The sequence below is a fragment of the Microbacterium candidum genome (assembly GCF_030315975.1).
Taxonomy (GTDB): domain Bacteria; phylum Actinomycetota; class Actinomycetes; order Actinomycetales; family Microbacteriaceae; genus Microbacterium; species Microbacterium candidum.
Map to the genome: position 1 here is coordinate 257,328 of NZ_JASXSZ010000005.1, position 113,924 is coordinate 371,251.

The 113,924-nt window shown below is 70.4% G+C and carries 104 protein-coding genes, 1 tRNA gene and 1 riboswitch (2 of these 106 cut by a window edge); of the genes, 58 read left to right on the forward strand and 47 right to left on the reverse strand.

Translation table 11 applies throughout. The features are described from left to right. Nucleotides 1–7: the start of an MDR family MFS transporter gene (locus QSV35_RS15830; RefSeq protein WP_286289765.1), read on the reverse strand. 2,072 nt of this gene lie to the left of the window's left edge; the window shows 7 of its 2,079 coding nt (coding positions 1–7); its start codon is at nt 5–7; its stop codon lies beyond the left edge, outside the window. Nucleotides 8–410: 403 nt separating this feature from the next. Between QSV35_RS15830 and QSV35_RS15835 the strand changes: the two genes are divergently transcribed. Continuing rightward, entirely contained in the window at nt 411–1,181 is a 771-nt protein-coding gene (locus tag QSV35_RS15835) for a G1 family glutamic endopeptidase (protein ID WP_286289766.1), read from the forward strand. Here the strand turns inward: QSV35_RS15835 and QSV35_RS15840 are convergent. Together QSV35_RS15840 and QSV35_RS15845 are read right to left on the reverse strand one after the other, a co-directional pair. Then, nucleotides 1,135–1,596, reverse strand: coding sequence for a hypothetical protein (locus QSV35_RS15840; RefSeq protein WP_286289767.1), 462 nt, complete (start codon nt 1,594–1,596; stop codon nt 1,135–1,137). The genes QSV35_RS15835 and QSV35_RS15840 overlap by 47 nt on opposite strands. A 79-nt stretch (nt 1,597–1,675) precedes the next feature. After that, nucleotides 1,676–2,209 (reverse strand): DUF2127 domain-containing protein, encoded by a 534-nt coding sequence (locus QSV35_RS15845; protein ID WP_286289768.1) that lies wholly within the window; start codon nt 2,207–2,209, stop codon nt 1,676–1,678. A 97-nt stretch (nt 2,210–2,306) separates the two neighbouring features. Here QSV35_RS15845 and QSV35_RS15850 point away from each other — a divergent pair, with 97 nt between their 5' ends. The 6 genes from QSV35_RS15850 to QSV35_RS15875 all read left to right on the forward strand — a co-directional run bounded on the left by QSV35_RS15850 (nt 2,307) and on the right by QSV35_RS15875 (nt 5,785). Then, nucleotides 2,307–2,627 carry a hypothetical protein gene (locus QSV35_RS15850; protein ID WP_286289769.1) on the forward strand — a complete coding sequence of 107 codons (321 nt, stop codon included), beginning with the start codon at nt 2,307–2,309 and terminating at the stop codon, nt 2,625–2,627. After that, nucleotides 2,614–3,189, forward strand: coding sequence for a carboxymuconolactone decarboxylase family protein (locus QSV35_RS15855; RefSeq protein WP_286289770.1), 576 nt, complete (start codon nt 2,614–2,616; stop codon nt 3,187–3,189). The genes QSV35_RS15850 and QSV35_RS15855 overlap by 14 nt, the downstream gene beginning before the upstream one ends. Before the next feature lie 282 nt (nt 3,190–3,471). Continuing rightward, nucleotides 3,472–3,813 (forward strand): PadR family transcriptional regulator, encoded by a 342-nt coding sequence (locus tag QSV35_RS15860; protein ID WP_286289771.1) that lies wholly within the window; start codon nt 3,472–3,474, stop codon nt 3,811–3,813. Nucleotide 3,814: 1 nt separating this feature from the next. Then, complete coding sequence (locus tag QSV35_RS15865; protein ID WP_286289772.1) at nt 3,815–4,177, forward strand: DUF1048 domain-containing protein; 363 nt, start codon at nt 3,815–3,817, stop codon at nt 4,175–4,177. A 1-nt stretch (nt 4,178) separates the two neighbouring features. Beyond that, nucleotides 4,179–4,982, forward strand: a complete 804-nt coding sequence (locus tag QSV35_RS15870; protein WP_286289773.1) for an ABC transporter ATP-binding protein — start codon at nt 4,179–4,181, stop codon at nt 4,980–4,982. Beyond that, nucleotides 4,979–5,785 carry an ABC transporter permease gene (locus tag QSV35_RS15875; RefSeq protein ID WP_286289774.1) on the forward strand — a complete coding sequence of 269 codons (807 nt, stop codon included), beginning with the start codon at nt 4,979–4,981 and terminating at the stop codon, nt 5,783–5,785. The genes QSV35_RS15870 and QSV35_RS15875 overlap by 4 nt, the downstream gene beginning before the upstream one ends. A gap of 52 nt (nt 5,786–5,837) precedes the next feature. Here the strand turns inward: QSV35_RS15875 and QSV35_RS15880 are convergent, their stop codons facing one another. Further along, nucleotides 5,838–6,446 (reverse strand): TetR/AcrR family transcriptional regulator, encoded by a 609-nt coding sequence (locus QSV35_RS15880; RefSeq protein WP_286289775.1) that lies wholly within the window; start codon nt 6,444–6,446, stop codon nt 5,838–5,840. Between the two features lie 173 nt (nt 6,447–6,619). On the opposite strand from QSV35_RS15880, the gene QSV35_RS15885 reads away from it, so the two are divergent. From QSV35_RS15885 to QSV35_RS15905, 5 genes are all read left to right on the forward strand, one after another. Next, nucleotides 6,620–8,089, forward strand: a complete 1,470-nt coding sequence (locus tag QSV35_RS15885; protein WP_286289776.1) for an APC family permease — start codon at nt 6,620–6,622, stop codon at nt 8,087–8,089. Beyond that, nucleotides 8,086–9,192, forward strand: a complete 1,107-nt coding sequence (locus QSV35_RS15890) for a DmpA family aminopeptidase (protein WP_286289777.1) — start codon at nt 8,086–8,088, stop codon at nt 9,190–9,192. The genes QSV35_RS15885 and QSV35_RS15890 overlap by 4 nt, the downstream gene beginning before the upstream one ends. Before the next feature lie 100 nt (nt 9,193–9,292). Next, nucleotides 9,293–10,636 carry a pyridoxal phosphate-dependent decarboxylase family protein gene (locus QSV35_RS15895; RefSeq protein ID WP_286289899.1) on the forward strand — a complete coding sequence of 448 codons (1,344 nt, stop codon included), beginning with the start codon at nt 9,293–9,295 and terminating at the stop codon, nt 10,634–10,636. A gap of 45 nt (nt 10,637–10,681) precedes the next feature. Beyond that, nucleotides 10,682–11,191 carry a hypothetical protein gene (locus QSV35_RS15900; protein ID WP_286289778.1) on the forward strand — a complete coding sequence of 170 codons (510 nt, stop codon included), beginning with the start codon at nt 10,682–10,684 and terminating at the stop codon, nt 11,189–11,191. 36 nt (nt 11,192–11,227) lie between these two features. Then, nucleotides 11,228–12,043 (forward strand): DNA-formamidopyrimidine glycosylase family protein, encoded by an 816-nt coding sequence (locus tag QSV35_RS15905; RefSeq protein WP_286289779.1) that lies wholly within the window; start codon nt 11,228–11,230, stop codon nt 12,041–12,043. Between the two features lie 161 nt (nt 12,044–12,204). Here the strand turns inward: QSV35_RS15905 and QSV35_RS15910 are convergent, their stop codons facing one another. Further along, nucleotides 12,205–12,780 (reverse strand): carboxymuconolactone decarboxylase family protein, encoded by a 576-nt coding sequence (locus QSV35_RS15910; RefSeq protein ID WP_286289780.1) that lies wholly within the window; start codon nt 12,778–12,780, stop codon nt 12,205–12,207. 64 nt (nt 12,781–12,844) lie between these two features. After that, complete coding sequence (locus tag QSV35_RS15915; RefSeq protein WP_286289781.1) at nt 12,845–14,392, reverse strand: DHA2 family efflux MFS transporter permease subunit; 1,548 nt, start codon at nt 14,390–14,392, stop codon at nt 12,845–12,847. A 123-nt stretch (nt 14,393–14,515) separates the two neighbouring features. Between QSV35_RS15915 and QSV35_RS15920 the strand changes: the two genes are divergently transcribed. Together QSV35_RS15920 and QSV35_RS15925 are read left to right on the forward strand one after the other, a co-directional pair. Next, nucleotides 14,516–15,157 (forward strand): DUF1345 domain-containing protein, encoded by a 642-nt coding sequence (locus tag QSV35_RS15920; RefSeq protein WP_286289782.1) that lies wholly within the window; start codon nt 14,516–14,518, stop codon nt 15,155–15,157. Nucleotides 15,158–15,200: 43 nt separating this feature from the next. Next, nucleotides 15,201–17,075 carry an ABC transporter ATP-binding protein gene (locus tag QSV35_RS15925; protein ID WP_286289900.1) on the forward strand — a complete coding sequence of 625 codons (1,875 nt, stop codon included), beginning with the start codon at nt 15,201–15,203 and terminating at the stop codon, nt 17,073–17,075. Nucleotides 17,076–17,185: 110 nt separating this feature from the next. Here QSV35_RS15925 and QSV35_RS15930 read toward each other — a convergent pair whose 3' ends face one another. The 7 genes from QSV35_RS15930 to QSV35_RS15960 all read right to left on the reverse strand — a co-directional run bounded on the left by QSV35_RS15930 (nt 17,186) and on the right by QSV35_RS15960 (nt 25,274). Next, nucleotides 17,186–17,599 (reverse strand): hypothetical protein, encoded by a 414-nt coding sequence (locus QSV35_RS15930; protein WP_286289783.1) that lies wholly within the window; start codon nt 17,597–17,599, stop codon nt 17,186–17,188. Between the two features lie 656 nt (nt 17,600–18,255). Continuing rightward, on the reverse strand, nt 18,256–19,176 hold the full coding sequence (locus QSV35_RS15935) for a glycosyltransferase family 2 protein (protein ID WP_286289784.1): 921 nt from the start codon (nt 19,174–19,176) through the stop codon (nt 18,256–18,258). 226 nt (nt 19,177–19,402) lie between these two features. Then, nucleotides 19,403–20,536, reverse strand: a complete 1,134-nt coding sequence (locus QSV35_RS15940) for a cysteine desulfurase family protein (protein ID WP_286289785.1) — start codon at nt 20,534–20,536, stop codon at nt 19,403–19,405. Between the two features lies 1 nt (nt 20,537). After that, nucleotides 20,538–21,392, reverse strand: coding sequence for a carboxylating nicotinate-nucleotide diphosphorylase (nadC, locus tag QSV35_RS15945; RefSeq protein ID WP_286289786.1), 855 nt, complete (start codon nt 21,390–21,392; stop codon nt 20,538–20,540). Further along, nucleotides 21,392–23,194 carry an L-aspartate oxidase gene (nadB, locus tag QSV35_RS15950; RefSeq protein ID WP_286289787.1) on the reverse strand — a complete coding sequence of 601 codons (1,803 nt, stop codon included), beginning with the start codon at nt 23,192–23,194 and terminating at the stop codon, nt 21,392–21,394. The genes nadC and nadB overlap by 1 nt, the downstream gene beginning before the upstream one ends. Next, nucleotides 23,191–24,507, reverse strand: a complete 1,317-nt coding sequence (gene nadA, locus QSV35_RS15955; RefSeq protein ID WP_286289788.1) for a quinolinate synthase NadA — start codon at nt 24,505–24,507, stop codon at nt 23,191–23,193. Before nadA ends, nadB begins: the two co-directional genes overlap by 4 nt. After that, on the reverse strand, nt 24,504–25,274 hold the full coding sequence (locus QSV35_RS15960; protein ID WP_286289789.1) for an NUDIX hydrolase: 771 nt from the start codon (nt 25,272–25,274) through the stop codon (nt 24,504–24,506). Before QSV35_RS15960 ends, nadA begins: the two co-directional genes overlap by 4 nt. Nucleotides 25,275–25,364: 90 nt before the next feature. Between QSV35_RS15960 and QSV35_RS15965 the strand changes: the two genes are divergently transcribed. The 4 genes from QSV35_RS15965 (at nt 25,365) to gcvP (ending at nt 31,346) form a co-directional block, all read left to right on the forward strand. Then, complete coding sequence (locus QSV35_RS15965; RefSeq protein WP_286289790.1) at nt 25,365–26,537, forward strand: MarP family serine protease; 1,173 nt, start codon at nt 25,365–25,367, stop codon at nt 26,535–26,537. Between the two features lie 72 nt (nt 26,538–26,609). Next, nucleotides 26,610–26,699: riboswitch (glycine riboswitch) on the forward strand. 236 nt (nt 26,700–26,935) lie between these two features. Then, nucleotides 26,936–28,093: a glycine cleavage system aminomethyltransferase GcvT gene (locus QSV35_RS15970; RefSeq protein ID WP_286289791.1), complete on the forward strand. Its 1,158-nt coding sequence runs from the start codon at nt 26,936–26,938 to the stop codon at nt 28,091–28,093. Then, entirely contained in the window at nt 28,090–28,473 is a 384-nt protein-coding gene (gcvH, locus tag QSV35_RS15975; protein ID WP_286289792.1) for a glycine cleavage system protein GcvH, read from the forward strand. The genes QSV35_RS15970 and gcvH overlap by 4 nt, the downstream gene beginning before the upstream one ends. Then, nucleotides 28,470–31,346, forward strand: coding sequence for an aminomethyl-transferring glycine dehydrogenase (gene gcvP / locus QSV35_RS15980; protein ID WP_286289793.1), 2,877 nt, complete (start codon nt 28,470–28,472; stop codon nt 31,344–31,346). The genes gcvH and gcvP overlap by 4 nt, the downstream gene beginning before the upstream one ends. Nucleotides 31,347–31,920: 574 nt before the next feature. On the opposite strand, the gene QSV35_RS15985 is transcribed toward gcvP, so the two are convergent. Further along, nucleotides 31,921–32,907: a hypothetical protein gene (locus QSV35_RS15985; RefSeq protein ID WP_286289794.1), complete on the reverse strand. Its 987-nt coding sequence runs from the start codon at nt 32,905–32,907 to the stop codon at nt 31,921–31,923. Nucleotides 32,908–33,197: 290 nt separating this feature from the next. Next, nucleotides 33,198–33,998 (reverse strand): CPBP family intramembrane glutamic endopeptidase, encoded by an 801-nt coding sequence (locus QSV35_RS15990; RefSeq protein ID WP_286289795.1) that lies wholly within the window; start codon nt 33,996–33,998, stop codon nt 33,198–33,200. Nucleotides 33,999–34,331: 333 nt separating this feature from the next. On the opposite strand from QSV35_RS15990, the gene QSV35_RS15995 reads away from it, so the two are divergent. The 3 genes from QSV35_RS15995 to QSV35_RS16005 all read left to right on the forward strand — a co-directional run bounded on the left by QSV35_RS15995 (nt 34,332) and on the right by QSV35_RS16005 (nt 38,777). Beyond that, the gene (locus tag QSV35_RS15995; RefSeq protein ID WP_286289796.1) at nt 34,332–35,978 is read left to right on the forward strand and encodes an ABC transporter family substrate-binding protein; all 1,647 of its coding nucleotides are present in this window, start codon (nt 34,332–34,334) and stop codon (nt 35,976–35,978) included. Between the two features lie 127 nt (nt 35,979–36,105). Next, nucleotides 36,106–37,641 carry an ABC transporter permease gene (locus QSV35_RS16000; RefSeq protein ID WP_286289797.1) on the forward strand — a complete coding sequence of 512 codons (1,536 nt, stop codon included), beginning with the start codon at nt 36,106–36,108 and terminating at the stop codon, nt 37,639–37,641. Beyond that, entirely contained in the window at nt 37,641–38,777 is a 1,137-nt protein-coding gene (locus QSV35_RS16005) for an ABC transporter permease (RefSeq protein ID WP_286289798.1), read from the forward strand. The genes QSV35_RS16000 and QSV35_RS16005 overlap by 1 nt, the downstream gene beginning before the upstream one ends. Nucleotides 38,778–38,782: 5 nt before the next feature. Here QSV35_RS16005 and QSV35_RS16010 read toward each other — a convergent pair whose 3' ends face one another. Then, nucleotides 38,783–39,382: a PH domain-containing protein gene (locus QSV35_RS16010; protein WP_286289800.1), complete on the reverse strand. Its 600-nt coding sequence runs from the start codon at nt 39,380–39,382 to the stop codon at nt 38,783–38,785. A gap of 71 nt (nt 39,383–39,453) precedes the next feature. Between QSV35_RS16010 and QSV35_RS16015 the strand changes: the two genes are divergently transcribed. The 11 genes from QSV35_RS16015 (at nt 39,454) to QSV35_RS16065 (ending at nt 49,615) form a co-directional block, all read left to right on the forward strand. Beyond that, nucleotides 39,454–41,238, forward strand: coding sequence for an ABC transporter ATP-binding protein (locus QSV35_RS16015; RefSeq protein WP_286289801.1), 1,785 nt, complete (start codon nt 39,454–39,456; stop codon nt 41,236–41,238). A gap of 103 nt (nt 41,239–41,341) precedes the next feature. Then, nucleotides 41,342–43,252 (forward strand): translational GTPase TypA, encoded by a 1,911-nt coding sequence (gene typA, locus QSV35_RS16020; protein ID WP_286289802.1) that lies wholly within the window; start codon nt 41,342–41,344, stop codon nt 43,250–43,252. Nucleotides 43,253–43,435: 183 nt separating this feature from the next. After that, nucleotides 43,436–44,116: an AzlC family ABC transporter permease gene (locus tag QSV35_RS16025; RefSeq protein WP_286289901.1), complete on the forward strand. Its 681-nt coding sequence runs from the start codon at nt 43,436–43,438 to the stop codon at nt 44,114–44,116. Next, nucleotides 44,113–44,427 carry an AzlD domain-containing protein gene (locus tag QSV35_RS16030; protein ID WP_286289803.1) on the forward strand — a complete coding sequence of 105 codons (315 nt, stop codon included), beginning with the start codon at nt 44,113–44,115 and terminating at the stop codon, nt 44,425–44,427. Before QSV35_RS16025 ends, QSV35_RS16030 begins: the two co-directional genes overlap by 4 nt. A gap of 9 nt (nt 44,428–44,436) precedes the next feature. Next, complete coding sequence (locus QSV35_RS16035) at nt 44,437–44,835, forward strand: histidinol dehydrogenase (RefSeq protein ID WP_286289804.1); 399 nt, start codon at nt 44,437–44,439, stop codon at nt 44,833–44,835. A 10-nt stretch (nt 44,836–44,845) separates the two neighbouring features. Continuing rightward, nucleotides 44,846–45,166: a ferredoxin gene (gene fdxA / locus QSV35_RS16040; RefSeq protein WP_286289805.1), complete on the forward strand. Its 321-nt coding sequence runs from the start codon at nt 44,846–44,848 to the stop codon at nt 45,164–45,166. 6 nt (nt 45,167–45,172) lie between these two features. Beyond that, a complete protein-coding gene (gene dapC, locus QSV35_RS16045) occupies nt 45,173–46,270 on the forward strand; it encodes a succinyldiaminopimelate transaminase (protein WP_286289806.1) in 1,098 nt (365 codons plus the stop codon). Nucleotides 46,271–46,458: 188 nt separating this feature from the next. Next, nucleotides 46,459–47,757, forward strand: coding sequence for a citrate synthase (locus tag QSV35_RS16050; protein WP_286289807.1), 1,299 nt, complete (start codon nt 46,459–46,461; stop codon nt 47,755–47,757). A gap of 5 nt (nt 47,758–47,762) precedes the next feature. Continuing rightward, nucleotides 47,763–48,368: a flavin reductase family protein gene (locus QSV35_RS16055; RefSeq protein WP_286289808.1), complete on the forward strand. Its 606-nt coding sequence runs from the start codon at nt 47,763–47,765 to the stop codon at nt 48,366–48,368. Between the two features lie 90 nt (nt 48,369–48,458). Further along, nucleotides 48,459–49,220: a dimethylargininase gene (gene ddaH, locus QSV35_RS16060; protein ID WP_286289809.1), complete on the forward strand. Its 762-nt coding sequence runs from the start codon at nt 48,459–48,461 to the stop codon at nt 49,218–49,220. A 38-nt stretch (nt 49,221–49,258) separates the two neighbouring features. Continuing rightward, on the forward strand, nt 49,259–49,615 hold the full coding sequence (locus QSV35_RS16065) for an SHOCT domain-containing protein (protein WP_286289810.1): 357 nt from the start codon (nt 49,259–49,261) through the stop codon (nt 49,613–49,615). Between the two features lie 161 nt (nt 49,616–49,776). Here the strand turns inward: QSV35_RS16065 and QSV35_RS16070 are convergent, their stop codons facing one another. Beyond that, the gene (locus tag QSV35_RS16070) at nt 49,777–51,210 is read right to left on the reverse strand and encodes an MFS transporter (RefSeq protein ID WP_286289811.1); all 1,434 of its coding nucleotides are present in this window, start codon (nt 51,208–51,210) and stop codon (nt 49,777–49,779) included. A 159-nt stretch (nt 51,211–51,369) separates the two neighbouring features. Between QSV35_RS16070 and QSV35_RS16075 the strand changes: the two genes are divergently transcribed. Further along, complete coding sequence (locus tag QSV35_RS16075; protein WP_286289812.1) at nt 51,370–51,939, forward strand: TetR/AcrR family transcriptional regulator; 570 nt, start codon at nt 51,370–51,372, stop codon at nt 51,937–51,939. 9 nt (nt 51,940–51,948) lie between these two features. Here the strand turns inward: QSV35_RS16075 and ppk2 are convergent, their stop codons facing one another. The 8 genes from ppk2 to QSV35_RS16115 are packed head-to-tail and all read right to left on the reverse strand — an operon-like array spanning nt 51,949 to nt 59,694. Then, nucleotides 51,949–52,746: a polyphosphate kinase 2 gene (ppk2, locus tag QSV35_RS16080; RefSeq protein WP_286289902.1), complete on the reverse strand. Its 798-nt coding sequence runs from the start codon at nt 52,744–52,746 to the stop codon at nt 51,949–51,951. Nucleotides 52,747–52,754: 8 nt separating this feature from the next. Continuing rightward, nucleotides 52,755–54,212: a phytoene desaturase family protein gene (locus tag QSV35_RS16085; protein ID WP_286289813.1), complete on the reverse strand. Its 1,458-nt coding sequence runs from the start codon at nt 54,210–54,212 to the stop codon at nt 52,755–52,757. Beyond that, nucleotides 54,209–55,348: a hypothetical protein gene (locus QSV35_RS16090; protein ID WP_286289814.1), complete on the reverse strand. Its 1,140-nt coding sequence runs from the start codon at nt 55,346–55,348 to the stop codon at nt 54,209–54,211. Before QSV35_RS16090 ends, QSV35_RS16085 begins: the two co-directional genes overlap by 4 nt. Then, nucleotides 55,345–56,586 (reverse strand): hypothetical protein, encoded by a 1,242-nt coding sequence (locus QSV35_RS16095; RefSeq protein ID WP_286289815.1) that lies wholly within the window; start codon nt 56,584–56,586, stop codon nt 55,345–55,347. The genes QSV35_RS16090 and QSV35_RS16095 overlap by 4 nt, the downstream gene beginning before the upstream one ends. Beyond that, complete coding sequence (locus QSV35_RS16100) at nt 56,586–57,266, reverse strand: DUF1990 family protein (RefSeq protein ID WP_286289816.1); 681 nt, start codon at nt 57,264–57,266, stop codon at nt 56,586–56,588. The genes QSV35_RS16095 and QSV35_RS16100 overlap by 1 nt, the downstream gene beginning before the upstream one ends. A gap of 21 nt (nt 57,267–57,287) precedes the next feature. Further along, complete coding sequence (locus QSV35_RS16105) at nt 57,288–57,644, reverse strand: STAS domain-containing protein (RefSeq protein WP_286289817.1); 357 nt, start codon at nt 57,642–57,644, stop codon at nt 57,288–57,290. Continuing rightward, nucleotides 57,641–57,982, reverse strand: a complete 342-nt coding sequence (locus QSV35_RS16110; protein ID WP_286289818.1) for an STAS domain-containing protein — start codon at nt 57,980–57,982, stop codon at nt 57,641–57,643. Before QSV35_RS16110 ends, QSV35_RS16105 begins: the two co-directional genes overlap by 4 nt. Next, on the reverse strand, nt 57,979–59,694 hold the full coding sequence (locus QSV35_RS16115) for an ATP-binding SpoIIE family protein phosphatase (protein ID WP_286289819.1): 1,716 nt from the start codon (nt 59,692–59,694) through the stop codon (nt 57,979–57,981). Before QSV35_RS16115 ends, QSV35_RS16110 begins: the two co-directional genes overlap by 4 nt. A gap of 93 nt (nt 59,695–59,787) precedes the next feature. Between QSV35_RS16115 and QSV35_RS16120 the strand changes: the two genes are divergently transcribed. Beyond that, nucleotides 59,788–61,305, forward strand: coding sequence for an AfsR/SARP family transcriptional regulator (locus tag QSV35_RS16120; RefSeq protein WP_286289820.1), 1,518 nt, complete (start codon nt 59,788–59,790; stop codon nt 61,303–61,305). Nucleotides 61,306–61,311: 6 nt separating this feature from the next. Here QSV35_RS16120 and dapD read toward each other — a convergent pair whose 3' ends face one another. Further along, nucleotides 61,312–62,268, reverse strand: a complete 957-nt coding sequence (dapD, locus tag QSV35_RS16125; RefSeq protein ID WP_286289821.1) for a 2,3,4,5-tetrahydropyridine-2,6-dicarboxylate N-succinyltransferase — start codon at nt 62,266–62,268, stop codon at nt 61,312–61,314. 74 nt (nt 62,269–62,342) lie between these two features. On the opposite strand from dapD, the gene dapE reads away from it, so the two are divergent. The 3 genes from dapE to QSV35_RS16140 all read left to right on the forward strand — a co-directional run bounded on the left by dapE (nt 62,343) and on the right by QSV35_RS16140 (nt 64,891). Beyond that, entirely contained in the window at nt 62,343–63,419 is a 1,077-nt protein-coding gene (gene dapE / locus QSV35_RS16130; protein ID WP_286289822.1) for a succinyl-diaminopimelate desuccinylase, read from the forward strand. Next, a complete protein-coding gene (locus QSV35_RS16135; RefSeq protein WP_286289823.1) occupies nt 63,401–64,627 on the forward strand; it encodes a hypothetical protein in 1,227 nt (408 codons plus the stop codon). Before dapE ends, QSV35_RS16135 begins: the two co-directional genes overlap by 19 nt. 90 nt (nt 64,628–64,717) lie before the next feature. Further along, nucleotides 64,718–64,891 carry a DUF3117 domain-containing protein gene (locus tag QSV35_RS16140; protein WP_286289824.1) on the forward strand — a complete coding sequence of 58 codons (174 nt, stop codon included), beginning with the start codon at nt 64,718–64,720 and terminating at the stop codon, nt 64,889–64,891. 93 nt (nt 64,892–64,984) lie between these two features. Here QSV35_RS16140 and QSV35_RS16145 read toward each other — a convergent pair whose 3' ends face one another. Continuing rightward, the gene (locus tag QSV35_RS16145; RefSeq protein WP_286289825.1) at nt 64,985–65,638 is read right to left on the reverse strand and encodes an O-methyltransferase; all 654 of its coding nucleotides are present in this window, start codon (nt 65,636–65,638) and stop codon (nt 64,985–64,987) included. A gap of 75 nt (nt 65,639–65,713) precedes the next feature. Between QSV35_RS16145 and QSV35_RS16150 the strand changes: the two genes are divergently transcribed. Next, nucleotides 65,714–66,076, forward strand: coding sequence for a twin-arginine translocase TatA/TatE family subunit (locus QSV35_RS16150; protein ID WP_286289826.1), 363 nt, complete (start codon nt 65,714–65,716; stop codon nt 66,074–66,076). Between the two features lie 18 nt (nt 66,077–66,094). Here the strand turns inward: QSV35_RS16150 and QSV35_RS16155 are convergent, their stop codons facing one another. From QSV35_RS16155 to QSV35_RS16165, 3 genes are read right to left on the reverse strand one after another with little or no spacing between them, the layout of a single operon-like run. Beyond that, nucleotides 66,095–67,237, reverse strand: a complete 1,143-nt coding sequence (locus QSV35_RS16155) for an Mrp/NBP35 family ATP-binding protein (RefSeq protein ID WP_286289827.1) — start codon at nt 67,235–67,237, stop codon at nt 66,095–66,097. Beyond that, complete coding sequence (locus QSV35_RS16160; protein ID WP_286289828.1) at nt 67,234–67,776, reverse strand: DUF1003 domain-containing protein; 543 nt, start codon at nt 67,774–67,776, stop codon at nt 67,234–67,236. The genes QSV35_RS16155 and QSV35_RS16160 overlap by 4 nt, the downstream gene beginning before the upstream one ends. Beyond that, entirely contained in the window at nt 67,776–69,053 is a 1,278-nt protein-coding gene (locus QSV35_RS16165) for a magnesium transporter MgtE N-terminal domain-containing protein (RefSeq protein ID WP_286289829.1), read from the reverse strand. The genes QSV35_RS16160 and QSV35_RS16165 overlap by 1 nt, the downstream gene beginning before the upstream one ends. An 87-nt stretch (nt 69,054–69,140) precedes the next feature. Between QSV35_RS16165 and QSV35_RS16170 the strand changes: the two genes are divergently transcribed. The 3 genes from QSV35_RS16170 (at nt 69,141) to QSV35_RS16180 (ending at nt 71,755) form a co-directional block, all read left to right on the forward strand. Then, nucleotides 69,141–69,887 (forward strand): YflT domain-containing protein, encoded by a 747-nt coding sequence (locus QSV35_RS16170; protein ID WP_286289830.1) that lies wholly within the window; start codon nt 69,141–69,143, stop codon nt 69,885–69,887. 6 nt (nt 69,888–69,893) lie between these two features. Continuing rightward, nucleotides 69,894–70,577: an alpha/beta hydrolase family protein gene (locus QSV35_RS16175; protein WP_286289831.1), complete on the forward strand. Its 684-nt coding sequence runs from the start codon at nt 69,894–69,896 to the stop codon at nt 70,575–70,577. 119 nt (nt 70,578–70,696) lie between these two features. Next, the gene (locus QSV35_RS16180; protein WP_286289832.1) at nt 70,697–71,755 is read left to right on the forward strand and encodes a chitinase; all 1,059 of its coding nucleotides are present in this window, start codon (nt 70,697–70,699) and stop codon (nt 71,753–71,755) included. Nucleotides 71,756–71,849: 94 nt separating this feature from the next. On the opposite strand, the gene QSV35_RS16185 is transcribed toward QSV35_RS16180, so the two are convergent. The 3 genes from QSV35_RS16185 to QSV35_RS16195 form a co-directional block, all read right to left on the reverse strand. Beyond that, a complete protein-coding gene (locus QSV35_RS16185) occupies nt 71,850–73,580 on the reverse strand; it encodes a gamma-glutamyltransferase family protein (protein ID WP_286289903.1) in 1,731 nt (576 codons plus the stop codon). 77 nt (nt 73,581–73,657) lie between these two features. Next, nucleotides 73,658–75,073 carry an aminopeptidase P family protein gene (locus QSV35_RS16190; RefSeq protein ID WP_286289833.1) on the reverse strand — a complete coding sequence of 472 codons (1,416 nt, stop codon included), beginning with the start codon at nt 75,071–75,073 and terminating at the stop codon, nt 73,658–73,660. Between the two features lie 53 nt (nt 75,074–75,126). Then, nucleotides 75,127–76,146, reverse strand: coding sequence for an endonuclease/exonuclease/phosphatase family protein (locus tag QSV35_RS16195; RefSeq protein WP_286289834.1), 1,020 nt, complete (start codon nt 76,144–76,146; stop codon nt 75,127–75,129). A 95-nt stretch (nt 76,147–76,241) separates the two neighbouring features. Between QSV35_RS16195 and QSV35_RS16200 the strand changes: the two genes are divergently transcribed. Further along, nucleotides 76,242–77,105 carry a PHP domain-containing protein gene (locus tag QSV35_RS16200; protein ID WP_286289835.1) on the forward strand — a complete coding sequence of 288 codons (864 nt, stop codon included), beginning with the start codon at nt 76,242–76,244 and terminating at the stop codon, nt 77,103–77,105. Between the two features lie 32 nt (nt 77,106–77,137). On the opposite strand, the gene QSV35_RS16205 is transcribed toward QSV35_RS16200, so the two are convergent. Both QSV35_RS16205 and QSV35_RS16210 read right to left on the reverse strand, forming a co-directional pair. Further along, entirely contained in the window at nt 77,138–77,521 is a 384-nt protein-coding gene (locus QSV35_RS16205) for an SHOCT domain-containing protein (protein ID WP_286289836.1), read from the reverse strand. Between the two features lie 146 nt (nt 77,522–77,667). After that, entirely contained in the window at nt 77,668–79,176 is a 1,509-nt protein-coding gene (locus QSV35_RS16210) for a DEAD/DEAH box helicase (protein ID WP_286289837.1), read from the reverse strand. Nucleotides 79,177–79,336: 160 nt separating this feature from the next. Here QSV35_RS16210 and QSV35_RS16215 point away from each other — a divergent pair, with 160 nt between their 5' ends. Next, on the forward strand, nt 79,337–80,050 hold the full coding sequence (locus tag QSV35_RS16215) for a ferritin-like fold-containing protein (protein WP_286289838.1): 714 nt from the start codon (nt 79,337–79,339) through the stop codon (nt 80,048–80,050). Between the two features lie 30 nt (nt 80,051–80,080). On the opposite strand, the gene QSV35_RS16220 is transcribed toward QSV35_RS16215, so the two are convergent. Further along, a complete protein-coding gene (locus QSV35_RS16220; RefSeq protein ID WP_286289839.1) occupies nt 80,081–80,368 on the reverse strand; it encodes a hypothetical protein in 288 nt (95 codons plus the stop codon). A gap of 1 nt (nt 80,369) precedes the next feature. Next, nucleotides 80,370–80,594 (reverse strand): DUF3107 domain-containing protein, encoded by a 225-nt coding sequence (locus tag QSV35_RS16225; protein ID WP_286289840.1) that lies wholly within the window; start codon nt 80,592–80,594, stop codon nt 80,370–80,372. 163 nt (nt 80,595–80,757) lie between these two features. On the opposite strand from QSV35_RS16225, the gene QSV35_RS16230 reads away from it, so the two are divergent. Together QSV35_RS16230 and QSV35_RS16235 are read left to right on the forward strand one after the other, a co-directional pair. Next, a complete protein-coding gene (locus tag QSV35_RS16230) occupies nt 80,758–84,021 on the forward strand; it encodes an ATP-dependent DNA helicase (protein WP_286289841.1) in 3,264 nt (1,087 codons plus the stop codon). A gap of 20 nt (nt 84,022–84,041) precedes the next feature. Then, nucleotides 84,042–87,464, forward strand: coding sequence for a UvrD-helicase domain-containing protein (locus QSV35_RS16235; RefSeq protein WP_419956862.1), 3,423 nt, complete (start codon nt 84,042–84,044; stop codon nt 87,462–87,464). Here the strand turns inward: QSV35_RS16235 and QSV35_RS16240 are convergent. Continuing rightward, the gene (locus QSV35_RS16240) at nt 87,398–88,795 is read right to left on the reverse strand and encodes a protein kinase family protein (RefSeq protein ID WP_286289843.1); all 1,398 of its coding nucleotides are present in this window, start codon (nt 88,793–88,795) and stop codon (nt 87,398–87,400) included. The two genes, QSV35_RS16235 and QSV35_RS16240, sit on opposite strands and share 67 nt — an antisense overlap. A 63-nt stretch (nt 88,796–88,858) precedes the next feature. Here QSV35_RS16240 and nudC point away from each other — a divergent pair, with 63 nt between their 5' ends. Both nudC and QSV35_RS16250 read left to right on the forward strand, forming a co-directional pair. Beyond that, nucleotides 88,859–89,764 carry an NAD(+) diphosphatase gene (nudC, locus tag QSV35_RS16245; RefSeq protein WP_286289844.1) on the forward strand — a complete coding sequence of 302 codons (906 nt, stop codon included), beginning with the start codon at nt 88,859–88,861 and terminating at the stop codon, nt 89,762–89,764. Continuing rightward, nucleotides 89,761–91,524: an ATP-dependent helicase gene (locus tag QSV35_RS16250; protein WP_286289845.1), complete on the forward strand. Its 1,764-nt coding sequence runs from the start codon at nt 89,761–89,763 to the stop codon at nt 91,522–91,524. Before nudC ends, QSV35_RS16250 begins: the two co-directional genes overlap by 4 nt. A 745-nt stretch (nt 91,525–92,269) precedes the next feature. On the opposite strand, the gene QSV35_RS16255 is transcribed toward QSV35_RS16250, so the two are convergent. Further along, the gene (locus tag QSV35_RS16255; protein ID WP_286289846.1) at nt 92,270–93,658 is read right to left on the reverse strand and encodes a zinc-dependent metalloprotease; all 1,389 of its coding nucleotides are present in this window, start codon (nt 93,656–93,658) and stop codon (nt 92,270–92,272) included. A gap of 146 nt (nt 93,659–93,804) precedes the next feature. Here QSV35_RS16255 and QSV35_RS16260 point away from each other — a divergent pair, with 146 nt between their 5' ends. From QSV35_RS16260 to QSV35_RS16270, 3 genes are all read left to right on the forward strand, one after another. Then, complete coding sequence (locus tag QSV35_RS16260) at nt 93,805–94,944, forward strand: YlbL family protein (RefSeq protein ID WP_286289847.1); 1,140 nt, start codon at nt 93,805–93,807, stop codon at nt 94,942–94,944. Nucleotides 94,945–95,039: 95 nt separating this feature from the next. Then, nucleotides 95,040–97,949, forward strand: coding sequence for a UPF0182 family membrane protein (locus QSV35_RS16265; RefSeq protein ID WP_286289848.1), 2,910 nt, complete (start codon nt 95,040–95,042; stop codon nt 97,947–97,949). 45 nt (nt 97,950–97,994) lie between these two features. Beyond that, nucleotides 97,995–98,068: transfer RNA gene (locus QSV35_RS16270), tRNA-Met, on the forward strand. A 72-nt stretch (nt 98,069–98,140) separates the two neighbouring features. Here QSV35_RS16270 and QSV35_RS16275 read toward each other — a convergent pair. Beyond that, nucleotides 98,141–99,061 carry a DMT family transporter gene (locus QSV35_RS16275; RefSeq protein ID WP_286289849.1) on the reverse strand — a complete coding sequence of 307 codons (921 nt, stop codon included), beginning with the start codon at nt 99,059–99,061 and terminating at the stop codon, nt 98,141–98,143. Nucleotides 99,062–99,131: 70 nt separating this feature from the next. Between QSV35_RS16275 and QSV35_RS16280 the strand changes: the two genes are divergently transcribed. Next, nucleotides 99,132–99,983, forward strand: coding sequence for a LysR family transcriptional regulator (locus tag QSV35_RS16280; protein WP_286289850.1), 852 nt, complete (start codon nt 99,132–99,134; stop codon nt 99,981–99,983). A 44-nt stretch (nt 99,984–100,027) separates the two neighbouring features. Next, nucleotides 100,028–100,834, forward strand: coding sequence for a carbon-nitrogen hydrolase family protein (locus QSV35_RS16285; RefSeq protein WP_286289851.1), 807 nt, complete (start codon nt 100,028–100,030; stop codon nt 100,832–100,834). 1 nt (nt 100,835) lies between these two features. On the opposite strand, the gene QSV35_RS16290 is transcribed toward QSV35_RS16285, so the two are convergent. After that, on the reverse strand, nt 100,836–102,038 hold the full coding sequence (locus QSV35_RS16290; protein ID WP_286289852.1) for a pyridoxal phosphate-dependent aminotransferase: 1,203 nt from the start codon (nt 102,036–102,038) through the stop codon (nt 100,836–100,838). A gap of 99 nt (nt 102,039–102,137) precedes the next feature. Between QSV35_RS16290 and QSV35_RS16295 the strand changes: the two genes are divergently transcribed. The 3 genes from QSV35_RS16295 to QSV35_RS16305 are packed head-to-tail and all read left to right on the forward strand — an operon-like array spanning nt 102,138 to nt 106,637. After that, nucleotides 102,138–103,868, forward strand: a complete 1,731-nt coding sequence (locus QSV35_RS16295) for a S1C family serine protease (protein ID WP_286289854.1) — start codon at nt 102,138–102,140, stop codon at nt 103,866–103,868. A gap of 46 nt (nt 103,869–103,914) precedes the next feature. Continuing rightward, nucleotides 103,915–105,192 (forward strand): CDP-glycerol glycerophosphotransferase family protein, encoded by a 1,278-nt coding sequence (locus QSV35_RS16300; protein WP_286289856.1) that lies wholly within the window; start codon nt 103,915–103,917, stop codon nt 105,190–105,192. Next, complete coding sequence (locus QSV35_RS16305) at nt 105,189–106,637, forward strand: CDP-glycerol glycerophosphotransferase family protein (RefSeq protein WP_286289858.1); 1,449 nt, start codon at nt 105,189–105,191, stop codon at nt 106,635–106,637. Before QSV35_RS16300 ends, QSV35_RS16305 begins: the two co-directional genes overlap by 4 nt. 9 nt (nt 106,638–106,646) lie before the next feature. Here the strand turns inward: QSV35_RS16305 and QSV35_RS16310 are convergent, their stop codons facing one another. Together QSV35_RS16310 and QSV35_RS16315 are read right to left on the reverse strand one after the other, a co-directional pair. Further along, nucleotides 106,647–107,741, reverse strand: coding sequence for a glycosyltransferase family 2 protein (locus tag QSV35_RS16310; RefSeq protein ID WP_474099268.1), 1,095 nt, complete (start codon nt 107,739–107,741; stop codon nt 106,647–106,649). 7 nt (nt 107,742–107,748) lie between these two features. Continuing rightward, a complete protein-coding gene (locus QSV35_RS16315; protein WP_286289859.1) occupies nt 107,749–109,113 on the reverse strand; it encodes a maltokinase N-terminal cap-like domain-containing protein in 1,365 nt (454 codons plus the stop codon). Between the two features lie 128 nt (nt 109,114–109,241). Between QSV35_RS16315 and QSV35_RS16320 the strand changes: the two genes are divergently transcribed. Beyond that, nucleotides 109,242–109,547, forward strand: a complete 306-nt coding sequence (locus QSV35_RS16320; RefSeq protein ID WP_286289860.1) for a helix-turn-helix domain-containing protein — start codon at nt 109,242–109,244, stop codon at nt 109,545–109,547. On the opposite strand, the gene QSV35_RS16325 is transcribed toward QSV35_RS16320, so the two are convergent. From QSV35_RS16325 to QSV35_RS16340, 4 genes are read right to left on the reverse strand one after another with little or no spacing between them, the layout of a single operon-like run. Next, nucleotides 109,544–109,786, reverse strand: a complete 243-nt coding sequence (locus tag QSV35_RS16325; RefSeq protein ID WP_286289861.1) for a hypothetical protein — start codon at nt 109,784–109,786, stop codon at nt 109,544–109,546. The two genes, QSV35_RS16320 and QSV35_RS16325, sit on opposite strands and share 4 nt — an antisense overlap. A gap of 28 nt (nt 109,787–109,814) precedes the next feature. Then, a complete protein-coding gene (locus QSV35_RS16330) occupies nt 109,815–110,147 on the reverse strand; it encodes a hypothetical protein (RefSeq protein WP_286289862.1) in 333 nt (110 codons plus the stop codon). Between the two features lie 52 nt (nt 110,148–110,199). Continuing rightward, nucleotides 110,200–111,024 (reverse strand): hypothetical protein, encoded by an 825-nt coding sequence (locus QSV35_RS16335; RefSeq protein ID WP_286289863.1) that lies wholly within the window; start codon nt 111,022–111,024, stop codon nt 110,200–110,202. Between the two features lie 37 nt (nt 111,025–111,061). Continuing rightward, the gene (locus tag QSV35_RS16340; protein WP_286289864.1) at nt 111,062–111,754 is read right to left on the reverse strand and encodes a phosphocholine cytidylyltransferase family protein; all 693 of its coding nucleotides are present in this window, start codon (nt 111,752–111,754) and stop codon (nt 111,062–111,064) included. 198 nt (nt 111,755–111,952) lie between these two features. On the opposite strand from QSV35_RS16340, the gene QSV35_RS16345 reads away from it, so the two are divergent. Both QSV35_RS16345 and QSV35_RS16350 read left to right on the forward strand, forming a co-directional pair. Further along, complete coding sequence (locus QSV35_RS16345) at nt 111,953–113,290, forward strand: ABC transporter ATP-binding protein (RefSeq protein ID WP_286289865.1); 1,338 nt, start codon at nt 111,953–111,955, stop codon at nt 113,288–113,290. Nucleotides 113,291–113,334: 44 nt separating this feature from the next. Beyond that, nucleotides 113,335–113,924: the beginning of a hypothetical protein gene (locus tag QSV35_RS16350; RefSeq protein ID WP_353618987.1), read on the forward strand. 910 nt of this gene lie beyond the right edge of the window; 590 of the gene's 1,500 nt are visible here — the first part of the coding sequence; its start codon is at nt 113,335–113,337; the stop codon falls past the right edge of the window.

Sequence of the window (113,924 nt, forward strand, 5' to 3'; positions counted from 1 at the left end):
GCGTCATGATCGGAGCCCCGATCTTGCGTCGGGGTGCGCCCACGGTGGGTGTGGGGGCTGTGGCGGTTGAAGACATCATCTTCCTTCGTAAGATTGCGTGACTACATTTTTGCAGTCATGCATTCACGAATAGGATCAGAATCTTGCATTCATGCAGAATTCCCAGGATGCGTGGAATGCGGCCTCCAGCTGGGCGAGCAGCTTCTTCTGCGATCAGTGCCATGGAGTCCGCCCTCCCCGGACGAGGTGGGAGAGGGCATCCCTGCGGGGTCTGATGCCGGCGCGACCGCCGCGCAGGAGCACCTTATGGACTTGCTGAGTGCGGCGGGGTCGGCCGCATCCACGGCTCTAGGCTGACGCCGCGATCGCTCGCATCGGGGCGGGCGGCGACCGAACAGTGAGGTGGGCGTATGTTCTTGCGATCTGCGGTGGCGACGATCTCGGCGGCGGGCCTGGCGGCCGCGACGCTTCTGGCTCCGGTGGCGGCGGACGCAGGGGCGGTGTTCCATAAGCCGCGGATACCCAGCAGCTCCCACGTGTCGGGCAACACGGGCTGGTCATCGACGAACTGGTCGGGCGCGGCCGAGACCGGGTCGGGCTACACCTCCATCACCGGAAAGTGGAGCGTTCCAGCAGTCTCGGCGACGAAGTCGGCGAGCTACTCCTCGAACTGGATCGGCATCGACGGATACAACAATTCGAACCTCATCCAGACCGGGACGGAATCCGACTACTACAACGGCTCCGCGCACTACGCGGTGTGGTGGGAGATCCTCCCCGCAGCCGAGACACCGATCGCTTCGATGACGGTGAGCCCGGGAGACAAGATGTCGGCTTCGATCGTGAAGGGAGGCGGCACGAGCTGGACGATCACGATCAACGACGACACGAAAGGCACGTCGTTCACGACCGTGCAGAACTACACCGGCCCCGGAACTTCTGCCGAGTGGATCGAAGAGGCCCCCACGGTCGGCGGACGCGTTGCGACGCTTGCGAACTACGGGCTGGCGACATTCGACTCCGGCACTGTCAACAACGGCAACCCCAAGCTGACGGCCGCGGACATGGGCGTGATGACGTCACGGCGGGGGCAGATCTCCACGCCGTCCGCGCCTGACTCCGACACAGACGGCTTCAATGTCGCCTACGGCCCGACGGCGCCTCTGGTGCCCGGCAGCTGACCCGATCGACCATCGGCGCGCGGCGGGAGAGCTTCCCGCCGCGCGCCGATGCCGCCCGGCGCGGGGGGCGGTCACCCGGCGAGGCGCAGTGCCGCATGATCTCTGCGGTGTGGCGCAGGCAGGCCGTGTCGTACTGCGACACCGTGGCGGTGCTGTTCGAATGCGCCAGCGAGGCGGTGCCGGGGTTCCCGGCGTAGTGGAGCCCGGCCGTGCCGTTCGGATTGAACGGCGATCCGTTCGCGCTCGCGGAACGGCCGGGGGAGTCCATCGTCGCCGGGGAGCTGTAACACGTGTTGGTCGGTGCGCCGTTGTGACCGGTGGTGGGGTTCTCGAGCGCCAGCGCGGGTGCCTGGATGGTGAGGATCGCGATCGCCGCCGCGCCCAGCGCGGCGAGGATCCTTGTTCGGGTCTGCATGACTCCTCCTCGGGTTCATGCTTCGGGGCTCGCGGGCGCGGGCCCTCCCCGGAGTCACGTCGTCCGGGTGCGGAACGGTTCAGCTCTCGCCGGGAACGGCGGGCGCGTCACGGTGGAAGACCCAGGCGATCGTTCCGCGCCATGTGTCGCGCAGCTCACGTCCGCGCCGCCACTCGCGCCATGTCAGCCAGATGATGACGGCATCGAACACCGTCAGCACCGCGACACCGATCGACGGCTTCGTGATGAGCTCGTAGATCTGGAACACGAGGAACGCGCCGAGCGCCGCCATCGCCCACGGATAGATCCGCCGCGAGCCGATGAGCAGCGCGATGACGATCGCGATCTTCACCGCTCCGTGCAGGAGCAGATACGCGGCGACGAACGCCAGGCCGCTCGACCCCACATGCGCGACGCCGTGGATCAGCAGGTTCGCGATGAGATCGTGCGGGTCTTCGCTGAGTTCCTTCGCCGTGAGCGCGCCGATCGCCCCGACGAGCTTCGCAGGCGTGACGAACAGCAGCACGACCCCGCCGATGAGCTCGACCAGCCCGTCGAGCCCCTTGAACAGGACTCCGACGAGGAAGACGAGATCGAGCACGCGTTCTTTCATGGCACCCTCCGCGACCAGCATTCCACCGGTGCAGGAGGATGACCTCTCTCAGCCGGTGACGCGCCCGTCGCGCGAGCGTCCGGAGTAGGTTCGCAGCATGGCGGGGGAGAAGGCCCACGATGAGCTGGCGGACGCGCTGCGCCGCCGCATCCGCGAGTCGGGCGTGATCGCGGCCGACCTCCGGGCGGCGATCCTCGCGGGCGGAGAGGACGCTGCCGAGCCGTTCCGCAGCCTCGCCCGCACCGTCGAGGACTCGTCGTACCGCGTCACCGACGCGCAGGTGGTGGAGGTGCGGGAGTCCGCGGGATCGGAGAGGGCCGCGTTCGAGGTGGTCATGACGGCGAGTGCGGCCGCGGGCCTGCGGCGGTGGGATGCGGCATTCCGGGCGATCGCGGAGGCGACGGATGCGTCTGCCTGAGATCGAGCGCGGCGACACCCTGGCGCACCGACTGCTGATCCGGATGATCTCGCGGATGAGCGGATACCGACTCCCCGACGCTGCGCGCGTCGCGTTCTACGACACCGCGTACGCCGGCCCGGCGCTCGGGGCCTGGACGCAGGCGACCATGCGCGGCCCGAGCTCGTGGTCGGTGTCGGAGCGCGAGCTCATGGCAGCGCAGATCGCGAGCTGGAACTCCTGTCCGTTCTGCGTCGGCGCGCACGGTGCGATCGCGGTGAAGGGCATGGATCGAGCCCTCGTCGACGCCGTGCTCGCCGACTACCGCGCCGCGCCGATCTCCGATCGCCTTCGGGCTGCGCTCGCGTTCCTCGATCGCATGACCAACCACAGCGTCACCGCGGACGATGCTCGCGCGGCCCTCGATGCCGGCCTGAGCGTGCAGGACCTGGAGGATGCGGCCGCCGTCGGCGCCGTCTTCGCGATCATCACGCGCAACGCCAACGCGCTGGACTACGAGATCCCGTCCGCGGCGGACTTCGACCGCGCGGCGGACATGCTGCTCAAGCGCGGGTACGGCTAGACCGCGGGGTCGTACACGAACTGCCGCACCTGCTGCGGGGGCGCCGGCGGGCGGCCGCGATCTTCGCCGCCGATCGCTGCGCCTTCCTCGCGCGTCTCCACATCGATGATCATCATTCGCCGTCGAGCAGCGGATACCCTTCCCGAACGCGATATATCGTGTTAGCGTCACGCTCACGATATATCGCGAAAAATTCTTGCTAATCAGTGTTGCTAAGTACCGGTACTCAGTGTTACTGTCTACCAGTAGTCAACATCACTGAGTAGCAGGAAGGAGAGGGCGATGGGCAAGCAGGCGACGGAGATGCTCAAGGGCGTCTTGGAGGGCATCGTCCTCGCGGTCCTGTCGACGCGTCCCGCCTACGGGTACGAGATCACGAGCGAACTGCGCGAGCGCGGATTCGCCGACATCGTCGAGGGCACGATCTACGCGGTCCTCGTGCGGATCGAGCAGAAGGGCCTCGTCGACATCGAGAAGGTGCCGTCGGAGAAGGGGCCGCCGCGCAAGGTCTACACGCTCAACGCGCAAGGGCGCGAGCAGCTGGCCGAGTTCTGGGAGACCTGGAGTCTCCTCGCCGGCCGCATGGAACAGATTCACCGGGAACACAACGAGGAAGAGAACTGAGATGGCCAACTGGATCGAAGCCCTCACGGGCTCGCTGGAGCAGAAGAAGCAGTACAAGCAGTACAAGGCCCGCATGGAGGCGCTTCCGGAGCCGTACGCGACCGCGTCCAAGGCCGTGCAGCGCTACTTCATGTACTACGGCGGCGTCACCGACGGCGAGACGCTCATCACGATGATGGGCGACCAGGTCGAGCTCTTCGAGCGCGCGGCCGCCGACGGCACGCCGCTGCGCGAGATCGTCACCGACGACCCTGTGGAGTTCGCCGAGACGTTCGCACGGTCGTACGCCGGCACGCAGTGGATCGACAAGGAGCGCGCCCGCCTCGCCAAGTCGATCGAGGACGCAGAGCGGAAGGAGAAGTGACATGGATGCCGCCATCCACATCCAGGGACTCACGAAGTCCTACAAGGACCTGCATGTCCTGAAGGGCGTCGACTTCGACGTCGCACGGGGGAGCATCTTCGCCCTCCTCGGTTCGAACGGAGCGGGCAAGACCACGGTCATCCGCATCCTCTCAACCCTCCTGAAGGCCGACGGCGGAACCGCCGCAGTCAACGGGTTCGACGTCGCCAAGCAGCCGCAGCGGGCTCGCGAGGCCATCAGCCTGACGGGCCAGTTCGCGGCCGTCGACGAGGTCCTCAGCGGAAGGGAGAACCTCGTCCTCATCGCCCAGCTGCGTCACCTGAAGAACCCGGGGAAGATCGCGGACGATCTGCTCGCCCGGTTCTCGCTCACGGAGGCCGGCGGCCGCAAGGTCTCCACGTACTCCGGCGGGATGCGACGCCGGCTCGACATCGCGATGAGCCTCATCGGCAACCCACCGGTGATCTTCCTGGACGAGCCCACGACGGGTCTCGACCCCGCGGCCCGCATCGAGGTGTGGGATGCCGTCAAGGAACTCGCGCGCGGCGGCACCACCGTGCTGCTGACCACCCAGTACCTCGACGAGGCGGAGCAGCTCGCCGACCGGATCGCGATCCTCCACGAGGGCACGATCATCGTCGAAGGCACGCTCGCGGAGCTCAAGCAGCTGCTGCCGCCCGCGAAGGTCGAGTACATCGAGAAGCAGCCGAGCCTGGAGGACGTGTTCTTCGCTCTGACCGGCGAGCGGGACGGCGAAACGGAAGAGACCGCCAAGGCGGCCGAGACACGAAAGGCACGATCATGACCACCGCAACCGTCACAGCACCGGCCGCCACGGGCTCGGGTGCGCGCTTCTTCAGCGACACGGCCGTGCTCACGGGCCGCTCCCTCAAGCACGTCACCCGCAGTCTCGACACGATCCTCACGACCGTGGCGACGCCGATCGCGCTGATGCTGATCTTCGTCTACGTGTTCGGCGGAGCGATCAACACCGGCACGGAGGGCGGGTCGTACATCGACTACATGCTCCCCGGCATCCTGCTGATCACGATCGCATCCGGTGTCGCCTACACGGCGTTCCGCCTGTTCACCGATCTGCAGAGCGGCATCTTCGAGCGGTTCCAGTCGCTGCCGATCGCCCGGTCGGGTGTCCTGTGGGCCCACGTCCTGACGTCGCTGGTGGCGAACATCCTGTCGCTCGTGGTCGTCTTCGCCGTCGCGTTCATCATGGGATTCCGTACCGGGGCGAGTGTCGCAGCGTGGTTCGGGGTCGCCGGCATCCTGCTCCTGTTCACCCTGGCGCTGACGTGGCTCGCCGTGATCCCGGGGCTGACGGCGAAGACGGTGGACGGTGCGAGCGCGTTCTCGTACCCGCTCATCTTCCTGCCGTTCATCAGCTCGGCGTTCGTCCCGACAGAGACGATGCCGCCGCTGGTCCAGTGGTTCGCCGAGCACCAGCCGGTGACATCCATCGTGAACTCGATCCGCGCGCTATTCGCGCAGCAGCCCGTGGGCAGCGACATCTGGATCGCGCTCGCCTGGATGCTGGGCATCCTCATCGTCGCCTACATCGTGTCGATGCGGATCTACCACCGCAAGATCAGCTGACAACTCGCGAAGAACGGGGCTCGCATCCGGATCATGGATGCGGGCCCCTTCGTCATGGCAGTGCGAGTTCGACGCATCCCGTCACGGTGCGGGCGTAGTCGAGGATGAGGCGGCGCGCGCGATCCGGGGGAGTGGAACGGTTCCCGCCGATGATGTGCAGGCCGTACGCGTCCTCGAGGGCGACGAGATTCTGAGCCAGGTCGACGACGGGGCCGGTGAGATGGAAGTGTCCCTGTGCGACACCGAGCTGCAGCGTCGAGAAGTACAGCGCGACCTGCCGGTCGAAGAGGGCCTGCGTGATGATGTCGAACGAACCGGTGCGCCTATAGATGCCGATGTCGTACATCGCCGTGACAAGGGCGTCGTTCTCGTCGGCGGGAAGGCCGGTCGCGATCATGCCGGCGAGCTGGTCGCGTGCATCCGACGTTCCGGCGAGGGCGTCGAGCCGCATCGCGTAGAAGCGATCGGATGCCCACCCGAAGACGTCGTGGATCAGCTGCTCGATGTCGCTGAAGTGATAGTGCACGGTGCCCGTCGACACCCCGGCCCGTGATGCGACGTCCTGCACACGGAGATTGCCGATCCCGCGGTCGCGGATCGCGTCGAGGGTCGCCAGGAGCAGCTGATCGCGGCGGTCGGCCTGGGTCATCGCACGTGCCATCGGGCCATTCTCGCAGGCCCGCCGTCCTCATGGTCATCGACCGGGTCGATCGGAATGTCTGACGCACGCGTCAGTTCATGACGATCTGCGACGACGAACTATTGATGCGGCGCGATGCGTGCGATTGACTCGGGAGTCAATTGCGGTACTTATTCGACGAAGAGGAGGCGGCAGTGAGCGAAGAACTCGATGGGGAGCTTCTCGAAGCTGCAGGGGCAGCCGGCACGAAGGCGCCGGCGACGGTGCCGGACACGGGCAAATACGCGCAGCAGCTCTCGCGCGGACTGACGTTCAAGGAGAACATCCTGATCACGCTGTCGGCGGTGACGCCCGCATCCAGCGTGTTCATCATCGTGCCGGCCGTGATCAACGGCATCGGCGGCGCATCGGCGCTCGCCTTCGTGATCGCGGGCGTCATCGGCATCTTCGTGGCGCTCTGCTACGCCGAGCTGTCCAGTGCATTCCCGATCACGGGCGGCGAGTACGCGTTCGTCGCACGGACGCTCGGCAAGCCCTGGGGCTTCGGCCTGTTCCTGATGAACCTCGTGAGCGGCGTGCTCATCATCGGCGTCATCGCCTCGGGCGCGAGTCAGTATCTCGGCGTCCTGTCCAGCGCGCTGGGCGGAGGGTGGGTCGGGATCGTCGTGATCCTCGTGACCACCGTGATCGCGTGCTTCGGCATTCGCACGAACGCGCTGGTCACCGGCATCTTCCTGCTGCTGGAGATCGCGGCGCTCGTCGTCCTGACCCTCGTGGGGTTCCTGCACGTCCAGCAGCCGATCTCGACGCTGTGGACTCCGGTGACGAGCGGGCCCGGCGGCATCCTCGTTCCGGCGGCGGCGGGACTCATCGTCGCCTACACGTCGACCGCGCTCTTCGCCTTCAACGGCTACGGCGCCGCCGTCTACTACGCCGAGGAGACCAAGAACGCCCGGTCGACGATCGGGCGCGCCATCATGTGGTCCCTCGCGATCGCGGTCCTCGCCGAGCTCATCCCGCTCATCGCCGTCCTGCTCGGCACGAGCGACATGGCGAAGCTCGTCGCATCGCCGTCGCCGATGACGGAGTTCCTGACGACTGAGGCGGGTTCGACGGTCAACACGCTCGTCAGCATCGGGATCGCGATCGCCGTCATCAACGCCGTGCTCGCGATCATCCTGCAGTTCGGTCGCACGCTGTTCTCCTCGGCCCGCGACCGCTCGTGGCCCGACGGGCTCAACCGCGCGTTCGGCCACATCCACCCGAAGCTGCGCACCCCGGTCGTCGCGACGCTCGTCGTGGGCGTGATCTCGGCGCTGTGCCTGTGGCTCGTCCCGTTCGACGTGCTGCTCGTCGCGACGAGTGCAGGCATCGTGATCCTGTACGCGCTGGTGGGCCTCGCGGCCTTGATCGGTCGCATCAACCACACGACGGATGCGGCCGAATACCGGATGCGGTGGTGGCCGGCAGCCCCCATCCTCATGATCGTCGCGACACTCGTCATCCTCGTGATGACCGTCATCGCCGACTGGGTCCCGGTCGCCGTCGCGGTCGGCATCTTCGCCGCCGGCCTGATCTACTACGTGCTGTACCTGCGCGGGAAGCCCGACCGCTGGACGCTGCCGGAACCGGCGGACGAGGAACTGGAAGAGGAGACCGCATGACCCGCGCGCGCGACCTGGGCTTCGTCGAGGGGGGACGCCCCGGCGAGCACAACGCCATCACCGACGTCCCCGGCGTCGAGGTCGGTCTCATCACGCTCATCGAGGATCGCGATGATATCCGGGTACGCACCGGCGTGACGGCGATCCTGCCTCGAGGGAAGGGGGATGCGGCGGCCCCGGTGGCCGCCGGCATCCACTCCCTGAACGGCAACGGGGAGATGACCGGGTCGGTGTGGATCGCGGAGGCGGGAAGCCTGTCGACACCCGTACTCATCACCAACACGCATTCGGTCGGCGCCGCGCACGAGGGATCGATCCGGTGGATGCTGGACCACGTTCCCGGTGCGTCGGATCAGTGGCTGCTGCCGGTCGTGGCCGAGACGTGGGACGGCGTGCTCAACGACATCAACGGTCTGCACGTGCGGCCCGAGCACGCGGTGGCGGCCCTGGATGCGGCGACCTCCGGTCCCGTGGCGGAGGGCGCCGTCGGCGGCGGCACGGGCATGATGTGCTACGAGTTCAAGGGCGGATCGGGCACCGCGTCGCGCATCGTGCCGCTCGGCGGCGAGGAGTACACCGTCGGAGTCTTCCTGCAGGCCAACTTCGGGTCGATGGAGGAGCTCGTCGTGCGCGGCGTGCGAGTCGGTCCGACGCTCGCCGCCGAACTCGCAGCTGCGCCACCCGTCGTGCCTGCGGGCGTGCCCGCGGGCGTCCCGGCGGGAGCCGGGAGCGTCATCGTCGTCGTGGCGACCGATGCTCCGCTCCTGCCCGCCCAGTGCACGGCGCTCGCGCGGCGCGTGTCGCTCGGGCTGGCGCGCACGGGCACGGCCGGATCGCATTTCTCCGGCGACATCTTCCTCGCATTCTCGACGGGGAATCGCGGCGCGCTCGCGAGCCGCTTCCCGGCGGACGCGTCGTTCGAACTCGACGAGCTGCGGACGATCCCGTGGGGCCGGATGGACCCGCTGTACACCGCGGTCGTCGAAGCAACCGAGGAGGCCGTGCTCAACGTGCTCGTCGCGGCCGAGACCATGGTGGGGCACCGGAAGACGGCCGTCGCACTCCCCGTCGATCGGCTGCGGGAGCTGCTCGCTCTCGGCTGATCCGGAGCCCGTGGCGCGAAGGGCGCGGACGTGACACCATGAGCGAGCCGCACCGCGGCCCGATCGAGGAGGACCAGTGACCGCATCCGACAGCGCACGCATGCACGACGTCTCCGAGGAGACGGCTGCCATCGTCGATCTCGTCCTCGAGTACTCCCGGTCGCGGCTCCTGGCGAGCGACACCCCGCTCGACAAGCCGCTGTCCGAGGCGGAGCTGGCCCGCCTCGCCGGGCGCACCATCCGCGAAGAGGGGATCGGCGCCCGCAAGGCGCTCGGCATCTTCGAGCATGTGCTGGCTCCGGCCTGCATCTCGACCGACGATCCGGGCTATCTCTCCTTCATCCCGAGCGCCCCCACGAAGGCGTCCGCGGCGTTCGACGTCATCGTCTCGGCGAGCGCGCTGTACGGCGGATCGTGGCTCGAGGGCGCGGGCGCGGTGCACGCGGAGAACGAGGTGCTCCGCTGGCTCGCCGCCGAGTTCGGGCTGCCCGAGGGGGCCGGCGGAGTGTTCGTGCAGGGCGGCACGCTCGGCAACCTCTCCGCGCTCGTCGCGGCGCGCGACACCGCGCGCCGGGCCGGCAAGAATCCCGAGCGGTTCGCGATGGTCTGCAGCGTCGAAGCGCACTCGTCGAACAAGTCCGCGGCGAAGGTGATGGATGTGGACGTCATCGCCGTCCCGGCGGGGGAGGACGGCATCCTCCGCGCCGATGTCGTGCGCGCCGCCCTGGACGAGCACGGCGACCGCGTCTTCGCGGTCGTGGCGACCGCCGGGTCGACGAACTTCGGCATCGTCGACGACATCGCCGGCATCGCCGCGCTCAAGGACGAATACGACTTCTGGCTGCACATCGACGGGGCGTACGGGCTCGCCGGGATGCTGTCGCCGGTGACGCGGGAGCTGTTCACGGGCGTCGGTCGCGCCGACTCGCTCGTCGTCGACCCGCACAAGTGGCTGTTCGCGCCCTTCGACGCGTGCGCGCTCATCTACCGGGATCCCGAGCAGGGCCGACGCGCGCACACGCAGCACGCCGAGTATCTCGATACCCTGACCGACACGGACGACTGGAGTCCCTCCGACTACGCCTACCACCTGACGCGCCGCCCGCGCGGTCTTCCGCTGTGGTTCTCGCTGGCGACGTACGGCGCGGGCGTGTATCGGGACGCGGTGACGCATGGGATCGAGCTGGCGCGGCGGATCGCTGACGAGATCGAGGCGCGGCCCGAGCTGAGCCTCGTCCGCCAGCCGATGCTGTCGGTGGTCGTGTTCGAGCGCGAGGGCTGGACGAAGGAGGACTACAACCGCTGGTCGGCGGAGCTCCTCGACGACCAGCACGCGTTCGTCACGCCCAGCTCGCATGCGGGTCGCACCAACGCACGCTTCGCGATCCTCAATCCGCGCACGTCGTTCGAGCAGCTGGTCGAGATCCTCGACACGATGAAGTGAGGCAGGCCGATAGCATCGACAGCATGACGACGTCCACGGTCACGCATGTCTGACGCAGACCTCCACATCACGCCGCGGGTCGGCCGCATCCTGACCTCGGAAGAGGCGATCTACGGACTCATCCTCGTCTCGGGCATGCTGGCGGTCAGCGCGGCCGCCAAGGAGACGGCGTGGGACACCCTCGCCGTCGTCGTCGTGACCGTCGTCGTCTTCTTCGCCGCCCACGTCTATGCGGGCACACTCGGGAGGCTCGCCGCGACCAGCGGGCATGCGGGCGTGAAGGCGAGTCTGGGGGCCGCTGCCAGTCACTCGGTCGGCATGGTCTACGCATCGCTTCCGGCCATCATCTTCCTGGTGCTGGGTGCGACGAGAGCCATCGACGACGTCCTGGCGGAGTGGGCCGCGCTCATCGCGAACACGATCATGCTCGGGGTGCTCGGCTGGATCGCTGTCGCCGGCTGGACCAAGCACTGGGCGCCGCGCATCCTGAGCGCGCTCGTCACGGCCGCGTTCGGCGGCATCCTGATCCTTCTCAAGGCGGTCGTCACGCACTGATCGGTCGGTGTCGGCGCCCGGTGGCACACTGGACGCATGCCCGAGTCGCCCGAGGTGCAGGCGCTCGCCGATGAACTCGGAGAGCGGCTGCACGGCCGTGCCTTCTCCGGCGGCGAGTTCGAAGAGTTCCGTGTCCTGAAGACGCCGGCGAGGCCGCTCGCTTCGGTCGCAGGGCGCAGCGTCGCCCGAGTGCGCCGGTTCGGCAAGCACGTCGACCTCGAGATGGATGACGGCAGCCACCTCGTCGTGAGCTTCGGGCGCGCCGGCTGGGCGGCCTGGGCTCCGGTCGCAGCCGATGCCCCCGCTCCGGTGGTCGCGCACTTCGCGTTCGACGGTGCGGATCTCGAACTGACGGATGCGGGCGCCTGGCTCTCCCTCGGCGTGTCGGTCGTCGACGATCCGTCAGAGGTCTCGACGATCGCCAAGCTCGGGGCGGACCCGCTCGCTCCCGGATACTCGCGCGCGGACTTCGATCGGGTGGTCGGGTCGCGCCGCAAGCAGGTGAAGGCGCTGCTGCAGGAGCAGGAGTCGTTCGCCGGCATCGGCAATGCGTACTCCGACGAGATCCTGCACACCGCGAAGATCGCGCCGCTCGCTCACGCGGCCGCACTGTCCGGTGACGAGCGTGACCGTCTGTACGAGGCCGTGGTGAGCGTGATGGGGGATGCGACGGCGGCGCGTCGCGGCATCCCGATCGATCAGCTCAAGGCCGAGAAGGTCGCCTCCATGCGCGTGCACGGCCGCACAGGGGAGGCCTGCCCGGTGTGCGGGACCACGATCGAGGATCTGCCTGGCGCGAGCGGCTCGTCGAGCGCGCAGTACTGCCCGTTCTGCCAGTCCGAGCCGGCCTGATCCGGGCCCGGCTACGATGGAGGCATGGCAACCTCGTCGCTTCCCACCCCGCAGTTGCAGCCCGTCCCGCTCGAGCAGAACCTCCTCGCGGTGATCGAAGACGGCGCGGCGTGCTGCGGCGCCGACGGCTGCTGCAGCATCTGAGTTCCGCTGTCCGCGCGTCAGCGCGTGGGTGACAGCAGCGCGTCGACGAGCTCGGGGGAGAGCCCCGGAACGTCCTCCAGCGGCACGGCGAGCGCCTGCAGCGACCGTGAGAAGTAGTTGCGCGCCCCGGCCGCGAGCGTGATGTCGACGATCTGCCGGTCGGTGAATCCGTGGTCTCGCAGCGACTGGGAGTCCGCATCCGTCATGCCGGCTGCATCCGTCGACATCTTCTCCGCGTACGCCATGACCGCGACGTCCGCGGGCGACAGATCGGCGTCGCGGTAGTCGACGGCCGCACGCTGCAGCTGCTCCTCGTCCATTGCGGCCGCGCGCAGCGTCTTGCGCCCGTGGGCGAGCAGGCAGTGCCGGGAACGGATGCCGCGCGCGGCGCCCAGCGTTGCGAGTTCGTACGTGCGCACGCCGATCGACGGCACGATCGCGCGGATCAGCGCTTCGAACGCTTCGTGCGCCTCCGGGTTGATCGCCATCACGCGCGTGTAGGCGAACACGAACCCGTCGGTCTTGATGTCTCCGGCATACATGTCGGCGACGTGACCCGTCGCATCCGACTCGGCGGGCGGTTCGACGATCATCGAGGTCCCCTTCCTTCGTCCCCGGCCACCACGCTAGGGGGCCGGGGACGAAGATGACAGGGGGTCAGTGCGCGGCGGGCGTCCCCTCGCCGCCGGCGTGGGTGAGGTCGTCGGCCGGCTTCCGGACGAGGAACGCGCCGACGAGCATCGGCAGCGCCACGATCGCCGCGGTGACGAAGGCCGCGTGCGTGCCCGCCGCCTGGGCCGCGGCGGGGTCTGCGCCCGCCGCAGTGGCACTCGCGGTCGCCGCCGCCATCACGCCGAACATCAGCGCGATGCCCGCGGCTCCTGCAACCTGCTGGAGCGTGCCGAGGACCGCCGAGCCGTAGGAGTAGAACCGCGGCTCGAGCGAGCCGAGAGAGGCGGTGAACAGCGGTGTGAACGACAGCGCGAGGCCGAACGACAGGACGGTCTGCACGACGGCGACGAGCCACACCGGCGTCGTCGCGCCGAAGGTCGTGTAGACCCACAGCATCGCCGTCGTGATGATCGCACCCGGAACGAGGAGGATTGTCGTCCCCCGGCGGTCGTAGATGCGCCCGATGATCGGGCCCGCGAGCCCCATGGCGAGCGCACCGGGGAGGACGACGAGACCCGTCGTGAGCGAGTCGATCTTCACGACGTCCTGCAGGTAGTACGGCACGACCGTGATCGCGCCGAAGAAGGCCATCGACATGACGCCCATCTGCGCGATCGACAGGGAGAAGTTGGCACTCCGGAAGACGCGCAGGTCGAGCAGGGCGTCGTCCTTGCGCTGGAGCACGATCTGGCGCCAGCCGAACAGCAGCAGCGCGATCACGCCCACGACGAGCGACACGACCAGTGTGATCGTCGCGGTGGCGGCGGCGGCCGCCGCATCCGTCGCGCCGCCGTGACCGCCGGCGCCCAGCTGGCTGAGGCCGAACACGAGGCCGCCGAATCCCAAGGCGGAGAGGATGACAGAGAGCACGTCGATCGGCGCCTTCGTCGTCTCCCCGAGGTTGTGGATCCATCGTGCGCCGACGAACAGCGCGACGAGGGCCACCGGAAGGACGACGCCGAAGATCCAGCGCCACTCGAAGTTGTTGAGGATGGCGCCGGCGAGCGTCGGGCCGATCGCCGGGGCGAGCGACATGACGATGCTGACCCGGCCCATCATGCGGCCGCGGATCGCGGCCGGGACGACGGTCATGAGCGTCGTCATGAGCAGCGGCATCATGATCGCGGTGCCGGAGGCCTGCACGACGCGGGCGACGAGCAGCATCGGGAATCCCGGCGACAGGAACGCGATGAGCGTGCCTGTGGAGAAGAGCCCCATCGCGGCGATGAACATCGCGCGCGTCGTGAAGCGCTGCAGGAGGAAGCCGGTGATCGGGATCACGACCGCCATCGTCAGCATGAAGGCGGTGGTCAGCCACTGGGCGGCGAGCGGGGTGATGCCGAGGTCTCGGATGAGGTGCGGGATCGCCACACCCATCGTCGTCTCGTTGAGGATCGCGACGAACGCGGCCGCCAGGAGCAGCCAGATGACGCGGCTCTCGCGCGCGGGAATGGTGACGGCGGCGGCGCGGGCGCCGCCGGACGAGGACGGGATGTCTGAAGGTGTGAGGTCGGTGTCAGTGGTGGCGGCCATGGGTCGTCTCCTCTGGAGATTCGTTTACCAGCGTTGCATATGGAGGGGCTGCGAAAAGCGGCAGTGACGAGAGTAACGGCAGGGTCGGACATCGCATTCCGCGAATCGTGAAACGATTCGGATATGACCACCCCTCCGCTGCGCCACACCGTGCGAGTCCACTTCGCGGTGTCGATCGTGGCGGGAGTGATCGGCGGCGTCATCATCGGGTTCCTGCTGGGTGCGGCCCCCGGTCTGCTCAGCGGATGGACGATCCTCGCGCTCGTGAACGTCGCCTGGATCCTCTCCGTCGTCTGGAACATGGATGCCGCCCAGACCCGCGCGCACGCGATCGCCGAGGACCCGGGGAGGCGCACCGCGCGCCTCATCGCCACGGTCGGATCCGTCGTGAGCCTCGCGGCCGTCGCGGTCGTGATCATCCAGGCGCGGCACGCGGCGCCCGGTCTGTCGTTCCTGCTCGCCGGCATCGCTGTGCTGAGCGTCGCGTCGTCCTGGGCGCTCATCCAGGTCGACTACATGCTGCGGTACGCCCGCGTCTATTACGCGGAGCCGGTCGGCGGCATCGTCTTCAACCAGGACGAGGACCCGATGTACTCCGACTTCGGGTACTTCTCGGTCGGCCTCGGCATGACCTATCAGGTTGCCGATACCAACGTGCGGTCGAATGAGATCCGTCGCATCGTCATCGCCCAGACGCTCATCGCATACCTGTTCGGCGCGGTGATCCTCGCGACAGTGATCAATCTCGTGACGGGACTCGGATGATGAAGCGGATGCCGCGGATGACGGGGAGGCGCCCCTGATGGCGATGGGGCACCCCGGCGGAGGCGGCGGCGCGGCCTTCCGCGGAGTGGATGCGCGCGCGCAGCGCGCGGCGAACGCGGCGGCTCCCCGCATCCCGGATCTCGGACCGCGTGCCCTGCGGCTGTTCCGGCCCTACCGCGGGCGGATCGCCATCACGGGGCTCCTCGTCGTCGCGGGGGCGGCGATCGCCGTCATCCCGCCGCTCATCGTCCAGCGCGTGTTCGACGACGCGCTCTTCCCGGCCACGGGCGGTCCGGACCTGGCACTCCTCGTCCGGCTCGTCGCCGCGATGATCGCGCTCTTCCTACTGTCGGCGGGCCTCGGGGTCGTGCAGACGTGGCTGACCTCGACCGTCGGCAATTCGGTCACCGGCGATCTCCGGGTGCGACTGTTCGACCACCTGCAGTCGATGGAGCTCGGCTTCTTCACCCGCACCAAGACCGGAGCCATCCAGTCGCGTCTGCAGAACGACGTCGGCGCGGTCGCGGACGTGCTGACGAACACCGTCACCACCATCCTGGGCAACTCCGTCACGGTCGTCGCCTCCCTCGTCGCGATGATCCTGATCGACTGGCGCCTCACGATCATCGCCGTCATCCTCATGCCGATCCTCGCGATCGTGCAGCGTCGCGTCGGCCAGGTGCGCGCCCGCATCGCCGGGCAGACGCAGGAGTCGCTCTCAGAGCTCACCTCGATCACGCAGGAGACGCTGAGCGTCTCCGGCATCCTGCTCTCCAAGTCCTTCAACCGCCAGCGCGCCGAGGGCGAGCGCTACCGCGCCGAGAACCGCAACCAGGTGAGCCTGCAGGTGCGGCGGGCGATGAGCGGTCAGGGCTTCTTCGCGCTCGTCGGCGTCATCATGGCGAGCGTCCCCGCCGTCATCTACCTCGTCTCGGGGTTCATCCTCGCCGGCGGCCACGCCGCCATCACGGCGGGCACCATCGTCGCGTTCACGACGGTGCAGGCGCGCCTCCTGCAGCCGCTCATGGGCCTCATGCGCGTCGCGCTGGATCTGCAGACGTCGCAGGCGGTGTTCGCGCGCATCTTCGAGTACCTCGACCTGACGCCGGCCATCGCGGATGCGTCCGACGCGATCCGCGTCGAGGACGCGCCGGGGCCGCTCGGCAGCGTCGAGTTCCGCGACGTGTCGTTCCGGTATCCGGATGCCGCGGGGGATGCGCGCCCGACCCTCGATCGTGTGTCGTTCCGTGCCGAGCCCGGGCAGCACATCGCCTTCGTCGGGCCGAGCGGTGCGGGCAAGACCACAGTGCTGTACCTCACCCCGCGGCTGCACGAGGCGAGCGGAGGGTCGGTCCTCTTCGCGGGCGCCGATGTGCGGTCGCTCGTGCAGGAGTCGATCATCGACCACGTCGGCATCGTCACCCAGGAGACGTACCTCTTCCACGCGTCTATCCGCGAGAACCTGCTGTACGCGAAGGCGGATGCCACCGACGACGAGCTCGTCGCCGCGTGCACGGCGGCCAACATCCACCACGTCATCGCCTCGTTCGCCGAGGGGTACGACACGGTGGTCGGCGAACGCGGCTACCGGCTCTCCGGCGGCGAGAAGCAGCGCATCGCGATCGCCCGCGTGCTGCTGAAGGACCCGCCCGTGCTGCTCCTCGACGAAGCGACATCGGCGCTCGACACGGTCTCGGAGCGCGTCGTGCAGGAGGCGCTGGATGCCGCGGCCCGCGGCCGCACCACGATCACCGTCGCCCACCGGCTCTCGACGATCGTCGAGGCCGACGTCATCCACGTCGTCGACGGCGGGCGCGTGGTCGAGTCCGGCACGCACGCATCGCTGCTGGCACAGGGCGGGCTGTATTCGGCGCTCGCGGCGGAGCAGCTCGCCGCATCCCGCATCGAAGGCGTCTGACCGCCTCTTCCGTCCATCCCGCCCCGCCCCCGCTCGCCCCCGCTCGCCCCCGCGGCTCGTATCGGCGCCGACTTGCCACATCTGGCGAGTATGGGGGCCACATTCGCTCATCATGTGGCAAATCGATGGCGCAACGCGCTACTGAGGTCGGCGAGCAACGCGTGCGGGTCGTCCAGGTCGGCCTGGGTGACCGGGATGTAGCGCCAGCCGAGCGATTCCAGGCGTCGACGACGCGCGAGATCTGCGCGCCATTGCTCGCGCTCGCGATGGTGGTCCCCTTCGTACTCGATCGCGATGAGGCGATCGGGGTAGGCGAGATCAACGCGCGCGACGAGTCGACCGTCGCGGTCGTGCACGACATGCTGTGGCACGGGATGCGGGAGGCCTGCCTCGATCAGCAGGACCCGGAGCTCCGATTCCTTCGGCGACTCGGCATTAGGGTCAACGAGCTCGATCGCGCGGCGAAGGTTCCGGATGCCTCGCCTCCCCGGCCACGTTGCGATTGCGGCCGCGATGTCCGCCACCGTGAACCGACCTGCGGCGCGACGCACAAGATGGTCTGCGACGGCGACGAGTTCAGGAAGCGTCAGCCTCGCGCCCAGATCGCAGAACGTGCGGAGAACGGTGGTCGTGCGAACTCCTGCGATCACGACGATGTCTTGGGCGCGCAGGTCCATCTGGTGGCCTCGGATGCCCCGGCCCCTAGGCGCACGGGTCCCCGTAGGCACTGCGAGGTCGATGGCCCGCTCTTGCACGACACGGTGAGGGAGCGGCATTGCGTGCAGGAGCCCGGCGCTGATATGACTGACCGCGGTCGCGTCCGGCCGACACTGCAGAGCGGCGACGCAGAGGGCGACGTGAGGCAGCTCGATCGCGGGTGCGCGCACGCCTCGGAACGGCGCTGTGAGGTCGGCTGCGCGCGTTCGCGATCGCGAGATGCCGAAGGCATCCGCGAGCTCGACGCAGAAGATGCGACCCGCAAGCGGAGCGGGCAACGGTGCGGGTGTGCGGGGCATCCGTCGAGTGTGTCGGGTGTGTGCGGCCGATCACCGGCTGTCCACAGGTGTTCCGCTTGGGGAGGAATCCTCGTCTCACACCGACTTGCCACATATGGCGGGTAGAGCAAGCAGCATTCCCGCGATATGTGGCAAGTCGGCGAGAACGGGGAGTCAGACGGGCGTCAGAGGGGAGGCGGGGTGCGGGGTGCGCCGGGGCGCGCGGCCAGTTCCTCGACGAAGGATGCGAGCAGCGTGCGGTAGGCCGGATCCGGATGGATCCGGGCGATCTCGATCAGCGGTGGAAGGTCGAGGAGGAAGATGAGGGCGACGCGACCGGCGGCCGCCGCATCCAGCCCCTGCGCATCGAGCACCGCGATGCCGCCGGAGAGCGCGTCGAGGTAGTCGCGCAGCACAGGCAGTTCGGCCTTGCGCTGCGTGATCGACGTGCCGTTCGCGCGCTCGCGCCACTCGACGACGACATCCGGGATGACGTCGAACCCGCGGGCGCGCGTGTACAGGAGCTGTGCGACGACCTGGTCCTCGTAGGCGCGACCCTCCGGGAACCGGAGCCCGTCCCACAGGGCGCTGCGCGAGAGCTTCGACCACGCGACGATGTTGCCGGCCGCGGACGGGTGGTCGGCCAGGGTGACGCCGTGACGTTCGGGATCGGTGGATGCCGTCACCCACGGCTGCACCTCGCCCGGCGCGTATCCGCCGCTTCCGTCGGGGCGCAGCCGAACGTAGGCCCCCACGACGAGGTCACTGCCGGTCGCAGTGATCGTCTCCACGAGACGCTCGAGCGCGCGCGGGCGCAGCACGTCGTCGGCGTCGAGGAAGCCGACGTACGGCGTATCGACCATCTCGAGCGCCGCATTGCGTGCCGCGCCGAGTCCGCGGGACGCCTCGTGCCGGATGACGGTCAGGCGGTCGTCGGCGGCCGCGGCCGCGTCGAAGATCGCTCCCGTGGCATCCTCTGATCCATCATCGACGAGGATCGCGCGCCAGTCCTCGAACGTCTGCGCGCGGAGGGAGTCCACAGCTTCGGCGGCGAAGTCGGCCACGTCGCGGCCCGGGACGATGACGGTCACGACGGGGCGGCTCACTCGCCCGATCCTATTCGTGCGGGTGGCATCGTCGCGTTTCGTCCCGCTGGTCCGCGCCCACGCGCCCGGAGGTGTCGTGCGTCGCGCCGGCGATTCGTTGAGGGGGCATGGAAACGCTCGCTCAACAACCCGCGTTGCTCGTGAATGCTCGCCACTTCCTCCCCGCGGGTCGTCGAGGGAGCGAAGCGAGTCGGCACGCGGTGGCGTTGCCAGTACGACGCGCGGGTCACCCGCCGACGGCGGCGACGGATGCGGCGACCGCATCCGCCACTGCATCCAACGGCCGGCGCAGGCCGTGGGGGAGCGTGAAACGGACGGCCGTCTGCGCGATCTCGGGCGCGATGCCCAGTGCGACCAGCACGTGCGACGGCTCGTCGCTGCCCGCTGCGCAGGCCGAACCGCTCGAGGAGACGACCCCGCGCCGCTCAAGTTCGAGCAGCACCGCCTCGCCGCTCGTTCCCGCGAACGTGAAGCTCGCGGTCCCGGGAAGGCGCCGCTCCAGGTCGCCGGTGAGCCGCGCCGAGGGGACGAGAGTCAGGACGCGTGAGATGAACGACCGGCAGATCGCACCGACGGCCGCCGCATCCTCCGCCCGCTCCGCTTCGGCGAGTTCCAGCGCGGTGGCCAGTCCGACGGCGCCGGCGACGTCCTCGGTTCCGCTGCGGCGCCCGCGCTCCTGCCCCCCGCCGTGCAGGAGCGGCTCGATCGGGATGCGCCCGCGCACCGCGAGGACGCCCGTGCCCTTCGGCGCGCCCACCTTGTGCCCGGCGATCGCGAGGGAGTCGGCATCCGTCCCCGCGAGGGGGATCCAGCCGGCCGCCTGCACGGCGTCGAGGTGGAGGGGGATGCGGCGCTCCCGCACGACCCGCGCGAGCGCCGGCGCATCCTGGATCGTCCCGATCTCGTTGTTCGCGTACCCGACCGCGACGAGGGCGGTGTCGTCGCTCAGGGCGTCGGCGAGATCGTCGGGGGAGACCCGGCCCTCGGAAGAGACAGGGAGCATCGTGACCTCGAAGCCGTGCACGCGCTCGAGGTACGCGACGGACTCGAGGATCGACTCGTGCTCGATCGGGGTCGTGACGACGTGCCTCGCTCCGCGGTTCACCGTCGCCGCGATCGCGATGCCCTTGACCGCGAGGTTGTTCGCTTCGGTGCCGCCGGAGGTGAACACGATGTCGCCCGCCCGCATCCCCACGATCCGCGCGATACGGGCGCGGGCGTCGGAGAGCGCCCTCGCCGCCTCTTCTCCGACGGTGTGATGGCTCGACGGATTGCCGAACGACCGGGTGAGATACGGCAGCATCGCCTCGACCACCTCGGGCCGTACGGCCGTCGTCGCGGCATTGTCGAGGTACAGCACGTCAGACTCCGATGCGGATGTCGAGCCCCAGATCGAGAGCCCGTGCCGAATGCGTGAGCGCGCCGACCGAGATGACGTCGACGCCCGTCTCCGCGATCGCGCGGACGGTCTCGAGGCTCACGCCGCCCGACGCTTCGACGACTGCGCGGCCGGCGACCTGCGCGACCCCGGCGCGCAGATCGTCGAGGGAGAAGTTGTCGAGCATGATCGTGTCGATGCCCGCCGCGAGCACCGGCTCGATCTGGTCGAGGCGGTCGACCTCGACCTCGATGTGCGTCGTGTGGGGCAGCAGGTCCTTCGCAGCCAGCAGGGCGGCCGTCGTGGACACCCCCTTCTGCGCGAGCACCGCGAGGTGGTTGTCCTTCGCCATGACCGCATCCGACAGCGACGTGCGGTGGTTGCGGCCGCCGCCGTCGCGGACGGCCTTCCGCTCGAACGCGCGAAGCCCCGGCGTCGTCTTCCGGGTGTCGACGATGCGCGCGCCGGTGTGCGCGACCTCGGCGACATAGGCGCCGGTGAGGGTCGCGATGCCCGTCATGCGCTGCGCGAAGTTCAGTCCGATCCGCTCCGCCGTGAGGACACTCCGCGCGGGGCCGACGACGACAGCGAGGATCGCGCCGGGCTCGAACCATGCGCCGTCCTCGACGACGAGCTCGACGTCGATGCTCGGATCGGTGAGGCGGAACGCTGCGGCGAACACCTCACCGCCCGAGAACACGCCACGCTCGCGGGCGACGAGATCGGCACGGGCGACCGCGTTCTCCGGGATGAGGGCCTCGCTCGTGAGGTCGCCCCACGGCGCGTCCTCCTCGAGGGCGGCGGACACGGCGCGGTCGATCGTGGCACGGGTGAGCATCAGGCGACCTCCTCGGTCTGTGCGGAGTGCAGGAGATTCGGGATGCGGCGGCGCGAGACGCCGCGCGATCGCACGGGGACGGTGTCGGCCGCCGTCGAGATCCCCTGCGGTGCGCCCTGCGTGGCGCGTGCATCCGACGGAGATACGGCGTCGCTGCGGTAGTGCGCGCCGACCGACTCGGTGCGGGCGAGGGCGGCTGCGACGACGTTCTCGGCGACGAGCAGCAGATTGTCGTCCTCGAGGTCGCGCGCCGTGTCCCGCGGTCGCGCCTCGGCGCGCCAGTCGGCGATGGTGGATGCGGCGCGCCGAAGCCCTGCGTCATCCCTGACGAGCCCCGCATCCGCCCACATGAGTTCCTGGAGCGCCTCGCGGGAGAACGGCCCGTGTTCAGAGTCCTCTCGGGCGACTCCGGAATCGGTCCGGGCGACTCCGGAATCGGTCCGGGCGACTCCGGAATCGGTCGCCGAGCTTGTCGAGGCGTCGTGGATCGCACGGCGTGTGTCGTGCGATCTCACGTCAGGCGCGATCCTCGGCCGTTGCTCGCCGGACGACCCCTCGACAAGCTCGGGGACCGGACAGCGGTTGTGCCCCGCGTGCGCGACGGCATCGCCCGCTCGCGCGCCGAACACGGCGCCCTCGAGCAGCGAGTTGGACGCGAGGCGGTTCGCACCGTGGACGCCGGTGCGGGCGACCTCGCCGACGGCGAAGAGCCCGGGGACGCTCGTGCGCCCATCGAGATCCGTCGCCACCCCGCCCATCACGTAGTGCGCCGCCGGAGTCACGGGGATGGGTTCACCCGACCAGTCCCAGCCGCGCTCGCGGGTGGCGGCGTCGATCGTCGGGAACCGCGCCGCCAGCCTGTCGGCGCCGATCGCCGTGGCATCCAGGAAGACGGGGCGGCCGTCCTGCTCCGCGATGCGTGCGGCGATCGCGCGTGCGACGACGTCGCGCGGCGCGAGTTCGCCGTCGGGGTGGGCATCGAACACGAAACGCCTGCCGTCTTCGTCGATGAGGGTCGCCCCCTCGCCGCGCACAGCCTCGGAGACGAGGAACGGGTCGCCGCGACCGACGAGCCCTGCGGCGGGGGCCTTGCCGATCAGCACCGTCGGGTGGAACTGTACGAACTCGAGGTCCTCCACCTCGGCTCCGGCGCGGATCGCGGCGGCGATGCCGTCGCCGGTGGCGACCTCCGGGTTGGTCGTGTAGCGATAGAGCTGCCCGGCACCGCCCGTCGCGAGGACGACGGCGTCGGCCTCGAGCGTCCGCCGCACACCGCCGACGAGCAGCGTCACTCCCGCGACCCGGCCCCTCGCCGAGCTCGGGGACCGGTCCACGAGGAGGTCGACGAGGAACGCGTGCTCGATGACGGCGATGCCGGCGGCGCGCACGCGGGCGACCAGCGCCTTCTCGATCGCGAGGCCGGTGGCATCCCCACCCGCGTGGACGACCCGCGGATACGAGTGCGCCGCCTCGAGCCCCTTCGCGAGCGTCCCGTCGGCGGCCCGGTCGAACGCGACGCCCAGCGCGATGAGCTCGCGGATGCGGTCCGGTCCTTCGGCGGCGAGCACCCGCACGGCCTCCGGGTCGGCGAGGCCCGCACCGGCGACGAGCGTGTCGCGGATGTGGTCCTCGACGCGGTCGTCGTCGAAGAGGACGGCGGCGACCCCGCCCTGGGCGAAGCGCGTGTTGGCGTGCTCGAGCTCGTCCTTCGTGACGAGGGTGACGCGGCATCCGCCCGCCTCCGCGTGCAGCGCCGCGGTGAGCCCCGCGATGCCGCTGCCGACGACGATGACGTCCGTCATGGCCGGGCCGCCAGCATCCGCTCGAGCGCGACGCGCGCCGGGTCGGCGACCTCGGCCGGGACGGTGATGCGGTTCACGACGGAGCCGTCGACGAGCTCTTCGAGCACCCAGGCGAGGTAGCCGGGGTGGATGCGGTACATCGTCGAGCACGGGCACACGACGGGGTCGAGGCAGAAGATCTCGTGCTGCGGGTGCTCCGCCGCCAGGCGCTGGACGAGGTTGATCTCGGTGCCGATCGCGAACGTCGTCGGCTCCGTCGCCGCAGCGATCGCGCGCCGGATGTAGTCGGTCGAGCCGGACTCGTCCGCGGCATCCACCACCGCCATCGGGCACTCCGGGTGCACGATGACGCGCACGCCCGGGTGCTCCGCGCGCGCCTTGTCGATCTGGTCGACCGTGAAGCGGCGGTGCACCGAGCAGAACCCGTGCCACAGGATCACCTTCGCGTCCTCGAGCTCCGACGTCGTCGACCCGCCGAGGGAGCGGTTCGGGTTCCACATCGGCATCTGCTCGAGGGGGACGCCCATCGCCTTGGCGGTGTTGCGCCCGAGGTGCTGGTCCGGGAAGAACAGCACGCGCCGCCCCCGCGCGAACGCCCACTCGAGCACCGTCCGCGCGTTCGACGACGTGCACACGATGCCGCCATGCCTGCCGACGAAGCCCTTGATCGCGGCCGACGAGTTCATGTACGTGACGGGCACGACCGGCACGAGCCCGTCCGCGTCCGGTGCGTCGAGATCCCCGTACAGCTCGGCCAGCTGCTCCCAGCACTCCTCGACCTGGTCGATGTCGGCCATGTCGGCCATCGAACAGCCCGCAGCCAGGTTCGGGAGGATGACGGCCTGATCAGGCTGCGAGAGCAGGTCGGCGGTCTCGGCCATGAAGTGCACGCCGCAGAACACGATCGCCTCGGCCTCGGGATGCTGCTTCGCGAAGCCCGCGAGCTGGAACGAATCACCCACGTAGTCGGCGTGTCGGACGACCTCTTCGCGTTGGTAGAAGTGCCCGAGGATGACGACGCGATCGCCGAGCGCGTCCTTCGCTGCCGTGATGCGCGCGTGCAGTTCGTCCTCCGCCGCGTCGCGGTAATCCTGCGGCAGGGCGCCCTGACGAGGCGACCCGGTCGGGATCACGTCGCCCATCGATGCGCCGGGTCCGTAACCGGGGCGGATGTCGAAGTCCCACGGCCCGGCGGCGAGGTCGGTGTTGCACGTCTCGGCGCTCGAGGCGCCCGCGACGATCGCCTGGATGCCGTGGTCGACCGACGGGTCGATCTCGGGGCGCGGGACCAGGGTGAGCGGCGTAGCGGTCATGACATGCTCCGTTCGGAGAAGGATGCCGGCCCGCGGGTATCGGGCACGGCGGCGGGAAGAAGAGGTCCGCGGTCGGCGAGTTCGACATCGCGGTTGTACGTGTAGAGGCGGGCGGGGCGATGGTTCCCGGTGCGGAAGCCGTCGGTCGGGATGAGGGTTCCGGACGCCTCGGCCTGGCGCCGGAAGTTCGCCGGGTCCAGGCGTCGCCCGAGGATGGCCTCGTAGACCTCGCGGAGCTCCGCGAGGGTGAAGGCGGCGGGCAGCAGACCATGCGCGATGCGGCTGTACCCGACCTTGTTGCGCAGGCGCCACAGCGCGTAGTCGACGATCTGGTTGTGGTCGAACGCGAGCGGAGGGAGGGAAGCCGCGTCGAACCACGAGACATTCTCGGGTGCGTCGCCGAGCGCCGCGTGGGCAGCCAGCTGTGCGTCGACCTCGTCCCCGCGCAGGAGCGCCCAGTACACGATCGACACCACGCGCGTGGGGGAGCGGTCGACATCGCCGAACGCGTACAGCTGCTCCAGATAACTCGGCGCGAGACCGGTGGTCTCGGCGAGGGTGCGGGATGCGGCGGCGTCCAGCCCTTCGACCTCGTCTAGCCAGCCGCCGGGGAGCGCCCAGTGCCCCTCGAACGGGTCGCGCGTGCGGCGCACGAGTGGCAGCACGACATCCGCGCGCTCGGCGTGGGGAGCGCGGCGCAGCGTGAAGATCACGGTCGACACCGCGACGCGGGTCGCAGCATCTGATTCGGGTCGTGTTCTGGTCATAGTGACTTTAACTCCGGTCCCGATCTTAGAGTCAGGATGACCAGAACCGCAAGTCGGCGCGTTCACAGGCGATCGCCGTACCGTGAACCCGTGCTCGTCGTCGACGTGATCCTGATCGCCATCCTCATCGCGGCCGTGGTGAGCGGGCTGATGCGGGGCTTCTTCGCGAGCATCGGCACCCTGATCGGGCTCATCGCCGGAGCTGCGGCTGCGCTGTGGCTCGTCCCGCTCCTCGCGTCGTTCATCCCCGCGCCGGGATGGCGGGCGTTCACGACGGTGGCCGCGTCCATCGCCTTCCTCGCCCTGGGCTCGTGGGCGGGATCCGCCCTCGGTCTCCTCGTCCGCCGCGGCGTCGACCGGACCCCGCTGAGACCGGTGGAACGCCTCTTCGGCGGCGTCGCGAGCCTTGTCATCGCAGCTCTCACGGTGTCCCTCGTCGGCAGCGCGATCGCCGCGGTAGGCATCCCGACGGTGTCGTCCGCCGTCGCTTCGTCGCGCGTCCTCAACACGATCGAGAACCTGACCCCCGAACCCGTCGCCGCCGGGATCGCGCAGCTGCGCGCGGATGTCCTCGACGGCGGTCTGCCGAGTCTGGGTCTTGCCCTCCCCGGCACGACGACCGCGACGCAGCCGCCCGTCGCCCTCGATGATCCCGCGCTCGCGACGGCGGCGCAGTCGGTCGCCCGCATCAGCGGCACGGCGTACGCGTGCGGCATGAACGTGACCGGCACCGGCTTCGTGATCGCCGCCGGGCGCCTGATCACGAACGCTCACGTCGTCGCCGGCGTCGACCGCCCCATGGTCGAGCTTCCCGGCCGGACCGCGCGGGAAGGCCGGGTCGTCTACTTCGACCCGAACAAGGACCTCGCGATCGTCTCCGTGCCGGGACTGGATGCCGCGCCCCTCCGCCTGGTCGCGCCGCTGCAGCCCGGGGCATCGGCGGTCGCGGAGGGCTACCCGTATGGCGGCCCGTTCACCGTGACGCCCGCGCGAGTGCTGTCCACCGGAGATGTCTCGGTTCCGAACATCTACAACAACGGAGACTCCGTGCGCTCGGTCTACGCCCTCGAAGCGGGCGTCAAGCCGGGGAACTCCGGCGGGCCGCTGCTCACCGCGCAGGGGACGGTCGCGGGCCTCGTCTTCGCGCGGGACGAGAAGGATGCCTCGCGCGGCTATGCGGAGACGACCGATGAGCTCGCCCCGATCGTGCGGCAGGCGGAGTCCCTCCAGACGCCGGTCGCGTCGACCCGCTGCACCGGCTGACGAGCCGCCGCGCCATGCGGTGACGGGACATGCTCGCCCCGCTATGCTTGACGGACAACTTGACAAGGCCGTATGACCCTCGCGGGAGAGCCCCGGCTAGACCGGGCACCGAAGGAGCAAGCTCCCCGCCAATCTCTCAGGTCCGTGCACCGCGCGGGTCCGGCCGCTCTGGAAAGCGATTTCGAGCGAAGCGAGAAATCGGGTTGAGCGAGGCGCCCCGGCGCCGAGCCGAAACCCTGGTGAGGTCCTTCTTCAGGTCTCCACCTTTCTCTCTCGCAACTCTCAGAAGTCCGCCGACGGTGAAAACCCGAACCCGGGTGAAGCTCTCAGGCCTATGACAGAGGGGGAGTTCTCAGCCGTCGTCCGACGGCTGCCCGCATCCGCATTCGGGAGAACTCATGACAGACCCCCGCTACACCACCCTTCGCGACCGCCATGAGGCGCTCGGGGCATCGTTCACCGACTTCGGCGGATGGATGATGCCGGTCCGCTACGGCTCGGACCTCGCCGAGCACCACGCCGTGCGCACCGCAGCCGGCCTCTTCGACATCTCGCACATGGCCGAGTTCTGGGTGCACGACGGCGAGGCCGCCGGGTTCCTCGACTACGTGCTCGCCGGCCGCATCTCGGCGATGCCGATCGGGAAGGCGAAGTACTCGCTCGTCCTCGCCGCCGACGGCACGATCATCGACGACGTCATCGTCTATCGCACCGGCGAGCAGTACTTCCTCGTCGTGTCGAACGCGGGCAACCGGGATGCCGTGGCAGAAGCCTTCGCGGCCGGCCTCGACGCGTTCGCGGGCCCCGCGTTCGTCGCCTCCCCGATCCTCGGGGAGTCGGTGTCGTTCCGCGGCGAGGCGCCCGCCGTCGAGGACGTCACGGAGGACCTGTCGCTGATCGCCGTGCAGGGTCCCCGCGCCGAGGAGATCCTCCGTGCGACGGCCGGCGTGGATATCCCGGGGCTCGACGACCTCGGCTACTACGCGTGGCGCGAGGGCACGTTCGACGGCGCCTGGATGTTCGTCGCCCGCACGGGATACACCGGCGAGGACGGCTTCGAGCTCCTCGTCCCGAACGACGTCGCCGGCGCCCTGTGGGACGGGCTGCTCGCCGCGGGCGAGCCGTTCGGCATCGTGCCCGCCGGGCTCGCCGCCCGCGACACGCTGCGCCTGGAGGCCGGCATGCCGCTCTACGGACACGAGCTCTCGCGCGACATCGTCCCTGCGCAGGCGGGCCTCGGCCGCGTCGTAGTGGACGCCAAGGAGGACTTCGTCGGAAAGGGCGCCACGACGCCCGCCGAGGATGCGCCCGTCCTCGTCGGCATCACGTCGGACGGCAAGCGCGCCGGCCGCGCCGGCTACTCCATCCTTCTCGGCGACGACGTCGTCGGCGAGATCACGAGCGGGGCGCTGAGCCCGACGCTCGGCCACCCGATCGCCATGGCGTTCGTTTCCCCGTCCGCGGCCGAGCTCGGCACCGAGCTGTCGATCGACGTCCGCGGCACCCGCATCCCTGCCACTGTCACCGCCCTGCCCTTCTACCGGAGGAACAAATGACCGATCTCGACGCCCTCAAGTACACCGCCGAGCACGAGTGGGTCGCCCTCGACGGCGACATCGCGACCGTCGGCATCACCGACTACGCCGCTGAGCAGCTGGGCGACATCGTCTATGTCGACCTCCCGTCGGCGGGTTCGGCGATCGCCGCGAACGACGTCTGCGGCGAGATCGAGTCGACCAAGTCGGTGGGCGAGCTGTACGCGCCCCTCTCCGGCGAGGTCGTCGAGATCAACGACGCCGTCGACGCCGACCCGTCGCTCGTGAACGCGGACGCGTTCGGCGAGGGCTGGCTCATCAAGGTGCGGGTGGACCCCGCCGCCGTCGCGGCGCTCCTCGACCGTGCGGCGTACGTCGCCCTCACGGACGGCGCTGCATGACCGCCTTCACCGATCGCCACATCGGAACGGATGCGGCGGCCCAGCGCACGATGCTCGACGCGGTCGGCTACGACTCGGTCGACACGCTCGTGAAGGCGGCCGTACCGGCATCCATCCACGCGCAGCCCCGCTCCTCGTCGGCCATCCCGGCCGCCGCGACCGAGGCCGAAGCCCTCGCGGAGCTCCGCGAGCTCGCCTCCCAGAACCGCGTCGCCCGGCCGATGATCGGCCTCGGCTACTACGACACGTTCACCCCGTCGGTCATCGCGCGCAACGTCTTCGAGAACCCGTCCTGGTACACGGCCTACACGCCGTACCAGCCGGAGATCTCGCAGGGCCGCCTCGAAGCGCTCATCAACTTCCAGACGATGGTGTCCGACCTCACGGGCATGGCGACGGCGAACGCGTCGATGCTCGACGAGGCCACCGCGGTCGTCGAGGGGATGCTGGCGGCCCGCCGCGTCTCGAAGTCGACCTCGACGGTGTTCGTGGTGGATGCGGACGCCTTCCCGCAGACGAAGGCCCTCCTGCACGCCCGCGCGGCGGCCGTCGGGATCGACATCGTCGAGTCCCGCCTGGCCGACGGGGCTTCGCTGCCCGCGGATGCATTCGGCGTCTTCGTGCAGTACCCCGGCGCCTCCGGGCGCGTGTGGGACCCGTCCGGTGTCATCGACTCGGTGCACGTCGCGGGCGGCCTCGCGGTCGTCGCCGCGGACCTCCTCGCCCTGACCCTGCTTCGCTCGCCGGGCTCGCTCGGCGCGGACATCGCGGTGGGCACGACCCAGCGCTTCGGCGTCCCGCTCGGTTTCGGCGGCCCGCACGCCGGTTACATGGCCGTGCGCCAGGGCGTCGAGCGCCAGATGCCGGGTCGACTCGTCGGCGTCTCGCAGGACGCGGTCGGCCACCCGGCCTACCGCCTCTCGCTGCAGACGCGTGAGCAGCACATCCGTCGCGAGAAGGCCACCTCGAACATCTGCACCGCCCAGGTGCTGCTCGCGGTCATGGCCGCGATGTACGCGGTCTACCACGGCCCGGACGGACTGCGCGCCATCGCGACCGACGTGGCGAAGAAGGCGGACGCCCTCGCGCAGCGTCTGCGCTCCTACGACCTGAACGTCGTCGCGGATTCGTTCTTCGACACGATCCGCGTCGTGACCCCGGGCCCGTCGCGGGCGGTCATCGAGCGTGCGCGGTCGAAGGGCTACCAGCTGCACTGGGTGGACGACTCGACCGTCGGCGTCTCGGTCGACGAGACCACGACCGCCGACGATCTCGCGATCGTGGCATGGGCGTTCGGGCTTCCGGAGGCGGACGAGAACGATGTGCGCGACCTGCCGTTCGACGGCGCTGTGCCGCTGCGCGGCGTCGGCGACGCGCTCGTGCGGGATGACGAGTACCTGACACATCCCGTCTTCAACTCGCACCGCAGCGAGACGGCGATGATGCGGTACCTCAAGCAGCTCGCCGATCGCGACTACGCGCTCGACCGCGGCATGATCCCGCTCGGCTCGTGCACGATGAAGCTCAACGCTGCCACCGAGATGGCGGCGGTGTCGTGGCCCGAATTCTCGCGCGTGCACCCGTTCGCGCCCGAACAGGACGTGCACGGCTACCTGGCGATGATCGAGCAGCTCGAGTCGTGGCTCGCCGAGGTGACCGGGTACGACGCGGTCTCGCTGCAGCCGAACGCGGGCTCGCAGGGCGAGCTGGCGGGCCTGCTCGCCATCCGCGGCTACCACCACGCCAACGGCGACCTGCAGCGCACGGTCTGCCTCATCCCGTCGTCCGCGCACGGCACGAACGCGGCTTCGGCCGTGCTCGCGGGGATGCGGGTCGTCGTCGTCGCATGCGACGACGCGGGCAACGTCGACCTCGACGACCTGCGCGCGAAGATCGCGCTGCACGCCGACGAGCTCGCCGCGCTCATGATCACCTACCCGTCCACGCACGGCGTGTACGAGCAGGACGTGGTGGCGATCACGCAGGCCGTCCATGACGCCGGCGGCCAGGTGTACGTCGACGGCGCGAACCTCAACGCGCTGCTCGGCTATGCGCGCTTCGGCGACCTCGGGGGCGACGTGTCGCACCTGAACCTGCACAAGACGTTCGCCATCCCGCACGGCGGCGGCGGTCCCGGTGTGGGCCCCGTGGCGGCCAAGGCGCACCTCGCGCCCTACCTGCCCTCGCACACGCTCGCGCAGCGCGCCGACCACGCGGGCGGCTTCGTCTTCGACGGCGGACCGATCTCCGCGGCGCCGTACGGCTCCGCGAGCATCCTCCCGATCTCGTGGGCGTATGTGCGCATGATGGGCGCAGAGGGCCTCAAGGACGCCACGTCCGCGGCCGTGCTGGCCGCGAACTACCTCGCCGCGCGCCTGCGCGAGCACTACCCGGTGCTCTACACGGGCAACGACGGGCTCGTCGCGCACGAGTGCATCCTGGATCTCCGTCCCCTCAAGGAGGAGACCGGCGTCACGGTCGACGACGTCGCGAAGCGGCTCATCGACTACGGCTTCCACGCGCCGACGATGTCGTTCCCGGTCGCCGGCACCCTGATGGTGGAGCCGACCGAGTCGGAGGACCTCGCCGAGCTCGACCGCTTCGTCGACGCCATGATCGCGATCAAGGCCGAGGCCATCGCGGTCGGCGCGGGGGAGTGGCCGGCCGACGACAACCCGCTCGTGAACGCTCCGCACACGGCCGAGTCGACCGTCATGGGCGAGTGGACGCATCCGTACTCGCGCGAGACCGCCGTGTACCCCGTGCACACGCTCGTGCGAACGAAGTACTGGCCGCCGGTGCGCCGCATCGACAACGCGTGGGGAGACCGCAACCTCGTGTGCGCCTGCCCGCCCGTGGAGGCCTTCGCGTAAGGCACCCGGATGGGGGCGGGATGCTGCGCATCCCGCCCCCATCCGCGTTCCGGTGCCCGCCGCGTTCCGGCCCACCGCGCGCGCCCGACCGCCCGTCCCCGGTGCGCTGCACTTCCGCGCTCGCTGCCACCCACCGCCCCGGCCCACCGCCGCGTCCTGCGCGCGCCTACCCGCCGTGCGTCCTCCACCACCCGTTCCACGCCACCACCCGTTCCGTGCTTGCCGTTCCGTGCCGCGACCCGTTCCCTGCTGGCCGTTCCGTGCCGCGCCGCCCCGGCTTCTCCGCGAAATGCACACATTTGTCCAAGACACGTGGCGCCGCCGGGTGTTGTGGACGCTGGGGGGTGTTTCGCCGAAGACACGGGGGAGACGGCCATCTCCGGGGGAGCGGAGCGCTCGCCCGATGCAGTGGTCGTACCCTCACCGGTGCGTCGGCCGTTCCAGCGCGTCCGCGGATTGCCGGGCCCGTGGTGCCCCGGTCGCTGTCAAATGCTCTCATCGGTCCAGGACGCTTGGCGCCGCCGGTGTTGTGGACGCTGACGGGTGTCGCGGCGACGGATGTCCTGTCTGGGCTTCAGCCGGGCAGGAGGCGGGCGTGCGGAATCGACCGCGGATTCGCTGCCAGCGTTGCGAGCATCCTGACCTTCGGATTACGCACCTGCGGCAGGCCGACGCCGAGGAGGAGATCTCGAACGGGGACGACATCCCTTGTCGCGTGAAGCGCCATCGTCTCGGCCCATCCCCAGCGCACGAATCCGCCCGCGATGCGTCGCAACCGGTCCTCCCGGCGCTTCTCTGCGAGCACCTGCCGTCGCGCCTCGTCTGGATCATTGGAGTACTTCACATCCCCATCCGCCTCGCCGATCACCCGTCTGTCCGGCCAGGCGAAGTCCACGCGGTCGCAGATGGCGCCCGTCCGGATGACGACCTGCAACGTCGGTGCCTCGAATCCCCACCATTCGATGGCAGCGCGACCGACGGACTCGAGGACGCTCTCTGCGCTCGCGTCGGCGCGTTCCCGGATCCACTCAACGCGGCGTGCGCCGCGCGCACCGGTGCGCTCCGCCGCATCCTGCATCGCGCCTGCGAGCCCCGCGAACTCGGCACGCCGCAGCGCCGCGTCGACGACGGCGAGGCCGAATGCGGGAGGAAGCACGCGCGCGAGATCGACGACCGTCTCCTGCGGCGTCGTGATCGCGATCGGCCCGAACTCCGCGACGGCGCGGGCACGCACGTTCGCGTGGACGACGACATCGCCGTGTCGACGACCCGGCGACCTCGGCCCCGCGAGCACGTGGATGTCACACGGTTCGCCGAAGACGGGAAGCCCGAGCAGGGCGGCCGCGGACTCGAAGCAGAAGACCGCGTCGGGATGCGTCAGCGCGAACGCGTGCACTCGCACGAGATAGCGGTCCCAAGGTGCGAGTGCATCCCACGCCATGGCAGCGGCGTAGACGCCTTTCCGGATGCGGCGCCACGTCGGGTCCCGCCGCATCCGCGATCCCGTCACCTGCTCGTCCCGCGCAAGGTGCAGGTCTGCGGGAGATGGACGTAGATTCACCCGACCATCGTCACGGGCTCCTCGCCTCCGGAGCGCGCCCGGTGTCGAATCCAGGGATGGAGCGTGCGGAAACCTCGCTGGGGAGGAACCGCGGCGTCCGCCCTCGACACACTGAGACGCGCGTTGGCGTCCACCGCGCCTGGCGACGCCGCGCGCCGAGGACGAAAGTGCGAGTCTCGATGGTTGCGGGCAGCCGACGCGGGCTGCGGCAGCCGACGCGGGCTGCGGGCAGCCGACGCTAGCGGTGCCGCGGACCACGGCGCGCGTGTGGCATTCCGCGCCGGCGTGCGCTACTTGGGCGGGGCGAAGACTCCGGGCCAGAGCGCGGCCGCCAGGGGGTAGCCGACGAATGCGACGGTGTCCAGCAGCGTGTGCGCGATGACGAGCGGCATGACGCGGCCCCAGCGCTTGTAGCACCAGCCGAATACGACGCCCATGACGAAGTTCCCGACGATCGCGCCGTAGCCCTGGTATGCGTGGTACGCGCCGCGGAGGGCCGCCGCGGAGAGGATGATCGTCCAGTTGCCCCATCCGAGCCGCTCCAGGCGGTCGCGCAGGTAGACGATGAAGATGATCTCCTCGGTGAGCGCCGCACGGATCGCGGAGAGGATCAGCAGAGGGATCGTCCACCACGCCGCGTCGAGCGGCGAGGCGACGACGGAGACCGTGATCCCCATCATGCGTCCGACGGCATACAGCCCGAGGCCGGGGATGCCGATCACTGCGGCGAGCAGGAGGCCGCGGCCGAGATCGCTGCCGAATCGCGTGAAGTCGAGCCCCATCCGGCGCAGGGCGTTCGTACCCGGCTCCCAGAGCAGGTAGACGACCATGCCCACGAGCGCCAGCGAGAAGAAGATGTCGAGCAGCTGGTATACGACATTCCACACGGCGACGTTGTCGAGCGTCGGGTTCAGCTGCGCCTGCTGAGAGCCGAGTGACTGCGTACGCAGTGCGGCACGTATCAGCGCGACGAGAGAGTATACAGCGGACTGCCCAACGCTGATTGCCAGGACCAAGCAAATCTCCCAGCCGATGCGCGCTCGGCTGAGCGTTCCGCTGGTGGGACCTGCGTCCGCCACGTTGTCCGTCATGAGCATTCCTCTGGGTAGACGCGGTCTCGTGTTGTCAGATTGCCATACGCGGTTCAACTTGAGTTAAGGGTGTGTAACGTTTTCGCCACGCGCTTTGACCATCCGCTGGAGGTTACTTAGTCTGTCGGTATCCGCGGCCAGTGCAGGCAGGTTCCTGCGTGGCCGCACACCCCTTGCACAGGAGGAACATTGAAGAAGTCACGCGTGGGAGCGCTTATCGCGGTTGCGGCCGCGGGCGCTCTCGTCCTTGCGGGCTGCTCGTCGACGGGTGGGGGCACTACGCCCAGCGCCAAGCCGACGGGCGGAACGGTCCGCGTCGCGACTGTCAACGACATGACGTCGCTCAACCAGAACACCCCTCAGGGCAACCTGGACACCAACGGCCTCGTCGGGTACCTCACGGGCCAGACGAACACCTTCGGCTACCCCGACAACAACCTCAAGTGGGTCAAGAACACCGACATCGGCACCTACACGAAGGAGTCGAGCGACCCGCTGACGGTCAAGTACACGCTGAACAAGGGCGTGAAGTGGTCGGACGGCCAGCCCATCACCGCTGACGACCTCGTCCTCGGCTGGGCGATCGCCTCGGGCTACTACGACGACGCGACGCTCGACGCCGACGGCAACGTCACCAAGGGCACGCAGTACTTCTCGATCGCCGGCTCGACCGCCGGTGTCGACTCGACCGCCTACCCGACGGTCGGCGACGACAACATGTCGATCACGCTGAAGTACGGCACGCCGTACGTCGACTGGGAGCTCCTGAACCCGCTGGCGCAGCCGGCGCACATCGTCGCGAAGAAGGCCGGCCTCGCCGACGCCGCGGCGCTGACGGCCCTCCTCAAGAGCCTGCCGAAGGGCAACCCGGCCAGCCCGGCCGCCCCGAACGCCGAGCTCAAGAAGGCGGCGGACTTCGTCAACACGGGCTACGACATCACGAGCATGCCGACCGACAAGGACCTCCTGGTCTCGGCCGGCCCGTGGATGATGACGAACTGGACGCCCGGTCAGTCGATCGAGTTCTCGCAGAACCCGGAGTACAAGGGCAAGCTGAAGCCCAGCATCGACAAGCTCGTGCTGCGCATCATCGGCGACTCGGCCGCTCAGGTCACCGCTCTGCAGAACGGCGAGGTCGACATCGCCTACCCGCAGGCCTCCGCTGACACCAAGAAGTCGCTCGACGCGGTCTCCGGCATCAACGTCCTCACGGGCAACCAGGTGTCCTACGACCACCTCGACCTGAACTTCAAGGCTCCGGTGTTCCAGAACGCGAAGGTCCGTGAGGCGTTCCTGCTCACGATCCCGCGCGACCAGATCGTCGACGCGATCGTCAAGCCGATCAACCCGTCGGCCAAGCCGCTCAACTCGCAGATCTGGCTGCCGAACCAGGCTCAGTACGCTGAGACGGTCAAGCAGAACGGCTCCGACGCGTACAGCAAGGTCGACATCGCGAAGGCCAAGTCGCTCCTCACCGAGGCCGGCGTCACCAACCCGTCGGTGAAGATCCTCTACAACACGAAGAACCCGAACCGCGTCGACGAGTTCCAGGCCATCCAGGCCTCGGCGAAGCAGGCCGGCTTCAACGTGGTCGACGGCGGTGACCCGAAGTGGTCGTCGCTGCTGCCCGGTGGCAACTACGACGCGTCGATCTTCGGCTGGATCAGCCCGGGTGTCGGCACGGCGCAGATCCCGCAGCTGTTCCAGACCGGGGGTGGCGGTAACTACAACAACTTCACCCTCGCGAACGACCAGGCTGTCGCAACGCAGACCACGCTCGACCCGAACAAGGTCACCAGCCTCTCGATGGAGATCGACAAGATCGCCTTCACGAACGGCTACGGCCTCCCGCTCTTCCAGGCGGCCGGTGTGTGGGGCGTGTCCAAGAAGGTGGACGGCGTCAAGTACATGGGTAACCAGACCGGTCCGGTCTGGAACACCTGGGACTGGTCGGTCAAGACCAGCACCAGCTCCAAGTAAGTGATGCAGCTCGGGGGTGGCGTCTGAATAGGCGCCACCCCCGACGCTCGCGTATTCTGTCCTCTCGACCGGTCTTCCTCGCGATCCGCGGCGGACCGCCGGCTCCCTGTCACCCCAAGGAAGTCCCTTGATAGGATTCGTCCTCCGCCGGATCGGTGTCTCGGTCCTGATTCTCGTCGCGGCCTCGTTCGTGATGTTCAATCTGGTCGCGCTGTCCACCGACCCCCTCGCTGATCTCCGCGAGTCCAACAACCCCAACAAGCAGCAGCTCATCCAGGCGCGCATCCAGATCGCGCACCTCGATGTGTCCCCTCCTGTCCGCTGGGCGATGTGGCTCGGCGGCGTGGCCAAGTGCCTCATCCCGTTCGCCAACCAGTGCGACCTCGGTACCAACTTCCACGGCGCACCGGTGACAGAGCTGTTGCCGACCGCCATGGGCTCCACGGTCCAGATGGTCACGGGCGCGCTCGTGCTCGCCATCCTCTTCGGTCTGATGACCGGCATCCTCTCCGCGATCCGCGAGAACAGCGGGTTCGACTCCAGCTTCACCGTGATCAGCCTGTTCCTGTTCTCGCTGCCGTCGTTCCTCGCCGCCGCGATGCTCAAGAGCTTCGTCGCCATCGGCTACAACAACTTCCTGCAGGATCCGGTGATCCCGATCTGGGTGTCGCTGTTGCTCGGCGTCGTGATGGGCGTGATCGTCCAAGCCGTGGTGGGGGGAGACGCCCGTCGTCGCCTCCTGGCCTTCGGGATCAACTTCGTCGTCACCTCGGGCCTGCTCATCTACATGAGCGCGACCGGCTGGTTCCTGACGCCCAACATCGGTCCGTTCGGCATCATCGTGATCACGGTCGCGATGGCCATCGGCCTCACCGCGCTGCTCGCGGGTCTCCATCAGCGTAAAGCGCTGATCACAGCCGGTATCGTGTCGGTCATCGGCATCATCACGTACTTCGTGATCCAGCCCCTTCTGGACGTCGCCACGCCGATCCTCGTCATCGGACTCGGTCTCCTCGCGATCGCCGTGGGCCTCGCGGTCGGCTGGTTCGTCGGCGGCGACGATCGCAAGCAGAACATGCGCCTCGGCGCCATCCTCGCATTCCTCATCTCGTTCCTGATCCTGATCGACCGCTTCATGCAGTCGTTCCCGGGGTACATGTCCGACATGAACGGGCGCCCGCTCGCGACGGTCGGCTCGTCCACGCCGGGCTACGATCCGGGCAACATGTGGAGGTCGGGCCTCGACGTGTTCTTCCATCTCGTGCTGCCGACCGTGTCGCTGCTCGTGATCTCGTTCGCGCAGTACACGCGGTACTCCCGCGCGGGCATGATCGAGGTGCTCGGCCAGGACTATGTCCGCACTGCGCGCGCCAAGGGCATGCCGGAGCGGGTCGTCGTCGTGCGCCACGCATTCCGCAACGTGCTGATCCCGATCACGACTCTCGTGGCGACCGACCTCGGCGCGCTGCTGGGTGGCGCGATCATCACCGAGTACATCTTCGCAATCCCGGGAATGGGACAGCTGTTCCAAGCGTCGCTCGGGCCGGGTGACATCTATCCGGTGATGGGGTACTTCCTCGTGATCGCGGTCATGGCCATCACGTTCAACTTCCTCGCCGACCTCAGTTACGCGGCGCTCGACCCGAGAGTGAGGGTCCGCTGATGACCGATTCGTCTCTTCCCAGCCTCGTCGACGCGGTCGCCGACGAGAAGCCGGTCAGCCAGGGGAAGCTCGTCTTCCGACGCTTCCTCGGTGCGAAGTCGGGCATCATCGCCCTCGTCGTCCTGGTGCTCGTGCTGATCCTCTCCGTCAGCTCGATCGGCATCGGGTCGGTCCACGGCTGGTGGATCTGGAACTACTACGACATCCCCCGCTCGGGGATCGTGAACGACGGCGCACCGACCCTGCAGTGGTGGCCCTTCAAGCTGGGCATCCATCCCTTCGGTCAGGACCGCATCGGCCGCGACTATTTCGCCATGACGATGCGCGGCATCCAGAACTCGTTCATCGCGATGATCCTGATCACCGGCATCGCCCTGATCGCGGGCATCATCGTCGGTGCTCTGGCCGGCTACTACCGCGGCTGGGTGGATTCCGTGCTGATGCGCATCACGGACGTGTTCATCGTCATCCCCGCGATCGTCATCGCGTCGGTCGTCGGCAACTGGGCCGGTGCGATCGGCGTGTGGATCCTCGGCATCATGCTGGGATTCTTCAGCTGGATGGTGATCGCCCGTCTCGTGCGCGGCGAGTTCCTCTCGCTGCGCGAACGCGAGTTCGTGGAAGCCGCACGCGTCGCGGGCGCCTCCGACGCCCGGATCATCTTCAAGCACATCCTGCCGAACGCCGCCGGTGTCATCATCGTGGCGGGCTCACTGCTCGCGGCGGGCGCCATTCTGCTCGAGGCGGCGATCTCGCTCCTCGGCTACGGGATCCGCTCTCCTGATGTGTCGCTGGGTCTCCTCATCGGTGCGAACCAGTCCGCGTTCACGGTGCGTCCGTGGCTGTTCTGGTGGCCCGCCCTGTTCATCGTCACGCTCGCCCTGTCCGCGAACGTCGCCGGTGACGCCCTGCGCCAGGCGTTCGACCCGCGCAGCAAGCGCTTCAACCGGCGCCGCGTGAAGGACGTGCCGGTCTCGGCAGAGGTGCAGGCGGAGTTGGCTCAGGATGCTGAAGCCGCTGCGCACCCCGAGCTCCCGCTCACGATGTACACCGCCGATCGGCCGGTCGAAGACCGTGGGCGCGACCAGCAGGACCCGCGCCGCGGGGACGACCTGCACGGCGGAGACCAGCTGTGACGAGATCAGCCGTAGGTGATCGCGATGCTCGCTGCGGCGAGCACCACGAGAGCCGCGATGCTCAGCCAGTGCACGCGGGTCGTGACGCGCGTCGTCGCGGCCTCGCCGATCGGCAGCGTGCCGGCCTCGGCCATGGCCTGCAGCCGGGTGCGGACGATCGTCGCCGCATCCCCGGAATCGGTGCCGGGAGCATCCGCCTTGCGGATGCTCCCGTCCGAGACGCGGCCCGTGCGGGCGGCACCCGTCATGTTGGGGCGGGTGACCGCGCCCGGCGCCGGTGCCGCGGAGGCGCGGTAGCGGCGGTCGGGGGTGACGATCGTCAGCGCCCACTTGGTGTCGACGTCGACCACCTTCGCCCACGGGATGCCGATCGTGTGGAACTGGTTCACCAGCGTCACGCCGTCGTCGTCCACGTCGACGCGCGGGCGCCAGAACAGCTCCCAGATGCCGAACGCGATCAGCGCGATCGGCACCAGACCGAGCAGTCCTCTCGGGCTGCCGGTGAGGAACGCGGCGATGACGCCGAGTCCCAGCAGACACCAGCTCGCGATCGCGATGAACTTGTTCGTGTTCGATCGGAATACCAGTCGCGTGCGTTCAACCACGAGTTCATCCTCGCATCGTCAGTGCGCGACGTCGTGCCCACAGGCACCCCGCGCTCGGAAGGAATCCGTTCATGACCACCACGCCCCCGGCCGCTCCGCACTCCGAGTCCGGTCCTGTGCTCGAGGTGACCGACCTCAACGTCGACTTCGGCGTGGACAACGTGTGGGTGCCTGCGGCCAAGCGCGTCTCGTACTCGGTCTCCGCCGGTGAGGTCCTCGCGATCGTCGGCGAGTCGGGTTCTGGCAAGTCCGTCAGCTCGATGGCGATCCTCGGCCTCCTTCCCAAGAACTCCCGGGTCAGCGGCAGCGTCAAGCTGCGCGGCCGCGAGCTGATCGGCCTCAAGCCGCGCGACATGCAGCGCGTGCGCGGCAAGCAGATCTCGATGATCTTCCAGGAGCCCATGACGGCCCTGAACCCGGTGCTCACCGTCGGGTTCCAGATCATCGAGACGCTCCGTCAGCACTTCGGCATGTCGCCCTCGGAGGCGCGTGCTCGCGCGATCGAACTGCTCGGTCTCGTGGAGCTGCCCGACCCGGAGAAGGCCTTCGCGTCGTACCCGCACCAGCTGTCCGGTGGTCAGCGTCAGCGCGCGATGATCGCGCAGTCGGTCGCGTGCGACCCCGTGCTGCTCATCGCCGACGAGCCGACGACGGCCCTCGACGTCACGGTCCAGGCCGAGATCCTCGAGCTCATGCGGTCGCTCCAGGAGCGCCTCGGCACGGCCATCCTCCTCATCACGCACGACATGGGCGTGGTCGCCGACATGGCCGACCGCATCGTCGTCATGCGGTCCGGCGAGCTCGTGGAGCGCGGAAACGTCAAGGACGTGTTCGCCAACCCGCAGCATCCGTACACGCAGGCCCTGCTCGACGCCGTCCCCCGACTCGGTGAGGGCAGCGAGGACGCGAAGTCGCTCGACATCACCGCGGCCCTCGCGGATGCCGAGTCCGACGCGGCGCCCACGACCACCGCCCAGCGGGTGATCGCGGAGTCCGAGAGGGCGCCTGACGCGCCCGTCGTCGTGGAGTTCAAGAACGTCGCGATCGAATACCCCAAGCACGGTCGCGTGCCGGCGTTCCGCGCTGCCGACGAGATCGACATGACGATCCACGAGGGCGAGGTCCTGGGGCTCGTGGGTGAGTCCGGGTCCGGGAAGACGACGCTCGGCCGTGCGACGGTGGGTCTGCTCCCCATCCACTCGGGAAGCCTCATCGTCAACGGCGTCGACATCTCGAGCCCCAACCGCGAGATCATCCGTCACCTGCACGAGAGCGTCGGCATCGTGTTCCAGGATCCGTCGAGCTCGCTGAACCCGCGGCTGACGATCGGCGACTCGATCGGGGAGCCGATCTACCTGCACGAGAAGGTGAAGGGCGCGGCGCTCGAGAAGCGCGTGCGCGGCCTCCTCGAGTCGGTCCGCCTTCCGCGTCAGTACGCCTCGCGCTACCCGCACGAGCTGTCCGGCGGCCAGAAGCAGCGTGTCGGCATCGCTCGCGCGCTGGCGCTCGACCCGCGACTGCTGGTCGCGGACGAGCCCACGAGCGCGCTCGACGTGTCGGTCCAGGCGACGGTTCTGGAGCTCCTGCGCGAACTGCAGCGCGAGAAGGGCTTCGCGTGCCTCTTCATCACGCACGACCTCGCGGTCATCGATGTGCTCGCCGACCGCATCGCGGTGATGCGGCACGGCAAGCTCGTCGAGGTCGGCACGCGCGAGCAGATCCTGCGCTACCCGCAGGAGGCCTACACGCAGCGTCTGCTGGCCGCCGTGCCGGTGCCGGATCCCGATCTGCAGCACGCGCGTCGGACGCTGCGGCTGGAGGCGCTCGGGCTCGGCAGCGACGAAGCAACGGAGTAGCGGTGGCGCGGCGGAGGGCCGTCGCAGAATGATCACAGGCGCGTCGCGGTAGGATGGCAGACGGCCCGATTCCGGGCGCATCCCCTATCCCAAGGACACCGTCATGGCGCACGCCCTCCGCTCGGACCTCCGCAACGTCGCGATCGTCGCCCACGTCGACCACGGCAAGACGACGCTCGTCGACGCCATGCTGCGTCAGACCGGCTCGTTCGGCGAGCACGCGCATGTCGAAGAGCGCGCGATGGACTCGAACGACCTCGAGCGCGAGAAGGGGATCACGATCCTCGCGAAGAACACGGCGATCACCTACAACGGGGTGCACACCGATGTTCCGGTGACGATCAACGTGATCGACACGCCCGGCCACGCCGACTTCGGCGGCGAGGTCGAGCGCGGGCTGTCGATGGTCGACGGTGTGGTCCTGCTGGTGGATGCGAGCGAGGGCCCGCTGCCGCAGACCCGCTTCGTCCTGCGCAAGGCGCTCGAGGCGAAGCTGCCCGTCATCCTGCTCGTGAACAAGACCGACCGTCCCGACGCCCGCATCGCGGAGGTCGAGGAGGAGAGCCACGACCTCCTCCTGGGGCTGGCCTCCGACCTGCACGAGGACGTCCCCGACCTCGACGTCGACGCGCTGCTCGACGTCCCGGTCGTCTACGCGAGCGGGCGCGCGGGCGCCGCTTCCCGCACCCGCCCCGCCAACGGCGACCTGCCAGACAACGACGACCTCGAGCCGCTGTTCGAGGCGATCCTCGAGCACGTCCCCGCACCGAGCTACGACGACGACGCGCCGCTGCAGGCGTGGGTCACGAACCTCGACTCGAGCCCGTTCCTCGGCCGCCTCGCGCTGCTGCGCGTCTTCAACGGCACGCTGAAGAAGGGGCAGACGGTCGCGTGGGTGCGCCACGACGGCTCGCACTCGAACGCGCGCATCACCGAGCTCCTGAAGACCCGCGCCCTCGAGCGCTACCCCGCCGAGAGCGCCGGCCCCGGCGACATCGTCGCGATCGCCGGCATCGAGGAGATCACGATCGGCGAGACGATCGCGGACCCGGAGGACGTCCGTCCGCTTCCGGCGATCCACGTCGACGACCCGGCCATCTCGATGACCATCGGGACGAACACGTCGCCCCTCGTCGGCAAGGTCAAGGGCCACAAGCTGACCGCGCGCATGGTGAAGGACCGCCTCGACCGCGAGCTGATCGGCAACGTGTCGCTCAAGGTCGTCGACATCGGCCGTCCCGACGCGTGGGAGGTCCAGGGTCGCGGCGAGCTGGCTCTCGCCATCCTCGTCGAGAACATGCGGCGCGAGGGCTTCGAGCTGACCGTCGGCAAGCCGCAGGTGGTCACGAAGAAGGTCGACGGCAAGACGTACGAGCCGTTCGAGCACCTGACGATCGACTCGCCGGAGGAGTACCTCGGCGCGATCACGCAGCTGCTGGCGGGTCGCAAGGGCCGCATGGAGACGATGACCAACCACGGCACCGGATGGGTGCGCATGGAGTTCGTCGTCCCGTCGCGCGGCCTCATCGGCTTCCGCACCGAATTCCTCACGACCACGCGCGGCACCGGCATCGCCAACGCCATCTCGCACGGGTACGAGCCGTGGGCCGGCCACATCACGACGCGCCAGAACGGCTCGATCGTCGCCGACCGTCAGGGCGTCGTCACGCCGTTCGCGATCATCGCGCTGCAGGAACGCATGTCGTTCTTCGTGCAGCCGACCGAAGAGGTCTACGAGGGCATGGTCATCGGCGAGAACTCGCGCGGCGACGACATGGACGTGAACATCACCAAGGAGAAGAAGCTCACCAACATGCGCTCTTCGACGGCGGACACGTTCGAGTCGATGACCCCGCCGCGCACGCTGTCCCTCGAGGAGAGCCTCGAGTTCGCGCGCGACGACGAATGCGTCGAGGTGACCCCCGAGAAGGTGCGCATCCGCAAGGTGGTCCTGGACGCGACCGAGCGCGGCCGCGCGGCTTCGCGCCTGAAGCGCCAGGACGCCAACGCCTGAGGTCTGTCGCGGGCACCGTCCCCGGCGGCCGACCCGGCCACGGATGCCGTGGTGGCACGCCGGGGCGTCCCTGCGCGTCGCTAGGCTCGTCGGGTGACTCCACCCGACGACGCGCCGCACCCGCAGGGCGCGTCGGACGCGGAGTCGGCCCGCGCCGAGTCGCGGCGCGCGGCACGATCCGGTCTGGGCGTCGCGCTCGCCACGAGCGCATACGGCGTGTCGTTCGGCGCGCTGGCCACCGCATCCGGACTCGATGTCTGGCAGACGTGCGTCCTCAGCCTGCTGATGTTCACGGGCGGGTCGCAGTTCGCCTTCATCGGGGTGTTCGGGGCCGGGGGCCTGGCGGCGCTCCCGACTGCGATCGCGTCGGCGGCGATGCTCGGTGTGCGCAACGCCGCGTACGGCATGCGGATGGCGCCGGTGGTCGGCACCACGTTCTGGCGACGCGTCGGCGCCGTGCACTTCACGATCGACGAGTCGACCGCGATCGCGCTCGCGCAGTCGAGCGGCCATGCGCGTCGTGTCGGCTTCTGGGTCACCGGCATCGCGATCTACGTCGGCTGGAACCTCACCACGCTCGTCGGGGCGCTCCTCGGCGACGTCGTGGGGGATCCGAAGGCGTACGGACTGGATGCGGCGGCCGCCGCGGCGTTCCTCGCGCTCTTGTGGCCGCGCCTGAGACGACGCCAGCCGATCGCGGTCGGCGTGGCCGCAGCCGTCGTGGCGACGGTCCTGACGCCGTTCCTGATGCCCGGGATCCCGGTGCTGATCGCCGCGCTCGTGGCGATCGCGGTGGGCTGGTTCGGCCCGGCGGCACCCACGGCGGAGCCGGACGACGTCCCGGAGCGGGAGGGCCTGCCGTGACCCTGTGGAACGCCGTGCTGATCGCATCCATCGTCTGCGTCGCACTGAAGACCGCGGGTTACCTGTTGCCGGCCCGCATCCTGGAGCTGCCGCGCCCCTCGCGCATCGCGGACCTCCTCACGGTCGCACTCCTCGCGGCCCTCGTCATGGTCCAGACCCTGGGTGCGGGGCAGGCGATCGTGGTGGATGCGCGTGTCCCGGCCGTGCTGGTCGCAGCCGGGCTCCTCATGCTGCGCGCGCCGTTCCTCGTCGTCGTCGCGGCCGCGGCCGTGGTCGCGGCTCTCCTCCGGCTCTGGGGATGGGCGGCCTAGACTCGTCCGGTGGGTTTCTCCTGGAGTCGCGTGTTCACCTGGATCATCGCGCTCGTCGCGGGCGCCGTCTTCGGCGTGGCGGGCACGATCGCGCATGCGTACGTCATCGGGCCCGTTCCGATCGGCCTGATCCTGGCGATCATCGGCGCGGGGGCGCTGCTCGCCGCCGTGCGGCTCCTCACCGGCGACCGGTGGGCGACGCTCGCGTGCGGACTCGGGCTCGTCATCGCGACCTTCGTGTTCTCGGGCCCCGGCCCCGGCGGCTCCGTCATCGTGCCGAGCGGGAAGCTCGACATGCTCGGCCCCATCAACCTCGGGACGGTGTGGACGATCGCGGTGCCGGTCATGGCGGTGATCGCGCTCGTCTGGCCGGACCGCTCCCGTAACCGGACCTCCGCGGGCAACTAGACTTGCGAGCGTGACGTATGTGATCGCTCTTCCGTGCGTCGATGTCAAGGATCGCGCCTGCATCGACGAGTGCCCTGTGGACTGCATCTACGAGGGCGAGCGCTCGCTCTACATCCACCCCGACGAGTGCGTCGACTGCGGCGCGTGCGAGCCCGTGTGCCCCGTCGAGGCGATCTACTACGAAGACGACCTGCCCGACGAGTGGCAGGACTACTACAAGGCCAACGTCGAGTTCTTCGACGACATCGGCTCGCCGGGGGGTGCCGCCAAGGTCGGCGTCATCCACAAGGATCACCCGATCGTCGCGGCCCTGCCGCCGCAGGCTCCGTAACCCGCGATGGGCGTCGCCGATCTCGCCGACTACCCGTGGGACGCCGTCGCGCCGTATGCCGCGCGTGCCCGCAGCCACCCGGACGGCATCGTCGACCTGTCCATCGGGTCGCCGGTCGATCCGACGCCGTCGGTCGTCGTCGAGGCGCTGAAGGCGGCCACGGACGCACACGCCTACCCGCAGACCGTCGGCACCCCGGACCTCCGGGACGCGATCACGGAGTGGTTCGCGCGCCGGCGCGGGGTCGCGGGCCTCACGCGCGACCAGGTGCTGCCGACGATCGGCTCCAAGGAGCTCGTCGCCCTCCTGCCGCTGCTGCTCGACCTCGGCCCGGGGGACGTCGTCGTGCACCCGCGCGCGGCGTACCCGACGTATGAGGTCGGCGCGCGACTCGTCGGCGCGACGCCGTTCGCGTCGGACGATCCGGCCGAGTGGCCCGCGGCCACGCGACTCGTGTGGCTCAATTCGCCGGGCAACCCCGACGGGCGCGTGCTGGATGTCGACACCCTGCGCGCCGCGGTCGAGCGCGCTCGCGAACTCGGCGCCGTGGTCGCGGGCGACGAGTGCTACGCGGAACTCGGCTGGGACGTCGCGTCCATCCCCTCCGTGCTGGATCCGAGCGTCACCGGGGGAGACGCCGACGGCGTCCTGGCGGTGTATTCGCTCAGCAAGCAGTCGAACCTCGCGGGCTACCGTGCCGCGCTGGTCGCGGGCGACCGCAGCCTCGTCGGGCGGCTGCTGACCGCGCGCAAGCACCTCGGGCTCATGCTCCCCGCACCGGTGCAGGCGGCGATGGCCGCCGCGCTCCGCGACGACGTGCACGTCGCCGAACAGCGCGAGCGCTACCGCCGGCGCCGGGAGATCCTGAAGCCCGCCGTCGAGGCTGCGGGCTTCCGCCTCGACCACAGCGAGGCAGGGCTCTATCTGTGGGCCACCGAGGGTCGGGACGCCTGGGAGAGCATGGACCGGCTCGCCGATCTCGGCATCCTCGCCGGCCCCGGCCACTTCTACGGCACCCACTTCCCACAGCACATCCGACTGTCGCTCACGGCGACCGACGAGCGGGTGGATGCGGCGGCCAGACGCCTGCGCGCGGCATCCTGACGCCGTTCTCGTAGAGGACCTCCATTCGGAGGTGGCATCCTTTGGTGTCGTCCAACATGGTCGGTCGGGCGCATTAGGCTGTACAAGATGCCGGCCACCCGCCGCATCGCCTCGCCCGGCATCGCGCCCGGGCGCGTCCCCCTCAAGACGGTCAGGAACCTGCCGACCAGGACTCGCAAGGAGGCGCCGTGACTGATGCGGCCACCCAGCCGGAGAAGGCGATTCTCACGATCGGCGACACGACCGCCGAGCTGCCGATCCTGCACGGAACCGACGGGCACCCGAGCATCGACCTCTCGACGCTGACCCGCCAGACCGGCCACACCGCTCTCGACTACGGCTTCGTGAACACCGCGGCGACCCGCTCGGCCATCACGTTCATCGACGGCGACCAGGGCATCCTTCGCTATCGCGGCTATCCGATCGAGCAGATCGCGAAGAACAGCACGTACCTCGAGGTCGCCTGGCTGCTCATCTACGGCGAGCTGCCGACGGCGGACGAACTGGCGGACTTCGATGAGCGCATCCGCCACCACACGCTTCTCCACGAGGACCTGAAGCGCTTCTTCTCGGCGCTGCCGCACACCGCGCACCCGATGTCGGTGCTGTCGTCGGCTGTCTCGGCGCTGTCGACCTACTACGAGAACGAGTCCGACCCGCACAACCCCGAGCACGTCGAGCTCAACACGGTGCGGATGCTCGCGAAGCTCCCCGTCATCGCCGCCTACGCGCACAAGAAGAGTGTCGGCCAGGCGTTCCTCTACCCGGACAACTCGCTGAGTTTCGTCGACAACTTCCTGAAGCTCAACTTCGGCGTGATGTCCGAGCCGTACGAGGTCAACCCCGTGATGTCGCGGGCGCTCGAGCGGCTCCTCATCCTGCACGAAGACCACGAGCAGAACGCGTCGACCTCCACGGTGCGGCTCGTCGGCTCGACCGGTGCGAACCAGTTCTCCTCCATCTCCGCCGGCATCAATGCGCTCTACGGGCCGCTGCACGGCGGCGCCAACGAGGCCGTCCTCGACATGCTCGGCCGCATCCGCGACTCGGGGGAGAGCGTGCAGCGCTTCGTCGAGCGGGTGAAGAACAAGGAGGACGGCGTCAAGCTCATGGGCTTCGGCCACCGGGTCTACAAGAACTACGACCCGCGCGCGAAGCTCGTGAAGGAGTCGGCCGACGAGGTCCTCGCCGAGCTCGGCATCAGTGACCCGCTCCTCGACCTCGCGAAGGAGCTCGAGGAGATCGCGCTGAACGACGACTACTTCCGCGAGCGTCGCCTGTACCCGAACGTCGACTTCTACACCGGCGTCATCTACAAGGCGATGGGGTTCCCGACGCGGATGTTCACGGTGCTGTTCGCCATCGGACGCCTGCCCGGCTGGCTGGCCCAGTGGCGCGAGGCGGTCAGCGACCCGGCGACGAAGATCGGCCGCCCGCAGCAGCTGTACACGGGGGCCACGCGCCGCGACTACCCCGGCACCGTCTGACCCGGATGCACTCCTACGAGCCGGGCGCTGGGCACAGGCTCGCCCACGATCCGCTGAATGCGATCGTCGCGCCGCGACCGATCGGGTGGATCTCGACGCTGTCGTCCGACGGCGTGCGGAATCTGGCGCCGTTCAGCTTCTTCAACCTGTTCTCGTATCGCCCGCCGATCGTCGGCTTCACGACGACGAGGTGGAAGGACAGCGTCGCGAACGTCCAGGCGACCGGGGAGTTCGTGTGGAATCTCGCCACCCGGCCGCAGGGCGAGGCGATGAACGCCACCTCGGCAGAGGTCGCAGCCGAGATCGACGAGTTCGAGCTCGCGGGGCTCGCCGGCGTGCCGTCGACCCTCGTCGCCCCGCCGCGCGTGGCGGGCGCTCCTGTCGCCTTCGAATGCCGGCTCACGCAGCTGATCAACCTGCGCGACGCGCGCGGCGAGGCGACAGAGGGATGGGTCGCACTGGGCGAGGTCGTCATGGTGCACATCACGGAGGAGCTCGTCGCGAACGGCGTCTACGACACGGTCGCCGCCCGCCCGATCGTGCGCGGCGGGGGACCGGTGGACTACTTCGAGATCCGTGAGGACGCGCGGTTCGGGATGCGGCGCCCCTGAGTCCGTTCAGGCGATCCCGTTCGCCCGGTCTGAATCGTCGTCATCCATCGCGACGGATTCGGCCGGTTGACGGGGTGGGAGGATGGACGCATGCCACGCCTCCTCGTACGCCGTCCGTCGCCGCGCCTCGCCGAAGGCGAGCTGACCCACATCGAACGCGTCCCGGTGGATGCGGATCTCGCACTGCAGCAGTGGGAGCAGTACGTCGATGTGTACCGCTCGCGCGGCTGGGAGGTCATCGACATCGCCCCCGCCGACGAGCACGCGGACGGTGTGTTCGTCGAGGACGCCGTGGTCATGTTCGGCGACGTCGCGGTGGTCACCAGGCCGGGCGCGGATTCGCGCCGCGGGGAGATCGAGACGGCCCGTGCGACGCTCGAGGGCGCCGGCATCCCGTATCTGCAGATCGCCGAACCGGGCACGCTCGACGGCGGCGACGTGCTGAAGGTCGGCCGCACGGTGTACGTCGGCCGCACGCTCCGCACGAACGACGCGGGCATAGCGCAGCTGGGCGACCTGCTCTCGCCACGCGGATGGAACGTCGTCGCGGTGCCGGTCAGCAAGGTGCTGCACCTGAAGAGCGGCGTCACCGCGCTGCCGGACGGCACCATCATCGGCTACGAGCCGCTCGTCGACGACCCGCGGTTCTACCCGACGTTCGAGGGAGTGCCGGAGGAGCACGGCACCGCCGTCGTCGTCCTCGACGAGCACACCGTACTGATGTCGTCGGACGCGCCGGAGACCGCGGAGCGGTTCCGCGCCCGCGGGCTCGAGGTCGTGACGACTCCGATCTCCGAGTTCGAGAAGCTCGAAGGCTGCGTGACCTGCCTCTCGGTGCGCGTCCGCGACTGATTCTCCGGTGAGCGCGTAGCCGCCGCTAATGTGATGGGATGCATGCGGACGACACCTTCTCCCCGCCGGTCGACCAGGTGAACGATCCGGTCGTGACGACGTTCGGTGGAATGGGATTCCTCATGATCCTGTTCATGCTCCTCTTCGCGGCGATGGTCGTCTTCGTCGTCGTGGTCGCGATCCGGAAATGGGCGGTGCTCCGCGGTGCGGGCATCGACCCGCTCACCGTCGACGCGCAGATCGCCGCCAAGCTGGTGAACAGCGACGTCCTGAAGGGGGCGCCGGCGCCGACGAGCGTGGAGGAGCGGCTGGCGCGCCTCGACGACCTCGAGCGTCGCGGCGTCATCACGGCGGACGAGCGCGCGACGGCGCGCGCCGACATCCTCCGCGGCTGACGCTCTCTCCTCGGGCGCACGCGCGAACCCCCGGTCTCGCATGAGGCCGGGGGTTCGCATCGAAACAGGTCGCCTTGCGGCTGGTGTCACCGGCATCCCCGCTCTCGGGAGACCAGGGATCGGCGGCTCGCGGGATGCGCGCGAGATCGGGGGAGCCGGAGTCAGGCTGCGTCGGCGAGCTCCGGTTCGGGCTGCTCGATCTCGAGCGCGGCCACCGCATCCTTCCGTCGCGGCGGGCGGACGGCCAGCACGATGACGGCCGCCACCACGGCTCCCGCGGCGAGCGTGAGCCACGCGACCGTGTAGCCGTCGAGTGCCGGAGCCCCGCCGGCGCGGACGGAGCCGAACACGACGGCCGTCGTGAACGCCGACCCGATCGCGGAGCCGATCGTGCGGAGGTTCGCGTTGACCCCCGTCGCGATGCCGGTGCGGTCCGCCGGCACGCTCTCGACGATGATGCTGGCCGTCGAGGCGTAGGCGAGTCCGATGCCGAGGCCGAACACGCCTCCGGAGAGGGCGAGGGCGAGGATGCTCGCGTGCTCGACGATCGCGAGCACGATTCCCCCGGCCATGAACAGGGCGCCGAGGGCCATCATGATCCGCAGCGGGATGATGCGGGCGATCGCGCCGGTGGCGAACCCGACGCCGGACATCCCGATGAGGAGCGGCAGGAGCGCGAAGCCGGCCCCCTGCACGCCGAGGCCGAGGCCCCAGCCGGACGCCGCGGGCGTCTCGAGGAACTGCGGCAGGTAGCCCCAGAACCCGAAGGCGGCGGCGCCGATGAGCAGAGCGGCGGCGTTGACCGGCCAGATCGCGCGTCCGGCGACCAGACGCAGGTCTACGAGCGGCTCGGACGAGCGCAGCTCGGCGATGATCCACGCCGTGAACAGCAGTGCTGCGATCGCGAAGAGGCCGAGCGTCAGCGGGGAGGTCCAGCCCCAGCGCGTGCCGGAGCTGAGCGGAACCAGGAGGGCGATGAGCCAGCCGGAGAGCAGCGTCGCCGACAGGGCGTTGACGTGTCCCTGCGCGCGTGCTCCGGTGCGGGGGACGAGCATCAGGACAAGGAGGATGCCGGCGAGCGCCGTGACGAACGGGACGGCGAAGATGCCGCGCCACCCGAGGAGCTCCGCGAGGGGTCCGGCCAGGACGCTCCCCGCGGCGCCGCCGATGCCGATGATCGCGCTCGTGGCGCCGATCGCACCCGTGAGCCGCTCGCGCGGCATGACGTCGCGCAGCAGACCGAAGGCGAGGGGGAACAGCGCTCCGCCGACGCCCTGCAGGACGCGCCCGAGGATCAGGACGGTGAGGTTCGGGGCGAAGGAGGCGACGATGTCGCCGATCATCACGACGGCCAGCACTGCGAGGAACGTGTTGCGCCTCCCGCGCAGGTCGCCGATGCGACCGAGGAGGGGAGTGGCGACCGCTGCGGCGATGAGCCACGACGTGTTGGTCCAGGACGCGGCGTCCGCCGTCACGCCGTAGTCGGAGCTGATGAGCGGGATGACCGGGATGACGAGGTTCTGCAGGAGGGCGAGGGAGGCGACGCTCAGCGCGATCGCGAGGAACGCCGCACGGGTGGATGTGGAAGCGGGCATGAAGGGCCTTTCCAGAGGATGCGGATTCGGTGGAGGAGGGGTAAAGTGAGAGCAGGTCTCCGAACGGAGGTTGCCTCCGGATTGACAGTACCGGAGGGGGCCTCCGTTTAGCAAGTGGCTCCACCGATTTTTTCTTCCCGATTCCGAGAGGTCGTCCGAATGCCGGTCGCAGAGCGTGTCTCCGCCCTCGATGAGCGGCGACCGAAGCGCGCCGACGCCGCGCGCAACTTCGACGCCTTGGTCGTGGCGGGCCGTGCCGCGTTCGCGGAGGACGGTTCGACGGCATCACTTGAAGACATCGCCCGCCGCGCGGGTGTCGGCATCGGAACGCTGTACCGCAATTTCCCGACCCGCGACGACCTGATCGAGACGCTCTACCTCGGCGAGGTCGACGCGCTCGCCGATGCCGCGCTGGAGGTCGCAGACCTCGAGCCGTGGGAAGCGCTGCGCGCCTGGCTCGATCGCTTCGTCACGTACGTGGGCACGAAGCACGCGCTCCTGGATGGCCTCAACCGTCAGTCCTCGGTGCTCGGCGAGTGCCGCGCCATCATGCTGTCGGCCGGCGAACCCCTTCTCATCCGCGCACAGGAGGCCGGCGAGGTCGATCCCGACATCACGATCGGCGACGTGGTCAAGCTCGTCTCCGGTGTGGCTGCCGTGGCATCCTTCGACGACGAGGCGCAGCGCGAGCGCGTGCTCAACCTCGCCATCAACGCCATCCGGCGCTGACCCGCGGGATCACGCCCGGCGCTGCTCCTCGAGCGCGGCCGCGTAGTCGGGGACGATCGTCGAGAGCTCGCGCGGCGGACGCTCGTACCCACCCGGCTCGGGACGCGGAGGGATGCCGATCGGCTCCCGGTCGACGAGCGTGTACGGGATCCGCGAGAGCAGATGGTGGATCATGTTGATGCGCCCGCGCCGCTTGTCCTCGTTGTCGACCTCGAACCAGGGCGCCTCGGGGATGTCGGTGTGCACGAACATCGTGTCCTTCGCGCGGGAGTAGTCCTCCCACTTCGTGATGGACAGGACGTCGTTGGGGCTGAGCTTCCACCGTCGCATCGGGTCGTCATTGCGCGACCGGAACCGCAGCTCCTGCTCGACGTCGGACACGCTGAACCAGTACTTCAGGAGCAGGATGCCGTCCTCCACGAGCATCCGCTCGAAGATCGGCGCCTGGTGGAGGAAGCGATGGTACTGCGCGTTGGTGCAGTAGCCCATGACGTGCTCGACGCCCGCGCGGTTGTACCAGGAGCGGTCCATCAGGACGATCTCGCCCGCCGCGGGCAGGTGCGCCACGTAGCGCTGGAAGTACCACTGCGACCTCTCGCGCTCCGTCGGGGTCGGGAGGGCGACGATGCGGGTGACGCGGGGGTTGAGGTACTGGGCGACGCGGTTGATCGTGGACCCCTTGCCTGCGGCGTCCCGCCCTTCGAAGATGACCATGACGCGCGCGCCGGTGGCCTGGACCCACGCCTGCATGTCGACGAGCCGAGCCTGCAGCGCCTTGAGTTCGTCCTCGTACAGCCGCTTCGGCATCCGTCCGCTCATGCGAGCGACTGTACCCGACGCGTGTGCGCCGGCGACCCCGCGCGCCGCACGGCGTCGTGAGCTGCGTTCCATCCCGCCATGCCGTGCGCTCCGCCGCCGGGGAGCGTCGATGCACTCGCGAGCCAGACCCCGGGAATCGGGGTGCGCCACGGCGCGAGCGCGGCACGGGGGCGCGCGAACAGTTGACGCCAGTCGTTCGCACCCCCGCCGATGTCGCCGCCGACGAGGTTCGCGTCCCACGCCTCGAGGGCTGCGGGCGAGAAGGCATGCCGGGCGAGGATGCGGTCGCGGAACCCGGGCGCGAAGGACTCGATGCGCCGCTCGATCAAGCCGGTCGCGTCGCCGTCCCATCCGTTCGGGACGTGGATGTACGCCCACGCGGTGTGCTTGCCGGCGGGGGCCCGGGTGGCGTCCGCGACCGTCGGCTGCACGAGCAGGACGTACGGCTCGCCGCTCACGGCACCGCGGTGCGCCGCCGCCTCGCTCGCGATGACGGTCTCCGCGCTGCCTCCGAGGTGCACCGTGCCCGCGCCGGACAGCGCCTCGTCCGCCCACGGGATCGCGGCATCCAGCGCCCAGTCGACTTTGAAGACGCCGGGACCCGTGCGCCACCGCTCGAGCCTCCTGCGGTAGCCCGGGGGCAGCCGGTCGCCCGCGAGGCGGGCGAACTGCCGGGCGTCGACGTCGAGGATCGTCACCCCGGCGGCCGGCAGCTCGTCGAGGGACCGGATGCGGCGTCCCGTGATGATCTCGCCGCCGAGCGTGGTGAACCGCTCGACGAGCGCCTCTGCGACGCGTTCCGAGCCGCCGACCGCGACCGGCCAGCCGACGCCGTGCGCGAGCGATCCGAGCACGATCCCGAAGGCGGCGCTGCCGAGCGCCGTCAGCGGGAGCCCCGCGTGCACGGCGAGTCCGGCGAACAGTGCTCGGGCCGGGTCGTCGCGGAAGACCCGCCTGATCGGGAAGGTGGCGGGGAAAGCCCCGTGCAGACCCAAGTCGATGAGGGTCGCGGGGTGCTCGGGCGGGATCCGCGTGAGGTCGAGGGAGGCGGACGCCACCCCCTCCCATTTCCGTGCGAACCCGCCGAGCACCGCGTTCCACCGGGGGCCGTCGACGCCGAGTCCCTCGGCGGTCCGGGCGGGATCGCGGTCGAGGAGGACGGACCGGCCGGGGGCGAGCGCGTGTCCGAGCGGCAGGGCGGGGTGGGCGAAGGCGAGTCCATCGCGTTCGAGCTGGAGCGCACGGAAGGCTGGGGATGCGAGGGCGAGAGCGTGCACCGTCGCCCCGACGTCGTGCCGGAACCCGGGGAGGGTGAGCTCCTCAGTGCGCAGCGCGCCACCCGGGCGCGATGCCGCCTCGAAGAGGATCGTCCGCAGGCCCGCTTCGGCGAGGACGATCGCGGCGACGAGACCGTTGGGCCCCGCACCCACCACGACCGCGTCGGCATCCGTCATGATCGCCGCCACACCCCGATCGACATCGGGCGCAGCGCCTCGTCGACCGCAGCTGCGAGTTCGGGAACCGTCGTCTCCGGGTCGATCCCCGCCTGCAGCTTCGCGCCGAACGCCTCGACGACGCGTTCCGCGTCATAGCGCGCGCGGTCGAACCGGCGGTCGATCCACCGCTGGACCCAGCGAAGGAGAGGCAGGAAGACGGCGGCCGCGACGACCGTGGCGAGCGCGACCGGGATGGGGTTGTCGACGGGCACGAGGGTGCCGATGCCCACGACGATCGCGGTGTACAGGGCGACGAGGGTGACCAGCACGATCGCGTAGGTGACCGTCCGCGAGATGACGCGTCCGATCGAGTAGAGGCCGTGCCGGGTGATCGCGATCCCGATGGTCAGCGCAGGCAGATTGAGGGCGAGGGTGGGGATCGCACGGCCGATGGGGCTCGTCATGATCGCCGGGACCGGGATGGCGAGCAGGAGGGCGCCCAAGATGGTGACGACCATCCCGCTGACGCCGAAGACGAACCAGCGGTACTGCAGACGCTCGGTCGCATCCGCGCGGCGCCAGCGGAGGATCAGATCGAGCAGGGCCATGACGAAGACGGCGATGAACGCCGGATACTGGATCGTCGAGACCCACACGTGCGCGATGTCGCCGAACGCGGGGATCCCGAGCGGGTTCGCCCGCCCCGTGGCGTTCGGGCTCTGCAACGTCGAGGGGTCGAAGAGTGCGAAGAACGTGTTCACGGTCACATCGACGATGTAGATCCACATCGTCGCGAACCCGAGTCGCGTCTGGATCCGCCCGCTCGGGAAGACGAGCGCGATCCCCGGGACGAGCAGCCAGAACGAGCTCGAGACGGCCCACGACGTGAGCTCGATCCACACGGGCAGACCCTGCATCAGCGCGGGCACGAGGCTCGGCGCCATGAGGGCCGCGTACACGGACATTCCGATGAGGTACCAGCCGACGCCGTTGCGCGGCCGCTCGCTGAGGATGACGGCGCCGACGACCGGCCAGGCGCCGAAGCCGAACAGCATCGTCCACTCGCCGTACGACCCGACCCACACGCCGACGGCGAGACATCCCGCGACGACGGCCCAGAGGCCGACCCGCCACCACACCTGCCGCACGGTCACGACGGCGTCCTCGTCCACACGGCGAGCGCCGTCGGCTGCAGCGAGTCGTCCACCGCTCTCGCGAGGTCGGCGGCGGCCGTGTGGGGATCGGCGCCGTTGCGCACGCGCTCGCCGAAGCCGTCCGCGACCTTCTGCGCGTCGTAGGCCGCACGGTTGAAGCGGCGGTCGACGCGCCGGCGCACCGCACGCAGGAGGGGCAGGAAGGCGGCCGCCGCGGCGAGCGTCGCGACGGCGACAGCGACGGACGGGAGCCGGGGGATGACGGCGGTGAGGCCGACGATGATCGCGACGTAGCCCGCGACGATCACCGCCGTGACGATCGCGTACGACGCGGTGCGTGAGATCACCCGGTCGATCGCGTAGAGGTCGTAGCGGAGCACGGCGAAGAGGATCGACAGCGGGATGAGCGCGTAGACGAGCGTGCCGAACGCGCTCATCGCCTGCGACAGCAGGCCCAGCGCGCCGGGGGCCGTGTCGCCGCCGAACAGCAGCGTCGTCCAGCTGAGGACCAGCGCGCTCATCGCGGTGGTCATCGCCCAGAAGATCCAGCGCAGCTGGGTCCGTTCCACATCGGACCCCGAGCGGTAGCGCACGAAGAGCGAGGCGATGCACAGCGCGGCGGGCACGGCGAGCCCGAGCACGAGCGCGGCGGCCGCGGCCGGCCCCTCGAGCGCTCCCCATTCGATGTGGATCGGATTCGGGACCCCGGGAGCGAGTGTGGCGGCCTGCGTGTCGATGATGAGCGCGCCCGCGACCGGCCCGATCGCGGCGTACCAGGCGAGCCACGTCCAGCGGAGCGACGGCGGGCGGCCGTCCGGGAACCGCAGGGGGATCTGCGTGAGGAGGAGCCCGATCGGCAGCATCCAGTTTCCGCTCGTCGAGCTCGAGTCGGGTCCGCCGCCGATCACGAACAACCAGCTGGCAAGGGCGGGATTCGTGCCCTGCACGGCCATGCCCGCGAGGTTCGCGAGCACGAACACCGAGAACAGGCCCGGGATGGCGAGCAGGAGCCAGCCGAGCGCGAGGTGCGGTCGGCGCCGCGCGATCGACCAGCCGGTGAAGAGCGTCACCAAGACGAACGGGAGGATGCTGGCCGAGGCGGCGAGCCGCTCCCAGAACCCGCCGCTTCCTGCGGCCCGCGCGAAATCAAGGGGGAGGGTCAGGAGGATCGCGAGCGCGAGCACGTCGACGAGCCACGCCCGCCTGCGCGTCGTGACATCCTCCCGCCCGGTGCTCATCAGGACGCCGCGTGCTTCCGATGGGTCACGCGGTGGCGGAAGGTCGCGAAGAAGACGTTCCCGCGGACGTTGCGCCAGTTCTTCCAGATCATGCGTCGGTCGACGCACACCGAGTGCTCGGTGACGGGGGCGCCCGTCACGCCGTACGACGCGGCGAGGTTCTCGAGGGTCCGTCGCCACATGCTCCCCTCCGCGGTGCGGCCGACCGGCCACACGAGCTGGATGAGGGGATCGTGCGGGCGCACGAGCATCCGGATCTCTGCGACGGTGCCCGATGCGGCGTCTTCCCGCGCCGAGAACGTGATCATGCCGGAGAGCATGTGGCCCTCGGGAGTGAGGTAGCTGAAGGACGTCTCGTCGGCGTAGATGACGAGGATGCCGGTCGTGGCGCCCGATGCCGTCAGCGGGGTCACGTCGCCCGCCCGGATGGCGGCGTCACCGCTGTAGAAGGTGTTCCCTTTCGGCCAGAATTCGCCGAAATGCGCCCTCCAGTCGGCGATCAGCCGCTCGGCGCCGACAGCGGTCCCGAGCGCGATCGTGAACCTGCGGTCCCACAGCGAGCCGAAGCCCTGCTGGGGGCCGGCGACCCTCTTGCCCTCGAGGTTGAAGGCGTGGTCGCGCTGGGCCTCGTCGACGTGCAGCCGGTCGACCGGCTGCGCCCAGTTGGCGCTGTCGCTCATGTCCCTGTCCTTCCGTCCGGCTCAGCCGGCGGTTCCGGCGAGCGCTTGGTCCGTCGAGTCGAAGAGGAGGATGGCCTCGTCGAGGCGGGTGAGCTGGAAGATCTGGCGGTAGTGCTCGGTGAGGCCGACGGCGGCGATCCGCTGCTGGCGTCGCTGTCCGCGCACGAGCAGGGTGACCAGCATCCCGATCCCGCCGGAGTTCATGTAGTCCATCCCGTGGAAGTCGAGCACGATCGTCTTGGCTCCGTCGTCCGTCGCCTGTTCGTGCGCGGCCATGAGGTCCTGCTCGCACGCGGCCGTGACATCGCCGCTGATGGCAATGGCTGCGGCGCCGCTGCCCAGGGCGACGACATCCATCGTCGCGATCCGCTCGTTCATCGTGCGGCCTCCTGTCCGGTGTCGGCCGTCTGGACGATCTCGATGAAGTCGCTCAGCCGGGTGATCTGGAAGATGTGCTGATAGTGGGCGGTGAGGCCGAGCGCGCGCGTCGGCAGCCGTTGCGCCCGTGCGCGGGCGAGGAGGCTCACGATCAGGGCGATGCCGGTCGAGTTGATGTACTCGACGTCGGTGAAGTCGAGCTCGACGGTCTCCGGGGCGGAGTCGAGCGCCGCGGTGTAGGCCTGCTCGAGGATCGTCCCCGCATCTCGGTCGATGAGGCCGGAGAGCCGGATGATCGCGAGGCTGCCGCGCGTGTCGACGCTGTAGGCGAGGCTCATCGGGGTGTCCTTTCGGTGTCGCCGGTCGCGCCTGCGGCCGGGTCGTCGGGGCGCATCGTGAGCCGCACGACGTGGCGCTCGCCGTCGCGGAAGTCCTCGACGCGGTCGACGAGGTGCTCGACGAGGAACAGGCCCCACCCGCGGGGGGTCTGACGGCCGGACAGCTTCTCGTCGAGGTCCGGCTCGACCGGCTCGTGCGCCGGGCCGCGGCCGAAGTCTGCGATCTCGACCGTGACGGATTCGATTCCGCACCGCACCGACACCTCCACGGGGAGGGACGAGATCGCGTGGTTGCCGTGCTCGATGGCGTTCATCGCGGTCTCGCTGACGGCGGTCTTGAGAGCATCGACCCTGATCTCCGGCAGCGCGTCGCCGACGATCCGGGTGACGCGGTCCATCACTTCGCGCTCGTTGCCGATGTCGCTCGCGACGGCGAAGGTCACGGCATCCTGGTACTCGCTGCGCCTGCCGCGATGCAGAGTGACGATCGTGATGTCGTCCTCCTGCAGGGCGGTGCCCTGGAACGCCGCGAGACCCGCGATGCTGCGGTCCACGAGGTCGTCACCGCCGGTGGCGGCCGCGACGAGCGCCTCGGTGCGCTCGAAGCCGAACATGTCGCCGTTCGCATCGTGCTGCTCGGTGATGCCGTCGCTGTAGAGCATGACGATGTCGTCCGGCTCGAGGACGGTCTCGATCTCGTCGTACTCGGAATCGGGCATGAGCCCGAGCGGCATCCCGCGCGCGTCGAGCGTGAGGACGGCGTCGCCGCGGCGGACGAAAGGCAGATTGTGCCCGGCGTTCGCGAACCGCGTGCGGCCGGTCTCCAGATCGATGACGAGCGCCAGGCACGTCACGAACATGTTGAGGGGGATCTGCGGGATGAGCAGGTTGTTGACGCGGCGCAGGACCTCTCCCGGGCTCGCCGCCGCCGCGGAGCGCAGGAGCGCATGCGTGCTCGCCATGACGAGCGCCGCGGGCACGCCCTTGTCGGTGACGTCGCCCGCGACGACCATCACTAGCCCGTCGCCGAGTTCGATGACGTCGTAGAAGTCCCCGCCGACAGTGCGGGCGGGACGGTAGAACGCCGCGACGTGCCAGCCGCCGAGCTCCGGGAGCTCCGCCGGGAGGAACTGCTGCTGGATGAGCTGAGCGATGTGCAGCTCCTGGTCGAAGCGCTCGCGCTCGCGGGCTTCGGCCTCCTGCGCCTTCATGAGCTGCCCAAGGCGGATGGCGGGCGCCGCCGTCCCCGCGAGCTGGTCCAGAAGTCGCCGATCGGCGCGCGAGTACGATCGCTCGGACCGGCGCGCGCCGAGAGCGATGAGCCCCACCAGCTCGCCGCCCGACACCATCGGCACGACGAGTCGGACGCCCTGGTCGCGCATGCGCTGGACAGCGGGGGAGAACTGAGGGAGCGCGGCGATCTCGGAGGTGCCGGGGGCCGATTGAAGGAAGTCGATGAGCGGATCGCCCTCGTCGATGTGGACCTCGATCGTGGCGACCCCGGAAGCGGGCTCGACCCGCCGTGCGGTGTGTGCGGACGATCGTGCCGCCGGTCGTGCGGCGCGACGCTCGAAGTGCGCGGCACGACCGGCGGCCGGCATGGCCGCGTCGCCGGACGCAGAGGCCTCCGTCGCCGCTCGGATGGTGAGCGGCGGCGCGCCCGGCGGCACATCCCCAGGTGCCGGGGGTACGGAGTCCAGCGTGTCGGTCATGTCACGATGATGGACCCGGCACCGTTCCGAAAGCGTTACGGAGTGGATGCGGATCGGTGGATTCGGAACGCTCCACCGCGTACCGTGGCGTCCATGGCCGAGGCGCAGATCCTGCTGTTCGGCCCGCCGCGCGTGCGGCGGGGCGATGCGGAGGTGCGGTTCGACACGCGGAAGGCGGTGGCGCTGCTCGCGGTCCTCGCGGTGACGGGGCAGCCGCACGGGCGTGATGCACTGACCGAGCTGCTCTGGCCGGACCTGCCGCGCGCCAACGCACGGTCGACGCTGCGTCGCACGCTCTCGGTCGCTGCGGCGATCGGGCCGGCGCTCGTCGTCGACGGCGATGCGATCGCGGTGGATCCCGGCGCGTGCTTCTGCGACGTCGCGGAGTTCCGTCGGCTCGTCGGGGAGGGCACGCTTGCGGCTGCCACCGACGCGGTCGCGCTCGTCACCGGACGCTTCCTCGAGGGGCTCGTGCTCCGGGACAGTCCGGAGTTCGACGACTGGAGGTTCGGGGTCGAGAGGATGCTGCAGGACGAACTGTCCGTGACCCTCCGCCGGCTCTCCTCGCACGCCGTGCGCAGCGGCGACTTCGACGCGGCGCTGTCGTTCGCCCGCCGACGCACCGAGATCGACGCCCTGTCGGAGCCCGCACACGCCGACCTCATGCTGGTGACCGCGTGGGCGGGGGATCGGTCAGGGGCGCTGCGCGTGTACCGCGATCTCGTCCGTCGTCTCGATCACGCGCTCGGGGTGAGCCCCGTCCCGTCGACGCAGGCGCTGTACCACGCGATCCGGACGGGCGCCACGCCGCCGCCTCCCTCACCGGCGTCCCGTCCGCGCGTGCAGGGCGCCCAACCGGAGGTGGTCCGGCAGCTCGTCGCCGCGGCCGCCGTGATCGGCGCACCCGCCGATGCCGAGCTCCTCCGCATCGTCTCGGGACGCGACGAAGCCGAGATCGCGGCGGCTCTCGAGGACGGCGTGCTGCAGGGCTCCGGGGAGCCGCGCGCGTATGCCGTCGCCGATCCGCTCGTCGCCGCGCAGGCGCTGTCGGCACTGTCTCTCGCACGTCGCCGGCTGCTGCACGGCCGGGTGGCGGAGGCGCTCGCGCGCCGGGCGGGAACGGTCGGCGAAGCGTCGGCCGAGGCCGTCGGCGAGCACTTCGCGGACGCCGGGCGGGATGCGGAGGCCGCGGAGTGGTTCGCGCTGGCCGCGGCCGCCGCGTCGGAGCGCGGCGACGACAGCGCTGCTCTCGACGCATGGCGATCCGCGCAGGCGGTGGGGCTTGACACTGTCGCCGTGCATCTGGCGGTCGCGACGGGTCTTCTCCGCCTGCGCCGGTACGCGGAGGCGCTCGTCGCGCTGGGACGCGCGGGAGAGCGCGCCGGCGACGATGCCGCTGCCCTCGCGGCGGCGCGGCAGGAGCTCGCGGCGGCGGAGCGGTCCGCCGATCACCCGCGCATCGTCGTGTGCAGCTCCCACCTCTCCGATCTGCTCTACGCCGCGGGCGACGAGGATGCGGCGCGTGCCGCGCAGCGCCGATGGGCGGAGGCGCTCGCCGAGCTGGAGCGAGACGATGCGGAGCCGTCGCCGTGGACGCTCAGCGAGTGGTGAGACGCGTCAGGCGTGCAGCGCCTCGTTGAGCGTCACGCCGACGCCCGACCGCCGCACCGCTTCGATGGCGCCGGTCAGGGAGTTGCGGCGGAACAGGATGCCGTCCACGCCCGAGAGCTGCGCGCCCTTCGCGGTGGGGCGGCCGCCGTCGGCGCGCGGCGCCTCGTCGGCCAGCACGATCTTCGAGCCGGCGGTGACGTAGAGGCCCGCCTCGACGACGCAGTCGTCGCCGAGGGAGATGCCGACGCCCGCGTTCGCGCCGAGGAGGGTGCGTGCGCCGATGGAGACGCGGTGCGAGCCGCCGCCGGAGAGGGTCCCCATGATGGACGCGCCCCCGCCGATGTCGCTGCCGTCGCCGACGACGACGCCCTGGGAGATGCGGCCCTCCACCATGGAGGCGCCGAGCGTCCCGGCGTTGAAGTTCACGAAGCCCTCGTGCATCACCGTCGTGCCGGGGGAGAGGTAGGCGCCGAGGCGGACGCGGGATGCGTCGGCGATCCGAACGCCCGGCGGCACGACGTAGTCGAGCAGGCGCGGGAACTTGTCGAGGCCCTGGATCTGGATGCCCTCGCGCGCGAGCTCCGGGCGCAGACGCGTCGCGTCGTCCGGGTGCATGGGTCCGGCGTTGGTCCAGGCGACGTTCGGCAGGTGCGCGAAGACGCCGTCGAGGTTCACCTCGTTGGGGAGGACGAGCCGGTGCGAGAGCGCGTGCAGACGCAGATAGGCGTCCGGGGTCGACTGGGGGGCCGCATCCAGATCGATCTCGATCGCGATGACGTCCACGCGCACCGCGCGGCGCTCGTCGGCCACCGCGAGCCGGTCCAGGCTCTCGGGAGCGATGGCGGGGTCGAGCCCCAGGGGAAGACGTCCGGTCGTCGGCTCCGGGTACCACGTGTCGAGCACGGTGCCGCCGTCCGTGGTCGTCGAAAGTCCCCAGCCCCACACCCAACGCTCGTCGCTCATCCCTCCAGGGTACCGAGCGACCGCAGGGCGCCCGATCCGCCGGCGTCACACAGGCGCGCGGATAGACTCGGAGGATGCCGCGCCTGGACCTGTCCGCATCCTCCGTCGAGCTCACCAGGGCGATCTGCGACATCGCGTCCGTATCCGGCGAAGAGCAGACGCTCGCGGACGCGATCTTCGACGCGGTGAGCAGCCTGGAGCACCTCGAGGTCTTCCGCTCCGGGGACACGATCGTCGCACGCACGAACCTCGGTCGCGCGCAGCGCGTGGCGATCGCCGGCCACATCGACACCGTTCCGATCAACGGCAACGTGCCGACGCGTGACATCGAGATCGAGGGCGAGGCCTATCTGTGGGGCCGCGGCACCGTCGACATGAAGGCAGGCGTCGCGGTGCAGCTGAAGCTTGCGGCAGAGCTCGCCGAGCCCCGCGTCGACCTCACGTGGATGTGGTACGACCACGAGGAGGTCGAAGCGGACCTCAACGGTCTCGGCCGCCTGTCGCGCGAGCGGGCCGATCTGTTCGCGGCGGACTTCGCGATCCTCGGGGAGCCGTCGAACGGCCAGGTCGAGGGCGGATGCAACGGCACGATGCGCGCCGTCGTGCGAACGCATGGCGTCCGTGCGCACAGCGCCCGCGCCTGGATCGGCGAGAACGCGATCCACCGCGCTGCACCCGTCCTCGCGCGCCTGGCGGAGTACCGGCCGCGGGAGGTCGCCGTCGACGGACTCGCCTACCGCGAGGGCCTGAACGCGGTCGGCATCCGCGGCGGCGTCGCCGGCAACGTCATCCCCGATCTGTGCGAGATCGAGGTCAACTACCGCTTCGCGCCGAGCCGTTCGGTCGATGAGGCCGCCGCGCACCTGCGCGACGTCTTCGCCGGGTTCGAGGTCGAGATCACGGACGCCGCGGCCGGGGCGCGTCCTGGGCTCGATGCGCCCCTCGCGCAGGAGTTCCTCGCGGCGGTCGGCGCCGAGCCGCGCCCGAAGTACGGCTGGACGGATGTCGCACGGTTCTCGTCGCTCGGCGTGCCCGCAGTGAACTACGGCCCCGGCGACCCGCTGCTCGCCCACCACGACGAGGAGCGCGTGCCGCTCGCGCAGATCGACGCCGTCGAGCGAGGGCTGCGCGCATGGCTGACGGCTCCGTGACCACCGCCCGCGTGGAGGTGCGCGGGCTCTGGCACAGGCCGGCGGTGCGCATCGCGATCCTGTACCTCGCCGCGCGCGTCATCACGACGCTCTTCTTCTTCGGCGCCTCGGCGCTGTCGGGGATCGGCTCGCGATTCGGCCTCCATGCCGCGTTCGGGACGCTCGTCATGGGCTGGGACGCCCAGTGGTACTGGTTCACGGCCGAGAACGGCTATCCGTCGACGCTGCCGCTCACCCCCGACGGCAAGGTCCAGGAGAACCAGTGGGCCTTCCTGCCGTTGTATCCGTACCTCTCGAAGATCATCGGCGTCCCGCTCGGCGGCTGGCCGATCGCCGCGGTGCTCGTCTCGCTCGTCGCGGGGTACCTCGCATGCCTCGTGCTCTACCGGATGCTCACCCGGAAGCTCGACACCACCGCGGCGACGTGGGCGGTCGTGTTCTTCGCGTCCGGACCGCTCGCGGCCCTGTTCCAGGTCGGCTACGCGGAGGCGCTGTTCCTCCTGTGGCTCATGCTGGCGCTGTGGCTCGTGATGCGCCGACGATACGGATGGCTCTACCTCCTCGTGCCGCTCATGGGGTTCACCCGGCCCGGCATCCTCGCGTTCGCGCTGTTCCTGGGCCTGTTCGGCATCTGGCGATGGCTCACCCGTGCGCGCGAGCCCCTGCCCGCGCGGGAGATCGTGCACATCGTGGCCCTCGCCGCGCTCTCGACGATCGTCGGCTTCGCGTGGCAGGTGATCGCGCAGATCGCGACCGGGGATCCGGGCGCGTACCTGAAGACCGAGCTCGCGTGGCGGCGGAACTGGATCCCGGACGCGGCGAGCAACTTCCTCCCGTTCGACGGCTTCATCGTCGGGACCCGCTTCTGGGCCGGGATGTGGGGCTGGGGCGCGGTCACGGGCTTCGTCGTCCTCGCCTTGGGCATCATCGCGATCGCGGCGGCGCTGATCTTCGAGCCGCACGTCAAGCGTCTCGGCATGGAGCTGCGCCTGTGGTCGGCGAGCTACCTCGTGTACCTCCTCGCCGTGTTCTTCCCGCAGTCGAGCATCTTCCGGCTCCTGCTTCCGCTGTCGCCCATGTGGGGGGCGGTCGCGGCCCCGAAGTCGACCGCCTGGAGGGTGGCGGTGCTCCTTGCGTGCGTCGCGGGACAGTGGTGGTGGATCTACAACATGTACGCGCTGGCGAACACGTACTGGCAGATTCCCTGACCGGAATATGCTCCTGATATCGGCGCGATTTCAGGCGTGTCGGCGCGCACGATAAACTTGATCCAGACCAGCGACGAAAGGGAGCCACACATGGCAGCCATGAAGCCGAGAACCGGAGACGGGCCGATGGAGGCCGTCAAGGAGGGCCGTCTGATCATCGTGCGTGTGCCGCTCGAGGGCGGCGGACGTCTCGTCGTCTCCGTGAACGACGCCGAGGCCAAGGAACTCCACGACGTGCTCGGCGAGGTCGTCTCCGCCGCCTGAGCAGTCTCCGCAGTACGGGAAGGCCGGTCTTCGGACCGGCCTTCGTCGTCCCCGCCCGCCGCGGTTCCGCTCTCCGGATCCGGCGGACGGGAGTTACGCCGTGGCGATCGTCGTCAGCTGGAGGAGGCCCTCGGCGACGGTCGACAGCGCGCCGACGACGGCGGGGGAGTTCTGGGTCTCGGTGATGAGCGACCGGTACGCCGTGGTGACCGGATCGCGTCGGACCGGGTCGGCGACCGCACCCCCGGCGAGCACGCGGGGGACGAGGACGGTGCCGCCCGGCCGCACGAGCTTCAGCCCGTGCTCGACGTACTCGATGACGCCCTCCGGGTCAGCGTCCACGAGCACGACGTCGTAGGAGGCCTCGTTCATGCGGGGCAGGACGTCGGAGGCGCGACCCGTGATGAACCGCGAGCGGGCGGGCGCGATGCGCGCATCGGCGAAGGCCTGGCGTGCGGCGGCGAGATGCTCGGGCTCTGTGTCGATCGTCGTGAGGATGGCGCGCGGCGCGCCGTGCAGCAGCCACAGCCCCGAGATGCCGGCTCCGGTGCCGATCTCGACGATGTTGAGGGCCGCGGTCGCCGCGGCGATGACGGCGATCTGGGCGCCGACGGGAGGGCTCACCGGAGCCGCGCCCAGCTCCAGCGCGTGGGCGCGTGCGCGTGCGATGTGGTCGGGCTCGACGATCGCCTCGCGCGCGAATCGATCCTTCGCTCCGTCGGCTGCCTGCGCCGCCTGCTCACCCATGTCCGAGACCTCCGCCCGAAAGCCTACGCGGCAGGACGTGCGAGGACGGCCAGGCACGGCGGGTAACCTGAACACATGATCTTTGGGATCACCATCGAGAAGCTCGTCGTGCTCGGGGTGATCGCCGCATTCCTCATCGGCCCGGAACGTCTGCCGAAGTATGCGGCGATGCTCGCGCAGTTCACCGTGCGCGCGCGCGAGTTCATGCGTGGTGCCCGGGAACGCGTCAAGGACGAGATGGGCGAGGACTTCAGCGACGTCGATTGGCGCACCCTCGACCCGCGTCAGTACGACCCGCGCCGGATCATCCGCGAGGCGCTCCTCGACGACGCTCCGGTCGCTCCGGTCGCGGCGGCCGCCGTACCTCCGGCGGAGGCGCCGACGAAGGTCCCCTTCGTCCCCGGCGAGGTGCCCCCGTACGACGCCGAGGCGACCTGAGCCGGGCGAGCGCGATCGTCAGCGCAGCGTGACCGGCAGCGTGCGGCCGGCGAGGCCGCGAGGCCGCACCGCGAGGGCAGCGGCGAGCGCATCGATCGCACGGGCCGCCGGATCGCCGGGATCGGCGACGACGACGGGGATGCCGGCATCCCCACCCGCGCGCAGCGCGGTCGACAGCGGCACCTGCGCGAGGAGCGCAACGGTCTCCGCATCCGTGGACAGGGCCTCGGCGACGCGCTGACCGCCTCCCGAGCCGAACAGGTCGACGACGGTTCCGTCGGGAAGCGTCATCGCGGCCATGTTCTCGACGACCCCCAGGACGTGCTGGCCCGTCTGCCGTGCGACGAGTCCGCTGCGGACCGCGACGTCGGAGGCGGCCGCCTGCGGCGTCGTGACCACGAGGACGTCCGCGTGCGGGAGCAGCTGTCCGACCGAGATCGCGACGTCGCCGGTGCCGGGTGGCATGTCGATGAGGAGCACGTCGAGGTCGCCGAAGTGCACGTCGGTGAGGAACTGCTGGACCGTGCGGTGCAGCATCGGGCCGCGCCACGCGACCGCGGCGCCCTCGTCGCCGTCGCGGAGGAACATCCCGATGGAGATCGTCTTCACGTCGTGCGCGACGGGCGGCAGGATCAGGTCGTCGATGCGGGTCGGTTTGACGGTGCGCCCGTCGTCGTCGACGAGACCCAGGAGCGCGGGGATCGAGAAGCCGTGGACGTCGGCGTCGACGAGCCCGACCGACAGTCCGCGGCCGGCGAGGGCGACGGCGAGGTTCGCCGTGATCGTCGACTTCCCGACGCCGCCCTTCCCGCTCGTGACCGCGATGACGCGCGTGAGGGACTCGGGTCCGAACGGGACGGTGCGCGCGCGGGTGCCCCGGAGGCGCTCGGTGAGTTCACGCCGCTCGTCCGGGGTCATGACGCCGACGGTGAGGTCGACCGCATCCACCCCCGCGACGGAGGCGGCCGCCTCCCGGACGTCGTGCTCGATGCGCTGTGCGGCGGGGCAGCCGACGATCGTGAGCGCGATGCCGACATGCGCCGTGGTCCCGTCCACCGTGATGTCGCGCAGCATCCCGAGCTCGGCCAGCGGGCGGCGCAGCTCGGGGTCGGAGACCGCGCCGACGGCCGTGCGGACAGCGGTCGCGAGCTCGCTGCTCACCCCGCGCCTCCGCGCTCGGCCGCCACCTCGCGTGCGTCGCGGACGTCCAGCTGCTCCAGGAGCGACTTCAGCTCCTGGCGGAGCGTGTCCTTCGTGACGACCTCGCTGGAGACCTCGGTGAGCGCCATCCGCAGGGCGACGATCTCGCGGGCGAGATATTCGGTGTCGGAGAGATTGCGCTCCGCGCGCTGACGGTCCTGCTCGATCTGCACCCGGTCGCGGTCGTCCTGTCGGTTCTGCGCCAGCAGGATGAGGGGCGCAGCGTACGACGCCTGCAGCGACAGGACGAGCGTCAGAGCGGTGAAGCCGTTCGTCGCCGTGTCGAACCGCGCCCATGTCGGCATGAGCGTGTTCCACGCGATCCAGCCGGCGCAGAACACGGTGAGGATGACGACGAACGTCGGCGTGCCCATGGCGCGCGCGATCCACTCGGTGAAGCGCCCGAACGAGTCCCGGGACTGCTGCTGGGGGTTGCGGCTCAGCATCCCCGAGCGCCCGCGGGGCGCGTCGAGGGTCGGCTGCCTGTTCTGACGCGCCATCAGCGTGACCCCGTTCCGGTCGTGGGCGTGGCATCCACCTCTTCCGCGTCCTGCGAACGCCAGTCGTCGGGCAGCAGATAGTCGAGCACGTCGTCGACGCTGACCGCGCCGACGAGGCGGTGCGCGGGGTCTACGACAGGAAGCGACACGAGGTTGTAGCTCGCGAGCATACGGGCCACCTCGGCGGCCGACGCCGTTGCGGGCACCGGGTCCAGCGTGTCGTCGATGATCGCGCCGAGGCGCTCGTGCGGGGGATAGCGCAGCATCCTCTGGAAGTGCACGGTGCCGAGCAGGCGCCCGGTCGGCGTCTCGTACGGCGGGAGCGTGACGAACACGGCGGCGGCGAGCGCGGGATGCAGCTCGTGACGGCGGATGAGGGCCAGCGCCTCGGCGACCGTGGCATCCGCGGACAGGACGATCGGCTCCGGCGTCATGAGACCGCCCGCGGTGTCCGGTCCGTACTTCAGGAGGGCGCGCACGTCCTCCGCCTCCTCGGGCTCCATGAGCTCGAGGAGCTGCTCACGGCTCGCCTCCGACAGCTGACCGAGGACGTCCGCCGCGTCGTCGGGCTCCATCGCGTCGAGGATGTCGGCGGCGCGCTCTTCGCCCAGCTGCTCGAGGATGTGCACCTGCTCGTCCTCGGGCATCTCCTCGAGGGCGTCGGCGAGACGGTCGTCGGGAAGCTCCTCGGCGACCTCGATGAGCCGGTCATCGGGCAGATCGAGCAGCGTGTTCGCGAGGTCCGCGGGCTTCAGCTCGCTGTAGGTCGCGACCAGCTGCTCGGCGGACTGCGCCTCACCGGGATCCTGGTTCTCCCGCACATCCGTCCAGAGGGCGAACGTGGTCGGTCCCTTCGCGAACGGGGATGCGCTCGTCTTGGGCTTGCGCAGGAACAGCTGCCCGACATCCCACTCGCCGGTGCGGCTGCGCTCGATGGCGACGTCTTCGATCACGGCGTGACCGGATCCGTCGCGGAAGAACACCTTGCGGCCGAGAAGCTCGGCCATGACCCGCACCTCGCCGCCGCGCTGCTCGAAGCGTCGTACGTTGATGAGGCCCGTCGTGATGACCTGGCCCGTCGCGATCGAGGTCACGCGTCCGATGGAGACGAAGACGTTCCGCCGGCCGGGGATCTCGACGGCGAGGCCGATGACGCGAGGCGGGTCGGCTTTTCGATACACGACGACGACGTCCCGGACCTTGCCGAGCCGGTCGCCAGCGGGGTCGAAGACCGTGCACCCTGCCAGGCGCGCGACGAACACCCTCTGCGTACTCACTCGACCAGCGTAGTGCGCGCACTACCGCCGTCAGCGTCCCGTGTCGCTGCCGGAAGCGCCCGTGCCGGGCCATGGGAGGATGGGAGGATGACGATGATGAGCGGTGCGGTCGGCGCCGGCGGCACGGGGGAGAGCGTTGCGAGCTTCCCCACCTACGAGGCTGCGCAGAAGGCGGTGTCCACTCTCATCGCCGGAGACATCCCCGCCCGCGAGATCGCGATCGTCGGATACGGCCTGCGCTCGGTCGAGCGGGTCACCGGCCGCCTCGGCTACGCCGCCGCTGCACGCTCGGGCGCGATCAACGGCGTCCTCCTGGGGCTCCTGTTCTCCGCCATCTTCGTGCTCGGCAGCCCCTCGCCTTCGCTTGCGCTCTTCCTCGGCGTCATGTTCGTCGGCGTCGCCATCGGCATGCTGTTCTCGATCATGACGTACGGGATCGTGCGCCGCCGTCGCGACTACGCGTCCGTCATGCAGGTGATCGCGGACCACTACGAGGTCACGGTGCAGGAGACGAGCATCCACCGCGCCCGCCAGATCATCGGAGGCGCACCGCAGGCGCCTGCGCCGAATCATGCTCCGTCGGCTCCGGCGGCGCCGACATCGGCGGCCCCTCCGGCGGCCCCTCCGGCGGCACCGGGCGAGCACACGGAGCCGCCGCGCTACGGAGAGCGGATCCCGGCGACGCCTGCCGAGTCCGAGACCGCACCGGAACCCGAACCCGAACCCGGGAACGCACAGTCGGCAGCGGACGCGCAAGCGGGTGACCCGTCGGCGTCTAACGGCGGACAGGATGCGGGCGACGCCGCATCCGATCGCCCCGACGACCGCGACTGACCTGACATGGACGTCGCGCTGCGCGCGGATCGGCTGACCGTCGCCCTGCCGACGGGCGATGTGGAGGTCTCGGCCGCGTTCGCCGTGCCGGCAGACCCGTGGGCCGCGATCGCCGTCGCGCACGGTGCGGGTTCGCGCATGGACAATCCGCTCCTCGTCGGATTCGCGCGGGCGATGGCCGCGCACGGCGTCGCTGCGATGCGATTCAACTTCGCGTACTCCGAGGCGGGCAGGCGCATGCCTGGGCCGGCGGCCCATGCGATCGCGGCGTGGGCCTCCGCCGACGCGGCGCTGCGGGCGGCAGCGCCCGGAGTGCCGGTCGTCGCATCGGGGCGCTCCTACGGCGGACGGATGGCGTCGATGGCGGCCGCGTCCGGAGAGATCGCGCCGGACGCCCTCGTCTACCTCGGGTATCCGCTGCATCCCCCCGGCCGTCCCGACAGTCCGCGGGTCGAGCACCTGCCCGGGATCGCGGCTCCGCAGCTCTTCCTCTCGGGGGAGGCCGATCCGTTCGTCGACCCGCACGACCAGCTGCAGGCAGCGGTGGCGTCGTGCCAGGACGCCGTGCTCGAGTGGGCGCCCGGCGGCCACGGCTTCGAGGTCAAGGGGCGCAAGCGTCCGGCGGATGAGATCGGCGAGGAGATCGCCGCGCGCGTGCTCGCGTTCCTCCGCTCACGCCTCGCGGCCTAGTCGCGTTCCCTGGCGGTCCCTCTTGTGGGTCGCCACTCCATCGTCCTACGCTTGTTGTCGGTTGGTTTGTTAAGCGTATTAACGAAATACCGCCGTCCGTTCACGCAAAGGAGCAATGAATGAGAAGAACCGCAGCGTTCGGCGTCGCCGTGGCGGCCGCCGCGCTGAGCCTCGTGGTCGGCGCCCTCCCGGCATCGGCCGCAGGTGGGGGAGTGACCCACGTCATCCCCGCGCCGCCCCTGCCTTACCACGTGGCTGCGCCCTACGTCGACGTCACCGCCGTCGGCGACCTCGCGACCGTCGCACGCGACTCCGGGTCCAAGTATCTGAGCCTCGCGTTCCTGCAGACCGAGGCACCCGGGTCGTGCACGCCGTACTGGGCGGGCGACACCACGAAGCCGATGAGCGCTGACGTGTACGGGTCGCAGATCTCCCGCATCCGTCAGCGGGGCGGCGACGTCATCCCGTCGTTCGGCGGGTACGCGGCCGACACGACGAACACGGAGCTCTCGGACAGCTGCGACGACGTCGACAAGATCGCCGCCGCGCTGGAGAACATCTTCACGACGTACAAGGTCAAGCGGATCGACTTCGACATCGAGGCCGACTCCGTCCTCAACACGGCGGGCGTCGACCGGCGCAACGCCGCGATCGCCGAGGTCCAGGCCTGGGGCCGTGCGACGCACACGCCCGTCTCGTTCTCGTACACGCTGCCTTCCGCGACCTTCGGGCTCGTCGACAGCGGCATGGCGGTGCTCGCCTCGGCCGCCGCGCACGGTGCGGAGATCGCATCGGTCAACATCATGACGTTCGACTACTGGGACGGCCGGCATCACGACATGCTGGCTGACGCGGAGAACGCCGCCACCGATCTCACCGCCCAGCTGAAGGCCACGATCCTGCCGAACGCCACGCAGCGCGAGCTGTTCGCGCACGTCGGGATCATCCAGATGAACGGCATCGACGACTTCGGCCCCACCGAGACCTACACGGTGGACCAGGCGAAGGCTCTCGTCGATTGGGCGTCACGCAAGGGTCTCGCCTTCATGGGGTTCTGGGCCCTCCAGCGTGACCACGGCACCTGCCCGGGTAGGGCGGGCGGCTGGAACTGCTCCGGCATCGACCAGGCCGACTGGGCGTTCACCCACGCATACACGCCTTTCACCGCCCGTCGCTGAGATCAGCCATCGACTCGCGAGGGTGCACGTGTTCGAAACGAGTGCACCCTCGCGGGATCCGTCCTCGATTCGCCCTCGCGGATCGGCTCGAGGTTCAGCGTCCGGCGGCGTATCCGAGCATTCCGCGCGGGTTCGCCGCGGCCCACAGCACGCCCGTCGCGCGGTCGATGCCGACGGCTGACAGCCGGCCGAGCGACCAGTCGCCCGCCACCTCGACGTCGTGGCCGCGACGGCGGAGCTCCGCGATGACGTCCTCGCCGATGCGCCCCTCCACGACGACGCCGGCAGGCGTCCAGGTGCGGGGCCAGAACGAGTCGATGAGCGCCGTCGTGTGCAGCGAGGGGGCGTCGATCGCCTGCTGCGGCGTGTAGCCGCCGACGATGAGACGCAGCAGTGCGGGGAGCTGCCATTGATCCTGCTGGTCGCCGCCCGGCGTGCCGATGGCCATCACGGCAGCGCCGTCGCGGAGGATGAGCGTCGGGGTGAGCGTCGTGCGCGGGCGGGCGCCCGGGCGGAGCGCGGACGGCGACGACTCGTCGAGCCATGTCATCTGCAGCCGCGTGCCGAGGCAGAAGCCGAGCGAAGGGATCGTCGGCGACGACTGCAGCCAGCCGCCCGAGGGCGTCACCGCGACGATGTTGCCCCAGCGGTCGACGACGTCGATGTGGCACGTGTCGCCCCGGGTCTCGCCGGTGCCCTGCACCGTCGGCTCGCCGACGCCGAGAGAGTCGTCGTCATCCGGGCCGTCGTCGATGCGCAGCGGCGGTCGGAACGGACTCCGTTCGTCGACGTCTCCGGGCCGCCATTCGTGCGACGCATGCGCGCCCAGCTGGGCACGCCGTGCGGACACGTACTCGTCCGTCAGCAGCGCGTCGACGGATGCGGCGTCGCCGAAGTAGGCGTCGCGATCCGCCAGGGCGAGCTTGAGGGCCTCGACGACGTGGTGGGCGCCGAGGCCGGTCGACGGGTCGAGCTCGTCGTCCGGGAGCCCGTCGAGGATCCGGAGCGCCTCGAGGAGCGCGGGACCCTGGGTCCACGCATCCGCCTTCGCGACGACATGCCCCCGGAAGGTCGCGGTGACGGCCTCCTCGTATCCGGCGCGGAAGCCGGTGACGTCTTCGGGGCTGATGACGCCCGCGTGGTCGCCGCCCGTCGAATGACGGTGCGGAGAGGCCACGAACGCGGAGGCCTCCGTTCCGACGATCTCCGCCCACAGGTCGCGCGCGGCGTCGACGGCCGACGCCCGATCAGGCACGGCGGCGGAGGCGGCGACGAGCCGCTCGAGCACATCGGCGTATGCCGGATTGCGCACGAGGTCGCCCTCGACGGGCATTCGGCCGTCGGGCGTCCAGAGCGCTGCCGACGACGGCCAGTGGTCGGTGAACAGGGCGGCCACGCGCGCGATCGTCGCGGCCGCGGTGGGGGACAGCGGGACGCCGGTGCGCGCGTACGCGATCGTCGGAGCGAGGACGTCGCCGACGGACATCGTTCCGTGGTCGCGCAGCATCAGCAGCCACGCATCCACGGCACCCGGAACCGCCGCGGCGAGCGCGCCCGCGCCCGGGACGAGATCGAGTCCCTCCGCACGGTAACGCTCGATCGTGGCCCCCGAGGGAGCGGGCCCCTGGCCCATCAGGACGACGGGGCGGCCGGGCTCGGCTGCCGTCGCGAAGATGCCGACGAGGTCGCCGCCCGGTCCGTTCAGGTGGGGCTCGACGAGGTGCAGGGCGAATCCGCCCGCGACGACCGCATCGAACGCGTTCCCCCCGCGCTCGAGGACCCCCTGGGCCACCGCGGTGGCGATCCAGTGGGTGGATGCCGCCATCCCGAACGAGCCGGTGAGGGTCGGCCGGGTGGTGAACGTGCTCGGCGCTGTGAAGCCCCGGCCGCCCCGCTCGCCGGTCACCCGCGTGCGTCCGCGATCCAGGCCTCGACCTCGTCCGCGGTGCGCGGGATGCCGGCGGAGAGGTTCACGGGTCCGTCGGCGGTCATGAGGATGTCGTCCTCGATGCGCGCGCCGATGCCGCGGAGTTCCTCCGGGACGGTGAGGTCGTCGATCTGGAAGTAGAGCCCGGGCTCGATCGTGAACACCATGCCGGGCTCCAGCAGCCCGTCGTAGTACATGTCGCGGCGGGCCTGGGCGCAGTCGTGCACGTCGATGCCGAGGTGGTGGCTCGTGCCGTGCACCATGTAGCGGCGGTGCTGACCGCCGAGGTCGGCGTCCAGCGCCTCCTCCGGCGTGACAGGAAGAAGGCCCCACTCGGCGACGCGCCGCGCGATGACATCCATCGCGGCGGCGTGCACGCTGCGGAAGGGCACCCCCGGCTGCGCGGCGGCGAATGCGGCGTCGGCGGCCTCGCGCACCGTCTCGTAGACGCGCCGCTGGACCTCGCTGAAGCGGCCCGAGACCGGGAGCGTGCGTGTGATGTCGGCCGTGTAGAGGCTGTCGACCTCGACGCCTGCATCGATCAGGATGAGGTCGCCCGGCACGACGGCGCCGTCGTTGCGCGTCCAGTGCAGATAGCACGCGTGCGGACCGGCGGCGGCGATCGTGTCGTAGCCCTCGCCGTTGCCGTCGCTGCGCGCGCGGCGGTGGAAGACGCCCTCGACGACCCGCTCACCACGCGGGTGCTCGATGATCGACGGGAGTTCGCGCACGATGTCGTCGAACCCGGCGGCGGTGACGTCGACCGCGAGACGCATCTGCGCGATCTCGTACTCGTCCTTGACGAGCCGCAGCTCCGACACGACGCGGGTCAGGTTCTCATCCTCGTCGAGGACGAGGTCGCCCTCCTGCTCGTCGAACCCGTCGACGTGGGCCGTGGCGATGCCGAGCTCCACCGCGACTGCGCCGAGCGCGCCGCGCGGGCCGATCCAGAACTCGCCGATCGAGTGGTTCGCATAGAACTCGGCAGTCGTGCGGTCGGCGCGCTCGCGGAAGTAGAGCGTGACGTCGTGGCCGTCCGCCGTGGGATCGAACACGAGCACCGCCCCGGGCTCGGAGTCCGCGCCCCAGCCGGTCAGGTGCGAGAAGGCCGAGTGCGCACGGAACGCGTAGTCGGTGTCGTTGCTGCGCTGCTTCGCGTCGCCGGCCGGGATCACGAGACGCCTGCCCGGGAACTCGGCGGACACGCGCGCGCGGCGCGCCGCGGCGAAGGGCGCCTCCGGCCGCTCCGGCGGCGCGGACTCGGGGCGCTCGGCCCAGCCCGTGGAGATCGTGTCGAGGAAGCCCTGCGGGAAGGGCTGACGCCGATTCGTGTTCGTGTTCTCGGTGGTGTCCGTGGGGGTGCTCGTGGCGCCGTTGCTCGTGCCGGTCATCCCTCCATCCTCGCATCCCGCGCCGGCTGCAGATTCAGCGGGCCGCCGGTGTGTCAGGAGGCAGGTTCCAACTGCACGACGAGCGGGCGATGGTCGCTGCCCGACCCGTCGAGCGACTCGAGCACGACCGATCCGGAGGCGCGCCATGCCGTGGTCGTCATGACATGGTCGATCGGCGATCCGAGCAGCGCGGGCATCGATGTCGGCCAGGTGCCGACGGCGCCGTTGCCGGTGGACTGTGCGGCATCCGTGCACTTGCCGAGGGTGGCGCCGCCGATGCCGAGACCGGACATGTGGTCGACGGTGGCGTTGAAGTCGCCCGCCATGATCACGTTGGTCGAGCCGCATTGGTCGGCGAGCCAGCGGAGGTCCGACCGCCACCGGGTGAGGTAGGCCTCGCGAGGGGCGACGGCGTGCGCGGCGACGACGACGGGACCGCTGCCGTTGACGGGCATCGCGACGACGCTCGGAACCGTGGAGGTGCCGGTCGAGCCGTTCACCGACGACTCCACGACGGAGTAGTCGCCGAGCCGCGGCGAGATGAGCAGCGTCGTGGAGCTGGCATCCCAGCCGTGCGCGCCGTACTGCGTGTGGTACGCCCACATGCGGTGGTTCATCCCCCGCATGGCGAGCGCGACCTTCTCCCCGGTGGAGATCGTGGTCTCGGGCAGCGACACGATGTCGGCGTCCATCGCGACGGCGGTCCGCGCGATCGTCTCGGGGCTCGTCGCCGACCCCGCCGTGTTCCAGGTCAGCACGCGCACGCTCTTCGTGCCCTTCGCCGGCAGCGCGTCGGCGCCGACGCCGCGGACGAGGAGGATCGCGCCGCCGGCGATGGCCGCGAGGGCGACGACGATCGCCAGCGCCAACGCGATCGGACGCACCGGACGGATCAGCGCGAGCAGCAGCAGGAGGATCATCAGGGCGATGCAGACCGCGACGTCGACGCCGCGGAACGCGATCGTCTGCGCGAACGGGTACGTGCGCTCGAGCTTCAGGATCTGCGGCCACGTGAGCAGCAGGGCCGCGGCCGCGCACACGAGCGCGGCGATCACTCCCAGGACGCGCAGCACAGTCGAGACTCTAGGCGAGCAGGCTGTGCAACGAATGGATGGCGCCTCCCTGCGCCCTGCGCGAAGCCCGAGGCGCAGCCCGATACGCTCGGAGGATGGTGAGCGGGCAGAGGTTCGAGGGACCGAGCGACCTCCACCTGCACTCGGTCGTCTCCGACGGCACCGAGACGCCCGCCGCAGTCATCGCGGCGGCCCACGCTCACGGTCTGCGCACCGTCGCCCTCACCGATCACGACACGACATCGGGATGGGCCGAGGCCGCGGAGGCGGCGACGTCTCTCGGGATGACGTTCCTCCCGGGCATGGAGCTGTCCGCACGGCACGAATGGCGCAGCGTCCATGTCCTCGCGTACCTCGTCGACCCCGACGATGCCGACCTCCGCGCGATGACCGAGCGCATCCGCGCGTCGCGCCTCACGCGCGCGCAGGTGATGGCAGAGCGCATCGGGCGCGACTACGACCTGACGTGGGACGACATCGTCGCCCAGACGGCTGCGGGGACGACGGTCGGTCGCCCGCACATCGCGGATGCCCTGGTCGCCCGAGGCTACGTCCGCGACCGCACGGAGGCGTTCGCCGGCATCCTGAGCCCCCGCAGCGACTACTACGTCGCGCTGTTCGCGCCCGACCCGGTCACGGCGGTGACGCTCGTCGCCGGAGCCGGGGGAGTGCCCATCATCGCGCACCCCGCGGGGCGCGCGGGTGTCCTTCCGCGAGCGCTGCTCGATCGGATGCTGGGCGCAGGCCTCGCCGGGTTCGAGCTGGCCCACCGGGAGAACACCGAGGAGGGTGTCCGCATCCTCGGGCGTCTCGTCGCGGACCACGACCTGATCGTCACGGGATCCAGCGACTACCACGGGCTGGGCAAGCCGAACGTCCCCGGCGAGAACACGACGAGCGACGAGATGGTCGCCCGCATCATCGCCCGCGCAACGGGAAGCGCCCCCGTCTATCCGTAGAGAGGACGAGGGCGCTCCGTCGGGCGGTCAGCTCAGCTGAGCGCCTTGGCCTTCAGCTGGTCGTACTCGGCCTGCGTGATGGAGCCGGCGTCGAGCAGCTCCTTCGCGTGGGCGATCTCCTCGCTGGGGCTCTTCGAGCCGGCCACCTGACGGATGTACGCGTCGGTGTCGCTCTGCACCTGCACGGCCTCCTTGACGCTGCGCTCCGCCATGCCGCGGCCGCGCGCGATGAGGTAGATCAGCGCCGTGAGGAACGGCACGAAGATCAGGAAGATGATCCACAGTGCCTTCCACCAGCCGTTGAGCTTGTGGTCACGGAAGAGGTCGCCGATGATCGAGAAGAGGACCATCAGGTAGGCGATGAAGACGAACGACCACAGGAAGATCCAGATGATGTCCCCGATGTTTGACCCCATTGATACTCCTTAAAGAGTGTGATGCCGCAGAACGCGGTGTTCAGGTCGGCTGAAACTGCCGATACAGCGATTATTGCGCGTTTGCACGGCGTTCTCCCATTTTCGACGGGAGAACGCCGAACGCGGTTCGCTTTCCTGAGGCCCGGTCAGGCCGCGGTACCGCCCTCGGGGCGCGGGGCCCGGCGGCGACGACGACGCCGCGGGGCGGGACGGCCGTCGTGGTGCTCCTTGCCGCTGCCGTCGTGTGTCCCGGTGCCGTCGACCGCGGCCTCGCCGGATGCTGCGGCAGGGGCCGCCGCATCCGTCTCCGCTGCGCCCGCGGCATCCGTCTCGAACGTCGATCCCACGCGCTCGCCGCCGCGCGTGCGGCGCCGACGACGGCGCGTCGTGCCTTCCGAGGCTCCCTCGGCCGCCGCGTCCGCCGCGCTCTGGGGCTTGCGCTCCTTCGCGGGCGCGGAAGCCTTCGGAGCGCTCGCGATGCGGCCCTTCGTGCCCTCGGGGATGTCGAGGTCCGCGTACAGGTGCGGGCTCGACGAGTACGTCTCGACCGGATCGGGCTGACCGAAGTCGAGCGCACGGTTGATGAGGGCCCACTTGTGCAGGTCCTCCCAGTCGACGAACGTCACGGCGATGCCGGTCTTGCCGGCGCGGCCCGTGCGGCCGGCGCGGTGCAGGTACGTCTTGTCGTCGTCGGGGACGGTGTGGTTGATGACGTGCGTGACGTCGTCGACGTCGATGCCGCGGGCGGCGACATCCGTCGCGATCAGCACATCGCGCTTGCCCGCCTTGAACGCGGCCATCGAGCGCTCGCGCGACTCCTGGCTCATGTCGCCGTGCACCGCTGCCGCGTTGAACCCGCGGTCGCCGAGCTCGTCGACCAGGCGCTGGGCGGCGCGCTTGGTGCGGGTGAAGATCACCGTCTTGCCGCGGCCTTCGGACTGCAGGATGCGGGCGATGACCTCGTCCTTGTCGAGCGAGTGCGCGCGGTAGACGAGGTGGCGGATGTTCGCCTGCATGAGGCCCTCGTCGGGATCGGTCGCACGGATGTGGATCGGGTTCGACATGAAGCGGCGCGCCAGCGCGATGATCGGGCCGGGCATCGTCGCCGAGAACAGCTGCGTGTGTCGGACGGCCGGGACCTTCGCGAAGATCTTCTCGATGTCGGGGAGGAAGCCGAGGTCGAGCATCTTGTCGGCCTCGTCGAGGACCACCTCGGTGGCGTTCGACAGGTCGAGCAGCCGCTGCCCGGCGAGGTCGATGAGACGGCCGGGCGTGCCGACGACGATCTGCGCGCCGGCCTTGAGCTGCTCGATCTGGCCCTCGTAGGCCTTGCCTCCGTAGATCGCCACGACGCTCGTCGGGCGGTTGGCCGTCAGCATGTCGATGTCCTCGTAGACCTGCACTGCGAGCTCACGCGTCGGCACGACGATGAGCGCCTTGACCCCCGGCGCAGGGTCGGCGCCGAGGCGCTGCACGACGGGGATGCCGAAGCCGAAGGTCTTGCCGGTGCCGGTCTTGGCCTGGCCGATGATGTCCTGGCCGGGGAGGCCGAGGGGGATCGTCTGCTCCTGGATGGGGAACGCGTCGACGATGCCCTTGGAGGCGAGCGAGTCGACGATGTCCTGGTCGACGCCGAGGTCGGCGAAGGTCGTCACGATATGAACCTGTTCACATGAGGGCGGCGCCCGAGGCGCCGCGGCGATTGATCCACGCCCTTCATCTGCGCAGGCGCGGGGCCCCGATCCGATGCCGGGGCGGCTACCAGGATACCGGGATGAGCCGGTGAGCCCGGGAATGCGCCCCTAAGGTGGATGCATGTGGGAATGGCTGCGCCGGAATCGTGAGCCCCGACGCACTCTCCGCGTGCGATCGAGGGACGAAGCATCCGACGCCACGCTCGTCGATTTCGCGGAGCTCGCGCCCGACGTCGACACGTTCCTGGGGCAGGCCGCGTACCTGCAGCTCGGCTTCTTCGAGACGATCAGCGAGCTGATCACGGCGACGCCGGGGCTCGCCGACAAGGAGGCGCTGTCCGGCGCCGCCGGCGCCGCGCTGCGCAAGCACGAGGAGCTCGTCGCCCTCATCCGGGCGGACGGCGACGACCCGACGGAGCTGATGCTCCCCTTCCGCGAGCCCCTCGACGCCTTCCGCACCGCGACGCACGGTCTGCGCACTCAGGAGACCATGCTCTCGGTCCACATCACGGCGGGCATGCTCGACGACTTCTACCTCGCCCTCGCCTCGAGCTATGGCGAGACGGGTCGCCAGGTCGCCCGCATCCTCCGCTCCGGCGACGATCGCCAGGCGATCGTCGACATCGTGACGCGCACGATCGCGAGCGATGCGGAATGGGCCTCGCTGCTGTCGCTGTGGGGACGGCGCCTGGTCGGCGACACGCTGCTCATCGCCCGCGCTGCGCTCGCGCCTGTGCGCCTCGACGAGGCGGAGGAGAAGCAGGTGGAGCCGGTCTTCACCGAGCTGCTCGCCGCTCACGAGCGGCGGATGGCGGCGATGGGGCTCGCCGCGTAACGCTGTCGCGCCGGATGCGGCGCTCCCGCGTCAGACGAGGTGCAGCCGGAGACGCTCCGCCCGGTCGTGCCGACGGCGGATCGCCGTGAGCCCGACGACGAGCGGGTAGAGGATGAACGGCGCCGCGAGCGACCACGCCCACAGCCAACCGTTGTCGACCTTCAGACCCGCCCACGTGAGGGCGAGCCACACCGCGCCGCCGATCACGGCACCCGCGATCGGAACGAGCGCGACGCCGCGCGTGCCACGGCCGGGCAGCGTCAGGTGCACGAGACCGCCGACGGCGGCCCCGAACAGGAATGCCAGGAGGATCTGCACGTCAGGCCACGAATCCGACGCGGCGCGACTCCTCGGTGCCGAGCTCGACGTAGGCGAGGCCGGCGGTCGGCACGATGTAGGTCGTGCCCTTCGCGTCGGCGAGGGTGATGTGCGTCGCCTTCGCGTCGAGGGCGTCGGCGAGGGCCTGCTTGACCGTCTCGGCCGAGTCGTTCGTCTCGAAGTTGAGCTCACGGCCGGTGTTCGCGATGCCGATGCGGATCTCCACGGCGGTCCCTTTCTGCAGAGTCGACGCGCTCGTTCGACGAGCGCATGGCCACTCTATGACACCGGTCGGCGGCGCCGGCGCGCCCGTGGCACGCTCTGGGCGAACGCCGCACCGCCTCGTGGCTGCGCGCCGTGTCGGCACCGCGCGCTACCGTGGCAGGCGTATGGGAACCATGGAGCTGGATGCCGCGCAGCAGGCGGTCGCAGACCTCGACCCGCGCGCATCCGGCGTCGTCATCGGAGCGCCTGGAACGGGCAAGACGACGGCGCTCGCCGCGCGTGCGGCGGCCGTGCTGGATGCAGGGCTGACGACCGACGAGCTGCTCGTGCTGACGCCGACCCGGCAGACCGCGACGGCGCTGCGCGACCGGCTGGCCCTCGCCGCCGGGCACGCGACAGCGGGGCCTCTTGCACGGTCGCTGGCGTCGTTCGCATTCCAGCTCGTCCGGGCCGCCGCCGTGCAGCGCGGGGACGAGCCGCCCCTGCTGCTGACCGCGGGCGACCAGGACCGCATCCTCTCCGAGCTCCTGGCGGGCGACGCGGAGGATGCGGCGGCCGGTCACGACCGGTGGCCTGGTGACCTCGGGCCGCACGTGCGGGCGTCCCGATCGTTCCGCACCGAGCTGCGGACGCTCATCGCGGAGTGCGCGCAGCTGCGCATCGACCCCGGCGAGCTGGCGCGCCTGGGAGCGGCTCACGACCGCCCGGCGTGGGTGGCCGCAGCATCCTTCCTCTCCGACTACCGCGACGTCATGGGGCAGATGCGCGCGGCCCACCGCGAAGCGGCCGACCTCGTGGCCGAGGCGGCCACGATCCTGCGCGAAGCGAGGCCGGGGCTCTCCGCCGAGGCCCAGCTCGGCGGTCCGGCCCTTCTGAAGGTCGTTCTCGTCGACGATGCCCAGGAGCTGACGCGCGGCGGCATCGAGCTCATCCGGGCGCTGCGCGGCCGCGGCGTCGCCGTGCTCGCATTCGGTGACCCCGACATCGGCTCCGGCGCGTTCCGGGGCGCGGGGCCGGAGCTCTTCGCCGAGCTGTGCGCGCTGCTCGGCCCGCTGCACGTGCTCGACGAGCCCCACCGGTCAGCCGCATCCATCACCCGCGTCGCGCGTGTCGTGACGGGCGCGATCGGAGCGGCCGGCCGCGTCGACCACCGGCGGGCACCCGGGCCGGAGACCGATGACCTGGCCCTCCGCACGATCGTCGCCCCCTCGCCCTTCGAGGAGGTCGACCGCGTCGCGCGGACCCTGCGCGAATGGCACGTGCTCGACGAGATCCCCTGGGCGGAGATGGCCGTCATCGCCCATGACACGCGCCAGGTCGCGTCCCTCGAGGTCGAGCTCGCCGCACGCGAGGTGCCCACGCGTGCGGCCGGCGTGCAGCGTCCGCTGGGCCGCGAGCAGGTCGTCCGCGATCTCGTGGAGATCGTCCGGCTGGGCCTGACCCCGGCGGCGGAGCGCGACCCGGACCGCCTGGCCGCGGCTCTCCTGTCGCCGTTCGGTGGACTGGATGCGGTGGGCCTGCGACGCCTGCGCGCGCGCTTGCGCCATGCGGCCCTGCGTGAGGCGCAGGAGCCCGGTGCGCCGCCCGCCCGTCCGGCGCGCGAGCTCCTGCGCGACGCCCTCGCGACGCCGCTCGAACTGGGGCTCCTCGGCACGCGCGAAGGCGGTGTCGCCGAGCGGCTCGGCGTCACGCTCGGTCGGCTGGGGGAGGAGGCGGCGCAGGGCGCCACCATCCACGATCTGCTCTGGACCGCGTGGGACCGCGCGAGGGAGGCGGTCACGGGCCGTCGTCTCTCGGACGCCTGGCGAGACGAGGCGTCCGGCACCGGCGTCCTCGCCGCCGAAGCCGACCATGCCCTCGACGCGCTCGTCGCGCTCTTCGACGCCGCCAAGCGTGCCGTCGAGCGCGCACCGGACGACGGGCCGTGGCCGTTCGTCCACCGGATCCTCGACGGCGACGTGCCCGAGGACATCCTCGCCGCCCCCGATCGCGGACAGACCGTCACCCTCATGACGCCGGCCGCCGCGCTCGGCGCCGAGTTCGAGGCGGTCGTGATCGCGGGCGTCCAGGACGGCGTGTGGCCGAACGTCCGGCTGCGCGGCGGACTCCTCGACACGTGGCGGCTGTCCGATGACGTCGCGGCATGGCGCGCCGGGCGGGCAGCGCCCGACGATGTTCCGGTGCTCGACCGCAGGCGGGCCGCGCTGCACGACGAGCTGCGCCTGCTGGTGCGCGCCGTGACGCGCGCCCGCACGCGGCTCGTCGTCACCGCGGTCGACGACGACGATCTCGGATCGAGCCCGCTGCTGTCGTACTTCCCCCCGCCCGACGACGACCCGGACGGGCCGTCGGTGCCGCAGCATCCGCTCACCCTGCGCGGGCTCGTCGCCCAGCACCGGCGGACACTGACGTCGTCCCTCGCGGCGCCGGTCCGCGAGCACGCAGCGGGCCAGCTCGCCGTCCTCGCAGCGGCCCGTGTGCCGGGGGCCGCGCCCGCGGAGTGGTACGGCATCCGGCCGCCGTCGTCCACGGAACCGCTCCGCGACCCCGCGCGCGGGCCCGTGCACGTGTCGCCGTCGAAGCTCGAGGGGTTCGCCGCATGCGAGCTGGACTGGGCGGTGCGCGCACTCGGCGGGGACACGAGGTCGTCGTCCGCCGGCGTCGGCACGATCCTGCACGCGGCGCTCGAAGAGGTGCCGAGCGGCGTGCTCGCCGACCTGGAGGCGCTCGTCGACGGGCGCTGGGGCGAGCTCGACTTCGAGGCTCCGTGGCTCGGAGTGAAGGAGCGCGCATGGGCGACGGTCCTCGTCGGGCGGCTGCACGTCTACCTCGACCGCTTCGCCCGCGAAGGCGGGAAGGCGATCGGCGCGGAGACGCGCTTCCGCATCGGCGTCGACATGGATGCGGCCGCCGACGTCGCCCCCGCGGTCGTCGAGGGGGAGTCCGCGGAAGGCCGGCGCGTGGCGCTCCTCAGCGGTTCGGTCGATCGCGTCGAGGTCTACCCGCCGGGCGGGGGCGAGGACGTCCCCGCGGACGCCGGGCGTCCCGAGGCCGAGCGTGTAATGATCGTCGACCTCAAGACCGGGCGCTCCGAGGCCCGTGTGACCGCGGAGAAGGTCGTCGACGACCCGCAGCTGGCCGCCTACCAGCTCGCTCTGCTCGAAGGCCGGATCGCCGGGGCCGAGCCTGCCGACAACGCCGGTGCGCGCCTGTTGGTGCTCTCGCGCACTCTCAAGAACACCCACTACCGCCTCGCCCGACAGGAGCCCATGACCCCCGACCAGCGTGCCGAGTTCCTTCATCGCATCGTCGAGACCGCGCGCGGGATGGCCTCGGACGCATTCGATGCGCACCTGGACACGCACTGCCGCGTCGACAGGTTCGCCGTGTGCGGCATCCACACGATCAAGGCGGTGTCGGCGTCGTGACCGGTGCGTGGGACCGTCCGATGAGCGTCACCGCGGAGGGCATCGCCGCCGCGCTCGGTCTGCCGTCGCCGACTCCCGAGCAGCGCGCGGTGATCGAGGCGCCGCCCGTGCCGGCCCTCGTCGTCGCCGGCGCCGGGAGCGGCAAGACCGAGACGATGTCGGGTCGCGTGGTGTGGCTCATCGCCAACGAGCACGTGCGACGCGACGAGATCCTGGGCCTCACCTTCACGCGCAAGGCCGCCGGCGAACTCGCCGAGCGCATCGATCATCGCCTCGCGAGCATCGACGAATACGCACGCCGCGGCCTCCTTCCGCACATCGACGCGCTCGCGGAGTCGGGCGAGCTGGCCCGTTTCTGGGCAGGCGCAGGGGATGCCGCCCCTCGCGTGCGTCGCGCGGCACTGGGGACGTTCCTCGATGCCGCCGCAGCCGGTCTCGGGGCGACCGCGCCGCCGACCGCCGCGGAGGACGGGCTCCTCCGCCCGCGCGTCGCGACCTACAACTCCTTCGCCGACGCGATCGTGCGGGAGCACGGGGCGCGCATCGGGCGCGATCCGGATGCCGCGCTGATGAGTCAATCGGCGTCGTGGCTGCTCGCGCGGCGCGTCGTCATCGCGTCCCCCGATGAGCGCCTGTCGCAGCGCGGGGAGGGGTTCTCGACCGTCGTCGACGCCGTGAGCCGGCTCGCCGGGGAGGCTTTGGACAACCGCGCCGACCTCGATGCCGTCGACGCATTCGCGGACGGCTGGGCGCGCAAGGTGGCGCCCTTCGTCAATCCCGATCTGCAGAACCCGGGCGATCTCGAGAAGTTCCACGCGTCGATGACGGGGCTCCCGGTGCTGACCGGCCTCGTCCGCGACTACGCGCAGCGCAAGACCGTGGAGGAGACCCTCGACTTCGCCGACCAGGTCGCAGGGGCGCTCGACATCGTCGAGCAGGCGCCAGCCGTCGCCGCCGAACTCCGCGCGCAGTACCGCGTCGTCCTCCTCGACGAGTACCAGGACACCTCGGTCATCCAGACGCGACTGCTCGCCGAGATCTTCCACGACGGCGCGGTGATGGCCGTGGGCGATCCGAATCAGTCGATCTACGGATGGCGCGGCGCATCCGCCGACAACCTCGCGGCCTTCGCGGACGTCTTCGCGCGCGAAGCGGAGTGCGAGAACCACGGGCTCATGGTGAGCTGGCGCAACGACGTCGACATCCTCACCGCGGCGAACGCACTCGTCCAGGGCGTTGTCCACGGACCGGTCCCCGTCGGCGCTCTGCAGCCGCGCCCGGGCGCGGCCGGCGGACGTGTCCTCTGCCGGTTCGAGACGACGATCGACGACGAAGCGGATGCGGTCGCCCGCTGGTTCGTCGAGGTCCGCACGGAGCACGCCGCGAGGCAGGCGCGAGCCGCGCGCGCGAACGCCGAGCAGGGGCTGCCGCCGGTGGAGGGCAAGGCGCACTCCGGCGCGGTGCTGTTCCGCGCGAAGCGGCACATGAACGCCTTCGCCGATGCGCTGGCCCGACACGGCGTCCCGCACCGCATCCTGGGGCTCGGCGGCCTTCTTTCGACGCCCGAGGTGGTCGATGTCGTCGCCGCGCTCCGTGTCGTCCACGACCCGAGCCAGGGGTCGTCGCTCATCCGGGTCCTCTCCGGCCCCCGCTTCGCCGTCGGCGTCGCCGACCTCGCCGCGCTCCAGGAGCTGGCCGACACGCTCTCGCGGCGAGACGGATCGCTGCAGCCCCTCGAACCCGAGCTCGCCGCCCGCGTGCGCGGATCGGCGGGCATCGACGAGCAGCTGTCGATCATCGACGCGCTCGAGTTCGTCCGCACGACGCGCGACGAGTACCGGTTCCTCGACGACTTCACGGAGGAGGGCCGGGCACGTCTGCGGGAGGCGGGCGAGATGTTCGCCCGGCTCCGCCGCGCCGCCGCACAGCCCGTTCCCGACCTCATCCGGCTCATCGAGGTCGAGCTGCGCCTGGACGTCGAGCTCGCCGCCAACGAGACGCGGGGCGCCGCACGCGTGGCATCCGCACAGCTGCGGGCTTTTCTCGATGAAGTGCGCGGGTTCCTCGCCGGAGACGAACAGGGAACCGTGTCGAGCCTCCTCGCGTGGCTCGATCACGCGGAGGACACCGACGAGCTCATGCCCCGCACGGAACCGCCGCAGCCGGGCGTGGTGCAGCTCCTGACGATCCACGGGTCGAAGGGGCTGGAGTGGGACGCCGTCGCTGTGGTCCGGCTCGTCGGCGAGGAGCTCCCGAAGTCGCCGCAGACGACTCTCGGATGGCTCGGCTTCGGCACCCTGCCCTACGCGTTCCGCGGAGATCGTGGAGCCCTCCCGGCGTTCGTATGGGATCCCGAGGTCCAAGGCACCGCGAAGGCGCTGCGCGAGGCGATCGCCGCCTTCAAGGCGGGCAGCAAGGCCTACCAGGAGCAGGAGGAGCGCCGCCTCGCCTACGTCGCGGTGACCCGAGCCCGCACCGACCTCCTGCTCACGGGCTCCGCATGGGGCGGGCAGACCCGGTCACGCCCGCCGAGCCCCTATCTCGCCCAGATGCTCGACGCCCTCGGCATGGATCCGATCCCCGAAGTCGATCCCGGCGACAACCCGTATCTCGAGCGCGGAGGCCAGATCCTGTCATGGCCCCTCGATCCGCTGGGAGCACGCAGCGAGGTCGTGCACGCGGCGGCGGATGCGGTCTTCCGCTCCATCGACGCAGGGGATGCGGCGCCCGACGACGAGCTCGTGCGCCTGCTCGCGGAGCGGGATGCGCGTGCCGCGGTCTCGGATGCGGCCGCACCCACCCGCATCCCCGCATCCCGGTTCAAGGACTACGTGACCGCGTTCGATCAGACGGTGCGTGCGGTCGCACGGCCCGTGCCCGAACGGCCCTATCGGCAGACACGGCTCGGGACGCTCTTCCACGCGTGGGTCGAGCAGCGCTCCGAGCGAGCCGGGGTCGGCCCCTCACCGGACGACGGCCTGTGGGAGCTCGACGTCGAGCAGCCCGACACCGAGACCTCTGCCTCGGACGCGGCCGAGCTCGAGCGGCTGCAGGCCGTCTTCGAGGCATCCGAGTGGGGCCCGCTCGCACCCCTCGAGGTCGAGGCGGAGATCGACTTCGCGTTCGCGGAGTCCGGTGCCGGCGCGCACATCGTGGTGTGCAAGCTCGACGCCGTCTACCGGCGCGGCGACCGCATCGAGATCGTCGACTGGAAGACCGGCAAGCCTCCGATGAGCGCTGCGGAGCGTGAAGACCGGATGCTGCAGCTCGCCCTGTACCGGGTGGCGTACCACAAGCGCCACGGCGTGCCGCTCGAGCAGATCGACGTCGCGCTCTACTACGTCGGAGACGATCTCGTGCTGCGCGGCGACCGCGTCTACTCGGAGTCCGAGCTCGCCCAGCGGTGGAGCGCCGCGCGGGAGGCGCGCTCGGCGTCGGCCTGATCGGCCACGGGATCGTGCACGTCGGTCTCGGCATACGCCGAGACCGATGAAGCCGGCACGGACGGGCGATCGAGGGCGATCGGCGCGGTCGCGTTCTCGTCGATCTCGAGATCGATGCCGCCCGTGTTGCGGGCGATCGCCTCCTCGAGGGCGGAGGCGTCCGCCGAGCGGGGCGGGATCCTGCGGAGCTCGGCGAGCTCCGCGGCGTCCAGCGGCTGCGTGTCAGGGGACGGGACGGCGGCCGCTCCTCGGGTGGCGGTGAGGTCGTCGGTGTCCAGGTATTCGGCGAGGACATCGGCATCGAAGGCGTCCGTCTGCATCGACGTGTCGACGGCGGCCGGAGCCGCTGCCGCGACCCGGTCGAGAAGGGCGAGCGCGTGGTCGACATCGAGATCGGCATCGCCGGTCAGGGCATCGCCGGAGACGCCGTCCGCCAGCGACGCGAGGAGGCCCTCGGCGTCCGCGACGATCTCCTCGTCGCCGTCGTCGACGCCGTGCAGCAGCCACTTCGCGAACTCGAGCTCGGCGTACAAGCGCGCGCGGGCGCGCAGCCCGGCGTCGGGTGCGCGGTGCAGCGCGGCGGCATACGCCTCGAACACGTCGGATGCGGCGTCGGGTGCGGAGGAGGTCCACCGCAGATCGAGCGCGGGATCGCCGACGGCGAGGCCGGACCACTCGAGAAGACCGGAGATCGCCGGCCCGTGCGGGCCGTCGGCGAAGAGGAAGTCGACCGACTCGACGCCGCCGAGCACGACGGACGCCTCGAATCGCCACAGGTTCGCGGCGGCGAGGACTGCCCGCCAGCGCGCGATGAGCGCCGCAGGCGCACGGTGGGTGTGCTCCGTGCGGTCGACGACCCGTGCGACGGCGTCGCGCGACTGCTCCGGGGTCTGCATCGTGAGTCCCTCGGAGCGAACGACGGTCGTCGGCAGCGCGTGCACCGCGGCGATCGCGGCGCCGAGAATCGTTGCGACTCCAGGCCCGGCGGGGACGTGCCCGGCGTCGACGTGATAGCCGGGGATGAAGTCCAGGACGACGGCGCGTCCGCTGTCGAGATCGGCTTCGCCGAGCAGCTCGGGAGCGGCGAACGGAAGCAGGGCGCGCACGCCGGGGGTGAGCGCACGCAGGGCGCGCGCCTGTGCCGTGAGCGCGGCGGAGGCCGCTTCATCCGTCGACGCGCGGACGACGACGCGACGCCCGTCGTCGAGCTCGGCGACCGCCGAGTCGTACCGGCCGGTGCCGCCGTCCGTCAGAGATCCGACGCTCACGACGCCCACCCGGGGAAGGGCCGAGGTCACCGACGCCGCTAGAGTGAGAGGTGAGCGTGCCATGCCCCCAGGGTAGGTCGGGCCTCGACGCTGCAGGACCTCGCCACGCCCTGGAGAGAGGTATCGATGTCCCCGTACCAAGCGCCGCTGCAGCCGTCTCTCGCGCGTCGCGGCATCCCGCGCGCGGCGGCCGAGAGGGCCGATCCGGAGCTGATCCCGCAAGCGCGGGAGGATGCCTCCACGCGCGTCCTGCTGCTGCACGAGGACACCGCGCCGTTGCGCGCGCCGGAGGCGCTGCGCTTCCTCGCGCCGGCTGACGTGCCGGACGACGCGATGTGGGCGCTCCTCGGTCGCGACGAACGCGGTCCTGTCCTGGCCGCTGTGCTCCGGGATGGCGCACCGCGCCCGTTCGAAGGCGAGTGGGGTCCGCTGCGCGTGATCGGGGCATCGCTGCCCGCGGCCGATGCGGAGCTCCTCGTCACCGCGGTGAGTCTCGGGCGGTGGCTGCGCGACGCCGCCTTCTGCCCGAACTGCGGCGCGCGCTGCGAACTTCTCATGTCCGGGTGGATGCGTCGGTGCCCGAACTGTGGACGCGCGCATTTCCCGCGCACGGATCCGGCCGTCATCGTCGCGATCGACAGCGCCGCCGACCCGGACCGTCTGCTGCTCGGAGCAAACGCCGCGTGGGGCGGCCGACGCTACTCGTGCTTCGCGGGCTTCGTCGAGGCGGGGGAGTCGCTCGAGTCCGCAGTGGAGCGCGAGCTCGCCGAAGAGGCGAACGTGCGCGTCCGTGACATCCGCTACCGCGGCTCCCAGGCATGGCCGTATCCGCGCTCGCTCATGCTCGGCTTCCGGGCGACGGCCGTCGCAGACGACGATGCGCTGCCTGACGGCGACGAGATCATCAGCGTCCGCTGGTTCACGCGCGACGAGATCGGCGCGGGTCTGCGCGGCGAGGGCGACATCGGACTGCCCGGTCCGGCTTCGATCGCCCATGCGCTGATCTCCGAGTGGCACGCGGAGACCCGATGAGCAGCACCGCGCTCGACGGGCTCGACGAGCAGCAGCTGGATGCCGTGACGACCCTGCGCGGACCGCTTGCCGTGCTCGCCGGGGCCGGCACGGGGAAGACCCGCGTCATCACGCGCCGGATCGCGCACGGCGTCGACACGGGCGCCTACTCGCCCGGGCGGGTCATGGCCGTCACCTTCACCGCGAAGGCGGCGGGAGAGATGCGCGGCCGTCTGCGCGCGCTCGGGGTCGAGGGCGTCGGTGCCCGTACCTTCCACGCAGCGGCTCTCGCCCAGCTGAACTTCTTCTGGCCGTCCGTCGCCGGCGACTCCGCGCCCGGCATCGTCGACAACAAGGTCCGTATGCTCGCGCACGCCGCGGACGGGCTCCGGATGGATCTCGATCGTGCGACCCTTCGCGATGTCGCCTCCGAGATCGAGTGGCGCAAGGTGACGATGCGCAGCATCGAGCAGTACGCGCAGGCGCGTCCCAACGGCATCGGAGCTCTCGACGGGCTCGCCGTCGTGCACCTCCAGCGTGCGTACGAGAAGCTCAAGGACGAACGCCGTCAGCTCGACTTCGAAGACGTCCTGCTGGCATGCGCCGGGATGCTCGAGGCGGAGCCCCGGGTCGCGCAGGCCGTGCGCGAGCAGTACCGGCACTTCACGGTCGACGAGTTCCAGGACGTGTCTCCGCTGCAGGAGCGCCTCCTCGGCCTGTGGCTGGGCGAGCGGCGCGATCTGTGTGTCGTCGGAGATGCGAGCCAGACGATCTATTCGTTCGCCGGTGCCGATGCTCGTTACCTTTTGGACTTCGAGCGCGTCCACGAGGGCGCGAAGGTCGTCCGCCTGGAGCGCAACCATCGCTCCGACGCTCCCGTCCTCGCCGTCGCGAATGCACTCATGCGGGGACGGCCCGGCGCGCTCACGCTCGTCGCGGCGCACGATGGCGACGACGCCCCCACTCCCACCGTGGCCGTCTACGGCGACGATGAGGACGAGGCACGCGGCGTCGCTCGTGCCGTCGCCGCGCAGATCGCCTCCGGAGTCGATCCGCGCCGCATCGCGGTTCTGTATCGCGCCCGCTCCCAGTCGCCCGAGTTCCTCCGGGCGCTCGCCGACGAGCAGGTGGCGACCACGGTGCTCGGCGGGACGCGGTTCTTCGACATGCCCGAGGTGCGGCAGGCCGTCATGGCGCTGCGTGCGGCGGCGGTCGCGCCGCTCGAGACGACCTTCCGCGACGCGGTCCGCGATGTGCTGCGTTCACTCGGTCTCACCGACGATCCGCCGCCCGCGGGCGGAGCCGTCCGTGACGCATGGGAGGCGCGCGCTGCGATCATGCGCCTCGCCGACGAGGCACCGCAGGGCGCGACGCTGCGAACCTTCGCCGACGAGCTCGTCGCCCGCGCCAAGGCCCAGGACGAGCCCGGCCTGCGCACGGTGACGCTGGCGACGCTGCACGCCGCGAAGGGGCTGGAGTGGGATCACGTCCACCTGGTGGGTCTCAGCGAAGGGCTCCTGCCGATCGCGTACGCGACCACCTTCGAGCAGGTCGATGAGGAGCGCCGGCTCGCATACGTGGGCATCACGCGGGCGGCACGGACGCTGTCGCTCTCGTGGTCACGCGGCCAGGGTCGAATCGAGCGACAGCCGTCGCGCTTTCTTCGAGAGATCGGCAGCGGCAGTCTGCGTGCGGCGGATGCGCGCGCCACACGCGCCGGAGGGAATCGGTCGTCATCGTCAGCGAATGCCCGATCGGGCGCTCCCACTCGGACCGGCTGAGCATCCGCGCCGCCGCGGCACCGGCCTCGAACGCGAAGGCGCGACCGACCTCGGGGCCGGGCTGACCCAGAAGCTGCGCTGCCACCACCGGCCATGTCGGGTCGGCGTCGGCGCGATGGAATGCGACGCACGACAGGCACGCCGTAGTCCCGGGTCGCACGAGCGGGCCGACGACGGCACGCGATCCGGAGAAGACGATCGGCAGGTGCGGGATGTCGTCGCGCAGAAGCGCCGCGGCGAGGTGCGGATGGATGACGTGGTGAGCGACGACCACGACCGGCGTGCCGGCACCGGCGACGGCCCCGGCACGTCGCTCGAGCATCCCGTGCGCATCCAGCGCGTCGCCGAGGGCTGCCGCATCCGTCGAGGAGATCGAGTCCGCCACGTGGAGGCGCACGCGCGCCGGTGCGGCCGCCGCGGGGCGTTCGAGCGCCCCGCTCAGGCGTGCGATCAGCGCGCGCGCCTGTGCCTCGCGCACCCCGAGCCGATTCGCGACGGCGCCGACCGCGTCATCCGCGATTCCTCTCTGCAACTCCCGCAGAAGGAGCTCCTGCCACCTCGACGGCGCGTCGATGACGGCCGCCGGCTCGGCTCCGAACTGGAGGCGGGTGGGCGAGGACCACACGGGCGGATACGCCGGGTCGAGACGAAGCATGCCTCGATTCTGGGATCCGGCTGGTCCTGCGGGCGGCCCGGATCCCAGTCTGTGCACAACTGCGCTCGACCGGGAGCCTGGGGAGGAGACTCAGGCGGGGCGCTCGCCCTCCCCGGGGTCATCGGACTCGTCGTCCGCATCTCCGGACTCCTCCTGAGGCCCGCCGTCCGCACCGCTCTCCCCGTCGAGCAGGGCGGCCAGGGCGTCGTCGAACTCGTCCCGTTCGGGCGTCTCGCCGCGCGCGAGCGCTTCGAGGCGCGCAACGAGTGCCGACGGGTCGTCGATGTCCTCCGATGTCGGCATCAGGTCGGGGTAGTCCCACAGCGCGTCGCGTGCGGCGATGCCGACGGCGTCGGTGACGGCGCGCCACATGGCGGCCGCCTCCCGCATCCGGCGCGGACGCAGCTCGAGCCCGACGAGGGACTTCAGCGCCTGCTCGGCGGGCCCGCCGACCGCCCGGCGGCGGCGCGTCGCCTCGGCGATGCGCGCGGCGGAGGGCAGGCGGCTCGTCGCCTCGGCGGTCACGACGTCCACCCAACCCTCGATCGTCGCCAGCGTGTTCTCGAGACTGTGGAGCGCGGCGTCCTGCTCCGGGGAGCGCTGCGGGAGGAGAGCACCGCTCTCGAGCGCGTCGCGGAGCTCCTCCGGGTTCGACGGATCGAATCGTGAGGCGAGGTCCTCCAGGGCGCCGGTGTCGACCCGCACGCCGCGCGCGAACTCCGTCACGGCAGTGATCACCTGCAGGCGGAGCCACCGTGCGTGGCGGAAGAGTCGCGCATGCGCGAGCTCGCGGGTCGCGATGTACAGCGCCAGCTGGTCCACCGGGATCTCGAGGTCGCGTCCGAAGTCGGCGAAGTTCTGCGGCAGGATCGCCGCCTCGCCGGCGGGCATGATCGGGATGCCGACATCCCCGCCGCTCACGACCTCCAGCGACAGCTCGCCGATGACCTGCCCGAGCTGCGACGCGAACATGGAACCGCCGACCGAGCGAAGGATCTTGCCCGCGCCGGCGACGAGCTCGCGCATGTCCTCCGGGGTCTGCTCGCTGAGCGCCGCGGTGAGCGCGTCGGCGATGCTCGTCGCGACGGGCTCGGCCAGCTCCTGCCAGACGGGGAGGGTCTTCTCGACCCACTCGCCGCGCGTGACGGCGCGCGGGGCCACGGCGAGCTCGGAGACCGCGGTGGACTCGCTCAGCCAGAGGGTCGCCAGCGCGAACGCCTGGTCGAGGTCGGTGCGCTGGGATGCGGTCACCCCGAGGTCGCTCTGGTTCGCGATGTGCAGAGCCTGGCGCTTGGTGAGGTCCCACGCGATGCCCCCGTCAGCGCTCTGCATCCCCTGCAGCTGGCGCATGGCGGCCTGCATAGCCGCGGGGTCGATGCCCAGCTGCCTGAGCTGCTCGGGGTCGAGGTCGCCGCCCGCGCCCAGCAGACTCCGCAGGATCTCCTCGAAGTCCGGCTCCCGGTCGTCGTCGTCAGCCACGTCAGCCGCCTTTCAGCAGAGGGATCAGGTGTGGATCTACGCTAGTCGCACGGATCATCGCCGTTCCCGGGAGGGCGCCGAAAGCGCTACGCCGGTCGCGAACGAAGTGGACGGTTCGCGAACGACCGGACCAGAGAGGTGGACACGTGGCGCTGTTCGACGAGGACGTGACGGTGGTGCCCGCGCCCAGGAAGCCGCGCTCGCGCGCTCGGGTGGCGGGGCTGTGGTCTCTCGCCGTCGCGCTCGTCGCGCTCGTGGCGATCAGCTTCCTGCCGACCGCCTACGTCATCCAGCAGCCCGGTCCCGTGTACGACACTCTCGGGACGGCACCCGACGCGAACGGGAAGGAGGTCCCGCTCATCACGGTGAACGGTGCGACCACCTATCCGACCGGCGGCGCCCTCGACCTCCTCACCGTCCAGGTGCGCGGCAATCCCGACCGCACACCGTCGTGGATCGAGCTCGCTGCGGCGTGGTTCGACCCGTCGATGGCGGTGCTGCCCATCGACGCCGTCTTCCCGTCCGGCCAGACGACCGACGAGCGCAACCAGGAGAGCGCAGCGATGATGGTCGACTCGCAGAAGGAGGCCACGGCGGCCGCACTGGCGCATCTCGGGTACGACGTGCACCAGCACATCCAGGTCTATTCGCTCACGGAAGGCTCGGCCGCCCAGGGGATCCTGCAGAAGGGCGACGTCATCCGGACGGCGAACGGGCAGGCGATCACGACGGCCGACCAGCTGCGCACGATCGTGAGCGACAGCGCCGGCAAGCCCATCACTCTGGGCATCGAGCGCGGGGGCGCATCTCAGACGGTGAGCGTCACGCCGAAGCAGACGACGGTCGACGGCCAGACCGTGTGGCTCATCGGCGTCACCCTCATCAACGACTTCGACTTCCCGATCGACGTGAAGATCCAGCTCAACAACGTCGGAGGTCCGTCGGCGGGCCAGATGTTCGCGCTCGGCATCATCGACAAGCTCACCCCCGGTCAGCTCAACGGCGGCAAGCACGTCGCCGGCACGGGCACGATCGACGCCTCCGGTCAGATCGGTCCGATCGGCGGCATCCGTCAGAAGATGTACGGCGCGCTGGATGCGGGTGCCACGTACTTCCTCGCGCCCGATTCCAACTGCGACGAGGTCGTCGGGCATGTGCCGAGCGGGCTGCGCGTCTTCTCGGTGAAGACGCTCGACGATTCGCTCGCTGCTCTGACCGCGATCAGCTCCGGAACGGGTCTGGACAAGCTGCCGACCTGCACCGCGAAGCAGAGCACCGCGCAGTAGTGCAGGACACGGCGCGGTCACGACCCGCTGTGAGCCATCTCAGAACCCGCGGCACGGGCGGAGAGGGGTGCCGCGCCGCCTCGTAGGATGAAACGGTGACGTCGACCTCCGCACCGAAGCCGGCCGCCCCCTCTCGCACCCGACGCGTGGTGGCGATCACCCTCATCGTGATCGCCGTTCTCGTCGTGGCGTTCTTCCTGTTCGCGAGCCTGTTCGCCGATTGGCTGTGGTACAGCCAGCTCGGTTTCCAGCGCGTCCTCGCGACGGAATGGGGCGCGCGCGTTCTCATGTTCGCCATCGGGTTCCTCGGGATGGCGGTGCCGGTATGGCTCGTCATCCAGCTGGCCTACCGGCTCCGGCCGGTGTACGCGCGACTGAGCTCGCAGCTCGATCGCTACCAGGAGGTCGTCGAGCCGCTGCGCCGACTGGCCATGTGGGGGATCCCGATCTTCTTCGGCTTCTTCGCGGGCTTCGCGACGTCGGCGCAGTGGGAGACCGTTGCGCTGTGGCTGAACGGCGTCAAGACGGCGACCACCGATCCGCAGTTCCACCTCGACACCGGCTTCTACCTGTTCGCGCTGCCGTTCTACAGCGGTCTGCTCGGCTTCGCGTCGGCTGTCACGCTCGTGAGCCTCCTCGTGACCGCCGTGGTGTCCTACCTCTACGGTTCTGTGCGCATCGGCCAGCGGGAGCTGCGCATCTCGAAGGCGGCCCGCATCCAGCTGGCCGTGATCGCCGGGTTCTACCTGCTCCTCCAGGCGGCGAGCCTGTGGCTCGACCGGTACAAGACCCTGGTGCAGCCGGGGGACCGCATCACCGGACCCGGATACACCGAGGTCAACGCCACCATCCCCGGCCAGACGATCCTCGCCGGCATCGCCGTCATCGTGGCGATCCTCTTCTTCATCACCGCGTTCGTGGGACGCTGGCGCTTCCCGCTCGTGGGAACAGCGCTCCTGATCGTGTCGGCGATCGTCCTCGGCATCGCCTACCCGTGGTTCGTGACGACCATCCAGGTCAAGCCGAACCAGCTCGCGCTCGAGAAGCCGTATTACCAGCGCAACATGGTCCAGACGAAGATCGCGTACGGGATCGCGGACATCCAGGATCAGCCGTACAAGGCCGCGACGGATGCCGAGGCCGGACAGCTGCGCGCAGACGCGGCCACGACGGCCCAGATCCGCATCATGGACCCGGCGATCATCAGCCCGACCGTGAAGCAGCTCGAGCAGTACCGCTCGTACTACCAGTTCAAGGATCCGCTGGATGTCGACCGGTACACGGTGGGCGGCGTCTCCCAGGACACGGTGGTGTCCCTCCGCGAGCTCAACATGGGCCAGCTCGGCGCGGGTGCGTCGTGGCAGAACACGACCCTCGTGTACACGCACGGCTACGGCATGGTCGTCGCGAAGGGCAACGACCGCACGGGCGACGGCGACCCGGTCTTCCTCGAGCGCGGCATCCCCGCGACCGGGTTCCTGACCGCGCAGGAGAACTTCGAACCGCGCGTGTACTTCGGCGAGGATTCGCCGACGTACTCGATCGTCGGCGCCCCTGCGGGCACGCCGCCGATGGAGCTCGACTACCCGTCCAGCAACGGCATCACGGAGTCCAAGACCACGTTCAAGGGCGACGGCGGACCGAACATCGGCAACTGGTTGACGCGTCTGATCTACGCGCTGAAGTTCCAGTCCGAGCAGATCCTCTTCTCCGACAGCATCACCGACAAGTCGCAGATCCTCTACGACCGCGACCCGCTCACGCGCGTGCAGAACGTCGCGCCGTATCTGACGCTCGACTCCGACCCCTACCCGACGGTCGTCGACGGGCACATCGTCTGGGTCGTCGATGGATACACGACGAGCGCCAACTACCCGTACTCGGCGACGGTGAGCCTGTCGCAGGCGATCGCCGACACGAACAACCCGTCGCCGCGGTACACGCTCGACAACATCAACTACATCCGCAACTCGGTGAAGGCGACGGTCGACGCGTACAGCGGCAAGGTGACGCTCTACGCGTGGGACAGCACGGACCCGCTGCTGCGGGCATGGCAGAAGGTCTATCCGTCGACCGTGAAGCCGCTCTCCGACATGTCGGGCGAGCTCATGAGCCATGTGCGGTACCCGACCGACCTCTTCAAGGTGCAGCGCGACATCCTCGGGACCTACCACGTGAGCAACGCGCAGTCCTTCTACCAGCAGGACAACGTGTGGACGACGCCGAACGACCCGGAGCATTCCGACCGCCTGCAGCCGCCGTACTACCTCACGATGAAGATGCCCGAGCAGCCCTCGCCGGAGTACTCGATGTTCTCGACCTTCATCCCGCAGTCGAACGGCGGTGAGACGGCCCGCAACGTCCTGATGGGCTATCTCGCGGTCGACTCGAACGCGGGCGACCAGGCGGGGCAGAAACGCGCGGACTACGGCAAGCTCAGGATGCTGGAGATCGACGCAGCCACGACGGTGCCCGGCCCCGGCCAGGTGAAGAACATGTTCGCCTCGCAGCCGAACGTCTCGCAGTTCCTCAACCTGCTGAAGCAGGGCCAGTCCGAGGTGCTCAACGGCAACCTCCTCACGCTGCCGCTGGGCGGGGGCCTCCTCTACGTCCAGCCGGTCTTCGTGCAGTCCTCCGGCCAGACGCAGCTCCCGAAGCTGCAGAAGGTGCTGGTCGCGTTCGGCAACAACGTCGCCTTCGAGGACACCCTGGACCAGGCGCTGAACGCTCTGTTCGGCGGCGACTCGGGTGCGAGCGCCGGCGACTCCAACACGACGCCGACTGCAGGGCCGCTGCCCTCGGCTTCGCCGTCCGGCACTCCCGGCACAGGCGGATCGAGCAACGGCTCCACGAACACCGAGTATCAGGCGTGGCTGAAGGCGGCGCAGCAGGCGATGATGGACCGCGACGCGGCCTTGAAGGCCGGCGACTGGGCGGCATATGGAGTGGCGGACAAGGCGCTCACGGATGCCGTGAACCACCTCATCGCGCTCGGAGGTCACTAGGCCGATTCGGCGCCCCGCGAATCGCATGCTAGGCTTTAGATGTGCCGCGGGGTGGAGCAGCTCGGTAGCTCGCTGGGCTCATAACCCAGAGGTCGCAGGTTCAAATCCTGTCCCCGCAACAAGAATAAGAAGAGGCGTCCCGTAAGGGGCGCCTCTTCTTCTGTGTGTGCGTGGCCGTCCAGGCGACCCCGCTACGCAGGCAGTGTGCGGCGCCGTCGCAGGCCGCCCTGGCTGATCACGATGCCCGCGATGACGATGGCACCGCCGACCGGCTCGTACCAGTGGACGGCCTCGCCGAGGACCACGACACCGAGGACCACGCCGACCACGGGGGCGAGGTACGTGACCGTCGAGGCGCGCGCGGGGCCCCAGGCTCGCAGGACTCCGGTGTACCAGATATAGGCGACGCCGGTCCCGAGGATGCCGAGTCCAGCCATGCTGGCCACGACCGGGAGATCGAGTGCGACCGGACCGCGCGCCGTGAAGGGTGCGAGCAGCACGACGACGACGCTCGCCATGGCGAGCTGCACCGATGACAGCGTGACCGAGTCGTACGGGAGTCCGCTGACGAAGCGTCGCATGTAGAGTCCGGCGAAGCCGTAGCTCGCGGTCGCGCCGAGGCAGGCGAGCTGCGCGGGCGCAGTCGCCGCGAGCTGCGGCGAGCCGATGAGCTGCCACGGTGCGGTGAGGATGAGCACCCCGAGGATTCCGACGACGAGACCGAGGGAGCGCGCTCGCCCGAGCCGCTCCGACGGCAGGATCAGCGGGGTGAGCAGCAGGGTCATGATCGGCGTGGTGGCGTTGTAGATGCTTGCGAGGCTCGACGGCAGGAACTGCTCGGCCCAGGCGAACAGCGTGAACGGGATGGCGCAGAAGAACGTCCCCACGACGATCATGTGCGCCCACACGCGCCGCTCGCGCGGCCAGCGGCGACGGCTGACCGTCATGATCACCGCGAGCGTGATCGCGCCGAGAAGGACGCGGCCGAGGACGACCTGTGCCGGGGAGAGGCCCTGCAGTCCCACCTTGATGAAGAGGAAGCTCGAGCCCCATACGAGGGACAGTGCGAGAAACGCCCACAGCGTGGTGCGCGAGTTGCCGTCGGTCGCCATGACGCCTAGTCTCGGGAGTGTCGGGGCATGAGGCAAATGCATCGCCCTCATCCCGAGATGAGGAGTCATCATGGGTGTCACCCTCCCGCAGCTGCGCGCACTCGTCACCGTCGTCGAGGCCGTGTCGTTCACGGATGCGGCGATCCGTCTCGGCGTCAGCCAGTCAGCCGTCTCGCACGCCGTGTCCGGCCTCGAGAGAGAGGTGGGCGGGCGCGTCCTCCAGCGCGAGGGCGGGCCGACATTGACGGCGCTCGGCCTCCGGGTCGTCGAGCATGCACGGTCGGCACTCGCGTCTGTGGCGGCCCTGGAGAGCGCGGTGCGTCAGGATGGCACGCTCGCCGGCACCGTCCGCCTCGGAGCGGTCGCCACGGTGTGCCAGGGGCTGCTTCCCGACCTCCTGCCGCTGTGGAGTGCGAAACTCCCGCACGTCGAGGTGCAGATCTACGAAGGGGACGACGAGGAGATGCCGGACTGGCTCGAAGCCGGCGTGGTCGATGCCGCGGTCCTCGTCGCGCCCACGCCGGATCCACCGGGCAGCAGGCTCGTCGCGACCGACGAGTTCTCGGCGGTCGTCCGTGCCGATCACCCGCTGGCCGGACTCGACGGCATCCCGCTCGCGGAGCTCCAGGTCGACGGACTGATCGTCTCCACGGGCGGCTGCGAGGGTCATGTCCGGCGGATGCACGAGGACGAGGGCCTGCCGTACACGTTCTCGCATCGGGTACGCGAGATGAGCACCCTCTTCCGCATGGTCGAGCAGGGGATGGGCGTCGCGATCGTTCCCTCGCTCGGACGAGGGATGCTGCCGGCCGACCTCGTCATGCGTCCGCTCGCGCAGCCGAGACCTCGCCGGCTCGTGCTGTCGGGCCCGACGACACGGCCGTGGCATCCGCTCGCCCAGGCTCTCGTCGACGCGGTGTGACGGCGGCGCTTGCCCGTGTCCGATCCGCCCGCGAGGATGAAGACGTGAGCACGTCTTCCTTCGCCGTCGCGGTCGCGCAGTTCGCGCCGATCGCCGACACCGACGCGAACCTCGCGGAGATCGCCCGGCTCGCCGAGCGCGCGGCGGACCGGGGTGCGCGGCTCGTCGTGTTCCCCGAGTACTCGAGCTTCTTCGTCGACCCCTTCGACGACTCGCTCGCCGCCAACGCGCAGCCCGTCGACGGTCAGTTCGCCACGGTTCTCGCCGACCTGGCCGGCCGCCTCGGCATCACGGTGGTCGCGGGTCTCGTCGAATCCGCCGAGGACGGCCGCATCCGCAACGCCGTGGTCGCCGTGGACGGCACGGGACTCCTCGCCGCGTATCGAAAGCAGCACCTGTACGACGCGTTCGGCCAGCGGGAGTCCGACTGGGTGGAACCGGGATCGCTCGAGCCGCCGCAGACGTTCGTCCTCGACGGGCTCACGTTCGGCCTGCAGACCTGCTACGACCTGCGATTCCCGGAGTCGACCCGCGTGCTGGTGGATGCGGGGGCGGACGTCATCCTCGTGCCCGCGGAATGGGTGCGCGGACCGCTCAAGGAGCACCACTGGCGCACGCTCGTGACGGCGCGGGCGATCGAGAGCACGGCGTACGTCGCGGCCGCGGACCATCCGCCGCCCCTCGGCGTCGGCCACTCGATGATCGTCGACCCGCAGGGGACGACGATCGCCTCCGTCGGCACGGCGACCGACGTCGCCGTCGCGCACCTCGACGCCGAGGCGATCGAGAACGTGCGGCGGGTCAATCCCGCGCTGCGGCTGCGCCGCTATCGCGTGGTGCCCCAGGGCTGAGTCACGCCGACAAGGCCGCGAGGCGCGCCGCCGCCTCCTCGAGCACCTCGGTGCGCTTGCACGCCGCGAACCGCACCAGGGTCGCATACGCGGACCGGTGGCCGGACGTCACGAAAGCCGTGAGCGGGATGGCGACCACGCCGGCGCGTTCCGGGAGCGAGCGGCAGAACGCCGCTGCATCCGTCGCCCCGAGCGGCGCGGCATCCACCACCGTGAAGTACGTGCCCGCGGGTTCGAAGACCTCGAACCCGGCCGCATGCAGTCCCGTGCCGAGCACGTCGCGCTTGGCCTTCAGCGTGTCGGCAGTGCCATGGAAGAACGCGTCGGGCAGACGCAGACCGGTGGCGATCGCGGGCTGGAAGGGTGCGCCGTTCACGTAGGTGAGGAACTGCTTGACGGCCAGGACCGCATCGACGAGATCGGCCGGCCCGGTCGCCCACCCGATCTTCCACCCGGTCGTGGAGAACGTCTTGCCGCCGGATGAGATGGTGAGCGTGCGCTCCCACGCACCCGGAAGGGTCGCGATCGGCGTGTGCGGGGTGTCGAAGGCGAGATGCTCGTAGACCTCGTCGGTGACGATGAGAGCATCGTGCCGGTGCGCGAGACTCACGACCTCGTCCAGCACGTCGCGGGAGAACACCGCACCGGTCGGATTGTGCGGGTCGTTGACGAGGATGACGCGAGTGCGGTCGGACACGGCGCTCCGCAGTTCGTCGAGGTCGGGCTGGAAGTCCGGCGCCCGCAGCGGAACCGGGACGAGGCGGGCGCCGGCGAGGGCGACCGTGGCGGCGTACGCGTCGTAATAGGGCTCGAACACGACGACCTCGTCGTCAGGCCCATCGGTGAAGGCCAGGAGGGCCGCCGCGAGCGCCTCGGTCGCACCTGCGGTGACGAGGACATCGCGCTCGGGGTCGAGCGAGATTCCGTAGAAGCGGTGCTGGTGGTCGGCGATCGCCTGCCGGAGGTCCAGGATGCCGCGCCCCGGCGGATACTGGTTGACCCCGTCCGCGATCGCGCGACGTGCGACCTGCAGGATCTCTTCGGGTCCGTCCTCGTCAGGGAAGCCCTGCCCGAGGTTGATCGCGCCGGTATCGGCCGCGAGTGCGCTCATCTCGGCGAAGATGGTGGGTATGGGAGCGCCGTCGTCCGACAGCAGCCCTGCGCCGCGCGCCGCACGCTTCCACGCGCCGGGAATGTCTCGCACGTTTCTAACGCTACTCGCATAGGTCGATCCCATTGGCGTCATAGGAAACACACAGAGGTCGTGGCCAAGCTGAACATGCTTGTCCAGAAGGAGCAATCAATGAGCGACACCCCGGGCATCACCCCCGAACCCACTCCCGCGGCCGGCGCCGAGACGCCCGCCACCGAGACGACCCCCGTTCCCGCGACGCCCGCCCAGCCGGCCGCGCAGGACGTTCCCGCGACGCCTGTCGAGGCGCCTGCCGCCCCGGCACCGGCTGAGGCGCCGGCCGCCGCGGCCCCGGCTCAGGCATCCGCCGACGTGCAGCCCACGCTGCCCGTCGCGTCGGTGCAGCCGGCCGCCGCGCAGCCTGCCGACGGGCAGCCGACGGCCGCGCAGCCGACCGCGCCGGTTCCGCCGGTGCAGCCTGCGCAGGGCGCCGCATCCATCCCGCCCGTGCCGCCGGCACCGGCGTACGCGGTCGCCGGCCAGCCGGCGCACCCGAAGGACGCGCAGCCGGCATACGCGGGCCAGCCGTACCCCGGCCAGGCGTTCGGCGTGCCGCCGCAGGCGCAGCCTGCCGCTCCGGTCAAGGAGAAGAAGAACCGCATCGGCGCCGGCGCGATCGTCGGCATCATCGTCGCGGCCGCCGTCGTCGGCGGCGCGGCAGGCCTCGGCGGAGCCGCCGCTGGCGCGGCGCTGTGGGGCAACACCGGCAGCACGACGGCGCAGGCGCCGGCTGCGGTCACGGTGAACAACCCCAAGTCCGTGACGAACACCACCGCGGTCGCCACCAAGGTGCTCCCGAGCGTCGTGACGATCAACGCGTCCTCCGGCAACTCGGCCGGGACCGGCTCGGGTGTCGTCCTCACCGCGGACGGCTACATCCTGACCAACACCCACGTCGTGACGCTCGACGGCGCGACCGGCAGCCCCACGCTCTCGGTCACGACCAGCGACGGCCGGATCTACGGCGCGACCGTGGTCGGAACCGACCCCACGTACGACCTCGCCGTGATCAAGCTGAAGAACGCGTCGGGCATGACCCCGATCACGTTCGGCGACTCGAGCAAGATCAACGTCGGCGACCAGACCGTGGCGATCGGCGCGCCCCTCGCGCTGTCGAACTCCGTCACGACGGGCATCGTCAGCGCCCTGAACCGGTCCATCGCCATCGCCTCGTCCGCGGCGCCGAACTCCGGTTCGCAGGACGGCAGCAACGGCAACGGCAACGGCGGCAACGGCAACGGGAACGGCGGCAACGGAGGCGGGAACAACGGCAACGGGCCGTTCTACTTCGACTTCGGCCAGGGCCAGCAGCAGCAGTCCCAGGCGAGCGAGACCATCAAGATCGCCGTCATCCAGACCGACGCCGCGATCAACCCCGGCAACTCGGGCGGCGCGCTGGTCGACGCCGACGGCAAGCTCGTCGGCATCAACGTCGCAATCGCGACGGCAGGGTCGAGCTCGGGCGGACAGAGCGGGTCGATCGGCGTCGGGTTCTCGATCCCGTCGGACATCGCCAAGCGCATCTCCGATGAGCTGATCAAGGACGGCAAGGCGACACACGGGCTGCTCGGCGCGACGGTCGGCGATGAGGAGGGCGTGACCGGCGCCACCACGACCGGCGCCCTCGTCGACGCCGTCACCGCGGGCGGTGCGGCCGAGAAGGCGGGCCTGCAGAAGGGTGACATCGTCACCGCCTTCGACGGCGTGCCGGTGACCAACTCGACCGACCTCACGGCGCAGGTGCGCGCGCACGCGTCTGGAGCGCAGGCGTCGATCACCTTCGTCCGCAACGGCAAGACGCAGACCGCGCAGGTCACGCTCGGGGCGCTCAAGACCAGCTGAGCGACCGCCGAACGGCTCGGGCGCCACCCCGCGATAGGCTCGCGGGGTGGCGTCCTTCTCGTTCGGCGCGGGCAACGCCGGAAAGCTCGTCCGCCTCCCGCTCTACGCGGCAGGACGCCTCGCGACACTCCTCGTGCCGCGATCGGACGACGAGTGGGTCTTCGGCTGCGGCGCAGGCATCGGCGAGGGGGCGCTCGCGCTGTGGCAGGTCGTCGCCGAGGCAGGGCACCCCGCCGTATGGCTGACGGGCTCGGAACGCGAAGAGCAGGATGCAGCGGCCCACGGCATCCCGACCCTTCCGAAGCACTCCGTCCGGGGGTTCTGGCGCACGGCGCGCGCCCGCGTGATCGTCGTCACCCACGGGTTCGGGGATGTCAACCGCTACGCGGTCTCCGGCGCGTTCGTCGCGCAGCTGTGGCACGGGATCCCGCTCAAGCGCATCGGCCTGGATTCCCCGGCGACGGTGCGCAGCGGCATCCTCCCCGGATCGCGTCTCGTGCGCCGCATCCTCGCCGCCATGTACCGCGGGGCCGCGCAGCGCATCGCCGTCCTCCCGGCCGCGTCCCACGTTGTGCGCGGCCGCCTCGAGTCGGCATTCGGCATCGCAGACGTGCACGTGCCCGTCACGGGCGAACCTCGGGTCGACGTGCTGTCCCAGGGCGATCCGGATGCGCGCCGGTCCGCCGCGCGGGCGGAGATCTCGCGTCTCGCGGGCGATGTCGGGGAAGCCAGGCTCGTCCTGTACGCGCCCACGTGGCGCGATGGGGCACCCGACCCGGCCGTCCCCACGGCGGCAGAGTGGCGCGCGCTCGTCACGGCGCTCGACGAGCGCGACGCAGTGCTTCTCGTGCGCTCGCATCCGCTCGGGGCGGGGGAGTACACGGTGCCGTTCGCGACCGACCGGGTGCGCGGCATCGGCAGCGCGCTCGCACCGGACGTCACACCGCTCCTGTCCGGACTCGACGCCCTCGTGACCGACTACTCGTCGCTCGTGTTCGACACGTCGCTCGTGCCGATGCCCGTGCTGTTCCTGGCTCCCGACGTCGAGGAGTACGCGCGGGAGCGCGGCTTCTACGGCCGGTACGAGGATGTCGCAGGCCTTGACCACGCCACGACGTGGGCCGAGGCGACGCAGCAGCTCATCGCCGTCCTCGACGACCCGGCCGAACGTGAACGCCGCCTCGAGCGCGCACGCGACCTGGACACGCGCATCCACGCGTATCGGGACGGCAGGAACACCCGGCGCGTCTACCGCGCGATCCTGTCAGGGCTGGGACGGCGCATCACGTCGGACCTGCCCGAGACTGCGGAAGGAATCTCATGACCGACGCCCGGTTCACCGTCGATGACGGAGCCGCCCTCGTCCTCGAAGGGCGGGGGACCGCTCCCGCCGTCGAGCTCGTCGGCGCCCGCGCACGGGTGTCAGGGGTGGTCGAGCGGCAGGGCGACGGGTGGATCGCCACCCTGCCGCTGCGGGCGGCGCGGTGGGGAGGGCCCGAGCTGCCCTTGCCCTCCGGGGCCTACACGCTCCGCATCGACGGCACCGCGACGGAGCCGACGGCGCTGCCCACGGAGCTCCTCGGGACGCTCCGCGCATCGCTCGAAGGCTCGACCGTCCGCATCGGGCCCCCTGTCGACCCGGCGTACGACTCGGGCGAGGGGCAGAGCGCGCTGGAGCGCCGCTACGCCGCGCGCCCGGCCGGGGGTCTCGAGAACGCCGTCTTCTTCGAGAGCTTCTACGGGCGCAACGCGAGCTGCAATCCGCTTGCGATCGACCGGGAGATCGCGCGACGAGCGCCCGGCGTCGTCCGCTACTGGAGCGTCGTCGACCTGTCCGTGCAGGTTCCCGAGGGCGGTGTGCCGGTCGTGGAGGGCAGCCCCGAGTGGTGGCGGGCACGCGGCGCCTCGCGGCTGCTCGTCGTCAACGACTGGCTCCGTCGCCGGTTCGTGCGGCGTCCGGGTCAGACCGTCCTGCAGACCTGGCACGGCACGCCCCTCAAGCGTCTCGCGCTGCACCGTCCCGGATTCGACCCGCGACGCGCGCTCGCGGTCGTGCGTGAGTCGCGACGCTGGAACGTCCTGGTCGCGCAGAACCCCTACGCCGCCCGCATCCTCGGCAAGGCGTACGCGTTCCTCTCGCGCCCGGTGTGGGTGGAGGGGTACCCGCGCAACGACGTGCTCGTGAACGGAGACGGCACGGCCACACGCGAGGCGCTCGGCATCCGCTCCGACGAGCGCGTGCTCCTGTATGCGCCGACGTGGCGCGACGACCGCACCGAGATCGTCGACTTCGTCGACCCCGCCGAGCTTGCGGCAGCAGCAGACGCGGTCGTGCTCGTGCGCGGTCATTCGCGCACGCTTCAGCCGGGGCGGGATGCCGCGGGCGCGCGGGTCATCGACGTGACGGCCTTTCCCGACACGGCGCAGCTGCTGCTCGTCGCCGACGCCCTCGTCACGGACTACTCCTCGGTCATGTTCGACTTCTCCGTGACCGGCAAGCCCATGTACTACCTTGTCTCGGACATGGAGCACTACCAGGGGGACCTGCGCGGCTTCTACTTCGACCTCGTGGCGCACGCCCCAGGCCCCGTCGTGCGCACGCAGGAGGAGCTCGTGGCGGCGCTGAAGGCGGAGGCGGAGACGAAGGATGCCGGCACGTACGCCGGTCGGTACGCCCAGTGGCGGCAGAAGTTCAACGCCCGCGACGACGGGCGCGCGGCCGAGCGGGTGGTCGCCCGCATCCTCGATCAGGGCATGATCTCGCGCTGACCCCGCGCATCACGGCAACGGCGTGTTGCGCGTCCCGAGTCGCGAGGTGTCGACGGTGTCGTGCGCGCCGCGCGAGGTGCCGATGAGGAAGCCGAGCCCCCACGACAGGTGCATCGTCGGGATCACGGCGAGGGTCCAGAGCTTGTCGCGCCAGCCCTTGCCGCCCCCGGGCCCGATCGCGACGGCGATGATCACGAGCGCGTAGGCGATGAGGGGCAGATAGACGACAGACGCCGCCACCGACCACCATCCGGTCAGCACCTGGGTGAGCTGCAGCGCCCCGACGACGACGGCGAGGGCGAGGTCGATGAGGAGCGCGGGCGGCGCGAAGAAGCGCAGCGAGTTGCGGCGGCCGAAGCGGCGGACGAGCTCGCCGCGCCACGTCCCGGTCGCGCGGAACTGGCGGGCCAGCCGCGTCCAGCTCTCGCGCGGCCAGTAGGTCACCGACAGCGCCGGGTCGAACCAGACGCGATAGCCGGCCGCGCGGATGCGCAGGTTGAGCTCCCAGTCCTCGCCCCGGCGGATCGACTCGTCGAACAGGCCCACCTCGTCGAGGACATCGCGGCGCATGACGCCGAGGTACGCGGATTCGGCTTCCGCTTCCTGCGTCCCGCCGTGGTAGGCCCCGCCGCCGAGGCCGATGGGGGAGTTGTACGCGCGCGCGACCGCGCGCTGGAAGGGGGTGCGCCCGTCGGCGCGCATGACCCCGCCGACGTTCGCCGCGCGCGTGCGGGCAAGGGTCGCGAGCGCGTCGCGCGTGTATCCCGGGGACAGCTCGGAGTGGGCGTCGACGCGCACCACGGTCGGCGCGTCGGAGGCGCGGATGGCGAGGTTCAGGCCCTTGGGGATGTCGGCGCCGGGGTTGTCGACGAGGAGGATTCGCTCGTCATCCGCGGCCAGCCGCGCGGCGAGCTCGTTCGTCCCGTCCGTCGAGGGACCGAGCGCGAGGATGAGCTGCATCGGGCCAGGGACGTCCTGCTGCAGCACGGTGGCGACGGCACGCTCGAGATACCGGACCTCGTTGAGCACCGGCATGACGAACGCGACACCGGCATCCGGGGAAGGAACCGGGGCGTCCCTCCGCCCGCGTTCGCCGTTCTGCACCCGTCGATCATGCCATGGACGGGCGCACGACCCCTGTGAGGCGGTCGACGGCGCGCAGCGGGATCCCGATCCACGAGGGGCGGTTGCGCGCTTCGTAGAGGGTCTCGTACACGGCCTTGTCGAGCTCCAGGGCATGCAGCAGGGGAGCGGATGCCACGAGGTCGAGGCCGGATGCCGCGGCATAGCCCTCGAGATACGCCGCGCGGGCGGCGCGCGCCCACGCGTCGACGGCATCGGCGCGCTCGGGCATGTCCTGGCCGAGGGATCCCGCCACGTAATCGAACGACCGCAGCATGCCCGCGATGTCTCGGAGGGCCAGATCCGGTCGGCGCCGCTCCTGCATCGGACGCATGGGTTCGCCCTCGAAGTCGAGCAGGACCCAGCCTCGCCCGGGGATCCGGACGACCTGCCCCAGGTGGTAATCGCCGTGGATCCGCTGGAGCGGCGGGAACACCTCGTCGCGTGCGCGGGCGTAGCCCGTCTCGATGGCCGCCCGGCGCGAGGCGAGCTCGGGGACCTCGCCGATCGCATCCTCGAGGCGTCGGTGCCATGTCGCGGTCACCGCATCCCGCTCGGCGGCGCCTGCCGCCCGCATCGGGAGGGCGCGGGCAAGGGTCAGGTGGACCTCCGCCGTGGCGGCGCCCAGCTCGCGGGCCCCGGCCTGGAAGTCCTCTCCCTCGGCAGCCGCGCGCAGCGCCACGCGCCATGCATCCTCGACGTCTGGGAGGAACTCCTGCGCGAACGCGAGGGAGCCTGACTCGATCTCTCCGCCTTCCGCCGCCCACGAACCTTCGAGCCAGCCGGCCGGCCGTGGCACACGCGTCGATCCGGCGTCGGCGAGGGCCACCTGCAACTCGACGTCGGGGTTGAGGCCTGGCTGGAGCTTCCGGTAGAGCTTGCAGATCAGCGGACTCCCCGGGTCGCGGTAGACCAGTGATGTGTTCGACTGCTCGCCGGTGAGGACCTCCGCGCGCGTCGTGAGCGACAGGGCGGATGCGGCGACCCCTGTGCCCGTCAGGACGAGGTCGTCGGAGCGCCGACGTCCTCCGGCGGTCACGAGCTGCAGCAGCGCGCGCGCATAAGCCGGGTCATGGACGCCGTCGACGAGGACCATGCCCGGCAGCGCTTCGCCGATCGTGTGGCGCGGGCGCAGATCGCGGTCTCCGGCCGGACGTTCGACGACGGGCACCTGGTAGAGAACCGGCGGCCGGGAAGCATCGTCCGCGACCAGCAGCGTGCGCACGCGGATGTCCGCATCGACGGCATCCAGATCGATGCTCGCGACGATGCGGAGAGCGGGGGTACGCCCCTTGGCCGCGTACCAGCGCTGCTGCGGGATCCACGCGGCCAGACACGCCAGCGTGTTGTCCATGACGTCGAGGCTATTCGGTGCGGCGGCCCTTATGCAAGCGCTTACATCCGCGAGATCGCAACAGTTCGCCTTCGTTCTATCTCATATATGCATAGGGGCGCGCCGGAGCCTGCCGATAGTCAGGATGGATGAAGGACGCGGCATCCCCGGCAGCCGCGCATCTCGGGGAGCTCATCCGCGACCTCCGTCACAAGACGAGCATGAGTCGGAAGCTGCTCGCCGAGCTCTCGGACCTCGACATCTCGCACATCGCGCGCCTTGAGGGCGGCATCGGCAATCCGACGATCAACTCGCTGATCCAGCTCGCGACGGCGTTCGACGTCTCGCCGACGATCTTCGTCGAGGGTCTGACGGCCGCCGACCTGCCCGAGGACATCCGCCCGCGCTCGAATATCGAGTACCGGCGCACGCACGGCATCGACGACGCGAGCTAGCTCTCCTCGACGTCGGAAGCGGGTGCGTCCCCGGGTGCTCCCGTCTCGTCGCGCGCGTGCTCATGGAGAGGAGCGGTGGGCAGAACGATGGACACCGAGGTTGCGCCGTCGATGAGGTCCGCCGGGGAGGCGGTGGATGCCGCATCCAATCGCTCCGCGCCGTCTTCCGGTTCGTAGGGCTCCGAAGGCAGCACGGCCCACGTCGGCGTCTTCTCATTGCGCTCGGCGAACAGGCCCATGCCCCCATTGTGCGCCCCTCGAGGCCTGTCACAGCGTGAACCGCCACACGTACTCGGTGCCGTCGTCGGGACGGAACCAGGCGATGGTGGCCGACACACTGTCCGGGTCGCAGGCACACAGGCACAGCTCGGCGGACTCGCCCGGGAGCATCTGCCCCCAGTGCAGCGTGTCGACGTCGGGACTCGTGTCGGCGAGGTCGCGCAGCGGACGTGACGTCGCGACGAACACCCGGACGAAGTCGGCGGGAGTCGCACCCTCGTTGATCACGATCGGGTGGGGGCCGCGGAGGCGTTCCACGCGCCAGGGCACGCGGTAGGCGGCGGGAGAGGGGCAGTCGTCATCGGTGATCGCTCGGAGCATGGAGCGAGACTAAGGCTGACGTCCGACACGAACTATCGAAGATAGATACGAACTATTCGAACGAGCGCGTCCTCGACCGGCGAATCGTCCACCGTCGCCGGGGCAGGTCGGACGAGAGAGCGGAGCTGAGGTCCGGAGGCAGCTCCAGCGGCGCCGGGCCGAAGGCCTTGCGGGCGGATACGACGACGCGGCGTCCCAGAACGCCGTTGCCGACGCCGCCGATCACGGCGCCGATGCCGAACGGGAGTGCCCTCCCGATCCAGGAGGCGCCCGCCCGCACGGCGAAGGTCTTGATGAACACCGACTTCAGTCGGTCCACGACGGGGCCGAGCGCCGCGCGCGGGAGGGTCTTCGTCACGATCTCACCCCAGTACGCCGTGCGCGTGCCGGCGGTGCCCGCTGCTTGACCCGCGAGGTGCGAGACGAGGTTCACGCCCTCGTCGCCGAGCAGGAGCGTCAGGACGAGCGCCCGGGCGCGATCCGGGTCGGCGATCCGGATGCCGTGGATCTCTGCGAGCGACTGCGCGAAGAGCGTGGTCGTCTCGAGGAATCCGACGGTCTCCACACCGCTCAGGGCGAGCGTCACGCCGGTGCCGATGCCGGGGACGACAGCCGTCGCGCCGACGGCGGCACCGCCGGTCGTGACGGCAGCGAGGTATCGCGTCTCGAGGATGCGCGCGAGCTGCGCAGGGTCCGCATCCGGATACCTGCGGATCACGCCGCGCAGATGCGCAAGGACGACCGGGCGCTGGAGAGCCAGCACGCGATCGAGCGCACGGATCGTCAGCGGATGCTCATCGGAGCCCTCCGGAGGCAGCCCGCCCTGCCAGGGCGCGTCGCCCGGCAGGGAGTGGATGCGGTGAACCTTGTCGGCCATCGCACCGATCCTACGGACGGCGTCTGAACGGCGCCCGTCAGACGTAGAGGTTCGCGCGCTCGAGGTCTTCGGCGAAGTCGACCTCGACGGCGTAGAGGTCGGAGATGTCGAGCGGCTCGAGGAGCAGCCCGTCTTCGGCGATCGCGAGCTCGAGGCCGCGCTCGAAGTAGTCCTGGTCGTCGACGCGACTGAGCTGGCGGATGAACGCACGCTTGTCGGCCGACGAGATGTAGTTGATGCCCACGGCCTCGCCGACGCCGCCGCGCACCGTCTTGGAGAGTTCGCGGATGAAGCCTTCGGGGGTCACGGTGTACTTGACCTCTTCGTCGCTCACCTTCGCGGTGTTGACGGTCACGAACGACTGGTCGCGCTCGATGAGCGCGATGGCCCGGCCGAGGACGCGCGGGTCGAACACGACATCGCCGTTCATCCACAGCACCCCGCCGCGCCCGGTCGCGTTCAGGGCGCGCAGCAGGCTCTTGGACGTGTTCGTCTGGTCGTACCGGTCGTTGTACACGTAGTCGACCGAGGGGAACGCCTCGACGATGGTCTCGGCCCGGTAGCCGACGACGGTCGTGATGCGCGCGTCATCGCCGAAGGCCGCGCGGATGTTGTCGTGCTGCTGGCGCATGATGCTGCGGCCATCGCTGAGCTCGGTGAGCGGCTTGGGAAGGCTGCGGCCCAGCCGCGAGCCCATGCCGGCTGCGAGGATGACGGTCTGCAGTGTCAAGATTTTGCTCCTGGAGTGAGTGTCTTCAGTGCCGGTTCACCGGCGCGACACTCCTTCGTGCCTGCACCAGGCTAGCGAAACGTCCTGATAGACCGCAGAATGTTCTGCCGGACGTTGTCGTTTCGTGATCTTCCCGCATTTTCCTATGCGGCCGCCGTGGCGGCCGGTCGCTCGGCTTCCGGTTGATACCGTGGGCTGGTGACTGCCGTGCCGGAAAGACCGCACGAGCCGCGCTCGGATGTCTCGGGCGGCGGCCCGTACCAGCGGCCCGTGAAGCCACGCAAGCCTCGGCCGCCGCGAGCATCCGCGACGACGAAGAACGGCGGCACCGCGCACGCGCTCCCGCCGAAGCCGACGATCTCGGCCGCAGCGGCCGCCGCGCTCCCGCCGCGCCCCCCGCTTCCGGGCGAGGTCGACGAGAAGCGGGATGTCGTGGATCGGGCCGCGGAGTCGGCAGCCCTGAAGGCCGAGGAGGTCAGCATGGAGGATGCCGCCGAGGCCGTCGCGCAAGAGGATGCCGCCGAGGCCGTCGCGGAAGAGGCCGCTGCAGAGGACGCTGTTGCCCACGAAAGCGTCGATGTCGCCGATCGTACGGCCGCGCCGGACGTGACGGAGCCGGAGGCGGTGGTGTCGGCATCCGTCGCGGCTGAGCCTGCCGACCGCGAACCCGAGGCGGCGGAACCCTCGATCGATCAGCTCGATCCCGTCTCACCCGCCGTCATGGCCGAGGTGATCGAGCAGCTCGTCGAGGACGCGGAGGCGCCCGCATCGGCGGCACCGCAGGCCGTCGTGGTGAGCGGTCTCACGAAGGCTTTCGGGCAGACGACGGCCGTCGCCGGCATCGACCTGTCGATTCCGGCCGGCTCCTTCTACGGGCTCGTCGGGCCCAACGGCGCGGGCAAGACGACGACCCTGTCGATGATCGCCGGACTCATCCGCCCCACGAGCGGCTCGGTGCGCATCGACGGTGTGGACGCGATCGCGCACCCGCAGCAGGCGAAGCGCCGACTCGGCGTCCTGCCGGACCGCCTGCGCACGTTCGATCGCCTCACCGGCCGGCAGCTCCTGTACTACTGCGGGGTCCTCCGTGAGCTGTCTCCCGCGGTCGCCGAGAGCCGGACGGCGGATCTTGCCCGGGCGTTCGACCTCACCGATGCGCTTTCCCGCCCGGTGTCGGACTACTCCGCGGGCATGACGAAGAAGATCCTGCTCGCCGGCGCTCTCATCCACTCGCCGCGCGTACTGGTCCTCGACGAGCCGTTCGAATCCGTCGATCCCGTCTCCAGCGCGGTCATCCTCGACATCCTCGAGACCTATGTCGCCCACGGCGGCACGGTGCTGCTCTCCAGCCACGGCATGCAGCTCGTCGAGCGGGTGTGCTCGCGCGTCGCCATCCTCGTCGCGGGCAACGTCCTCGCCGAGGGGACGATCGCCGAGGTGCGCGGCGAATCGACGCTCGAAGAGCGCTTCCTGCAGCTCGCGGGCGGCCTCAGCGACGTGGAGGGCCTGGAGTGGCTGCACACGTTCTCCGACTGAGGCTGGCGCTCCTGGCGGGAGCGTTCCGAGGACCTCGTCCGCACGTGGTCCGCGCGTGGCTCGGCCTCATTGCGCTCGCCGCGGTCGTCATCGCGACCGGCGGGATGCTGCTGACCCTGCGGACCGCGTCCGATGACGCCGTCCTCGTCGTCACGGTACTCGGCGGCGCGGCTGTCGCCGCGAGCTTCCTGCTCGTGCCGCTCATCGTCGGCGTCGAGGATCAGCTCGACCCCCGAAGGTTCACCATCTTCGGCCCCGACGCCCGATCGCTCGCTGTGACGACCGGTCTCGCCGGGCTCATCAGCATCCCGGTGCTCGCCGTCGCGATCCTCGGCGGATGCCTCGTCGCGGTCTGGTCGGCTCACGGCGTGCCCATCCCCGTCGGCATCCTGGCGGCTCTCGCGGCGATCGTGACCTGTTCGCTGTTCGCGCGGATCGGGATGGCGTTCGCAGCGCTCGTCCTGCGCGAGCGTCGTTCGCGGGAACTGTCGAGCGCCTTCGCGATCCTCATCATCGTCGTCGCGGTCCCCGCGAGCATCTTCTTCGCCTCGCTGGAGTGGCGCGGACACGTCCCGACCCAGCTCGTCGAAGCCGCGACGGTCATCGCGCACACGCCGCTCGGTGCCGCGTGGGC

Coding starts and splice junctions, on each gene's coding strand:
- QSV35_RS15835 (WP_286289766.1), top strand. CDS start 411: ATGTTCTTGCGATCTGCGGTGGCGACGATCTCGGCGGCGGGCCTGGCG.
- QSV35_RS15840 (WP_286289767.1), bottom strand. CDS start 1,596: ATGCAGACCCGAACAAGGATCCTCGCCGCGCTGGGCGCGGCGGCGATC.
- QSV35_RS15845 (WP_286289768.1), bottom strand. CDS start 2,209: ATGAAAGAACGCGTGCTCGATCTCGTCTTCCTCGTCGGAGTCCTGTTC.
- QSV35_RS15850 (WP_286289769.1), top strand. CDS start 2,307: ATGGCGGGGGAGAAGGCCCACGATGAGCTGGCGGACGCGCTGCGCCGC.
- QSV35_RS15855 (WP_286289770.1), top strand. CDS start 2,614: ATGCGTCTGCCTGAGATCGAGCGCGGCGACACCCTGGCGCACCGACTG.
- QSV35_RS15860 (WP_286289771.1), top strand. CDS start 3,472: ATGGGCAAGCAGGCGACGGAGATGCTCAAGGGCGTCTTGGAGGGCATC.
- QSV35_RS15865 (WP_286289772.1), top strand. CDS start 3,815: ATGGCCAACTGGATCGAAGCCCTCACGGGCTCGCTGGAGCAGAAGAAG.
- QSV35_RS15870 (WP_286289773.1), top strand. CDS start 4,179: ATGGATGCCGCCATCCACATCCAGGGACTCACGAAGTCCTACAAGGAC.
- QSV35_RS15875 (WP_286289774.1), top strand. CDS start 4,979: ATGACCACCGCAACCGTCACAGCACCGGCCGCCACGGGCTCGGGTGCG.
- QSV35_RS15880 (WP_286289775.1), bottom strand. CDS start 6,446: ATGGCACGTGCGATGACCCAGGCCGACCGCCGCGATCAGCTGCTCCTG.
- QSV35_RS15890 (WP_286289777.1), top strand. CDS start 8,086: ATGACCCGCGCGCGCGACCTGGGCTTCGTCGAGGGGGGACGCCCCGGC.
- QSV35_RS15895 (WP_286289899.1), top strand. CDS start 9,293: ATGCACGACGTCTCCGAGGAGACGGCTGCCATCGTCGATCTCGTCCTC.
- QSV35_RS15900 (WP_286289778.1), top strand. CDS start 10,682: ATGTCTGACGCAGACCTCCACATCACGCCGCGGGTCGGCCGCATCCTG.
- QSV35_RS15905 (WP_286289779.1), top strand. CDS start 11,228: ATGCCCGAGTCGCCCGAGGTGCAGGCGCTCGCCGATGAACTCGGAGAG.
- QSV35_RS15910 (WP_286289780.1), bottom strand. CDS start 12,780: ATGATCGTCGAACCGCCCGCCGAGTCGGATGCGACGGGTCACGTCGCC.
- QSV35_RS15915 (WP_286289781.1), bottom strand. CDS start 14,392: ATGGCCGCCACCACTGACACCGACCTCACACCTTCAGACATCCCGTCC.
- QSV35_RS15920 (WP_286289782.1), top strand. CDS start 14,516: ATGACCACCCCTCCGCTGCGCCACACCGTGCGAGTCCACTTCGCGGTG.
- QSV35_RS15925 (WP_286289900.1), top strand. CDS start 15,201: ATGGGGCACCCCGGCGGAGGCGGCGGCGCGGCCTTCCGCGGAGTGGAT.
- nadC (WP_286289786.1), bottom strand. CDS start 21,392: ATGCTCACCCGTGCCACGATCGACCGCGCCGTGTCCGCCGCCCTCGAG.
- nadB (WP_286289787.1), bottom strand. CDS start 23,194: ATGACGGACGTCATCGTCGTCGGCAGCGGCATCGCGGGGCTCACCGCG.
- nadA (WP_286289788.1), bottom strand. CDS start 24,507: ATGACCGCTACGCCGCTCACCCTGGTCCCGCGCCCCGAGATCGACCCG.
- QSV35_RS15960 (WP_286289789.1), bottom strand. CDS start 25,274: ATGACCAGAACACGACCCGAATCAGATGCTGCGACCCGCGTCGCGGTG.
- QSV35_RS15970 (WP_286289791.1), top strand. CDS start 26,936: ATGACAGACCCCCGCTACACCACCCTTCGCGACCGCCATGAGGCGCTC.
- gcvH (WP_286289792.1), top strand. CDS start 28,090: ATGACCGATCTCGACGCCCTCAAGTACACCGCCGAGCACGAGTGGGTC.
- gcvP (WP_286289793.1), top strand. CDS start 28,470: ATGACCGCCTTCACCGATCGCCACATCGGAACGGATGCGGCGGCCCAG.
- QSV35_RS15990 (WP_286289795.1), bottom strand. CDS start 33,998: ATGACGGACAACGTGGCGGACGCAGGTCCCACCAGCGGAACGCTCAGC.
- QSV35_RS15995 (WP_286289796.1), top strand. CDS start 34,332: ATGACGTCGCTCAACCAGAACACCCCTCAGGGCAACCTGGACACCAAC.
- QSV35_RS16005 (WP_286289798.1), top strand. CDS start 37,641: ATGACCGATTCGTCTCTTCCCAGCCTCGTCGACGCGGTCGCCGACGAG.
- QSV35_RS16015 (WP_286289801.1), top strand. CDS start 39,454: ATGACCACCACGCCCCCGGCCGCTCCGCACTCCGAGTCCGGTCCTGTG.
- typA (WP_286289802.1), top strand. CDS start 41,342: ATGGCGCACGCCCTCCGCTCGGACCTCCGCAACGTCGCGATCGTCGCC.
- dapC (WP_286289806.1), top strand. CDS start 45,173: ATGGGCGTCGCCGATCTCGCCGACTACCCGTGGGACGCCGTCGCGCCG.
- QSV35_RS16055 (WP_286289808.1), top strand. CDS start 47,763: ATGCACTCCTACGAGCCGGGCGCTGGGCACAGGCTCGCCCACGATCCG.
- ddaH (WP_286289809.1), top strand. CDS start 48,459: ATGCCACGCCTCCTCGTACGCCGTCCGTCGCCGCGCCTCGCCGAAGGC.
- QSV35_RS16065 (WP_286289810.1), top strand. CDS start 49,259: ATGCATGCGGACGACACCTTCTCCCCGCCGGTCGACCAGGTGAACGAT.
- QSV35_RS16070 (WP_286289811.1), bottom strand. CDS start 51,210: ATGCCCGCTTCCACATCCACCCGTGCGGCGTTCCTCGCGATCGCGCTG.
- QSV35_RS16075 (WP_286289812.1), top strand. CDS start 51,370: ATGCCGGTCGCAGAGCGTGTCTCCGCCCTCGATGAGCGGCGACCGAAG.
- ppk2 (WP_286289902.1), bottom strand. CDS start 52,746: ATGCCGAAGCGGCTGTACGAGGACGAACTCAAGGCGCTGCAGGCTCGG.
- QSV35_RS16085 (WP_286289813.1), bottom strand. CDS start 54,212: ATGACGGATGCCGACGCGGTCGTGGTGGGTGCGGGGCCCAACGGTCTC.
- QSV35_RS16095 (WP_286289815.1), bottom strand. CDS start 56,586: ATGAGCACCGGGCGGGAGGATGTCACGACGCGCAGGCGGGCGTGGCTC.
- QSV35_RS16100 (WP_286289816.1), bottom strand. CDS start 57,266: ATGAGCGACAGCGCCAACTGGGCGCAGCCGGTCGACCGGCTGCACGTC.
- QSV35_RS16105 (WP_286289817.1), bottom strand. CDS start 57,644: ATGAACGAGCGGATCGCGACGATGGATGTCGTCGCCCTGGGCAGCGGC.
- QSV35_RS16110 (WP_286289818.1), bottom strand. CDS start 57,982: ATGAGCCTCGCCTACAGCGTCGACACGCGCGGCAGCCTCGCGATCATC.
- QSV35_RS16115 (WP_286289819.1), bottom strand. CDS start 59,694: ATGACCGACACGCTGGACTCCGTACCCCCGGCACCTGGGGATGTGCCG.
- QSV35_RS16120 (WP_286289820.1), top strand. CDS start 59,788: ATGGCCGAGGCGCAGATCCTGCTGTTCGGCCCGCCGCGCGTGCGGCGG.
- dapD (WP_286289821.1), bottom strand. CDS start 62,268: ATGAGCGACGAGCGTTGGGTGTGGGGCTGGGGACTTTCGACGACCACG.
- dapE (WP_286289822.1), top strand. CDS start 62,343: ATGCCGCGCCTGGACCTGTCCGCATCCTCCGTCGAGCTCACCAGGGCG.
- QSV35_RS16135 (WP_286289823.1), top strand. CDS start 63,401: ATGGCTGACGGCTCCGTGACCACCGCCCGCGTGGAGGTGCGCGGGCTC.
- QSV35_RS16140 (WP_286289824.1), top strand. CDS start 64,718: ATGGCAGCCATGAAGCCGAGAACCGGAGACGGGCCGATGGAGGCCGTC.
- QSV35_RS16145 (WP_286289825.1), bottom strand. CDS start 65,638: ATGGGTGAGCAGGCGGCGCAGGCAGCCGACGGAGCGAAGGATCGATTC.
- QSV35_RS16150 (WP_286289826.1), top strand. CDS start 65,714: ATGATCTTTGGGATCACCATCGAGAAGCTCGTCGTGCTCGGGGTGATC.
- QSV35_RS16160 (WP_286289828.1), bottom strand. CDS start 67,776: ATGGCGCGTCAGAACAGGCAGCCGACCCTCGACGCGCCCCGCGGGCGC.
- QSV35_RS16170 (WP_286289830.1), top strand. CDS start 69,141: ATGACGATGATGAGCGGTGCGGTCGGCGCCGGCGGCACGGGGGAGAGC.
- QSV35_RS16175 (WP_286289831.1), top strand. CDS start 69,894: ATGGACGTCGCGCTGCGCGCGGATCGGCTGACCGTCGCCCTGCCGACG.
- QSV35_RS16180 (WP_286289832.1), top strand. CDS start 70,697: ATGAGAAGAACCGCAGCGTTCGGCGTCGCCGTGGCGGCCGCCGCGCTG.
- QSV35_RS16185 (WP_286289903.1), bottom strand. CDS start 73,580: ATGGCGGCATCCACCCACTGGATCGCCACCGCGGTGGCCCAGGGGGTC.
- QSV35_RS16190 (WP_286289833.1), bottom strand. CDS start 75,073: ATGACCGGCACGAGCAACGGCGCCACGAGCACCCCCACGGACACCACC.
- QSV35_RS16200 (WP_286289835.1), top strand. CDS start 76,242: ATGGTGAGCGGGCAGAGGTTCGAGGGACCGAGCGACCTCCACCTGCAC.
- QSV35_RS16205 (WP_286289836.1), bottom strand. CDS start 77,521: ATGGGGTCAAACATCGGGGACATCATCTGGATCTTCCTGTGGTCGTTC.
- QSV35_RS16215 (WP_286289838.1), top strand. CDS start 79,337: ATGTGGGAATGGCTGCGCCGGAATCGTGAGCCCCGACGCACTCTCCGC.
- QSV35_RS16230 (WP_286289841.1), top strand. CDS start 80,758: ATGGGAACCATGGAGCTGGATGCCGCGCAGCAGGCGGTCGCAGACCTC.
- QSV35_RS16235 (WP_419956862.1), top strand. CDS start 84,042: ATGAGCGTCACCGCGGAGGGCATCGCCGCCGCGCTCGGTCTGCCGTCG.
- QSV35_RS16240 (WP_286289843.1), bottom strand. CDS start 88,795: ATGGCACGCTCACCTCTCACTCTAGCGGCGTCGGTGACCTCGGCCCTT.
- nudC (WP_286289844.1), top strand. CDS start 88,859: ATGTCCCCGTACCAAGCGCCGCTGCAGCCGTCTCTCGCGCGTCGCGGC.
- QSV35_RS16250 (WP_286289845.1), top strand. CDS start 89,761: ATGAGCAGCACCGCGCTCGACGGGCTCGACGAGCAGCAGCTGGATGCC.
- QSV35_RS16275 (WP_286289849.1), bottom strand. CDS start 99,061: ATGGCGACCGACGGCAACTCGCGCACCACGCTGTGGGCGTTTCTCGCA.
- QSV35_RS16280 (WP_286289850.1), top strand. CDS start 99,132: ATGGGTGTCACCCTCCCGCAGCTGCGCGCACTCGTCACCGTCGTCGAG.
- QSV35_RS16295 (WP_286289854.1), top strand. CDS start 102,138: ATGAGCGACACCCCGGGCATCACCCCCGAACCCACTCCCGCGGCCGGC.
- QSV35_RS16305 (WP_286289858.1), top strand. CDS start 105,189: ATGACCGACGCCCGGTTCACCGTCGATGACGGAGCCGCCCTCGTCCTC.
- QSV35_RS16315 (WP_286289859.1), bottom strand. CDS start 109,113: ATGGACAACACGCTGGCGTGTCTGGCCGCGTGGATCCCGCAGCAGCGC.
- QSV35_RS16320 (WP_286289860.1), top strand. CDS start 109,242: ATGAAGGACGCGGCATCCCCGGCAGCCGCGCATCTCGGGGAGCTCATC.
- QSV35_RS16325 (WP_286289861.1), bottom strand. CDS start 109,786: ATGGGCCTGTTCGCCGAGCGCAATGAGAAGACGCCGACGTGGGCCGTG.
- QSV35_RS16330 (WP_286289862.1), bottom strand. CDS start 110,147: ATGCTCCGAGCGATCACCGATGACGACTGCCCCTCTCCCGCCGCCTAC.
- QSV35_RS16335 (WP_286289863.1), bottom strand. CDS start 111,024: ATGGCCGACAAGGTTCACCGCATCCACTCCCTGCCGGGCGACGCGCCC.